Source organism: Micrococcus sp. Alg238-R198, assembly GCF_900537135.1.
GTDB classification, from domain to species: Bacteria; Actinomycetota; Actinomycetes; order Actinomycetales; family Micrococcaceae; genus Micrococcus; species Micrococcus luteus.
The window spans coordinates 163818-275429 of record NZ_UNRH01000003.1; the positions used below are offsets into that span (position 1 = coordinate 163818).

General features: G+C 73.0%; 99 protein-coding genes, 5 tRNA genes, 1 other RNA gene and 4 pseudogenes (2 of these 109 running past the window's edge). 46 read left to right on the top strand and 63 right to left on the bottom strand.

Translation table 11 applies throughout. The features are described from left to right. The 8 genes from G6R13_RS04360 to G6R13_RS04395 form a co-directional block, all read right to left on the bottom strand. Window positions 1–575, bottom strand: the 5' portion of a protein-coding gene (locus tag G6R13_RS04360) for an ABC transporter permease subunit (protein WP_041104780.1). The gene continues 349 nt to the left of window position 1, outside the view; 575 of the gene's 924 nt are visible here — the first part of the coding sequence; the start codon lies at window positions 573–575; its stop codon lies off the left edge, out of view. Continuing rightward, window positions 565–1290, bottom strand: a complete 726-nt coding sequence (locus G6R13_RS04365) for an ABC transporter ATP-binding protein (RefSeq protein WP_123244140.1) — start codon at window positions 1288–1290, stop codon at window positions 565–567. The genes G6R13_RS04360 and G6R13_RS04365 overlap by 11 nt, the downstream gene beginning before the upstream one ends. 31 nt (window positions 1291–1321) lie before the next feature. Continuing rightward, a complete protein-coding gene (locus tag G6R13_RS04370; RefSeq protein ID WP_036316896.1) occupies window positions 1322–2662 on the bottom strand; it encodes a GTP-binding protein in 1341 nt (446 codons plus the stop codon). Beyond that, entirely contained in the window at window positions 2662–3597 is a 936-nt protein-coding gene (gene cysD, locus G6R13_RS04375; RefSeq protein WP_002855962.1) for a sulfate adenylyltransferase subunit CysD, read from the bottom strand. Before cysD ends, G6R13_RS04370 begins: the two co-directional genes overlap by 1 nt. A 32-nt stretch (window positions 3598–3629) precedes the next feature. Beyond that, entirely contained in the window at window positions 3630–4355 is a 726-nt protein-coding gene (locus tag G6R13_RS04380; RefSeq protein ID WP_036316893.1) for a phosphoadenylyl-sulfate reductase, read from the bottom strand. Then, window positions 4352–6067, bottom strand: coding sequence for a nitrite/sulfite reductase (locus tag G6R13_RS04385; protein WP_036316987.1), 1716 nt, complete (start codon window positions 6065–6067; stop codon window positions 4352–4354). The genes G6R13_RS04380 and G6R13_RS04385 overlap by 4 nt, the downstream gene beginning before the upstream one ends. A 117-nt stretch (window positions 6068–6184) precedes the next feature. Continuing rightward, the gene (locus G6R13_RS04390; protein WP_036316890.1) at window positions 6185–6934 is read right to left on the bottom strand and encodes a CbiX/SirB N-terminal domain-containing protein; all 750 of its coding nucleotides are present in this window, start codon (window positions 6932–6934) and stop codon (window positions 6185–6187) included. A 43-nt stretch (window positions 6935–6977) separates the two neighbouring features. Next, window positions 6978–7772, bottom strand: coding sequence for an SDR family oxidoreductase (locus G6R13_RS04395; protein WP_036316887.1), 795 nt, complete (start codon window positions 7770–7772; stop codon window positions 6978–6980). 139 nt (window positions 7773–7911) lie between these two features. Between G6R13_RS04395 and valS the strand changes: the two genes are divergently transcribed. After that, window positions 7912–10596: a valine--tRNA ligase gene (valS, locus tag G6R13_RS04400; RefSeq protein WP_100058645.1), complete on the top strand. Its 2685-nt coding sequence runs from the start codon at window positions 7912–7914 to the stop codon at window positions 10594–10596. A 361-nt stretch (window positions 10597–10957) separates the two neighbouring features. Further along, window positions 10958–11293 (top strand): hypothetical protein, encoded by a 336-nt coding sequence (locus G6R13_RS04405; RefSeq protein ID WP_123243907.1) that lies wholly within the window; start codon window positions 10958–10960, stop codon window positions 11291–11293. A gap of 83 nt (window positions 11294–11376) precedes the next feature. Here G6R13_RS04405 and G6R13_RS04410 read toward each other — a convergent pair whose 3' ends face one another. From G6R13_RS04410 to G6R13_RS04440, 7 genes are all read right to left on the bottom strand, one after another. Further along, window positions 11377–11994: a DsbA family protein gene (locus G6R13_RS04410; protein ID WP_036316880.1), complete on the bottom strand. Its 618-nt coding sequence runs from the start codon at window positions 11992–11994 to the stop codon at window positions 11377–11379. Between the two features lie 62 nt (window positions 11995–12056). Next, complete coding sequence (gene clpX, locus G6R13_RS04415) at window positions 12057–13355, bottom strand: ATP-dependent Clp protease ATP-binding subunit ClpX (protein ID WP_036316877.1); 1299 nt, start codon at window positions 13353–13355, stop codon at window positions 12057–12059. A gap of 167 nt (window positions 13356–13522) precedes the next feature. Next, entirely contained in the window at window positions 13523–14188 is a 666-nt protein-coding gene (locus tag G6R13_RS04420; RefSeq protein ID WP_041104792.1) for an ATP-dependent Clp protease proteolytic subunit, read from the bottom strand. A gap of 41 nt (window positions 14189–14229) precedes the next feature. Continuing rightward, complete coding sequence (locus tag G6R13_RS04425; protein ID WP_036316875.1) at window positions 14230–14847, bottom strand: ATP-dependent Clp protease proteolytic subunit; 618 nt, start codon at window positions 14845–14847, stop codon at window positions 14230–14232. A gap of 264 nt (window positions 14848–15111) precedes the next feature. Beyond that, window positions 15112–16566, bottom strand: a complete 1455-nt coding sequence (tig, locus tag G6R13_RS04430) for a trigger factor (RefSeq protein WP_036316981.1) — start codon at window positions 16564–16566, stop codon at window positions 15112–15114. Between the two features lie 42 nt (window positions 16567–16608). Further along, a tRNA-Pro gene (locus G6R13_RS04435) sits at window positions 16609–16682 on the bottom strand. Window positions 16683–16765: 83 nt separating this feature from the next. After that, window positions 16766–17659 carry an SDR family oxidoreductase gene (locus G6R13_RS04440; protein WP_036316872.1) on the bottom strand — a complete coding sequence of 298 codons (894 nt, stop codon included), beginning with the start codon at window positions 17657–17659 and terminating at the stop codon, window positions 16766–16768. 76 nt (window positions 17660–17735) lie between these two features. Here G6R13_RS04440 and G6R13_RS04445 point away from each other — a divergent pair. Beyond that, window positions 17736–17806, top strand: a tRNA-Gly gene (locus G6R13_RS04445). A 122-nt stretch (window positions 17807–17928) separates the two neighbouring features. Here G6R13_RS04445 and G6R13_RS04450 read toward each other — a convergent pair. The 4 genes from G6R13_RS04450 to G6R13_RS04465 form a co-directional block, all read right to left on the bottom strand. After that, entirely contained in the window at window positions 17929–18840 is a 912-nt protein-coding gene (locus tag G6R13_RS04450) for a DNA-formamidopyrimidine glycosylase family protein (RefSeq protein WP_063190232.1), read from the bottom strand. Then, on the bottom strand, window positions 18841–19314 hold the full coding sequence (locus G6R13_RS04455) for a ribose-5-phosphate isomerase (protein ID WP_060974239.1): 474 nt from the start codon (window positions 19312–19314) through the stop codon (window positions 18841–18843). Between the two features lie 86 nt (window positions 19315–19400). Beyond that, window positions 19401–20966, bottom strand: coding sequence for an NAD(P)/FAD-dependent oxidoreductase (locus tag G6R13_RS04460; RefSeq protein WP_049146108.1), 1566 nt, complete (start codon window positions 20964–20966; stop codon window positions 19401–19403). Window positions 20967–20980: 14 nt separating this feature from the next. Beyond that, window positions 20981–21835, bottom strand: a complete 855-nt coding sequence (locus tag G6R13_RS04465) for an alpha/beta hydrolase (RefSeq protein WP_049146105.1) — start codon at window positions 21833–21835, stop codon at window positions 20981–20983. Between the two features lie 181 nt (window positions 21836–22016). Here G6R13_RS04465 and G6R13_RS04470 point away from each other — a divergent pair, with 181 nt between their 5' ends. From G6R13_RS04470 to G6R13_RS12215, 4 genes and pseudogenes are all read left to right on the top strand, one after another. Beyond that, window positions 22017–22787 (top strand): helix-turn-helix domain-containing protein, encoded by a 771-nt coding sequence (locus G6R13_RS04470; protein ID WP_168196734.1) that lies wholly within the window; start codon window positions 22017–22019, stop codon window positions 22785–22787. Between the two features lie 137 nt (window positions 22788–22924). Next, window positions 22925–25564 (top strand): aminopeptidase N, encoded by a 2640-nt coding sequence (gene pepN, locus G6R13_RS04475; protein ID WP_036316860.1) that lies wholly within the window; start codon window positions 22925–22927, stop codon window positions 25562–25564. 91 nt (window positions 25565–25655) lie between these two features. Next, window positions 25656–26087, top strand: a pseudogene (locus G6R13_RS12210) (OsmC family protein); the annotation flags it as partial. A gap of 168 nt (window positions 26088–26255) precedes the next feature. After that, the gene (locus G6R13_RS12215) at window positions 26256–26729 is read left to right on the top strand and encodes a globin (protein WP_158184944.1); all 474 of its coding nucleotides are present in this window, start codon (window positions 26256–26258) and stop codon (window positions 26727–26729) included. A gap of 37 nt (window positions 26730–26766) precedes the next feature. Here the strand turns inward: G6R13_RS12215 and G6R13_RS04485 are convergent, their stop codons facing one another. After that, window positions 26767–27474 (bottom strand): hypothetical protein, encoded by a 708-nt coding sequence (locus G6R13_RS04485; protein ID WP_036316853.1) that lies wholly within the window; start codon window positions 27472–27474, stop codon window positions 26767–26769. Window positions 27475–27551: 77 nt separating this feature from the next. On the opposite strand from G6R13_RS04485, the gene G6R13_RS04490 reads away from it, so the two are divergent. Beyond that, entirely contained in the window at window positions 27552–28571 is a 1020-nt protein-coding gene (locus G6R13_RS04490) for an acyl-CoA thioesterase II (protein ID WP_036316850.1), read from the top strand. 84 nt (window positions 28572–28655) lie between these two features. On the opposite strand, the gene ettA is transcribed toward G6R13_RS04490, so the two are convergent. Beyond that, window positions 28656–30338, bottom strand: coding sequence for an energy-dependent translational throttle protein EttA (gene ettA, locus G6R13_RS04495; protein WP_036341629.1), 1683 nt, complete (start codon window positions 30336–30338; stop codon window positions 28656–28658). A 99-nt stretch (window positions 30339–30437) separates the two neighbouring features. Beyond that, window positions 30438–30986 carry a single-stranded DNA-binding protein gene (gene ssb, locus G6R13_RS04500; RefSeq protein WP_036316845.1) on the bottom strand — a complete coding sequence of 183 codons (549 nt, stop codon included), beginning with the start codon at window positions 30984–30986 and terminating at the stop codon, window positions 30438–30440. Between the two features lie 198 nt (window positions 30987–31184). Here ssb and G6R13_RS04505 point away from each other — a divergent pair. Then, window positions 31185–31258 (top strand) — tRNA-Arg (locus G6R13_RS04505). Between the two features lie 115 nt (window positions 31259–31373). Beyond that, on the top strand, window positions 31374–32819 hold the full coding sequence (locus G6R13_RS04510; protein ID WP_036316975.1) for a DUF2079 domain-containing protein: 1446 nt from the start codon (window positions 31374–31376) through the stop codon (window positions 32817–32819). A 36-nt stretch (window positions 32820–32855) separates the two neighbouring features. Here the strand turns inward: G6R13_RS04510 and G6R13_RS04515 are convergent, their stop codons facing one another. The 3 genes from G6R13_RS04515 to mptB (G6R13_RS04525) are packed head-to-tail and all read right to left on the bottom strand — an operon-like array spanning window position 32856 to window position 37617. After that, window positions 32856–34241: a glycosyltransferase 87 family protein gene (locus tag G6R13_RS04515; protein WP_101965509.1), complete on the bottom strand. Its 1386-nt coding sequence runs from the start codon at window positions 34239–34241 to the stop codon at window positions 32856–32858. Continuing rightward, window positions 34238–35911, bottom strand: a complete 1674-nt coding sequence (mptB, locus tag G6R13_RS04520) for a polyprenol phosphomannose-dependent alpha 1,6 mannosyltransferase MptB (protein ID WP_083325332.1) — start codon at window positions 35909–35911, stop codon at window positions 34238–34240. Before mptB (G6R13_RS04520) ends, G6R13_RS04515 begins: the two co-directional genes overlap by 4 nt. A 50-nt stretch (window positions 35912–35961) precedes the next feature. Next, window positions 35962–37617, bottom strand: a complete 1656-nt coding sequence (gene mptB / locus G6R13_RS04525; protein ID WP_036316838.1) for a polyprenol phosphomannose-dependent alpha 1,6 mannosyltransferase MptB — start codon at window positions 37615–37617, stop codon at window positions 35962–35964. A 90-nt stretch (window positions 37618–37707) separates the two neighbouring features. Here mptB (G6R13_RS04525) and orn point away from each other — a divergent pair, with 90 nt between their 5' ends. Together orn and G6R13_RS04535 are read left to right on the top strand one after the other, a co-directional pair. Continuing rightward, the gene (gene orn, locus G6R13_RS04530; protein ID WP_002857127.1) at window positions 37708–38334 is read left to right on the top strand and encodes an oligoribonuclease; all 627 of its coding nucleotides are present in this window, start codon (window positions 37708–37710) and stop codon (window positions 38332–38334) included. A gap of 103 nt (window positions 38335–38437) precedes the next feature. Continuing rightward, window positions 38438–38513 (top strand) — tRNA-His (locus tag G6R13_RS04535). Window positions 38514–38581: 68 nt separating this feature from the next. On the opposite strand, the pseudogene G6R13_RS04540 reads toward G6R13_RS04535, so the two are convergent. Next, window positions 38582–39165 (bottom strand): annotated as a pseudogene (locus tag G6R13_RS04540) (MFS transporter); the annotation flags it as partial. A gap of 110 nt (window positions 39166–39275) precedes the next feature. Between G6R13_RS04540 and G6R13_RS04545 the strand changes: the two are divergent. Next, window positions 39276–39581 (top strand): antibiotic biosynthesis monooxygenase, encoded by a 306-nt coding sequence (locus G6R13_RS04545; RefSeq protein ID WP_010078879.1) that lies wholly within the window; start codon window positions 39276–39278, stop codon window positions 39579–39581. Here the strand turns inward: G6R13_RS04545 and G6R13_RS04550 are convergent. Together G6R13_RS04550 and G6R13_RS04555 are read right to left on the bottom strand one after the other, a co-directional pair. Continuing rightward, entirely contained in the window at window positions 39497–41416 is a 1920-nt protein-coding gene (locus G6R13_RS04550) for a cation-translocating P-type ATPase (RefSeq protein ID WP_159833705.1), read from the bottom strand. The two genes, G6R13_RS04545 and G6R13_RS04550, sit on opposite strands and share 85 nt — an antisense overlap. 106 nt (window positions 41417–41522) lie before the next feature. After that, complete coding sequence (locus G6R13_RS04555) at window positions 41523–41750, bottom strand: heavy metal-associated domain-containing protein (protein WP_010078881.1); 228 nt, start codon at window positions 41748–41750, stop codon at window positions 41523–41525. 162 nt (window positions 41751–41912) lie between these two features. Between G6R13_RS04555 and G6R13_RS04560 the strand changes: the two genes are divergently transcribed. Together G6R13_RS04560 and def are read left to right on the top strand one after the other, a co-directional pair. Further along, on the top strand, window positions 41913–42614 hold the full coding sequence (locus tag G6R13_RS04560; protein WP_236557137.1) for a Crp/Fnr family transcriptional regulator: 702 nt from the start codon (window positions 41913–41915) through the stop codon (window positions 42612–42614). A 94-nt stretch (window positions 42615–42708) separates the two neighbouring features. Continuing rightward, window positions 42709–43350, top strand: coding sequence for a peptide deformylase (def, locus tag G6R13_RS04565; RefSeq protein ID WP_159833095.1), 642 nt, complete (start codon window positions 42709–42711; stop codon window positions 43348–43350). 82 nt (window positions 43351–43432) lie between these two features. Here def and G6R13_RS04570 read toward each other — a convergent pair whose 3' ends face one another. Beyond that, window positions 43433–44878, bottom strand: a complete 1446-nt coding sequence (locus G6R13_RS04570; protein WP_159833093.1) for a glyceraldehyde-3-phosphate dehydrogenase — start codon at window positions 44876–44878, stop codon at window positions 43433–43435. A 144-nt stretch (window positions 44879–45022) separates the two neighbouring features. Here G6R13_RS04570 and rnpB point away from each other — a divergent pair. Then, an RNA gene (gene rnpB / locus G6R13_RS04575) (RNase P RNA component class A) lies at window positions 45023–45402 on the top strand. Window positions 45403–45423: 21 nt separating this feature from the next. Here rnpB and G6R13_RS04580 read toward each other — a convergent pair. Further along, window positions 45424–45738 (bottom strand): hypothetical protein, encoded by a 315-nt coding sequence (locus G6R13_RS04580; RefSeq protein WP_002856827.1) that lies wholly within the window; start codon window positions 45736–45738, stop codon window positions 45424–45426. Window positions 45739–45836: 98 nt separating this feature from the next. Here G6R13_RS04580 and G6R13_RS04585 point away from each other — a divergent pair, with 98 nt between their 5' ends. Continuing rightward, window positions 45837–46634 carry a peroxide stress protein YaaA gene (locus G6R13_RS04585; protein WP_078026072.1) on the top strand — a complete coding sequence of 266 codons (798 nt, stop codon included), beginning with the start codon at window positions 45837–45839 and terminating at the stop codon, window positions 46632–46634. A 34-nt stretch (window positions 46635–46668) separates the two neighbouring features. Here the strand turns inward: G6R13_RS04585 and G6R13_RS04590 are convergent, their stop codons facing one another. From G6R13_RS04590 to G6R13_RS04600, 3 genes are all read right to left on the bottom strand, one after another. Beyond that, the gene (locus G6R13_RS04590; RefSeq protein ID WP_163721109.1) at window positions 46669–47679 is read right to left on the bottom strand and encodes a reverse transcriptase-like protein; all 1011 of its coding nucleotides are present in this window, start codon (window positions 47677–47679) and stop codon (window positions 46669–46671) included. 81 nt (window positions 47680–47760) lie between these two features. Continuing rightward, entirely contained in the window at window positions 47761–48495 is a 735-nt protein-coding gene (locus G6R13_RS04595) for a DNA-binding protein (RefSeq protein ID WP_073115522.1), read from the bottom strand. After that, window positions 48492–49421, bottom strand: coding sequence for a Nif3-like dinuclear metal center hexameric protein (locus tag G6R13_RS04600; RefSeq protein ID WP_159833089.1), 930 nt, complete (start codon window positions 49419–49421; stop codon window positions 48492–48494). The genes G6R13_RS04595 and G6R13_RS04600 overlap by 4 nt, the downstream gene beginning before the upstream one ends. A gap of 113 nt (window positions 49422–49534) precedes the next feature. Here G6R13_RS04600 and msrA point away from each other — a divergent pair, with 113 nt between their 5' ends. The 3 genes from msrA to epsC all read left to right on the top strand — a co-directional run bounded on the left by msrA (window position 49535) and on the right by epsC (window position 51768). Further along, window positions 49535–50116, top strand: a complete 582-nt coding sequence (gene msrA, locus G6R13_RS04605; RefSeq protein ID WP_012750832.1) for a peptide-methionine (S)-S-oxide reductase MsrA — start codon at window positions 49535–49537, stop codon at window positions 50114–50116. Window positions 50117–50201: 85 nt separating this feature from the next. Then, a complete protein-coding gene (gene cysK, locus G6R13_RS04610; RefSeq protein ID WP_134417063.1) occupies window positions 50202–51137 on the top strand; it encodes a cysteine synthase A in 936 nt (311 codons plus the stop codon). A gap of 43 nt (window positions 51138–51180) precedes the next feature. Further along, window positions 51181–51768 (top strand): serine O-acetyltransferase EpsC, encoded by a 588-nt coding sequence (gene epsC, locus G6R13_RS04615; RefSeq protein WP_020624780.1) that lies wholly within the window; start codon window positions 51181–51183, stop codon window positions 51766–51768. 19 nt (window positions 51769–51787) lie between these two features. On the opposite strand, the gene gndA is transcribed toward epsC, so the two are convergent. The 3 genes from gndA to G6R13_RS04630 all read right to left on the bottom strand — a co-directional run bounded on the left by gndA (window position 51788) and on the right by G6R13_RS04630 (window position 55051). After that, window positions 51788–53350 carry an NADP-dependent phosphogluconate dehydrogenase gene (gndA, locus tag G6R13_RS04620; RefSeq protein ID WP_159833087.1) on the bottom strand — a complete coding sequence of 521 codons (1563 nt, stop codon included), beginning with the start codon at window positions 53348–53350 and terminating at the stop codon, window positions 51788–51790. Window positions 53351–53431: 81 nt separating this feature from the next. Further along, on the bottom strand, window positions 53432–54346 hold the full coding sequence (ppk2, locus tag G6R13_RS04625; RefSeq protein ID WP_069941184.1) for a polyphosphate kinase 2: 915 nt from the start codon (window positions 54344–54346) through the stop codon (window positions 53432–53434). A 204-nt stretch (window positions 54347–54550) separates the two neighbouring features. Beyond that, window positions 54551–55051, bottom strand: a complete 501-nt coding sequence (locus tag G6R13_RS04630; RefSeq protein ID WP_036312781.1) for a hypothetical protein — start codon at window positions 55049–55051, stop codon at window positions 54551–54553. 127 nt (window positions 55052–55178) lie between these two features. Between G6R13_RS04630 and G6R13_RS04635 the strand changes: the two genes are divergently transcribed. The 3 genes and pseudogenes from G6R13_RS04635 to G6R13_RS04645 all read left to right on the top strand — a co-directional run bounded on the left by G6R13_RS04635 (window position 55179) and on the right by G6R13_RS04645 (window position 58181). Continuing rightward, window positions 55179–56186: an IS481 family transposase gene (locus G6R13_RS04635; protein WP_163721111.1), complete on the top strand. Its 1008-nt coding sequence runs from the start codon at window positions 55179–55181 to the stop codon at window positions 56184–56186. 328 nt (window positions 56187–56514) lie between these two features. Further along, a pseudogene (locus G6R13_RS04640) lies at window positions 56515–56805 on the top strand (IS21 family transposase); the annotation flags it as partial. Between the two features lie 122 nt (window positions 56806–56927). Further along, window positions 56928–58181: an IS256-like element ISMlu1 family transposase gene (locus G6R13_RS04645; RefSeq protein WP_010078638.1), complete on the top strand. Its 1254-nt coding sequence runs from the start codon at window positions 56928–56930 to the stop codon at window positions 58179–58181. Between the two features lie 16 nt (window positions 58182–58197). Here the strand turns inward: G6R13_RS04645 and G6R13_RS04650 are convergent, their stop codons facing one another. Continuing rightward, window positions 58198–58488, bottom strand: coding sequence for a hypothetical protein (locus G6R13_RS04650; protein WP_135019429.1), 291 nt, complete (start codon window positions 58486–58488; stop codon window positions 58198–58200). A gap of 207 nt (window positions 58489–58695) precedes the next feature. Between G6R13_RS04650 and G6R13_RS04655 the strand changes: the two genes are divergently transcribed. Continuing rightward, window positions 58696–60543, top strand: a complete 1848-nt coding sequence (locus G6R13_RS04655) for a glutaminase (RefSeq protein WP_095353388.1) — start codon at window positions 58696–58698, stop codon at window positions 60541–60543. Between the two features lie 46 nt (window positions 60544–60589). Here the strand turns inward: G6R13_RS04655 and G6R13_RS04660 are convergent, their stop codons facing one another. Next, entirely contained in the window at window positions 60590–62188 is a 1599-nt protein-coding gene (locus tag G6R13_RS04660; RefSeq protein WP_163721112.1) for a TIGR01777 family oxidoreductase, read from the bottom strand. A gap of 72 nt (window positions 62189–62260) precedes the next feature. Here G6R13_RS04660 and G6R13_RS04665 point away from each other — a divergent pair, with 72 nt between their 5' ends. After that, window positions 62261–62854: a methylated-DNA--[protein]-cysteine S-methyltransferase gene (locus G6R13_RS04665; RefSeq protein WP_044659002.1), complete on the top strand. Its 594-nt coding sequence runs from the start codon at window positions 62261–62263 to the stop codon at window positions 62852–62854. 191 nt (window positions 62855–63045) lie between these two features. On the opposite strand, the gene G6R13_RS04670 is transcribed toward G6R13_RS04665, so the two are convergent. The 3 genes from G6R13_RS04670 to purH all read right to left on the bottom strand — a co-directional run bounded on the left by G6R13_RS04670 (window position 63046) and on the right by purH (window position 68617). Then, window positions 63046–65268, bottom strand: a complete 2223-nt coding sequence (locus G6R13_RS04670) for an NADP-dependent isocitrate dehydrogenase (RefSeq protein WP_163721114.1) — start codon at window positions 65266–65268, stop codon at window positions 63046–63048. Between the two features lie 236 nt (window positions 65269–65504). After that, window positions 65505–66857 (bottom strand): magnesium transporter, encoded by a 1353-nt coding sequence (gene mgtE / locus G6R13_RS04675; RefSeq protein WP_049145605.1) that lies wholly within the window; start codon window positions 66855–66857, stop codon window positions 65505–65507. Between the two features lie 68 nt (window positions 66858–66925). Then, on the bottom strand, window positions 66926–68617 hold the full coding sequence (gene purH / locus G6R13_RS04680) for a bifunctional phosphoribosylaminoimidazolecarboxamide formyltransferase/IMP cyclohydrolase (RefSeq protein WP_163721116.1): 1692 nt from the start codon (window positions 68615–68617) through the stop codon (window positions 66926–66928). A 119-nt stretch (window positions 68618–68736) separates the two neighbouring features. On the opposite strand from purH, the gene G6R13_RS04685 reads away from it, so the two are divergent. After that, window positions 68737–70158 (top strand): MFS transporter, encoded by a 1422-nt coding sequence (locus G6R13_RS04685; RefSeq protein WP_163721118.1) that lies wholly within the window; start codon window positions 68737–68739, stop codon window positions 70156–70158. Here the strand turns inward: G6R13_RS04685 and purN are convergent. Next, window positions 70145–70708 (bottom strand): phosphoribosylglycinamide formyltransferase, encoded by a 564-nt coding sequence (gene purN / locus G6R13_RS04690; protein WP_069941533.1) that lies wholly within the window; start codon window positions 70706–70708, stop codon window positions 70145–70147. The two genes, G6R13_RS04685 and purN, sit on opposite strands and share 14 nt — an antisense overlap. Window positions 70709–70730: 22 nt before the next feature. Here purN and G6R13_RS04695 point away from each other — a divergent pair, with 22 nt between their 5' ends. Next, window positions 70731–71168, top strand: coding sequence for a hypothetical protein (locus G6R13_RS04695; protein WP_036382019.1), 438 nt, complete (start codon window positions 70731–70733; stop codon window positions 71166–71168). Between the two features lie 10 nt (window positions 71169–71178). On the opposite strand, the gene G6R13_RS04700 is transcribed toward G6R13_RS04695, so the two are convergent. Further along, window positions 71179–72543 carry a DUF6350 family protein gene (locus G6R13_RS04700; protein WP_225348305.1) on the bottom strand — a complete coding sequence of 455 codons (1365 nt, stop codon included), beginning with the start codon at window positions 72541–72543 and terminating at the stop codon, window positions 71179–71181. A 159-nt stretch (window positions 72544–72702) separates the two neighbouring features. Here G6R13_RS04700 and G6R13_RS04705 point away from each other — a divergent pair, with 159 nt between their 5' ends. The 3 genes from G6R13_RS04705 (at window position 72703) to G6R13_RS04715 (ending at window position 76736) form a co-directional block, all read left to right on the top strand. Continuing rightward, window positions 72703–73920, top strand: coding sequence for a glycosyltransferase family 1 protein (locus G6R13_RS04705; RefSeq protein WP_134416272.1), 1218 nt, complete (start codon window positions 72703–72705; stop codon window positions 73918–73920). A 223-nt stretch (window positions 73921–74143) separates the two neighbouring features. Next, window positions 74144–75484: an NADP-specific glutamate dehydrogenase gene (gene gdhA / locus G6R13_RS04710; RefSeq protein ID WP_163721120.1), complete on the top strand. Its 1341-nt coding sequence runs from the start codon at window positions 74144–74146 to the stop codon at window positions 75482–75484. Window positions 75485–75677: 193 nt separating this feature from the next. Next, on the top strand, window positions 75678–76736 hold the full coding sequence (locus tag G6R13_RS04715) for a hypothetical protein (RefSeq protein ID WP_163721122.1): 1059 nt from the start codon (window positions 75678–75680) through the stop codon (window positions 76734–76736). A gap of 140 nt (window positions 76737–76876) precedes the next feature. On the opposite strand, the gene G6R13_RS04720 is transcribed toward G6R13_RS04715, so the two are convergent. From G6R13_RS04720 to G6R13_RS04730, 3 genes are read right to left on the bottom strand one after another with little or no spacing between them, the layout of a single operon-like run. Continuing rightward, window positions 76877–77323: a thioesterase family protein gene (locus G6R13_RS04720; protein ID WP_002853740.1), complete on the bottom strand. Its 447-nt coding sequence runs from the start codon at window positions 77321–77323 to the stop codon at window positions 76877–76879. Next, window positions 77320–78540, bottom strand: coding sequence for a phosphatase domain-containing protein (locus G6R13_RS04725; RefSeq protein ID WP_163721125.1), 1221 nt, complete (start codon window positions 78538–78540; stop codon window positions 77320–77322). Before G6R13_RS04725 ends, G6R13_RS04720 begins: the two co-directional genes overlap by 4 nt. A gap of 27 nt (window positions 78541–78567) precedes the next feature. After that, complete coding sequence (locus tag G6R13_RS04730) at window positions 78568–79014, bottom strand: DUF6508 domain-containing protein (RefSeq protein ID WP_020621601.1); 447 nt, start codon at window positions 79012–79014, stop codon at window positions 78568–78570. Window positions 79015–79096: 82 nt separating this feature from the next. Between G6R13_RS04730 and G6R13_RS04735 the strand changes: the two genes are divergently transcribed. Then, window positions 79097–80002, top strand: a complete 906-nt coding sequence (locus G6R13_RS04735) for an inositol monophosphatase (RefSeq protein ID WP_163721126.1) — start codon at window positions 79097–79099, stop codon at window positions 80000–80002. Between the two features lie 67 nt (window positions 80003–80069). Continuing rightward, the gene (locus G6R13_RS04740; protein ID WP_122053937.1) at window positions 80070–80594 is read left to right on the top strand and encodes a pyridoxamine 5'-phosphate oxidase family protein; all 525 of its coding nucleotides are present in this window, start codon (window positions 80070–80072) and stop codon (window positions 80592–80594) included. Window positions 80595–80649: 55 nt separating this feature from the next. Here the strand turns inward: G6R13_RS04740 and G6R13_RS04745 are convergent. The 4 genes and pseudogenes from G6R13_RS04745 to G6R13_RS04760 all read right to left on the bottom strand — a co-directional run. Then, window positions 80650–81669, bottom strand: a pseudogene (locus G6R13_RS04745) (3,4-dioxygenase subunit beta); the annotation flags it as partial. A 470-nt stretch (window positions 81670–82139) separates the two neighbouring features. Further along, the gene (locus G6R13_RS04750; RefSeq protein ID WP_163721128.1) at window positions 82140–83858 is read right to left on the bottom strand and encodes a thiamine pyrophosphate-binding protein; all 1719 of its coding nucleotides are present in this window, start codon (window positions 83856–83858) and stop codon (window positions 82140–82142) included. Beyond that, window positions 83855–84871 (bottom strand): agmatinase, encoded by a 1017-nt coding sequence (gene speB / locus G6R13_RS04755; protein ID WP_163721130.1) that lies wholly within the window; start codon window positions 84869–84871, stop codon window positions 83855–83857. Before speB ends, G6R13_RS04750 begins: the two co-directional genes overlap by 4 nt. A gap of 74 nt (window positions 84872–84945) precedes the next feature. Beyond that, window positions 84946–85515: an XRE family transcriptional regulator gene (locus G6R13_RS04760; RefSeq protein ID WP_036339896.1), complete on the bottom strand. Its 570-nt coding sequence runs from the start codon at window positions 85513–85515 to the stop codon at window positions 84946–84948. 184 nt (window positions 85516–85699) lie between these two features. Between G6R13_RS04760 and G6R13_RS04765 the strand changes: the two genes are divergently transcribed. After that, a complete protein-coding gene (locus G6R13_RS04765) occupies window positions 85700–87196 on the top strand; it encodes a sodium:solute symporter (protein WP_163721132.1) in 1497 nt (498 codons plus the stop codon). 219 nt (window positions 87197–87415) lie between these two features. Beyond that, on the top strand, window positions 87416–88609 hold the full coding sequence (locus tag G6R13_RS04770) for an alcohol dehydrogenase catalytic domain-containing protein (protein WP_163721134.1): 1194 nt from the start codon (window positions 87416–87418) through the stop codon (window positions 88607–88609). Between the two features lie 75 nt (window positions 88610–88684). Here G6R13_RS04770 and G6R13_RS04775 read toward each other — a convergent pair whose 3' ends face one another. Beyond that, a complete protein-coding gene (locus G6R13_RS04775; protein WP_129043073.1) occupies window positions 88685–89008 on the bottom strand; it encodes a DUF202 domain-containing protein in 324 nt (107 codons plus the stop codon). Window positions 89009–89012: 4 nt separating this feature from the next. After that, window positions 89013–89432 (bottom strand): DUF202 domain-containing protein, encoded by a 420-nt coding sequence (locus G6R13_RS04780; protein WP_049147149.1) that lies wholly within the window; start codon window positions 89430–89432, stop codon window positions 89013–89015. A gap of 105 nt (window positions 89433–89537) precedes the next feature. Here G6R13_RS04780 and G6R13_RS04785 point away from each other — a divergent pair, with 105 nt between their 5' ends. After that, window positions 89538–90668, top strand: coding sequence for a VIT1/CCC1 transporter family protein (locus G6R13_RS04785; RefSeq protein WP_063190199.1), 1131 nt, complete (start codon window positions 89538–89540; stop codon window positions 90666–90668). A gap of 179 nt (window positions 90669–90847) precedes the next feature. Here the strand turns inward: G6R13_RS04785 and G6R13_RS04790 are convergent, their stop codons facing one another. Together G6R13_RS04790 and G6R13_RS04795 are read right to left on the bottom strand one after the other, a co-directional pair. Further along, a complete protein-coding gene (locus G6R13_RS04790; RefSeq protein ID WP_163721136.1) occupies window positions 90848–91555 on the bottom strand; it encodes an ABC transporter permease in 708 nt (235 codons plus the stop codon). A 46-nt stretch (window positions 91556–91601) separates the two neighbouring features. Then, on the bottom strand, window positions 91602–92522 hold the full coding sequence (locus G6R13_RS04795) for an ATP-binding cassette domain-containing protein (protein ID WP_063190198.1): 921 nt from the start codon (window positions 92520–92522) through the stop codon (window positions 91602–91604). 211 nt (window positions 92523–92733) lie between these two features. On the opposite strand from G6R13_RS04795, the gene G6R13_RS04800 reads away from it, so the two are divergent. Genes G6R13_RS04800 through G6R13_RS04810 form a run of 3 tightly spaced genes read left to right on the top strand, consistent with a single transcriptional unit; the run spans window position 92734 to window position 94737 of the window. Further along, window positions 92734–92982, top strand: a complete 249-nt coding sequence (locus tag G6R13_RS04800; RefSeq protein ID WP_163721138.1) for a hypothetical protein — start codon at window positions 92734–92736, stop codon at window positions 92980–92982. Window positions 92983–93022: 40 nt separating this feature from the next. Continuing rightward, the gene (locus G6R13_RS04805) at window positions 93023–94132 is read left to right on the top strand and encodes a histidine kinase (protein ID WP_060973827.1); all 1110 of its coding nucleotides are present in this window, start codon (window positions 93023–93025) and stop codon (window positions 94130–94132) included. Beyond that, on the top strand, window positions 94102–94737 hold the full coding sequence (locus G6R13_RS04810; RefSeq protein ID WP_060973826.1) for a response regulator transcription factor: 636 nt from the start codon (window positions 94102–94104) through the stop codon (window positions 94735–94737). Before G6R13_RS04805 ends, G6R13_RS04810 begins: the two co-directional genes overlap by 31 nt. A 118-nt stretch (window positions 94738–94855) precedes the next feature. On the opposite strand, the gene sucD is transcribed toward G6R13_RS04810, so the two are convergent. The 3 genes from sucD to pcrA form a co-directional block, all read right to left on the bottom strand. Beyond that, window positions 94856–95776, bottom strand: coding sequence for a succinate--CoA ligase subunit alpha (gene sucD / locus G6R13_RS04815; RefSeq protein WP_061867723.1), 921 nt, complete (start codon window positions 95774–95776; stop codon window positions 94856–94858). A gap of 27 nt (window positions 95777–95803) precedes the next feature. Next, window positions 95804–96973 carry an ADP-forming succinate--CoA ligase subunit beta gene (sucC, locus tag G6R13_RS04820; protein ID WP_041103060.1) on the bottom strand — a complete coding sequence of 390 codons (1170 nt, stop codon included), beginning with the start codon at window positions 96971–96973 and terminating at the stop codon, window positions 95804–95806. A gap of 184 nt (window positions 96974–97157) precedes the next feature. Beyond that, window positions 97158–99719 carry a DNA helicase PcrA gene (gene pcrA, locus G6R13_RS04825; RefSeq protein ID WP_061873223.1) on the bottom strand — a complete coding sequence of 854 codons (2562 nt, stop codon included), beginning with the start codon at window positions 99717–99719 and terminating at the stop codon, window positions 97158–97160. Window positions 99720–99933: 214 nt separating this feature from the next. Here pcrA and G6R13_RS04830 point away from each other — a divergent pair, with 214 nt between their 5' ends. Both G6R13_RS04830 and G6R13_RS04835 read left to right on the top strand, forming a co-directional pair. Further along, complete coding sequence (locus G6R13_RS04830) at window positions 99934–100581, top strand: hypothetical protein (RefSeq protein WP_044659023.1); 648 nt, start codon at window positions 99934–99936, stop codon at window positions 100579–100581. 43 nt (window positions 100582–100624) lie between these two features. Beyond that, window positions 100625–100698, top strand: a tRNA-Arg gene (locus G6R13_RS04835). Window positions 100699–100724: 26 nt separating this feature from the next. On the opposite strand, the gene G6R13_RS04840 is transcribed toward G6R13_RS04835, so the two are convergent. From G6R13_RS04840 to G6R13_RS04850, 3 genes are all read right to left on the bottom strand, one after another. Further along, complete coding sequence (locus tag G6R13_RS04840; protein WP_186319878.1) at window positions 100725–102593, bottom strand: ABC transporter ATP-binding protein; 1869 nt, start codon at window positions 102591–102593, stop codon at window positions 100725–100727. Between the two features lie 76 nt (window positions 102594–102669). Continuing rightward, window positions 102670–103164, bottom strand: a complete 495-nt coding sequence (locus G6R13_RS04845; RefSeq protein ID WP_020628346.1) for an HNH endonuclease — start codon at window positions 103162–103164, stop codon at window positions 102670–102672. Window positions 103165–103323: 159 nt separating this feature from the next. After that, the gene (locus G6R13_RS04850; protein ID WP_020628347.1) at window positions 103324–104046 is read right to left on the bottom strand and encodes a metal-dependent transcriptional regulator; all 723 of its coding nucleotides are present in this window, start codon (window positions 104044–104046) and stop codon (window positions 103324–103326) included. Between the two features lie 128 nt (window positions 104047–104174). On the opposite strand from G6R13_RS04850, the gene serC reads away from it, so the two are divergent. Next, window positions 104175–105302, top strand: a complete 1128-nt coding sequence (gene serC / locus G6R13_RS04855; protein WP_020628348.1) for a phosphoserine transaminase — start codon at window positions 104175–104177, stop codon at window positions 105300–105302. Window positions 105303–105393: 91 nt separating this feature from the next. Here the strand turns inward: serC and G6R13_RS04860 are convergent, their stop codons facing one another. Both G6R13_RS04860 and G6R13_RS04865 read right to left on the bottom strand, forming a co-directional pair. Beyond that, window positions 105394–105879, bottom strand: a complete 486-nt coding sequence (locus G6R13_RS04860) for a DUF3027 domain-containing protein (RefSeq protein WP_101967277.1) — start codon at window positions 105877–105879, stop codon at window positions 105394–105396. A 3-nt stretch (window positions 105880–105882) separates the two neighbouring features. After that, window positions 105883–106266: a cold shock domain-containing protein gene (locus G6R13_RS04865; RefSeq protein ID WP_010079414.1), complete on the bottom strand. Its 384-nt coding sequence runs from the start codon at window positions 106264–106266 to the stop codon at window positions 105883–105885. A 211-nt stretch (window positions 106267–106477) separates the two neighbouring features. On the opposite strand from G6R13_RS04865, the gene G6R13_RS04875 reads away from it, so the two are divergent. The 5 genes from G6R13_RS04875 to G6R13_RS04895 all read left to right on the top strand — a co-directional run bounded on the left by G6R13_RS04875 (window position 106478) and on the right by G6R13_RS04895 (window position 110680). Then, on the top strand, window positions 106478–106741 hold the full coding sequence (locus G6R13_RS04875; RefSeq protein WP_010079416.1) for a hypothetical protein: 264 nt from the start codon (window positions 106478–106480) through the stop codon (window positions 106739–106741). Between the two features lie 78 nt (window positions 106742–106819). Then, window positions 106820–107527 (top strand): response regulator transcription factor, encoded by a 708-nt coding sequence (locus tag G6R13_RS04880; RefSeq protein WP_063190189.1) that lies wholly within the window; start codon window positions 106820–106822, stop codon window positions 107525–107527. A 1-nt stretch (window position 107528) separates the two neighbouring features. After that, on the top strand, window positions 107529–109334 hold the full coding sequence (locus G6R13_RS04885) for a HAMP domain-containing sensor histidine kinase (RefSeq protein ID WP_101967276.1): 1806 nt from the start codon (window positions 107529–107531) through the stop codon (window positions 109332–109334). Between the two features lie 55 nt (window positions 109335–109389). After that, the gene (locus tag G6R13_RS04890; RefSeq protein ID WP_010079419.1) at window positions 109390–109680 is read left to right on the top strand and encodes a WXG100 family type VII secretion target; all 291 of its coding nucleotides are present in this window, start codon (window positions 109390–109392) and stop codon (window positions 109678–109680) included. Between the two features lie 67 nt (window positions 109681–109747). Beyond that, window positions 109748–110680 carry a DUF4031 domain-containing protein gene (locus tag G6R13_RS04895; protein ID WP_101967275.1) on the top strand — a complete coding sequence of 311 codons (933 nt, stop codon included), beginning with the start codon at window positions 109748–109750 and terminating at the stop codon, window positions 110678–110680. Window positions 110681–110790: 110 nt separating this feature from the next. On the opposite strand, the gene groL is transcribed toward G6R13_RS04895, so the two are convergent. Beyond that, window positions 110791–111612, bottom strand: partial view of a chaperonin GroEL gene (gene groL, locus G6R13_RS04900; protein ID WP_036315916.1) — the 3' portion only. The gene runs 810 nt beyond the window's last position; only the last 822 of its 1632 coding nucleotides appear in the window; its start codon lies off the right edge, out of view — the gene reads right to left on this strand; the stop codon is at window positions 110791–110793.

Consider the following 111612-nt stretch of genomic DNA (forward strand, 5'->3'; position numbering starts at 1 on the left):
GGCACCTGGTCCGTGCCGGTGGTGAGGCCGGCGACCACGGCGGGGACGGCGCCGGTGAGCATCACGAAGTACGCGGTGGCGTCGCTGAGGCCGAACCACAGCACCGCGAGCGGCACCCAGGCCACGTTCGGCAGCACCATCAGGGCCGTGAGCAGCGGGCCGAACGCCCGCCGCAGGACGCTGACCTGTCCGAGCACCAGGCCCAGCCCGACGCCGACGACCACGGCGAGTGCGAAGCCGACGACGGCGCGGCCCACCGACGTCGCCACTGCCTGCTGGACGAGGCCCTGGGCCCACAGCGTCCCGAAGGCCCCGACGACGTCGCCGGGACCGGTGATCGGCTCACCGCGCGCACCGGCCAGCCACGCGAAGGCCTGCCAGATCGCCACGAGCAGGACGACGGCGGCCACCGGGAGCAGGACCCGGCTCCAGTCCCACCCGGCCAGACCCGTCCGACGGGTCGAGTCGACGGCCTGGAGCGCGTCGAGGCCGCTGTCGAGCTCGCGCAGCTCGTCGTCGGTGGCGGCCCCCGGCGCGCGGCCGGGGGCGTCGAGGGTGGGGGTGTCAGTGCGCATGGCGACGGATCTCCTGACCGAGTCGGGCGGTGATGGCGGCCGTGAGGGCGGCCGCGGCGGGCGCGTCGTGGCGGGCGGCCGCGGGCACGTCCCATTCGGCGACGACGCGACCCGGACGTGAGGACAGCAGCAGCACCCGCTGGCCGAGGCGGACGGCCTCGGCCACGTTGTGGGTGACGAACACGACCGTCCGACCGGTCTGCCGCCACACGCGCTCGAGCTCCCCATGCAGCAGGTCGCGGGTGATCGCGTCCAAGGCCGCGAACGGCTCGTCCATGAGCAGCAGGGGGCGGTCCTGGGCGAGGGCCCGGGCCAGGGCGACGCGCTGGCGCATGCCGCCGGAGAGCTGGTGGGGTCGCAGGTCGGCGGCGTCGTCGAGGTGGACGAGGCGCAGCAGCTCCCCGGCACGCTCCCGACGCTCCCCCGCGGCCACACCGGCGAAGCGGAGGGCGAGCTCGATGTTGCCGCGGGCGGTGAGCCACGGGAAGAGGGCGGCGTCCTGGAACATGAACGCGGCCCCATCCCGGGGGGTCTTGACGACGCCCGCGGTGGGCGCCTCGAGCCGGGCGACGAGGTTCAGCAGGGTGGACTTGCCGCACCCGGACGCACCGAGCAGGCAGACGAACTCGCCCGGCTCGATCCGCACGGAGACGTCCTCCAGCACGGGCGTGGGCCCGCCGAAGCTCTTGCCCACGTCCTCCATCACCACCGTCATGACCGCTCCCGTCGCGCCGTCGTCATCCGGATCAGGCCTCGTCGCCGCCGCGCACCATGCCGGCGGCGAGCGTGGCCCCGTCGTGGGGGTCGATCACGAGGAACGCCCCGGTGCGCCGATGCACGGCGTAGGGCTCCACGGGCAGCGGCGCGGCCAGGTGCAGGCGCACCTGTCCGATGTCGTTGAGCCCGAGGGTCTCGGCCGGGTCGAGCCGCAGGGTGTCGAGGTCGAGCCGACCGGCCACCTCCTGGACGAGCGCCCGGACGACGGCGGTGCCGTGCTTGACGAGGACCTGCTGCCCGACGCGCAGCGGTGCGGCGGAGAGCCAGCACAGCGCGGCGGCCACCTCCGCGGTGGGGCGCGGGGCGGTGTCCGCGGCGGCGATCGTGTCCCCGCGGGCCACGTCCACCTCGTCGGCCAGGCGCAGGACCACCGACTGCGGGGAGGAGGCCTCCTCGAGGGATTCCCCGGCGGCGTCCACGCCCACCACGGTGGTGGTGCGCGCCGGCTGCCCCGGGGTGAGGACGGCGACGGCGTCCCCGGGCCGGACGGTGCCCGCGACCACCTGCCCGGCGTAGCCGCGGTAGTCGCGGAACACCTCGGGGTCGAGGCCGGGGGCCAGGGCGCCCTGGGGGCGCACCACGAGCTGCACCGGGAAGCGGAAGGAGGCGGCGGCGTCGTCCTCGGCGTCCGCCCCGGGCAGGGACTCGAGCAGCTCCATGAGCGTGGGGCCGGTGTACCAGTCCGTCCGCTCGGAGCGGGTGACCACGTTGTCGCCCTGCAGGGCGGACACCGGGACGCTCACCGCGTCGGAGAGGCCGAGCTCCCGGGCCACGCGCCGGACGTCCTCGGCGATCGCGGTGAAGACCTCCTCGGCGTAGTCCACGAGATCGATCTTGTTGACGGCGACGATCACGTGCGGCACCCGCAGCAGGGCCACCACGCTGAGGTGGCGCCGGGTCTGCTCCACCACGCCCTTGCGGGCGTCCACGAGCAGCACGACCGCATCGGCCGTCGAGGCGCCCGTGACGGTGTTCCGGGTGTACTGCACGTGCCCGGGGCAGTCGGCCAGCACGAAGGTGCGCCGGTCCGTGGCGAAGTACCGGTACGCGACGTCGATCGTGATCCCCTGCTCCCGCTCGGCGCGCAGGCCGTCGGTCAGCAGCGCCAGGTCCAGCCCGCCCTCGGCACCGCCGAAGCCGCGCTCGGCGGAGGTGCGGGCCACGGCCTCGAGCTGGTCGGCCAGGACGGCCTTGGAGTCGTGCAGGAGGCGGCCCACGAGGGTGGACTTGCCGTCGTCGACCGAGCCGGCCGTGGCCAGGCGGAACAGGGTCCCGGCGGGGGCGTGCCGGTCCAGCAGTGCGGTGCTCATCAGAAGTACCCGTCCTTCTTGCGATCTTCCATGGCCGCCTCGGAGATGCGGTCGTCGGCGCGGGTGGCCCCGCGTTCGGTCAGGGTGGAGGCGGCGACCTCGAGCACGACGTCCTCGACGGTGGCGGCCTCCGAGAGGACGGCGCCGGTGCAGGACATGTCGCCCACCGTGCGGTAGCGCACCGTCCGCGTGGTGACCTCCTCGCCCTCGGCCGGGCGGGAGTGCTCCCCCACGGCGCGCCACATGCCGTCGCGGCGGAAGACCTCCCGCTCGTGCGCGTAGTAGATGGAGGGCAGCTCGATGCCCTCGCGGGCGATGTACCGCCACACGTCCAGCTCGGTCCAGTTGCTGATGGGGAACGCGCGGACGTGCTGGCCGGGGGTGTGACGGCCGTTGTAGAGGTTCCACAGCTCGGGGCGCTGGTTGCGCGGGTCCCACTGGCCGAACGCGTCCCGCAGGCTGATGATCCGCTCCTTGGCCCGCGCCTTGTCCTCGTCACGGCGGCCTCCCCCGAAGACGGCGTCGAACCGGTTGGTCCGGATCGTGTCCAGCAGGGGGGTGGTCTGCAGGGTGTTGCGGGTGCCGTCGGCGCGCTCACGCAGCTCGCCGCGGTCGATGTACTCCTGCACGGAGCCCACCACGAGCCGCAGGCCGAGCCGCTCCACCGTGCGGTCGCGGAACTCGAGGACCTCGGGGAAGTTGTGGCCGGTGTCCACGTGGACCACCGGGAAGGGGATCCTCCCCGGCCAGAAGGCCTTCGCGGCCAGGTGGAGCATCACCACGGAGTCCTTGCCGCCCGAGAAGAGCATGGCGGGGCGCTCGAACTCGGCCACCACCTCGCGGATGATGTGGATCGCCTCGGCCTCCAGGGCGTCCTGGACGTCGGGCCCGGCGGGGCTCACGGTCCCCGGGTCGGGGGCATGGGTGAGGGTCATCGTGTCTCCTTGGTCTGTCTCGGGTGCGGCGCTCAGACGTGGATGCCGCACTCGGTCTTCGCGGTCCCGGCCCAGCGCCCGGCACGGGGGTCCTCCCCGGGGGCGACGGGGCGGGTGCAGGGGCGGCAGCCGATCGAGGGGTAGCCGTTCTGCAGGAGCAGGTTCACGGGCACGTCGTGGTCCGTGGCGTAGCCGACCAGGTCGTCGAAGCTCCACGGGGCGACGGGGTTGACCTTGACCATGCCGTGGGCCTCGTCCCAGCCCACCAGCGGGGTGTTCGTGCGCGTCGGCGCCTCGTCCCGGCGGACGCCGGTGAACCACAGGTCGTATCCGGCCAGCGCCCGGTTGAGGGGCTCGACCTTGCGCATCGCGCAGCACAGCCCCGGGTCGCGGGCGAACAGGTCCTTGCCGTGGCGCTCGTCCTGCTCGGCCACGGTCAGCTCCGGGAGCACGTCCACCACGGTGACGGCGAGGCGGCGGGCCACCTCGTCGCGCGTCGCGAGCGTCTCGGTGAAGTGGTAGCCGGTGTCCAGGAAGAGGACGTCCACGCCGGGCATCCGCTGCGCCACCAGGTGCGGCAGGACGGCGTCGGCCATGGAGCAGGCCACGGCCGCCCGGCGGAGGTCCACATGGCGGGCGGCCCAGTCGACCACCGCCTCGGCGGGGGCGTCCCAGCCGAGCTCGGCGGCGCCGGACTCCGCGAGCGCCTGCAGGCGCTCGAGGTCCTCGGTCGGACGGGTGGGGGGAACGGTGCTCATCGGAGGGCCTCCTCGTCGACTCGGTGCGCCCACCGGGCGAAGGTCTCGCCCGGCTCACGCTGCTCGTCGTACCGGCGGACGACGCGCTCGACGTAGTCGACCAGCCCGTCCGCGCGGACCTTCAAGCCGCGGACGCTGCGTCCGAGGCCGGCCTCGGCGCGGTCCACGGAGGCCAGCCCGCCGCCCAGGTGAACCTGGAAGCCGGGCGTCTGGCCGCCGTCGTCGTCCGGGAGCAGCTGGCCCTTCAGGCCGATGTCCGCGGTCTGGATGCGGGCGCAGGAGTTGGGGCAGCCGTTCACATGCAGGCTCAGCCGCTCGGGGAGGCGGTCGGCGAGGTCGGCCAGGCGCTCCTCGAGCTGGGCGATCGCGGCGGTGGCGGTGTCCTTCGTGTCCACGATGGCGAGCTTGCAGAACTCCAGGCCCGTGCAGGCGATGGTGGAGCGGCGGAATACGGACGGCTCCGGGTCCAGTCCCAGCTCCTTCAAGCCGGCCACGACGGCGTCCACCCGGTCCCGCTCCACGTCCAGCACCACGATCTTCTGGTGGGGGGTGGTGCGCAGCCGCGTGGAGCCGTGGGCCTCGAGCAGGTCCGCGAGGGCGGTGAGGGTGGTGCCGCTGGAGCGGCCGACGACGGGAGCGGCGCCGATGTAGAAGCGGCCGTCCTTCTGCTCGTGGACCCCCACGTGGTCGCCGGGACGGGTGGGCGGGGCCGGGGCGGGTCCGTCGGGCAGGGCGTAGCCGAGGTACTCCTCCTCCAGCACGGTGCGGAACCTCTCCGGCCCCCAGTCCTCGAGCAGGTACTTCATGCGGGCCTTGTTGCGCAGGCGCCGGTAGCCGTAGTCACGGAAGATGCTCACGACGGCGTGCCACACCTCGGGGGCGCGCTCGGCCGAGACGAAGGCACCGATCCGGTCGGCCAGGCGGGCCTTCGTGGACAGGCCGCCGCCGACCCACAGGTCGTAACCGGGGCCCAGCTCGGGGTGCACCACGCCGATCAGGGAGACGTCGTTGATCTCGTGGACCACGTCCTGGGAGGGGTGTCCGGTGATGGCGGTCTTGAACTTGCGGGGCAGGTTGGAGATCTCGAGGTCGCCGATCCAGCGGTCCGCGATCTCCCGGATCACGGGCGTGGGGTCGATGATCTCGTCCGCGGCGATCCCGGCCACCGGTGAGCCGAGGATCACGCGCGGCACGTCGCCGCAGGCCTCGGTGGTGGACAGGCCCACGGACTCCAGGCGCCGCCAGATCTCGGGGACGTCCTCGACGCGGATCCAGTGCAGCTGGACGTTCTGCCGGTCGGTGATGTCCGCGGTGTCACGGCCGAAGTCGGTGGAGATCCCGCCGATCACGCGCAGCTGCTCGGTGGTGAGGTCGCCGCCGTCGATGCGCACGCGCAGCATGAAGTAGCGGTCCTCGAGTTCGTGGGGCTCCAGGGTGGCGGTCTTGCCGCCGTCGATCCCCTGCCGACGCTGGGTGTACAGGCCCCACCAGCGGAAGCGGCCGTGCAGGTCGTCCGAGGGGATCGAGTCGAAGCCCTCGTGGGCGTAGACCTGCTCGATGCGCTCGCGGACGTTCAGGCCGTCGTCCTGCTGCTTGAACTCCTCGTTGTGGTTCAGGGGGGCGGTCCCGTCCACCTTCCACTGGCCGTGCGGCTTGGCGGAGGGACGGCGCGGAGTGCGCGCCGGCCTCGACGTCTCGTTCACCTGGGTCATGGCCGCCACGCTAGGAACCCGGCATGCCGGCCCCAAGATCGTCGACGCGGTTCGTCACGTTCCCGGGGCCGGGCCGCGGCGGGGACCCGGTCCGGCCCCGGTCGTGTGACGGACGGCTCAGCGGCCTCCGGCGGCTCCCCTCGGGGCCTCTACGAGGGCGGACCGCAGCCGGTCCAGGGCGATCCGCGCCACCAGCGGATGCGGCAGCAGGGGGTCGGTGACCGCGTCCGCGCCGGCCTCGCCGAGCCGGTCGTGGAAGTACCCGGGGGCCAGCAGGTGGGCGGCCACCACGGCGCGACGGCCGGCGGCGTGCACCCGGGCGACGGCGTCGGGCACACGGGGGGTCGCCGCCGCCCCGAACGCCGCGGTCACGGGCAGTCCCGTGGCCCGGGCCAGGGCCCCGGCCAGGGCGTGCACCTGGGCCTGGCCGTCCGCGGCGCGGGTGCCGGCCGCCGCCAGGATGACGTCCGATGTCGCGGCCTCACCGGCCGGCACCGCCCGGGCCACCCGCTCGGCCAGAACGGTCACCAGGCGCGGCTCGACGTCGTCCCCGGCCCCGGCCAGCGGTGCGGCGGCGATCGTGCCGGGTCGGGCGGCTGCGGCGTGGTGGATGTCGTGGTGGACGTGATGGCCCAGGGACAGCAGCAGCGGCACGATCACGGCCGGCTCCCCCGGGGGCAGGGCCGCCACGACCTCGTCGAGGGAGGGGCTCTGCACGTCCACGTAGGCCTCGTGGACCTGGGCGCCCGGCCCCTCGGCGGCCAGGAGGGCCGCCAGGTCGGCACGGAGGCCGTCGATCACGTCGCGGCCGGCCGCGTCGTGCGTGCCGTGGGCGCAGGCGATCACGTGCAGCACGGGCGCGCTCATGCCGAGCCCACCGCGTCGGCCCACACGTTCTGCGGCCCGCCGCTCACCGGCGGATCACCTTGTGCTGGGCGGCCTGGGCGACCGGCCGCATCACGATCTGATCCAGGTTCACGTGGTGGGGCAGCTCGACGGCGTGGACGCACACCTCGGCGACGTCCTCGGCGGTGAGCGGCTTCTCCACGCCCGCATACACGGCGTCCGCGGCGGACTGGTCGCCGCCCAGGCGGTTGCGGGAGAACTCCTCGGTGTGGACCATGCCCGGCAGCACCTCGATCACCCGCACGTTGTGCTCGGCCTCCTCCAGGCGCAGCGCGCCGGTGAGCCCGTGCTGGCCCATCTTCGCGGCGTTGTAGCCGGCGCCGCCCTCGTAGGCGGTGACGGCGGCGGTCGAGGTCAGGTTGAGCACGGTGCCCTCGCCGTGGGCGCGGAGCATGGGCAGGAACGCCTGGCACATCGTGAGGGTGCCGAGCACGTTGACGCGGTACATCCACTCCCAGTCGGCGCGGTCGCCGTCGCCCACCGCGTCCGTGCCGAGCGCGCCGCCGGCGATGTTGACGAGGGTGTCGGCGCCGCCGTCGGCCTCGACGCGCGAGGCCAGCGCGGCGACGGCGGCCTCGTCCGTGACGTCCAGGGCGGCGGGGACGACGTCGCCGCTCACGCCCTCGGCCCGGGCGTCGGCAGCGAGGGTCTCGAGGCGCTCGGCCCGGCGGCCGACCGCGTACACGCGCCAGCCGCGGCGGGCGAGCTCGAGGGCCGTGGCGCGGCCGATGCCGCTCGTGGCCCCCGTCACGACGGCGGCGCGGGCGGGGTTCTTCGCAGGTTCATGGGTGTGGCTCACGCCTCCGACCGTAGCCGAGCCGCGCCGTTCGGAGCACCGCCCGGATCACCTCCGCCAGGTCGAGCGACTGAAAGGGCGGGACGTCCCGGGCGTCGTCGCAGGCCCGGCCCGCCGCCCCGGTCATGGGAGGATGGCGGGCATGGCTGAGAACACGCAGGGCACAGACACGCCCATCGACGCATCGACCCCGTCCACCCCCGCCGCCGGCGCCGTGGCCGTGCCGGACAAGCCGGCCCTCGAGGGCCTCGAGGAGAAGCTGACCGCCCGCTGGGCCGACGAGCGCACCTACGCGTTCGACACGCAGACCACCCGCGAGCAGGTCTACTCGATCGACACTCCCCCGCCGACCGCCTCCGGCTCGCTGCACGTGGGCCACGTCTTCTCCTACACGCAGACCGACGTGCTCGCCCGCTACCAGCGCATGAACGGCAAGAACGTGTTCTACCCGATGGGCTGGGACGACAACGGCCTGCCCACCGAGCGCCGCGTGCAGAACTACTACGGCGTCCGCTGCGACCCCGCCAAGCCGTACGTGGAGGGCTACCGCCCGCCGGAGAAGCCGGCGAAGAACCAGCGCGACTGGGACGTGATCTCCCGCAAGAACTTCATCGAGCTCTGCGAGGAGCTCGCCGTCGAGGACGAGAAGGTCTTCGAGGACCTCTTCACCCGTCTCGGCCTGTCCGTCGACTGGGACATGACCTACCGGACCATCGACGACGTCTCCCGCGCCGTCTCCCAGCGCGCCTTCCTGGCCGGCATCGCCTCGGGCGACGCCTATCTGGCCGAGGCCCCCACCATGTGGGACGTGACCTTCCGCACCGCCGTGGCCCAGGCCGAGCTCGAGGACCGCGAGGTCCCCGGCGCCTACCACCGCTACGCCTTCACCGCTGCGGACGGCGAGCAGGTCTTCATCGAGACCACCCGCCCCGAGCTGCTGGCCTCCTGCTCCGGCCTGGTCGCCCACCCGGACGACGAGCGCTACCAGCACCTGTTCGGCACGACCGTCACCTCCCCGCTGTACGGCGTGGAGGTCGAGGTCTTCCCGCACCCGCTGGCCAAGCCGGACAAGGGCTCCGGCATCGCCATGGTCTGCACCTTCGGCGATCTCAACGACGTCACCTGGTGGCGCGAGCTGCAGCTGCCGACCCGCACCCTGATCGGCCGTGACGGCCGCTTCGCCGCCGACACCCCCGAGTGGATCACCACGGACGCCGGCCGACAGGCCTATGCGGACACCGTGGCCGGCAAGACCGTCTTCTCCGCCAAGCAGGGTGTGGTGGACGCCCTCACCGCGGCCGGCCTGCTGGACGGAGAGCCGAAGAAGATCATGCACGCCGTGAACTTCTACGAGAAGGGCGACAAGCCGCTCGAGGTCGTCACCTCCCGCCAGTGGTACATCCGCAACGGCGGCCGCGACGCCGACCGCCGCGCGGAGCTGATCGAGCGCGGCCGCGAGCTCTCCTGGCACCCGGAGCACATGCGCCACCGCTATGAGAACTGGGTCGAGGGCCTCAACGGTGACTGGCTCGTCTCCCGCCAGCGCTTCTTCGGGGTGCCGATCCCGGTCTGGTACCCGCTGGACGCGGAGGGTGAGCCCGACTATGAGAACCCGATCCTCCCGGCCGACGAGCAGCTCCCCGTGGACCCGGCCGCCGAGGCCGCCCCGGGCTACTCCGAGGACCAGCGCGACGTCCCCGGCGGCTTCACCGGCGACCCGGACGTCCTGGACACCTGGGCCACCTCCTCGCTGACCCCGCAGATCGTGGGCCGCTGGTCCCGTGACGAGGCGTTCTTCAACAACGTCTTCCCGTTCGATCTGCGCCCGCAGGGCCACGACATCATCCGCACCTGGCTGTTCTCCACCGTAGTGCGCGCCCACGCCCTCAACGGCTCCGTGCCGTGGACGGACACCGCGCTCTCCGGCTGGATCCTCGACCCGGACCGCAAGAAGATGTCCAAGTCCAAGGGCAACGTGGTGGTCCCGACCGACATCCTGGACCAGTTCGGCTCGGACGCCGTCCGCTACTGGGCCGCCTCGGCCCGCCTCGGCGCGGACACCGCCTACGAGGTGGCGCAGATGAAGATCGGCCGCCGACTGGCCATCAAGCTGCTCAACGCCGCCAAGTTCGTTCTGAACCTGGGCGCCACGCAGGACGCCGTCATCCGCACGGCCGACGACGCCGCGGCCATCACCAACCCGCTGGACGCCTCCCTGCTGGCGCGCCTCGCGGCCACCATGGAGCAGGCGACCCGCGCGTTCGAGGCCTACGACTACGCGCGTGCCCTCAACGTGACCGAGCAGTTCTTCTGGGCCTTCACGGACGACTACGTGGAGCTCGTGAAGGACCGTGCCTACGGTGGCCACGGCGAGGCCGAGCAGGCCTCGGTGGTGACCACGCTGGCCACCACCCTGGACGCCCTGCTGCGTCTGCTGGCCCCGTTCCAGCCGTTCGCCACCGAGGAGGTGTGGAGCTGGTGGCGCGCCGGATCCGTGCACACCGCCGCCTGGCCGGGCGCCGCGGACGAGGCGGCGGCCCTGTCCTACGCCGCCTCCGCCGGCGACGCCGAGGTCCTGCCCACCGTGGCGCAGGTCCTGGGCGGCGTCCGCAAGGCGAAGTCCGAGGCCAAGGTGAAGCAGCGGACCGAGGTGCGCTCCGCCGTGGTGACCGGACCGGCCGAGTGGCTCGAGAAGCTGCGCGGCGGCCTGGCGGACCTCAAGGCGGCCGGCAACATCGCGGACCTGTCCCTCACGCAGGGCGAGGCCGGCGAGTCCGCGCCGCTGACCGTCTCCGACGTGCAGCTCGCACCGGTCGAGGACGACTGATCCGCGCCGCGCGTTCCCGGAAGGTGTCTCGGGAGCGCACGCGGCACGACGACGGCCCCGTCGCCCATCACGGGCGGCGGGGCCGTCGTCGCGCCCGTGCTGCGAACCCGAGTCTGCCCGTCAGCGTGGGATGTTCGTGGCCGGGATCCGGTAGGGCACAGCGCACGTCGGACAGTCCGCCGCCGGATCGGAGTTCGTCGGGAGGCGGCCCTCCCGGGGGTGTCGTGGTGCACCTCCCGGTCGTGCTCCTGCCGCATGTCGCAGTGCGGTCACCGCGGCAGGGGTGGACACTGAGAGGATGAGACCGACACCCGATCCCGCCCCGGCCGGCCGCCGCGCCTGCGACTCCTCCGCCCGGCGGATGTCCGCCGCCCTCGCCGCCATGGGCGTGCTCCACTTCGTCCGACCTGAGCCCTTCGACGGGCTGATCCCGCCGTTCCTGCCCGGCTCGGCCCGCGCGTGGACCCACGGCTCCGGCGTGGCCGAGCTGGCCGTGGCGGGTCTGCTGGCCGTCCCGCGCACCCGGCGCGCGGGCGGACGCGCCGCGCAGGCGCTCTTCCTCGGCGTGTGGCCCGGCAATGCGTGGATGGCCTGGCGGTGGCGACGCCGGCCCTGGCCGGCGCAACTGGTCTCCCTCGGGCGGCTGCCCCTGCAGGTCCCCCTGATCCGCGCGGCCGGCAGAGTGGCGCGCGGCTGACCCCCGCCGCCCCGCACCCCGACGACGCCGGCCCCACACCTTCGCGCTGAAGGTGTGGGGCCGGTCTCGTGCGAGCCGGGGGCTCAGTCGAACTGCGGATCCGTGGTGCGGGCCCGCTTGATCTCGTAGAAGTACGGGAAGTCGGCCAGGGCGACGGCGCCGTCGAAGATGCGGCCCGCCTCCTCGCCGCGCGGGATGCGGGTCATCACGGGACCGAAGAAGGCCGTGCCGTTGAACGCCACGACGGGCGTGCCGACGTCGTTGCCCACGAGGTCCTCCGCCTCCTTCTGGCTGGCGCGCAGCTGCTCGTCGGCCACGTCGGTGCGGGCGGCGTCCAGGATGTCCGCGTCGTGGCCCAGCTCCTCGAGGGCCTCGGCCACCACGGCCTCGTAGTCCGTGCGGCCCTGCTCGTGGATGCGGGTGCCGACCGCGGTGTACCACGGGCCGAGCGCCTCGGCACCGTGCCGCTCGCGCACCTGCACGGCGGCGCGGGCCGGCAGCCAGGCCTTCTCGAGGCGGGCCAGGTAGTCGGGGTCCAGGTCGCGGCCCTCGTTCAGGACGGCGAGCGACATGATCTTGAAGACCACCCGCACGTCGCGCACCTTCTGGACCTCCAGGATCCACCGGGAGGTGATCCAGGCGAACGGGCACGTGGCGTCGAAGTAGAAGTCGACGGTGGGCTGCTGCGTGGTGTCGGTCATGCTGTGCTCCTTGCGGTCAGGGAGCCGTCTCGGCTCCGGTCGGTCCTGCTGGGCGACGGCGGTCAGGCGCTCCGGCCGCGTCGACGTCGTTCCACCTCGGCCGGGATGAGCGTGGGCTCGGCCTCGCCGCGCACCACGTCCCCGGAGATGACGACCGTGCCCACATCCGAACGGGAGGGCAGCTCGAACATCACGGGCTTGAGGACGTTCTCCATGATGGAGCGCAGGCCGCGGGCGCCGGTGCCGCGGGCCTCGGCCTGGGCGACGACGGCGTCCAGGGCGTCCTGCTCGAACTCGAGCTCCACGCCGTCCATGAGGAACATCTTCTGGTACTGCTTGAGCAGGGCGTTCCTCGGTTCGGTCAGCACCCGCACGAGCTGTTCGTGCGTGAGGTCCTCGACAGTGGTGATCACGGGCAGGCGGCCGATGAACTCGGGGATGAGGCCGAACTTCAGCAGGTCCTCCGGCCGCACGTCCGCGTAGGTGACGTCCCCCGCGCCCAGGTGGTTCAGGGGCGCGCCGAACCCGATGCCCTTGCGTCCGGCACGGGAACCGATGATCTCGTCCAGGCCCGCGAACGCGCCCGCCACGATGAACAGCACGTTGGACGTGTCGATCTGCAGGAACTCCTGGTGGGGGTGCTTGCGCCCGCCCTGCGGCGGCACCGACGCCACCGTGCCCTCGAGGATCTTCAGCAGGGCCTGCTGCACCCCCTCGCCGGAGACGTCCCGGGTGATGGAGGGGTTCTCGGACTTCCGCGAGATCTTGTCGATCTCGTCGATGTAGATGATGCCCTGCTCGGCCTTCTTCACGTCGTAGTCCGCGGCCTGGATGAGCTTGAGGAGGATGTTCTCCACGTCCTCGCCCACATAGCCGGCCTCGGTGAGGCTGGTGGCGTCCGCGACCGCGAACGGGACGTTGAGCCGCCGGGCGAGGGTCTGCGCGAGATACGTCTTGCCGGAGCCGGTGGGGCCGACCATGAGGATGTTCGACTTGCCGACCTCGACGTCCGCGAGGTCGTCCCGCTCGGTGAGGCGGTCGGCCAGGTCACCGCCCCGCGCCTGCGGCCCACGCACGCGCTTGTAGTGGTTGTACACGGCGACGGCGAGGGAACGCTTGGCCGCCTCCTGACCGATCACGAAGCTCTCGAGGTGGTCGAAGATCTCCTGCGGGGTGGGCAGGACGGTCTCGTCCGCCTCCGCCGCCTCGCCGAGCTCCTCCTCGATGATCTCGTTGCACAGCTCGATGCACTCGTCGCAGATGTAGACACCCGGGCCGGCGATGAGCTTGCGCACCTGCTTCTGGCTCTTCCCGCAGAACGAGCATTTCAGCAGGTCAGCGCTCTCTCCGATACGCGCCATGGTGGTACTCCTCGAAGGCCGGGCGGAGACGTCCGCCCCGCGCGGGCGTCGTCGCTGTCAGATTCCGTCCAGCATACGGCCGTGGACGGACACGTTAAGGGACCGGGTCCCCGGTCGGCGCCGAGGGGCCCGGCCGCGCGGCCGGACCCCTCGGCGGGCGTCGTCGGTCAGGCAGACGGGCGGGTGATCTTGCGGGAGGCGAGGACCTCGTCCACGAGGCCGTACTCGAGGGCCTGCTCGGCCGAGAGGAACTTGTCCCGGTCGATGTCCTGCGAGACCTCCTCGGGCGTGCGGTTGGTGAGGGAGGCCAGCGTCTCCTCCATCCACACGCGCATCCGGTTGATCTCCTGGGCGTGGATCTGCAGGTCCGTGGCGGTGCCGCGGTCGCCCTGCATCGCCGGCTGGTGGATCAGCACGCGCGCGTTGGGCAGCGCCAGACGCTTGCCGGGGGCGCCCGCGGCCAGCAGCACGGCCGCGGCGGAGGCGGCCTGGCCCAGGCACACGGTCTGCACCTCGGGGCGGATGAACTGCATGGTGTCGTAGATCGCCGTCATGGCCGTGAACGAGCCGCCCGGCGAGTTGATGTACAGGGTGATGTCACGTTCGGAGTCCATCGCCTCGAGCACGAGCAGCTGGGCCATCACGTCGTCGGCCGACGCGTCGTCCACCTGCGCGCCGAGGAAGACGATGCGGTCCTCGAAGAGCTTGGCGTAGGGGTCCTGACGCTTGAAGCCGTAGGGGGTGCGCTCCTCGAACTGCGGGAGGATGTAGCGCGCGTCCGGCGTGGGCAGGGAGGGCATCCCGGTGGGGAGCCCGGCGGGGAACTGGGTCATTCTTGGTCTCCTGGAGAGGGTCGGGACGGTCCGGGCCGGGCTCAGCCCCGGACGCCGCCGCCGCCGGTCACGGACGCGGCACGGTCGGCGATGTGGTCGATGAAGCCGTACTCGAGGGCCTCCTGCGCGGTGAACCACTTGTCACGCGCGTTGTCCTCGAGGATGGTCTCCACGGACTGGCCGGTCTGCTCGGCGGTCAGCTCCGCCATCACCTGCTTCATGTGCAGGATCAGCTGGGCCTGGATGCGGATGTCCGACTCGGTGCCGCCGATGCCGCCGGAGGGCTGGTGCATCAGCACGCGGGCGTGGGGGGTGGCGTAGCGCTTGCCCTTGGTGCCGGAGGCGAGCAGGAACTGGCCCATGGACGCGGCGAGGCCGGTGGCCACCGTCACGACGTCGTTGGGGATGTACTGCATCGTGTCGTAGATCGCCATGCCCGCGGTGACGGAGCCGCCCGGGGAGTTGATGTACAGGTAGATGTCCTTCTCCGGGTCCTCGGCCGAGAGCAGGAGCAGCTGGGAGCAGATCGCGTTGGCGTTGTCGTCACGGACGTCCTCGCCCAGCCAGACGATGCGCGACTTCAGCAGCTGGGTGTAGAGGAAATCCTCGCGCTGCGCCGGGTCCACCGAACGCATGCTGGGGGTGATGTCGGTCATCACTTCCGCCTTCCTGTCGAGATGTGCACGGGCCTCCCGAACGGCGGCCGCTCGCGCGGACGGACGGGTCCCTGATCGAGTCCGACACTAGCCGGGCGTCCGGGCCAGCGCGCGGGACGCCGTCGGCGTTTCGCTGTTGGCGCAGGTTGTCGCGGACCCCGCCCGGGGCCGCCCACCGGGGCCCCGGGACGACGACGGCGCCCCCACCGGCGTGGGCGGGGGCGCCGTCGTCGTGGCTCGGCGGGGGTGCGTCCCCACCGGCCGGGATCAGGCCTGCTCGGCCGCCTCGGCGTCGTCGGCCTGCTCGGCCGGGGCCTTCTTGGCCGTCGACTTCTTCTTGGCCGGGGCCTTCTCGGCGGGCTTCTCCTCCGCCTCGTCGGCGCCCTCGGCCTCGGCGCCCTCGGCCTCAGCGTCGAGGGCCTCCTGGCCGCCCGGGGTCACGAACGCCGTCAGGTCCACGGCCTTGCCGTCGGTGTCGGTGACCTCGGCGTACTCGAGGACCTTGGCCAGGGCCTTGCGGCGGCGGACCTCGCCCATGATCATCGGGATCTGCCCGCCCTGGTCGAGCATCATGGCGAACTGGTTCGGGTCCATGCCGTACTCGGAGGAGGTGGCGATGATGTACTCGATCAGCTCACCCTGGTCGACCGTGACCTCCTCGGCCTCGGCGACCTCGTCCAGGATGACCTCGTTGGCGAACGCCTCGCGGGTGTTCTGCTCGAGCTCGGCACGGTGCTCGGCGGTGTCGTGGTCGTCGCCCGCGGTGTGGCCGCCGGCGGAGAAGTGCTGCTCGACCTGCTCGGCGATGACGCCGTCCGGCACCGGGACCTCGACGAGCTTGGCCAGCTCCTCGAGGACCTTGTCGCGGGCCTCGACGCCCTGGCGGTTCACGGCCTCCTCGGCGGCCTGCTTCTTCAGGTCCTCCTTGAGCTCGGCGATGGTGTCGAACTCGGAGGCCAGCTGGGCGAACTCGTCGTCGGCCTCGGGCAGCTCGCGCTCCTTGACGGCCGTCAGCTCCAGCTTGACCACGGCGGTCTCGCCGTCGTGCTCGCCGCCGTTGAGCGTGGTCTCGAAGGTGGCGTCCTCGCCGGCGGACAGGCCGTCGAGGGCCTCGTCGATGCCCTCGAGCATGGTGCCGGCGCCCACCTGGTAGGACAGGCCCTCGGCCTGGTCGACCTGCTCGCCGTCGACCGTGGCGGTCAGGTTCATCGTGACGAAGTCGTCCTGGGCGGCCGGGCGGTCCACATCCTTGAGGGAGCCGAAGCGCGAGCGCAGGGCGTCGAGGGCCTTCTGCTCGTCCTCCTCGGTGGCCTGGGCGGGCTCCACCGTCACCTTGAGGCCCTTGTAGTCGGGCAGCTCGATGGTCGGGCGCACGTCGAACTCGGCGGTGAAGGCCACCGGGCCCTCGGCGTTCTCCGCGTCCGGGGTGGCGGTCACGTCGACCTCGGGGCGGGAGATCGGCGTGACCTCGGCCTCGGCGATGGCGGCGGAGAACCAGGTGTTCAGGCCCTCGTTGACGGCCTGGTCCACGACGATCTCGCGGCCGAAGCGCTGCTCGATCAGGCGCGCCGGGATCTTGCCCTTGCGGAAGCCCGGGATCTGCACCTGGTTGGCGATGTCCTTGAACGCCTTGTCCAGGGCGGGCTTCACCTCCTCGAACGGCACCTCGACGGTCAGCTTGACGCGGGTCGGGCTGAGGTTCTCTGCGGTGGACTTGACCACGGATGACTCCTGTTGGTGGTGGTGGATGGTCTTGACGTCGAGTCGGGGTGACAGGATTTGAACCTGCGGCCTCACGCTCCCAAAGCGCGCGCTCTACCAAGCTGAGCTACACCCCGCCGTCGTCCCCGACGCCGGCGGGCTCACGCGGTGGAGGCTCGCCGGACACCCGAGGGACTGCCCGAGGGCAGACTGTGGAATCCTAGCGCGCCGTCTCGCGCCCCGCGAAAAGCCGCGACCGCCGGCCCGTGAAGCCGTCCATCGTGGCGTTGACCCCGAGGACGTCCATCGCGCGGTCGAAGACGGGCGCCGGCAGGGCGCGCAGGGGCGCGATCAGACCGACGGCGCGCGGCAGCAGCAGGCGGGTGCGGCCGGCCTCGACGGCGTCCAGCACCTCCTGCGCCACGTGGCGCGGATCCAGCACGGGCAGCAGCCAGGGCACCCGGCTGCGCACGCCCGCGAACATCCCGGTGTCGATGTAGAAGGGGCAGACGGCGAGGGAGGTGACGCGGCTGCCGTCCTTGCGCAGCTCCGCGGCGAGGGACTCGGCGAAGCCGACCGCGGCGTGCTTGGTGGCGGAATAGTCCGTCTGGCGCGCGACGCCGACCAACCCCGCGGCCGAGGCCACCGTGACCACGGCCCCGCGGTCCCGGGCCCGCATTCCGGGCAGGACCGCCCGGGTCAGCCAGTACGGCGCGAGTGCGTTCACCTCGAAGGTGCGGCGGATGCCCTCCTCCGTGGCGTCCTCGAGGCGCACGCCCGTCACGACGCCCGCGTTGTTCACGGCGACGTCCACCTCTCCGGCGCGGGCGGCGGCGGCCTCGACGGCGGCCGCGTCCGTCACGTCCACGCGCTCGGCCTGGGCGTCCGCGCCCTGAGACCGGATCTCGGCGGCGACGGCCTCAGCCCCCTGCAGGTCGAGGTCCCAGACGACGACGCGGCCCGCGCCGCGGCGGGCGGCCCCCAGGGCGATCAGTCGACCGATGCCGGACGCGCCGCCCGTCACGAGGACGGTGGCGCCGCGCAGGGACAGGGGACGACGGCCGGCGAGGGCGGACGCGGCCCTGCGGAGGGCGGGACGGGAGCCGTGCATCATGCCTCTTCCCCCACGGCCGACGCGGGCCCGCCGTGATACGGTGTCAGCCGCTGGTCCGCGCCGAGCGCGGCCCCGCGGGGATGTAGCTCAATGGTAGAGCCCCAGTCTTCCAAACTGGCTACGCGGGTTCGATTCCCGTCATCCCCTCCGGACCTCATGAGCCGGGTCATCGTGTGCACACGATGGCCCGGCTCATGGCTTTCTCGGGTGCGTCGTCGTCCGCGCCGGTGCCTTGACCGCTGTGCCCGGTCGGGCCTGCTACAGGCCCCTCAGCTCTGACAGGTGAGGCACCGGTAGAGCTTCCGGGCCGCCATCTCCTCCACCACGATCGTCTCGCGCCCGCACACGAGGCACGCCAGGCCCTGCCGCTGGTACACGTAGCTCGCGTGCTCGGGCCAGGCCGCTTCGGCAGGGATCCCCGGCCGGTGCTCGGGCCGGGTGGTGACGATCCGCCCGAGCCGCACGCCCTCCCGCATGAGCGCGGCGTTGTCCGCCCAGAGGGACTCCAGCTCCGACGCGGAGACGTCCCGGGCCGGCCGCCACGGGTCGATGCCGACCCGGAACAGCGCCTCGGCCCGGAAGATGTTGCCGATCCCGCTGACGGCCGCCTGGTCCATCAGCACGACGCCGATCGGCCGCCGTGTCCGCCGGGCGAGGTCGTAGAACGGCGCGGGATCGTCGTCGCTCAGCGGATCCGGGCCCAGGCCGGCGACGACGTCGGCAGCCTCGGCCGGAGTGAGCGCGCGGCACCGGCTCGCGCCGATCAGGTCGGCCCAGCCGTGCTCGGCGCGCAGTCGCAGCCGGACCGTGGCGGCCGGCGGCGGGGGCTGGACCCAGCCGTCGGCGTCGCGAGCGGGCTCGGCGGCCGGGGCGCCGTCGTCGTGGACCTCCCGCTCGCCGATCCGGCGGGGTGCGCCGATCGAGGACGCGGCCGCGAAGTCCTGATCCCCGCCGAAGGTCCACGCCCCGTACATGCCCAGGTGGACGTGGAGCACGTGGCCGCCGGAGACGTCGGCGAAGAAGTGCTTGCCGTGGGCCCGGGCGCGCTTCAGGACCTGGCCGTCGAGCAGGGCGGCCCCCTCGGCGAAGCGGCCCTGCGGACTCGTGGCGCGGATCCGGCGGCCGCCGAAGACGTCGGTGAACTGGCGCGCGAGACGGTGGACGGAGTGGCCCTCAGGCACTCACATCAGCACCTCTCCGGTGGTCTCGTAGTGCGCGATCTTCCCGATGCGGCGCACGTGGCGCTCGTCCTGGGAGAACGGTTCGGCCAGGAACGCCTCGATGAGCTCGGTGGCCTCCTCGAGCGAGTGCTGTCGACCGCCGACGGCCACGACGTTCGCGTCGTTGTGCGCGCGGGCCAGCCGCGCCGTGTCCAGGTTCCAGGCCAGGGCGGCTCGGACGCCGGCCACCTTGTTGGCGGCGATCTGCTCGCCGTTGCCGGAGCCGCCCAGCACGATGCCGAGCGAGTCCAGTCCCTGCTCGCGGTCGGCGACGACGGCGCGGGCGGCGTTGATGCAGAAGCCCGGGTAGTCGTCCTGCGCGTCGTACTCGGTGGGTCCGTGGTCCACCATCTCGTAGCCAGCGGTGGTGAGGTGCTCCACCAGGTGGGCGGACAGCTCCATGCCGGCGTGGTCGGTGGCGATGTGGACGCGCATGCGCAGACTCCTCCAGAAGGACGACGGTCGGGTGGGGTCAGTCTACTGACGGCCCCACCCGACCCCCTGCCCCGGGGCGGGCCGGCTCAGATCAGCGCGACCGATCGCTCGGGCTCGCGCACCGGCATGGGCTCGGGCTCCCCACTCGCCGAGGAGAGGAAGCCCTCCCCGGTGAAGTGGCCGTTGCGGGCGCGGAAGTCGTAGGCGTAGTCGGGCCAGATCAGCGTCAACTTGCCCGAGCGGGGGTCGACGTACCAGGAGTGGCAGCCGCCGTCCACGAGCCACACCGAGGTGGCGGCCCGCTCCTGGAGACGGTCCACGTACTCCTCCTGGGCGAGTGTCTCGGGGACCATCGTCCTAATTCCCTCGTGCTCCACCCGGTCCAGGGCCTCCAAGATGTACGCGATCTGCGACTCGATGATGTAGACGATCGAGTTGTGCCCCAGCGAGGTGTTCGGCCCGTTGATGGCGAACAGATTCGGGAATCCCGCCACGGCCGTGGAGTCGAACGCCGCCATGCCGCTGCTCCAGTGATCGGCCAGGGAACGGCCCTCACCGTCGTGGACGCGCTCGGCGAACGGCGGCTGGGCCGCCTCGAAGCCGGTGCAGAGGACGACGACGTCGACCTCGTACCCGTGACCGCTCACGCCGAACAGCCGGCTCCCCTCGACGCGGTCCAGCGCGCTGTCCTCCAGGGTGACGTTGTCCCGGGCCATGGCCGGGTAGTAGTCGTTGGAGACGAGCACACGCTTGCAGCCCGGCAGGTACCGCGGCGTGAGGCGCTCGCGGAGCTCGGGGTCAGAGACCGCGGCGGCCAGGTGCCCGAGGGCCTGGGCCCGGACCTGGTCCAGTGCGGCCGGCACACCGCGGCGCTGGGCATAGTTCGACTCGGCGAACCAGAAGATGTCGTCGCGCTCGCGCTGCATGGTGTGCGGGGCGCGCTCGAACATGCGGCGCACGGCCGCGGAGTACGGCTTGACCACGCGCGGGGTGACCCACGCGGGGGTGCGCTGGAAGACGACGAGCTCGGCCGCCGTCGCCGCCAGCTCGGGGATGACCTGGATCGCGGAGGCGCCGGTGCCGACGACGGCGACACGCTTGCCCTTCAGGTCCACCGTGTGGTCCCAGCGGGCGGAATGGATGACCTCGCCCTCGAAGGCGTCGAGACCCGGGACGTCCGGCAGGCGGGGGTCGGCGAGGTGCCCGGTGCCCATGATGAGCCAGCGTCCCGTGTAGGTCCCGCGCGGCGTCCGCACCGTCCACCGCTCCGTCTCGGGGTCCCAGTGCGCTTCGAGCATGTCCGCCCCGAGACGCAGGTGCGGGGTGAGGCCCTCGTCCTCGGAGAAGCGCACGAGGTAGTCCTGGATCTCCGGACCCGGTGTGTAGAAGCCCGACCACTGCGGGTTCGGCGCGAAGGAGAAGCTGTAGAGGTGGCTCGGGACGTCGCACGCGGCACCCGGGTAGGTGTTGTCCCTCCAGGTCCCGCCGACCTGCTGGGCGCGGTCCAGGATGAGGAAGTCCTCGCGGCCGTGACGCCGCAGCTGGGCGCCCATGCCGAGGCCGGCGAATCCGGAGCCGATGATGAGGATCTCGGCGGACTCGTCGCGCGGTGCGGGGCGCACGTCGGTGGTGGTGGTCATGGCGGTGGTCATGGCTGGCCCCTCTCTCAGGCGTGGGTCTCGGGGATGATCGCGCCGGCCGGGTGGCGGTCGGGCTCGCGCAGGTACAGGTCGACGATCTGCATGAGTTCGGCCGGGCGCTCGAGGAAGAAGGCGTGGCCGCTCGTCATGGTCGTCAGCCGCGCGTCGTCGATGATGCCGAGCAGCTCGTACTGGTGATGGGGCGGGACCATGATGTCCTCGGCACAGGAGACGATCAGTGTCCGCGCGGTGACGGCGGAGAGACGGTCGGCGACGTCCACGCGGGCGTTCAGGTCCATCTGCCGGGCGGTGAACTCGTCCGCGGTCAGGGAGGCGAGCGCCCCGTCGAGCATGGCCGGGGTCAGGGAGCGCAGGGCCAGCGGGGACAGGCCGCAGAAGGCCGTGTAACGGGCCAGGGCATCAGGGCTCGTGGCGTACAGGTGCCGCCAGACCTCGTTGCGCAGGCGCTGGTGGACATCCGTCGTCGCCCAGCCGGCCACGAGCACGAGGTTCTCCACACGGCGACCGAGGTCGGCGGCCAGCTGCCCGGCCACGACGGCGCCGAGTGAGTAGCCCAGCAGGTCGAACGCGGCGTCGGGGCCGAGGAGCTCGTCGACGACAGCCCGCACCTGGCCGACCAGCAGGTCGACGGTCAGGTCTGCGGCGGGGTCGGCCGTCGGCGCCCAGTCCACGGCGATGACGCGCGTCCGCGTGGCCATCATCGGGAACAGGTGGCCGAAGTGCGAGGCGGTCGTCCCGCCCGTGCCGTGGACCAGCACGAGAGGCCGGTCGAGCTCCCCGGGTGTCACCGAGTCGTGGCAGGTGACGGAGGCACCGTCCACGCTGACGGTGCGCGTGACGGTCGATGCGGTCAGTGGCATGAGGCTCCTCCTGGAAACCGATATGTGGACTATGGGGACGACACCCGCGATGTGACCCGCCCTACATTTCCCAGCATGGCGCGTTCATTTCTCGGAATGCAAGTAGAGCGGCAATCATTTAGTCCATCAGATGGAACTGGCTCCGACGCCGGAGCTGCGGCACGATCGACCGGTGACCCCTATGACCCCACCCACCGGCGTCCTGCCCCGTGCCGCCCTCGTGATGCGCCTGCTGCACGAGGCCGGACCCGCCGGCCTGCGGCTGAGCCAGCTCGTCCAGCGGACGGGTCTGCCCCAGCCCACCGCCCATCGACTGCTGGCCGACCTGGCGGAGCAGGGTGCCGTGACCCGGCGCGGGGCCGCCTATGCGCTCGGTGATCGGTGGGGCCCGGTCGGGTTCGAACCGGTGACGCCGCGGTGCCTGATCGAACGCGAGGCCAGCCGGGCCGTGGTCCAGGCCGCCGCGGACGAGCTGGGGGACACGGTCTACCTGGCGGCACGGGCTGCGGGCGGAGTGGCCTACCTCCTGCGATGCGACGGCGACTCCCCCGTGCGCGTCTTCACCGTGGAGGTCGGCGAGGTCAAACGGCTTGCCGCCGGGTACGCCGGCATCGCGCTCCTGGCCTCCCTGCCGCCCGAGCGCCGGCGAGCGGAAGTGGACGCGGTCGTCGCCCGGCCTCCCCGCCGCTGGAACCTGACGGATGACGGGGCCCTGCACGACCTGCTGGACACCCTGCTGCGTCAGATGGACGAGCAGGGGTGGTGCGGCGGTGTGCCGGTCGTGCCCGGGGTGGCCGGAGTCGCCTGTGGCGTCCCGGCGCGGACGGGAGGCATCCCCCAGGTGTCCCTCACCGCCTCGGCGGCCGAGCAGCGGATGCCACCGGCACGCGTGCCCGAGGTGGCTGAGGTGCTGCGTGCGGCGGCGACCCGACTGGCCGAGATCGGGGGCTGAGCACGCCGGCCGGCCCGCCCTTCCGCGGCCGTCCACGACGCCCGGGCCAGGTGGCACACTGGGGAGCACCGTGCCATGGCCCCCATCACAGGCGCCCGGCCGTGCCGCATCCACCCGACCCCAGGAGGAGTCCGACCGTGACCACCGCCGCCGCCATGAACATCACCCGCGAAGAGGCCGCCGCGCGCGCGGCCGCCCTCACCGTGGACGCGTACGAGGTGAGCCTGGACCTCACCCGCGGAGCGGAGCACTTCCACACGGCCACCACCGTGACGTTCGCGGCCACGCAGGACGCGGTGGGCACCCACACGTGGATCGACTTCGTGGCGGAGCAGGCTCCCACGGTGACCCTCAACGGCGAGGCCCTGGACGTGGCGGACTTCGACGGCGCCCGACTGCGGATCGGCCCGCTGGCGGCGCAGAACACCCTCGTGGTCGACGGGCTCGGGGACTACAGCAACACCGGCGAGGGCCTGCACCGGTTCGTGGACCCCGTGGACCAGGAGGTCTACCTCTACACCCAGTTCGAGGTGCCGGACTCCCGCCGCATGTTCGCGGTGTTCGAGCAGCCCGACCTCAAGGCCGCGTTCCGCTTCACGGTGACCGCGCCGGCGCACTGGGCCGTGGTGTCCAACCAGCCGGAGGCCTCCCGCCGCACCCTCGGCGTCGTGGCGAACGAGGAGAACCCGCAGGGGGTGGACGCCGCGGTCTGGGAGTTCAAGCCCACCCCGCGCATCCCCTCCTACATCACCGCGCTCGTCGCCGGCCCGTACGCCTCCGTGCACTCGGAGCTGACCAGCGCCGACGGCCGCACGATCCCCCTCGGCGTCTACTGCCGCGCGTCGCTGGTGGAGCACCTGGATGCGGAGAACGTCTTCGAGCTCACCCGCCAGGGATTCGAGTTCTTCGAGGCCCAGTACGGCCACGCCTACCCGTTCGAGAAGTACGACCAGCTGTTCGTGCCCGAGTTCAACGCCGGCGCGATGGAGAACGCCGGTTGTGTGACCTTCCTCGAGTCGTACGTCTTCCGCGGGACCGTGCCGGAGGCGCTGATCGAGCGCCGCGCCATCACGATCCTCCACGAGCTCGCCCACATGTGGTTCGGCGACCTGGTCACCATGCGCTGGTGGAACGACCTGTGGCTCAACGAGTCGTTCGCCGAGTTCATGTCCACGCTCGCCGCCGCTGAGAACACGCAGTACACCGGCGCCTGGACCACCTTCTCCTCCATGGAGAAGAACTGGGCCTACCGCCAGGACCAGCTCTCCTCCACGCACCCCATCAAGGCCCGGATCCGCGACCTCGACGACGTGCTCGTCAACTTCGACGGCATCACCTACGCCAAGGGCGCCTCGGTGCTCCGCCAGCTCGTGGCCTGGGTGGGCCAGGAGAACTTCATGGTCGGCGTCCGCGCGTACATCGCCAAGCACGCGTGGCAGAACACGGAGCTGCCGGACCTCATGACCGAGCTCGAGGCCGCGTCCGGCCGCGACCTGTCCGAATGGACCCGCGTGTGGCTCGAGACCTCGGGCGTGAACACGCTGCGCACCGAGGTGGAGACGGATGAGGCCGGCACCATCACCGCGCTGCGTCTGCGCCAGAGCGCCCCGGACGGCTCACCGTCGGCGCCCGGCGACGACGTGCTCCGCCCCCACCGTCTGGCCGTGGGCTTCTACGACGTGGACGAGGCCACCGGCCGCCTGATCCGCACCGAGCGCTTCGAGCTCGACGTGGCCGGGGAGGTGACCGAGGTCGTCGAGGCCGCCGCCCGCCGTCGTCCCGCCGTGATCCTGCCCAACGACGACGACCTGGCCTACGCCAAGCTGCGCCTCGACGACGCCTCGTGGGAGGCCGCGTCCACCCGTCTGAAGGATGTGGACGGCTCCCTGGCGCGCACGCTGCTGTGGGGGGCGGCCTGGGACACCGTGCGCGACGGCGAGGCCTCCGCCGCCTGGTTCGTCGACCTCGTCCTCGCCAACGTCGGCCACGAGCGGGACTCCTCCGTGGTGCAGACGCTGCTGCGCCAGCTCGCGACGGCGATCGGCCTGTACCTGCCCGAGGACCAGGCCGAGGCCGTGCGGGTCGCGGCGGCCGACCGTCTGTGGGGCCTCGTCGCGGAGGCCGAGGACGGCTCGGACAACCAGCTGCAGTTCGTCAAGGCGTTCGCCCTGCACGCGCGCACCACGGCGCAGCTGGACCGCCTGTCCGCCCTCGTCGACGGCACCCGCACCGTGCCCGGGCTGGACCTCACCACGGACCTGCGCTGGGAGCTGCTCACCGCGCTGGTGGCGGCCGGCCGCGCCGGGGAGGCCGAGATCGCCGAGGCCGAGCGCGCCGACGCGACCGCCACGGGCGCGCTCGCCGCGATCCAGGCCCGGGCCGCCGTGCCGACGGCCGAGGCGAAGCGCGCGGTCTGGGACCGGGTGATGGCCGGCGAACTGTCCAACACGGAGCAGCGCCAGGCCCTGATCGGGTTCGCCCGGGTCCATGACGCCGCGCTGATCGCGCCCTTCGCGGACGCCTACTTCGAGGGCGTCGAGGCGATGTGGGACTCCCGTTCTCACGAGATGGCCGAGACCGCCGCGACGCTGGGCTACCCGACCGCCCAGGTCACCCCGGAGATCGCCGACCGCGCCACCGCCCTGTCCGAGCGGCTGGCCGACACCCGCGCGGGGCTGTCCCGCGTCCTCGCCGAGGGCCGGGACGAGACGATCCGCGCCCTGGCCGCGCGCGAGCACGCGACGGCGCACGTGCATCAGGTCCACGCCGGGGCCTGAACCGGGCGGGGGCTGGTGGGCATTCCACGGAAGATGCCCTCCAGCACCGCCCCCGCCGCCGTCGAGGCGCGGGCTGGCTAGGCTGGAACCCATGAAGCACACCTTCTCCCTGCGCACCGAGTGGACGGGCGACCGCGGCTCGGGCACCTCCGGCGTCCGCGACTACGACCGCTCCGTGGTGATCCAGGACGCCGCCGTCGGCGAGATCCAGGCCTCGGCCGCCCGCCCCTTCCGCGGCGACGACTCGAAGTGGAACCCGGAGACCCTCCTGCTCGGCGCGCTCGCCGAGTGTCACGTGCTCTCGTACCTCCATGTCGCGGCGACCTCCGGGGTCGTGGTCACGGGGATGACGTGCGGGGTCGAGGGCGAGCTCGAGGTGGACGGCGACGGCGCCGGTCGGTTCACCGCGATCACGCTGCGGCCCGAGGTCACGCTGCAGGACGAGGCCGACCGGGAGCGGGCCGAGGCCCTCCACGCCGAGGCGCACCGGCTGTGCTTCATCGCGAACTCGCTCTCGGCCCCGGTCGCCGTCGAGCCGGTCCGCCCCGAGGCCCTGCCCACCGGCACGCCGACGCTGCCGGACCACTCCGCGCGCCTGGGCGCCCCCCTGGCGGTGCTGCGGCCGCGCGTCGCCAAGGGCCCGTCCCGTGTGACGGGCCTGGCGGAGCGGCCCACCGAGGTCGAGCCGGTGATGCAGGAGGGCACGCCCGCCCCGGTGGAGCAGGTGCGCGCCCGCGACGCCGCGGCGGGCCCCGCCGGTGCGACCCCGGGGACCCCGGCCGCGCCCGGTCAGGCCACCAGCTTCTACGACGCCGTCGGCGGCCGCCCGACCTTCGACCGGCTGACCGCCGAGTTCTACGCCCGCGTGCGCGAAGACGAGATCCTCGCCCCGATGTATCCGCAGGACGACTTCGAGGGCGCCCAGCGCCGGCTGCTGATGTTCCTGGAGCAGTACTGGGGCGGACCGCGGACGTACTCCGAGGAGCGCGGCCACCCCCGCCTGCGCATGCGCCACGCCTCGTATCGGATCGACCCGGCCGCGCGCGACGCGTGGCTGCGCCACATGCGCGCCGCCGTGGACACGCTGGAGCTGTCACCGCTGCACGAGGCCGAACTCTGGGACTACCTGGAGCGGGCCGCCCACTCCCTGCAGAACTCGGCCTGACCGGCCCGCGGTCCGCGCCCCGACATGGGGCGCGGGCTCACACCGCCATGGCGGGGCGGCCCAGTACGAAGCCGCCGGGGGCGTCCAGGCGCGTCCATGGCCCCGCCGTGCTGAGCCGGGCGCGGCCGCCGGGCCGCAGGAAGCCCAGCGCGTGCGCGCCGAAGGCCATGCCGGCCGGGAACTGGAGCGCCTCGCCCCCGAGCAGGGGTCCCCACATCTGCGCCCGGACCCTGCGGACCAGCGCCTCCCCCGGGTTCTCGGGCAAGGCGTCCCGCACGGCGTCGGCGCCGCGTGTGGCCACCTCGGTCAACTCCTCATCGGCGACCTCGGCCACGGGCGTCCAGCCGCCGCGGGGCGGGGTCAGCGCGGTCCAGGTGACGTGCTCGCGGCCCGGCGGCACGGCGAAAGCCAGGTCGACGGGGTCCTGGCCGCGCATCCGGGCGGTGCGCTCGGTGACGGAGCCCAGGGCGACGACGGCGTCCAGGTCCGCCACGCCGTCGGCGGTCGCCAGGGGCACGGTGCGCAGCCCCAGGACGACAGGCACCCCGTCTCCCAGCCCGGCCGGCTGCAGCACGGAGACCCACTGGGCGAGCATCGGGGTGCGAGAGCGCCCCGCCTCGGGCACGACGTGCAGGCGCATCCCCGTATCGGCGACGCGACGCGCGCGGGTGGCCAGCTGCTCGAGATCCCGCACAGCGCGGTCGTCGACGAAGCGGAGGACGGGGGCGGCGGAGTGCTCGGTCATGCAAGCATTGTCCCAGGTCCGCCGCGTCCCGGGCCGCCCCGCCGTCGCGGGGTCCATCCACGTCGAAGGAGCCGTTCGTGCCGCAACGCCATCCCCGTCCCCGCCCCAGTCGCGCACCGGGCCGTCCGGCCTCGGCCCCGAAGGACCCCACCGACGTGCTGCGCGGGATCCTGGAGCTGACGCCGGCCGCGCCGGACCCGGTGACGGGTCAGGTCCGCTTCACGGGCACGACTCCCCGGCAGACGCGCGGCCGGGTGTTCGGCGGCCAGGTGCTCGCCCAGTCGCTGGCGGCCGCCTCCCGCACGGTGCCGGGCGCCCGCCCCGCCCACTCGCTCCACGGCTACTTCATCCGCCCCGGGGACGCGCTGCAGCCCATCACGTTCACCGTCGAGACGCTGCGGGACGGCCGCTCCTTCTCCGTCCGCCGGGTGCTGGCCTCTCAGAACGAGAAGGCCATCCTCGCCCTGACCTGCTCCTTCCAGGAACCCGCCGGCAGCGCGCTGGACCACCAGGTGGCCATGCCCGAGGGCGTGCCCCGGCCCGAGGACCTGCCCACGACAGCGGACGTGCTGGGCGGCATCAACCACCCCGTGGCTCAGGAGTGGGCGTGGGCCCGGCCGTTCGACATCCGTCACGTCACCCCGGCCCTCTACGTGGACCCGGCCCCGGAGACCGAGAACCGCAACATGGTGTGGATGAAGACGTTCACGCCGCTGGCCGACGACCCCGCGCTGCACCGGGCGGCGCTCACCTACGCCTCGGACTACACGCTTCTCGAGCCGATCCTGCGGCAGCACGGCGTCGCCTGGATCCAGCCCGGCATGTCCGTGGCGTCCCTGGACCACGCGATGTGGTTCCACCGGCCCGCCCGCGTCGACCAGTGGCTGCTCTACGTCCAGGACTCCCCCAGCGCCCAGGGCGCGCGCGGCCTCGGCACGGGCGCCGTGTTCACCGAGGACGGGACGCTCGTGGCCACGGTCGCCCAGGAGGGCATGATCCGCCTGCCCGAGGGGGCCGCCGCCCGGCGGGCGCGCGTGCGTGGCGCGGCCCAGCGCATGGCCCTGCGGACGGTGCTGCGCCGCAGCTGGCGGCGCTGACCCCGCCCCGGCACGACGACGGCCCGTCGCGATCACGTGATCGCGGCGGGCCGTCGTCGGCGCGGCGCCCGGGGGCGCGTCGGCTCAGTCGCGCGTGAGCTTGCGGTGCGTCATGCGGTGCGGGCGGGCGGCCTCGGGGCCGAGCCGATCGACCTTGTTGGCCTCGTAGGACTCGAAGTTGCCCTCATACCAGTACCAGTTGGCCGGGTCCTCCGCGGTGCCCTCGTAGGCCAGCATGTGGGTGGCGACGCGGTCCAGGAACCAGCGGTCGTGGGAGACGACCACCGCGCAGCCCGGGAACTCGAGCAGCGCGTTCTCGAGGGAGGTCAGGGTCTCCACGTCGAGGTCGTTGGTGGGCTCATCGAGGAGCAGCAGGTTGCCGCCCTCCTTGAGGGTCAGGGCCAGGTTCAGGCGGTTGCGCTCACCGCCGGAGAGCACGCCGGCCTTCTTCTGCTGGTCCGGGCCCTTGAAGCCGAACGCGGACACGTAGGCGCGCGAGGGCATCTCGACGTTGCCGACCTTGATGTAGTCCAGGCCGTCCGAGACGACCTCCCACAGCGACTTCTCGGGGTCGATGTTGGAGCGGGACTGGTCCACGTACGAGATCTTCACGGTCTCGCCGATCTTCAGCTCGCCGCCGTCCAGGGGCTCGAGGCCGACGATGGTCTTGAACAGGGTGGTCTTGCCGACGCCGTTCGGGCCGATCACGCCGACGATGCCGTTGCGGGGCAGGGAGAAGGACAGGCCGTCGATGAGGACGCGGTCCCCGAAGCCCTTCTTCAGGTCCTTGGCCTCGATCACGACGGTGCCCAGTCGCGGGCCCGGCGGGATCTGGATCTCCTCGAAGTCCAGCTTGCGGGTCTTCTCGGCCTCGGCCGCCATCTCCTCATAGCGGGCCAGGCGGGCCTTGGACTTCGCCTGGCGGCCCTTCGTGTTGGAGCGGACCCAGTCGAGCTCCTCGGCCAGGCGCTTGGCGAGCTTGGCGTCCTTCTTGCCCTGCACCTCGAGGCGGGCGCGCTTGGTCTCCAGGTAGGTGGAGTAGTTGCCCTCGTACGGGTAGAGGCGGCCGCGGTCGACCTCCGCGATCCACTCAGCGACGTGGTCGAGGAAGTACCGGTCGTGGGTGACGGCGATGACGGCGCCCGGGTAGGAGGCCAGGTGCTGCTCGAGCCACAGCACGGACTCGGCGTCCAGGTGGTTGGTGGGCTCGTCGAGCAGGAGGAGGTCGGGCTTCTCCAACAGCAGCTTGCACAGCGCGACGCGGCGCTTCTCGCCGCCGGAGAGGTTCGTGACCGGCTCGTCCCCCGGGGGCGTGCGCAGGGCGTCCATCGCCTGCTCGAGCTGGGAGTCGATGTCCCACGCGTCCGCGGCGTCGATGGCGGACTGCAGCTCGCCCATCTCCTCCATGAGGGCGTCGAAGTCCGCGTCCGGGTTCGCCATCTCCTCGGAGATCTGGTTGTAGCGCTGGATCTTGCCGTAGATCTCGCCGACGCCCTCCTGGACGTTCTCGAGCACGGTCTTGGACTCGTCCAGCTTGGGCTCCTGCATCAGGATGCCCACCGAGTAGCCGGGAGAGAGCCGCGCCTCGCCGTTCGAGGGCTCGTCCAGCCCGGCCATGATCTTCAGGATCGTCGACTTGCCGGCGCCGTTGGGGCCGACCATGCCGATCTTCGCCCCGGGGTAGAACGACATGGTGACGTCGTCCAGGATCAGTTTGTCGCCCACCTTCTTGCGGGCCTTGACCATCGTGTAGATGAATTCCGCCATGCGGCCCAGGCTAGTCGGTGGCCGCGGGATTCCACTCATCGTGCCGATCCCGCGACCACCGAGCCCGCTCCCCCCTCCGTGCTCCGTGCCGCTTCGTGGTCAGGCGACGCCGGCCGCCGCCGGCTCGCGCTCGGGGGCGCCCGCGTCCGACTCGTCCGGGCCGGGCGAGGCCGGGGCGTCGCCACCCTGGAACCCGTCCGGCAGGCCCGCGCTGAACCCGTCGCCGACCGCGCCGGCCCGTCCGCCCGACGCGTCGTCGCGCGGGGCCGACTCGGGGCGCGGCACGGCCGCGCGCTGGCTGCGCTGGAACGCCGCCGAGCCGAAGCCCAGGTCCAGCCCGACGGCGTCCGCCACCACGTCCACGGACGTGCCGGAGCGATCGCCCGAGGACCAGTCGCGGACCCGGAGTCGACCGGTGACGATCACGGGGTTGCCCTTCTTCACGGACTGGGCGGTGTTCGAGCCGAGCTGGCCGAACGCCGAGATGCTGTACCAGTTGGTGTGGGCGTCCACCCACTCGGCGGTCTCGCGGTCGAAGCGCCGCTCGGTGGTGGCCAGGCGGAAGCCGGTCACGGCGGCCCCCGATGCGGTGTGGCGGGTGGCGGGGTCCGTGGCCACGAAGCCGCGCACGGTGATGAGGTCCTGCATGGTGTGCCTCCTGGGCTGGGCCCCGGTGGGCGCCGGGGCGGGTCGTCGGCGCATCGGCTGATCCGCCATGGCCAGACAACCCCACCGCGGGGCACCCCGGCAGGATCGGGGCCGGTCTGGGGACGCGCGGAGGTCCCCGGGCGACTGTGCAGGAGCCGACGGCGCCGCGGCCGGCGGCCGTTAGACTGACACGGCCCAGCCCCAGTAGCTCAGCTGGACAGAGCAGCGGCCTTCTAATCCGCCGGTCGGGGGTTCGAATCCCTCCTGGGGCACCCAGACCAGGGGCGGAGCCGTCCGAGCACGCCCGACGACCGCCCGAAGGAGACCGTCCTGGACCGTCTGCGCTCCTGGCTCCGCGCCCCGCGACCCGCCGTCCCCGAGGTCCGTGTGACCCGTCGCGAGGGCGTCCAGCTGGCCGCCCTGCTCGTCGCGGCCGCGGTCCTGTACGTGACGCACTCCTTCCTCCGGTACGCCACCTACGAGGCCAAGGGCTACGACCTGGGCATCTTCGACCAGGTGGTGCGGCAGTACGCGCTGTTCAACGCCCCCCTCAGCTCCGTCAAGGGCGTGGACTTCCACATCCTCGGCGACCACTTCCACCCGATCCTCGCGCTGCTGGCGCCCTTCTACTGGGTATGGCCGGACCCCCGCATGCTCGGCGTGGTCATGGCGCTGGCCCTCGCCGCGTCCGCCGTGCCGGTGTACCTGTTCGCCCGTCGTCGCGCGGGACACGGGGTGGCCCTGGCCGCCGTCGCCGCCCTGCTGCTCTCCTGGCCCTTCCAGGCGATGGTGAACTGGGACTTCCACGAGGTCACCCTCGGCGTGCCGATCCTCGCCTGGCTCGTGTGGGCCCTGGACGGGCAGCGGGCGTGGCTCGCCACCGGCCTGGCGGCGCTGCTGCTCACGGTCCGAGAGGACATGGGCGTGACCCTGCTGGCCGTGGCCCTGGTGATGGCGATCCGTCGCTTCTGGCCGCAGGCCGCGGTCACCGCCGTGCTGGGCGTGCTCGGCTACTGGTTCGCCACGTCCGTGGTGATCCCCCACTACTCCCCCACCGGCGCGTTCGGCTACTGGCAGTTCACCGCCCTGGGCCCGGACATGCGCAGTTCGGTCCTGTTCCTGCTGACCCAGCCGTGGAACGCCGTCGCGGTGCTGTTCGACCACCCGCTGAAGGTGGCCCTCTGGCTCCTGCACTTCGTCCCGCTGCTGTTCCTGCCGGTCCTGAGCCCGCTCACGCTGATGGCCCTGCCGATCCTGCTCTCGCGGCTGTTCAACGACCGCCTCAACGTGTGGGCCCCCGTGTACCAGTACGACGCGATCCTCGCCCCGCTGCTGCTCATGGCCGCGCTCGAGGCGGCCCACCGGCTGGCCGGACGCCGGGACACGCTGCGCCGGCTGCCCGCCGTCCTCGTCTCCGCGGCACTGGCCGCCGGTCTGATCGGCACCGCGTTCTTCCCGCAGGTGTACCCGCTGCACCGCACGATCGCCGGCGACATGACGATGACGCAGCACGCCCGCGACCTCGACCACGCGGTCGGGCTGATCCCGGACGGGGTGTGCGTCGAGGCCGCCGACAACGCCGTGCCGCACCTGACGGCCCGCACCCACGTCGGGCTGCACGGGGACATCGGCGACGAGCTGGCCACGTGGATGATCGTGGACACCTCGGTGCCCGAGCTCGGCGGCTGGGACCCCCTCACCCCGGAGCAGGCGCTGGCCCGCGCCGAGCGGCTCGGCTTCGAGCGGGTCTGGTCCGCGGGCGACGTCGTCGTCCTGCACCACCCGGACCGCGCGGTCTCGCCCACCTGCACGACGTACCTCGAACACCGCTGAGCCGCGCCCCACGGCGTCGGCGGACCCGCCCCGCCGTCAGCGGTCCGCGGACCCGCCGAGCGGCTGCAGGCCGCGTCCGGCCGGGGGCAGGAGCAGTCGGTCAGGTGCACCGGTGAAGACGCCGGCGTGTGGGTCCTCCGCCACCCCCGGGGCGATCTCGGGGGCGCCCTGGTCGAGGGCGGTGCGGCGCACCGGGTCACGGGCGGGGTCCAGGACGTCCTTGACCACCGTGGTCATGAGCCACACGAGGGCGACGATGTGCGCCACGATCCCCGAGGCGTACCAGGCGGTGATCCACCAGGCGCCGCCGGCGAACGCCCCGTCCGAGGTGATGCGGGCCGACTCCATCCACACCCCGCCCCAGTGGTAGACCTCCACGGCCTGCCAGATCCAGAACGCGCGCCACCGCGGCGTCGCGAGGACCACGAGCGGGATCAGCCACATCACGAACTGCGGCGAGTACACCTTCCCCCACAGGATGAAGGACGCCACGATCAGGAAGCACAGCTGGGCCATGCGCGGACGGTGCCGCGCCGCGAGGGCGAGGTAGGCGATCCCCGCGCAGCACACCAGGAACAGGCCGTTCTGGAGCGTCGTGAACGTCTCCCCGGACCATCCCGTCCAGGCCAGCGCCAGCCAGGTCGAGGAGAAGGAGACCGCGCGGTCCCCCGAGAACGTGTAGAAGCGGGACCACTGGTCGAACGCCGTCAGCATGAACGGGAGGTTCACGGCGAGCCAGGCCGCCGCCCCGGCCACGGCCGCCTTCACGAACCCGGCCCAGCGGCCCGTGCGCAGCGCCAGCACGAAGATCGCGCCGAAGAAGAACAGCGGGTACAGCTTCGTGGCGGTGCCGAGTCCGATGAGCATGCCGGCGAGGGTCGGACGGCCCGCCGTCCACGCCCACAGGGCCAGGGCGGCCAGCATCACGGCCCACAGGTCCCAGTTGAGCATCGAGGTGAGGATGATCCCCGGGGCCAGGGCCACGAGCAGGGCGTCCCGGGAGCGGCCGCGCGCGGTGTACGCGGTCGCGACGACCAGCACGATCCAGCACAGCACCACGCCGATCGCGTTCACGTCGAAGTAGGTCACGGTGCGCTCGTGCAGGTCGCCGGACGCGGGCACGAACCACATGGTCACACCCGCGACCACGGCCAGCAACGCCGGGTACTCCATCCACTGCTCGGGCGGCAGCGGCGTGTAGAAGGGGAAGTGGCCGTCGGAGAGGCCACGCGTGGGGAACAGCTGGGCGAAGTCCGAATAGCACATGTGCGCGTGCACGCCGGGGGCCGCCCAGCCGTTCACGCGGCACCACTGCTTGGTCAGCACGCCGACGGCGGCAGCCACCACGGTCAGGCCGACGAGCAGGCCGACCCAGCGGGCGCTCGGGCGGGTCGGGGCGGGACTGCGGGGGTGGGAGGTCACGGTCTCTCCTGGGGGATGCGGGTGGACGAGGAGGCGGAGTGCGAGGCGGTCGACGGCGGCCCGTCGGGCGGTGCGTCCGGCGGCACGCCCGCCTCCGGAGGCGTCGACGACGCCGCCTCGGCCCGCGGCTCGACCACCTCCAGGGGAGGACGCCGCCGCCCGGGGAACAGGGGCGCGGTGACGGGATCGCGGTGGATGATCCATCCGATCCCCGCGAGCATCAGGACGAGGGTGAACACGCGGACGGCCAGGACCGGCAGCCACTGTGCCACCGAGAGCTGGTCCACCACGCCGACGCCGGTGAGCAGCAGCACCGCGAGCGCGGTGACCCACCCGAGCCAGCGGGGATGGTCGGCGCCCCACGGCAGCGGGCGGAGGGCGCACGCCAGCAGCGGCAGGACCCAGAGCAGGTACCACGGCTGGATGATCGGGGCGGTGGCGACGGCCACCACGAGCACGGCCGCCGCGCTGAACACCGGGTCCAGGGGGCGGCGGCGCAGGGCCAGCCACGCCGTGAAGCCGAGGGCCGCCACCGTCATCACGGTGTAGAAGGCCGCGGCCACGTCGCGCGCCCCCAGGGGCGTCACGGCTTCGACGACCGCGCCGAGCAGCAGGCCGAGCAGGCCCACGGGGGCGTACGGGAACGCCGCGTCCCCGCTCGTGAGCATGGCCGGCACCCAGCCGAACCAGAGGCCGGAGCCGGCGCCGAGGATCGTGAGGACGGCCAGGGAGATCACCGCCGTCGTGAACCACGGGCCGAGCCGGTCCCGCCGGCGCAGGCGCGGATCAGCCGCGCGGAACCGGGCCCAGCCGGTGGGCAGGAGCAGGGCCACGAAGGGCAGCACCAAAGCTGTCAGGGGCTTGATCGCGACGGACAGGGCGATCAGCACGATCCCCCACAGCGCATGCACGCGGCGGCGGGGCGGGCGGACCATGAGCAGGATGCCCGCGAGCATCAGCCCCGACATCAGCGCGTCATTGTGCGCGCCGGCGATCATGTAGAGCAGGAACAACGGGTTCGCCACGGCCACCCACGTGGCCCACGGCCCGCACCGGCCCGCGACGGCGGCCAGCCGCGGCACCGCCCACAGGCACAGTGCCAGGCCCGCCAGGGCGAGGAGGCGGAACGCCGTGACGGACAGTTCGATGCTGCCGCCCGTGGCCCGCCACGTCGTCTCGGCGAACAGCAGGAACAGCGGCCCGTAGGGGGAGGGGGACTCGGCCCAGATGGAGTCCGCCCCCTGCATGAACCACCCGGGCAGGGCGGACACGCCCTGGGAGTACGGGTCGAGACCCGACGCGAGGAGCCGGCCCTGCTGGAGGTAGGAGAACACATCGCGGGAGAAGATCGGCAGCGCGAGCATCAGCGGGGCGGACCACCACCAGGCGGCGTGGGCCACCAGCCGGCCGTGCTCCTCCCAGCGGCCCCGCAGCGCGCGGCCCAGCTCGAGCCAGGATCGGACGAGGAGCAGCGAGCCGGCGGCCAGCAGCACGGTGCTGAGCAGCACGCCGGGAAGGTAGACCCGCAGCGGGTTGAGCAGGGTGGTCCCGGAGAACACCGAGTCGGGCGTCATCGGCAGCCATCCCACGCCCCAGGAGCCCACCGTGATGAGCACGGACGCCCACGTGCCCCGGCGGACGGCCGCCTCCGGCTCGGGCTGCGCCGCCACGCGGCTCGGACGGGGCCGTCGGGCGCCGGTCGTCGCGGAGGCGGCGGGCCTCACTCCCCCGGCTCCACGGGTCGAGGGGCGCCGCGGAGCCGGGCCAGGCCGGCGCGTACGGCGGGGCGCACGTGCCAGTGGTCCTTCACGAACCGGCTGGTGCGGCGGTCCACGACGAGGATCCACAGCAGACACACGGCGGAGACGATCAGGGACACGGCCTTGACCTGGTCCGCGATGTCCAGGAACTGCCAGGTGAAGAGCTGGTCCGACGCGCCGAACGCCAGGAAGTAGCCGACCGTGAACACGACCCACTTGATCTGCCAGTTGTCCCGGATGCCGATCACGGCGAAGAACGGGAGCAGCCACAGCAGGTACCAGGGCTGGATGATGGGCGAGAGGATCACCAGCGCGGTGAACGCCCAGGTCATGCGCGTCATCACGCGGTCCTGGCGGCCGAGGAACATCAGGGCCAGCACGATGAGCACCGAGAGCACGCGTCCGGCGGTCTTGTACACCCCCTCGACGGCCTGCACGTCCGCCCCCTGCCCGAGGAGCTCGCTCGCCCCCACCGTGATGAGGGACAGCATGCCGATCGGCCCCCACGGCACGGTGCCCGTGCCCGTGCCGACCATCACGGCCACCCAGCCGAAGCCGAAGCCGTTGAGCACGCCCACCAGGGCCATGAGGCCGAAGGAGATCCCGGCGGTGAGGGCCCAGAAGGCGAACCGGCGCGGCCATCGGGCCGTCGGGCCGGCCCACAGCAGGCCGATGAACGGGAGCAGCACGAGGGTGATGGGCTTGATGCCCAGGGACAGGGTGACCAGCACGACGCCGGCCACCCCCCACGCGACGGACTGCCCGGGTCGCTGGGGGCGGAGCGGATGTCCGGCGCGCAGCGCGCACCACGTGCCGGCCAGGGCGAGGCCGACCATGAGGGCGTCGTTGTGCCCGGACGCGACGAAGCTGATGGTGAAGAGCGGGTTGGCGGCGCTGATCCACTGCGCCCACGCACCGTTGACGCCCAGCCGGCGGGCGAGCAGCGGCACGAAGACCATGATCAGCGCGACGCCGGCCACCGCCACCAGGCGGAACAGGAAGATCGCCAGGTCCGGGTTCATGTCCCCCGAGATCGCGACGACGGCCTGCTCGATCCACAGGAAGATCGGACCGTACGGGGTCTCGGAGTCCGCCCAGGTCGCGTCCGCTCCGAGCTGGAACCAGTTGGACAGCGAGGAGATCGTGTCCACGTAGGGGTCCTGCCCCGCCACCATGAGACGGCCCTGCCCCACGTAGGCGAAGATGTCCCGGCTGAAGATCGGCAGTGCCACGACCTGGGGCAGGCACCACAGGACGGTGGCGAGGTTGACCGTGCGCAAAGCGCCGCGGCCGAAGGGGCGGATCGTCTGGCCCAGCCGCAGCCAGGCCCAGAACATCACCCAGCAGCCGAGGGTGAGGAGCACCGTGCCGGCCAGCACGCCGGTCTCCTGGGTGCGCCACGGGATCAGCCACTGCCAGCGGTTGATCGGGGAGGCCGAGGCCAGCCAGCCGACGGAGTACGAGCCCACCACCAGGAGGAGGGAGCCGAGGGTCCCCACCAGGATGGGCCACCAGTCCGCACCGGCGACCTGGGGGTCCGCGCGGAGGCCGCCGACGCCGACGTACTCCGGCCGGTGGGCCGTGGACCCGGACGGACGCGGGGTCGACACGCTCATGCGACGGGTCCTTCCGTGCGGTCCTGCGTGGGCGCGCGAGGGCGCGGCTCGCTCGAATCTACCATCGTGACACGCGAGTAGCCTGGGGGCATGAGCGAGACGAGCACCCCCGCGCCGGAGAGCGCCCCCCTGGTCTGGATCGACTGCGAGATGACCGGCCTGCACCCCCAGGTCGACGAGCTCGTCGAGGTGGCGGTGCTCATCACGGACGCCGAGCTGAACATCCTGGACGAGGGCATCGACCTGGTGATCCGTCCCTCCGCGGCCGCCCTCGAGCAGATGGACCCGTTCGTCCGGGACATGCACACCACCTCGGGCCTCCTGCCGGAGCTCGCGGAGGGCCTCGAGCTCGACGACGCCGCCGCGCGCGTCCTCGAGTACATCGCCGCCCGCGTGCCCGCCGGCAAGGGCCTGCTGGCCGGCAACACGGTGGGCCAGGACAAGCTGTTCCTCGCCCGCTACATGCCCGCCGTCGTCGACCACCTGCACTACCGGATCGTGGACGTGTCCACCGTGAAGGAGCTGGCCCGGCGCTGGTACCCGCGCGCCTACTACCAGGCCCCCGCCAAGACCGGCGGCCACCGCGCCCTCGGGGACATCAAGGACTCCATCACCGAGCTGCGCTACTACCGGGCCGCCGTCATGGCCCCCGCCCCCGGCCCCACCACGGAGGAGGCCCGCGCCATCGCGGAGGTGGTGTCCGGGGCGCAGGCCTGAGCAGGCACTCCCGGCCCCACTGCCCCGATTCGGCGCTGCGCGGGATCTCGTGTACTGTGGACCCCGCTGCGCCGCGCGGATCCGTCCGTGTGAAGCAGACATGGTGGGCGTAGCTCAGTCGGCAGAGCGTCTGGTTGTGGTCCAGAAGGTCGCGGGTTCAATCCCCGTCGCTCACCCCACTCGAAGCCCCCGGAATCCTTACTGGTTCCGGGGGCTTCTTCGTGTGCTCCCCGAGCGGGCCGCGCTCCCCCTGCGCCCGCAGCTGCGGGATCGTGGTGCCAGCCGAGTCCCGCGTGGCCGCGGCGAGCGAGTCGGCCGCCGGACCGGTGAGGCCGGCGTCGTCCAGGGCCGCGGGCAGCGTGGCGGCGAGGGCGATGGACAGGGTGGCCCCGGCGAACGCGGTGCCCAGCGCTGAGCCGATCTGCCGGACCGTGCTCTGCGTCGCGGCGCCCTGACCCGAGATCTGCACGGGGATGTCCTGGAGCACCATGTCCGTCAGCTGCGCCGAGGCCAGGCCGAGCCCGAGGCCGTACACGACGAGGGGCACGGCGACGAGCCAACCCGAGGTGTCCGGGCCCAGGAGCAGGGCGAGCGCCACGACCCCGGCCACCTCCAGGCCCAGCCCGATCAGCACGGTGCCCGGGGCGCCGAACCGGGCCGCCAGGTGACGGGCCGCGGCGTCCGAGAGGAACGCGCCTGCGGCCATCGCGGCCAGGACCAGGCCCGCCCCCATCACGTCCAGGCCGAGCGGCGCACCTTCTCGCGGTGTCGCTCCAACCCTTCGAACAGCGCGAGGGCGAGCGCCGCGACCGCGAGCGCGACGGGGACGACGCCGCCGGGCATCAACCGCTCGACGGATCCCCGGTCCGCTGCCGGGCGTAGAGTCGGCCGGTGAGGGCGTCGACCCGACGCCGCACCCCCGCCGACGAGGAGGCCAGCCCATGTCCGTCGTGAAGATCAACGCCATCAGCGTCCCCGAGGGCGCCGGCCCGGAACTCGAGAAGCGGTTCGCCGCCCGCAAGCACGCGGTGGACCAGGAGCCGGGCTTCGAGGGCTTCCAGCTGCTCCGGCCCACCGCGGGCGAGGACCGCTACTTCGTGGTCACGACGTGGGCGTCGGAGGAGGACTTCCAGCGCTGGCGGGACGGGCGCATGCCCGCCGCTCACGCCGCCGAGCAGGGCGGCCGCCCGGCGCCGGTCGCCACGGGCGCCGACCTGCTCGAGTTCGAGGTCGTGGACCTGGGCTGACCCGGGCGCCGCAGCAGGCGCATCGCGTTCACGATGACCAGCAGCACGGACGCCTCGTGCACGAGCATGCCGACGGCCATCGTGACGCCGCCGGCGAAGACGCCGGCCAGCAGGGCCACGACGGTCACGAGGGAGATCGCGATGTTCTGCCGCATCACCCGCACCGTGCGCCGGGCCAGATCGAGCGCCTGCGGCAGCCGCTCGAGCCGGTCGCCCATCAGGGCGATGTCCGCGGTCTCGATGGCCACACCGGAGCCGGCCGCGCCCATGGCCACGCCGATGTCCGCCGTCGCCAGGGCCGGGGCGTCGTTGACGCCGTCACCGACCATCGCGACGACGCGGCCCTCGGCCTGCAGGGCCTCGATCGCCTCGAGCTTGTCCTGAGGCAGCAGGCCCGCCCGTACGTCGTCGACGCCCACCTGCCGGGCCACGGCCTGCGCGACGCCGGGCTGGTCGCCGGTCAGCATCACGACCTCGCGGACGCCGATCCCGTGCAGCGCCCGGATCATGCCCGCGGCCTCGGACCGGAGGGTGTCTGCGATGGCGAGGACGCCGAGCGGGATGCCGTCGACGACGACCGCCACCGGGGTCCGGCCCGCCTCCGCGAGCTCGGCCGCGACGGTCTCGACCCGGTCGGTCGCGGCCGGATCCACGCCGCGCTCGCGCAGCATCGCCACGTTGCCCACGGCGACGACACGGCCGTCCACCTCTCCGGTGAGCCCGCGGCCGAGGACGACGTCCACATCGGTGGCCAGCGGGCCGTCCAGCAGGCCGCGGTCCCGGCCCGCCGCGACGACCGGTGCGGCCAGCGGGTGGTCCGAGGCCGCCTCGAGCCGTGCGGCCCAGCGCAGCACCTCGTCCTCGGCCCCGGGCTCGAACGCGACGACGTCTATCAGCTCGGGGGTGCCCGAGGTGAGGGTGCCGGTCTTGTCGACGGCGACGGCGTCGACCTTCGCGGAGCGCTCGAGGAACTCCCCTCCCTTGATGAGCACGCCGTCCTTGGCGCCGCGGCCGATCCCCGCCACGATCGCGACCGGGATGGAGATCACGAGGGCGCCCGGGCAGCCGATGACCAGCAGGGTCAGGGCCAGGGGGGCGTCCCGCGTGATCAGACCGGTCGCGAAGGCCAGCACCATGATCGCCGGGGTGTACCAGCGGGAGAAGCGGTCCATGAACCGCTGGGTCCGAGCGCGGGCCTCCTGCGCCGCCTCGACGCGGTGGATGATGCGCGCCAGCGTGGTGTCGGCGCCCACGCCCCGCGCCTCCACCTGCAGCAGGCCTGCCGTGGCCACGGTGCCCGCGTACACGGCGTCGCCGTCGGTCTTCTCCGCCGGGATGGACTCGCCCGTGATGGATGCCTCGTCCACGGCGCCGACCCCGGTGAGCACCACGCCGTCCACGGGCACCCGGGCGCCGGCCTTGACGAGGACGGTCGCGCCGGGGGCCACCTCGTGGGCGGGCACGGTGCGCTGGGTCCCGTCTGCGTCCACGACGACGGCGGTCTCGGGCGCCGTGGAGACGAGGTCCGCGAGCGCCGAGCGAGTCTGAGACAGGGTTGCGTCCTCGAGGGCGTGGCCGAGGGCGAAGAGGAAGGTCACGGCGGCGGCCTCCCAGAAATTGCCGAGCAGGGACGCGCCGATCGCGGCGGTGGCGACGAGCAGGTCGATGCCGACGGTCTTCACCCGCAGGGCGGCGATCGCGTCGCGCGCGATCGGCAGGCCGGCCACGACGGCGGCGGCGAGCATCAGGCCCGCCGCCACGAGGTGTCCGGTCCCGTGGGCCAGCTGCTCGGGCGCCAGCACGAGTGAGACGGCGATCAGCAGGCCGGCCACCACGGGGCGCCGCCAGCGGCGGGACAACGTGAGCCGGGCACGGGTGCGGTCCGGACGTGTGACGGCGGGGGTGGGCATGGCGGGCTCCGTTCGTCGGGGGCGGGCGGGGTCAGAAGGCCGACGGCCGGGCGGTGTAGCCGACCTTGGCGACGGCCTCGACGAGGTCCTGGGCAGTGGTGGTCTGCGGGTCGTGGTCGACCTCGATGCGCTGGGTCTCGAAGTGGACCTGCGCGCCGGTCACGCCGGGCAGGGCGTCGAGGGCCTTCTCGATCTTCCGGACGCACGAGGGGCAGCTGAAGCCCTCGGCGCGGAGCAGGGTGTGCGTGGTGGCGGTCATGGTCACTCCTGTGGGTCGTCACCGGCGCGGCCGCCGATGAGGCTGAGCGGACGGGCGGGTGCCCGGTCCGATCCCCGTCCTCCGGGGATGTCACTGACGCTACGAAGGGGACGGCGGGTACGCCTTGACCGCGGTCAAGCCGCCGTGTGGGAGGCTGATGGCGTGCGTATCGACCTGCCCCTCATCCCCGTGGATGAACCAGAGCCGTGCGCGGCCCGGGTCCCGCTGTTCACCGGGCTGGATCTGGAGCAGCTGCGCCGGGTCTCCGCCCTGGCGCGGCCGCTCGTGCTCGAGGCCGGCGATGCCCTGCACCTGGCCGGTGACCGCACGGACCGCCTGTGCGTCGTGCACAGCGGCCGCCTGGCGCTGACGCTCGGCTCAGCGACCGGCCGGGAACGCGTGGTGCGGATGGTCGAGCCCGGGGACTCCGTGGGCGAGCACGAGTTCCTCACGGGCGAGCCGGCCCGGCACGGGGCGCGCGCCGTGGCCGCGACCCGCCTGTGCACCTTCTCCCACGCCGAGGTCGCCCGACTCCTGGCCGAGCATCCGGGCATCGGGGGACGCGTGATGCGGACGCTGGCCGTCCGCCTGGCCGAGGCTGAACAACGGCTGGCATGGGAGCGTCAGCCTGTCACCGCGCGGATCGCCGGACATCTGCTCGGCCTGCCGGCCCTCCGGGACGAGGCCGACCTCGTCGTGGTGCTGGCCGCGCCGAAGAAGGACGTCGCCTCGCTGCTGGGCACCACCCCCGAGGCGTTCAGCCGCGGGCTGCGCCGCCTCGCCGACGACGGCCTGATCGCCATCGAGGGCCCGCGAGTGACGCTGCTGGACCCGGAGGCGCTGGAGGCCCTTGCCGCGGAATGACCGCCGTCGTCGTGGTGTCGCCGGCGGTAGGCTGGGGACTCCCCCGTCCCCCTACCCACGCAGGCCCGCAGCCCGGGCCGGGAAGCGCAGCGCCATGGCCTCCATCCGTCCCATCACCGTCTACGGCGAGCCCGTGCTGCACAGGCGCGCGGCCGAGGTGGAGGTGATCGACGACGAGATCCGCGAGCTGATCGAGGACATGTACGTCACGCAGGACGCCGCGCACGGCGTGGGCCTGGCCGCCCCGCAGGTCGGGGTCGGGCTGCGGATCTTCACGTGGACGTTCCCGGACTCCGGCGACGCGCTGAACGTGGGCCACGTGATCAACCCGGTGCTGACCCACCTGGACAAGGCGCCGCGGGAGGAGCCGCACCCGGACGAGCACACCGAGGGCTGCCTCTCGGTGCCCGGGCTCGGCTTCCCCCTGCAGCGCCCGACCCGCGTGCGCCTGTCCGGCCAGCGCGTGGACGGGGAGATGTTCGAGTTCGAGGCCGAGGGCTGGTTCGCGCGCATCATGCAGCACGAGTACGACCACCTCAACGGCACCCTCTACGTGAACCGGCTCGAGGGCAAGTGGCAGCGGCGCTGGAAGCGCGCGCAGCGGGCCGAGCGTCTGAACGTGCCCGGTGTGACGTGGCTGCCCGGCACGGACGAGGACCCCTTCGGCCACGACGCCGACGACCACGAAGACCACGAGCACGGCCCCGACGGCGACCACGGGCCCAAGGAGGACTGAGCCTCGGCTCGACGTCCGACCCGGTCGGCACACGACGACGGCCCGTCCCCTCCGCGGGGACGGGCCGTCGGTCGTCGGCGGGTCAGGCCTGCGGGAAGGCGGGGACCTGCTGGCCCGCCATCTTCTCCACCACGCGGATCACCTGATGCGAGTAGCCGTACTCGTTGTCGTACCAGACGTAGAGGATGGCGTTCTTGCCGTCGTTGTTCACGAGGGTCGCCAGGCCGTCCACGACGCCGGCGCGGTCCGAGCCGACGAAGTCGGTGGACACGACCTCCGGGGAGTCCACGTAGCCGACCTGGCCGCGCAGGGGGCCGGTGAGGGACTCCTGCTTCAGGCGGGCGTTGAGCTCCTCCACCGAGGTGGGCGTGGTCAGCTCCAGGTTCAGGATGGCCATGGACACGTCCGGGGTGGGGACGCGGATGGCGTTGCCGGAGAGCTTGCCCTTGAGCTCGGGCAGGGCCTTGGCCACGGCCTTGGCGGCGCCGGTCTCGGTGAGGACCATGTTCATGCCGGCGGCACGGCCACGACGGGCGCCCTTGTGGAAGTTGTCCACGAGGTTCTGGTCGTTAGTGTAGGCGTGCACGGTCTCCACGTGGCCGTGGTCGATGCCGTAGTCGTCCTGGATGACCTTGAGCACCGGGGTGATCCCGTTGGTGGTGCAGGAGGCCGCCGAGATGATGGTGTCCTGGGGCGTGATGTCGTCCGAGTTCACGCCGTACACGATGTTCTTCATCTCGCCCTTGCCCGGGGCGGTCAGCAGGACCTTCGCGGCGCCCTTGGCCTGCAGGTGCTGGGACAGACCCTCGTCGTCGCGCCAGCGTCCGGTGTTGTCGACGACCAGCGCGTCCTTGATGCCGTAGGAGGTGTAGTCCACCGTGGTCGGGTCGTTCGAATAGATGACCTGGATCTCAGTGCCGTTGGCGGTGATCACGTCGCGGTCCTCGTCCACCACGATCGTCCCGTCGAACGGGCCGTGGATCGAGTCGCGGCGCAGCAGGGAGGCGCGCTTGATCAGGTCGTCCTCCGAGTTCTTGCGCACGACGACGGCACGCAGGCGCAGCTTGGAGCCACCGCCGGCATGGTCGAGGAGGATGCGGGCCAGCAGGCGGCCGATGCGACCGAAGCCGTAGAGCACGACGTCCTGGGTCTCGCCCAGGCCCTCACCGGCCTTGCCCTTGACCTCGGCGAGCTCGGCGTCCAGGAAGGCCTGGACGTCCTGGCCCGAGGCCTTCTGCTTGGCGGCCAGCTCGGCCAGGTCGACGGTGGCGGCGCCCAGGTCCATCGCAGCCATGGCCTCGACCAGGGGGTAGGTGGACTCGACGCTCAGCGGGGCCTCCTGCACGCGGCGGGCGTAGCGGTGGGCCTTGATGATGTCGATCACGCCGCGGTTCACGAGGGAGCGCCCGTAGATCGAGGTGACCACGTTGTGCTCGCGGTACAGGGTGCCCAGCAGGGGGACCATCTTCTCCGCGAGCTTCTGCTGCGTGTTCCACTCGGGGGTCTGGGTCGAGGCGGTGTCTGCCACGGGAGTCCTTCCTTGAAACCTGGCGGGGCCGTCCTGGGCAGGCCCCATCCCCCGACCTCGTTGTCGGCGGACTCCGCCATTCTAGGCGAGGACACGTCCGGAGCGGCCCTGCGGTCGCGACGGGGCGTACACTGGTCGGTCGGGACGGATCGGCGGACGGCCGCGTGCCCCTGCGGGGGGTGCGAGGAAAGTCCGGGCACCACAGAGCAGGATGGTGGACAACATCCACCCGGGGCGACCCGCGGGCCAGTGCCACAGAGAGAAGACCGCCTCCGCGCCGTGTGCGCGGCGGTAAGGGTGAAAGGGTGGTGTAAGAGACCACCAGCGGCCCCGGTGACGGGGCCGGCTCGGTAAACCCCATCCGGTGCAAGGCCGAACAGGACGCGTCACGAGGGCTGCTCGCCCCAGCGTCCGGGTTGGCCGCTCGAGCCCGTCAGCGATGGCGGGCCCAGATGGATGGCCGTCACCTCGCGCGGGGCAACGCGCGCGAGGCACAGAACCCGGCTTACAGCCGGTCCGTCCCGCCTCACGGCCCCCGGCTGGGGTCAGAACCCCTCGTCGTCGAGGATCCGTTCGAACTCGAGCTCCACCACGTGCTCGCGCTCCCGCTTGTCCAGCAGGCGGTACCCGTACGACTCGCCGATCGAGACGACCTTCGCCAGGCTCGGGCGTCGCCGGTCCCGCGGCCATTCGAGCGTCACCCGGTCCTGCCCCGTGAAGGTGCGCTCCCGCAGGCGCTGCTCCACGGCCGAGGCGTGCGTGCGCTCCCGCCCACTGGAGCGGATCCCGAGCCACACGGCGGCCGCGATCACGAGCAGGACGAACGGGTACACCACGCCGAACACGTTCATGGCGGTCATCGGGCGACTCCTGGGATGCGGGGCGGCTGTGCGGACCCCACCACTGTGCCAGGTCCGGACGACGACGTCGGCCCGGGGCGCCTGGCTAGGCTGGCCCGGTGCTGATCCTGCTGCCGCCCTCCGAGGGCAAGACCGCGCCCCGCTCCGGGGCCCCGCTCGACCTCGATGCCCTCGCGTTGGCCGATGACGCCGCGGTGACGGGCGCCCGCGCGGACCTGCTCACGCGGCTCGCCGCGGTCTCGGCCGCCCCGGATGCCCTGGCGGCTCTCGGCGTCGGGGCGTCGCTCACCGGCGAGGTCGAGGCGAACACGCGCCTGGCCTCGGCCCCTGCCGCGCCCGGTCACCGGGTGTTCACGGGCGTGCTCTTCGATGCGCTCGACCACGCCTCCCTGTCCGCGGCGGCGAAGCGCCGCGCCCGCGCGTCCGTGCTGGTCTTCTCCGCGCTGTTCGGCGCCACCGCGCTGGCGGACCGGATCCCCGCCTTCCGGCTGCCCGTCGGCGCGAAGCTGCCGGGGCTGCCCGGGCTGGCCGCGCACTGGCGCCCCGTCCTGACCCCCGCCCTCGACGCGCTCGCCGCACGGGACGGCGGGCCCGTCGTCGACTGCCGCTCCGGCGGCTACGCGGCCCAGTGGCGGGCACCGGCGGAGCGGACCCTCGCGGTCGACGTGTTCCAGCTGCGCGACGGCGAGCGGACCGTCGTCTCACACTTCGCCAAGCACACCCGCGGCCTCGTGGCCCGCGCGCTGCTGGAGGCGGGGGCGCGGGAGACCTCGACGCTGGAGCGCGTCGCGGACGTGGTCGCGCGGGCCGGGGACGGCCACGGCTGGGAGGTCGAGCTGGCCCGGCCGTCCGGCGCGAAGCCCGGCGCGCTGCGGGTGATCCTGCCCGAGGGGTGACCCCGGGCGAGGCGCGGTCTGCCCGGACGCGGCCTCAGTCCTCGACGGCCACCAGCTCCACCTCGAAGCCGTCCGCGGTCTCGAGGTAGGCGGCGTAGTGGTCCGGTCCCCCGGCGTGCGGGTGGCGGTCCTCGAAGAGCAGGCGGAACCCCCGGTCGCGCGCGGCGGCGGTGAGCTCGTCCACGCGGGCGCGCGATCCGGCCCGGAAGGCCAGGTGGTTCAGGCCCGGGCGGGTGCGCTCGTGGGCGCCCGCGGCGACGTCGGGCCCGGCCTCGAGCACGAGGTACTCCCCCGCCCCCTGGTACGTCCGGCCCTCGGCCCACCCCTCGCCCGGCACGTAGCCGAGCTCGCCGAACAGCCAGCCGAGGCTCGCCTCGGCCGCCGCGAGGTCGGCGACCCAGATCTCCACGTGGTGCAGCCGGCCCGTGGGCGCGGGCGCCGGGGTCGCACCCTCCGGCGAGGCGACGGCGTCGGGCCCGTCCGCCTCCACGGCCCGGACGTCCGCGTCCGCGTCGAGGCCGGACCCGGCCACCGCCGATGCGGGGGTCGTGGACGCCTCCGCGGCGGTCGACCCCGCGGCCGCGGGGGCCGCGACCGGCACCTCGGACGCGCCCGCGTCCCATTGGCCGCCCCGCGCGCCGGCGTCCATGGCCTCGTTGGAGAGGCGGTCGGCGTCCTTGTTCCGGTTGCGCGGGATCCATTCGTAGGTGACGCGCTCGGGGGGCAGCACGGACCGGGCCTCGGCCGCGAGGCGCCGCATGTCCTCGTGCTTGATCTTCCACCGCCCGGACATCTGCTCCACCACGAGCTTGGAGTCCATCAGCACGTGCACCCGCGCCTCGGGGTCGAGGTCCCGGGCCATCCGCAGCCCGGCCACGAGCCCGGAGTACTCGGCCACGTTGTTCGACGCCTTCCCCAGCGGGGCGGCGTCGGTCCGGAGGATCTCGCCCGTGGCCGGGTCGCGCACCAGGGCACCATAGCCGGCGACGCCGGGGTTGCCCCGCGACCCGCCGTCGGCCTCCACCTGCAGGACTCGTCCGCTCACCGTGCGCCTCCTCGTGTCCGTGGTCGCGCCGTCCGACGCGGCCCCCCACTCTACTGATCGCGCCGGGGGCGGGGCCCGGGGTCAGTCCCGGATGAGGATGGCGCCGGACTCGGGGCAGCGGGCGACGGCGGCCGGCGGGAGGGCCCGGATGCGCGCGACCTCCGCGGGCGACAGCTCCGTGCCCGCGGCCGCGGACCGGTTCCCGACGAGCCGGGCCGCGCCGATGCCGCCGTTGCGCTCCCGCGCCTGCTCGTACAGGGCCAGCAACGACGCGGGGAACTCCGCGGCCAACGCCGCCCGGCGCTGGATGAGGTCCCGGCCGCGCTGGGTCACGGCCTGCCCCTCGCGGCGCACCTCCGCCGCGCGGGCCTCGACCTCGGCCCGCGCCCGCTCCAGGGCGGCGTGGCCCTGCGCGAGCCGGGACTCGGCGGCGTCGGCTGCCTCCATGGCCTCGAGGGCCGCGGCCTCGTGGTCGTCGAGCAGTGCGGTGAGCGTGTCGTCCTCGTGCTGCATGGCCTGCAGCTCCTTGGACCCGCCCTGGCCCGTTTCGAGCCGCTCCCGGGTCCGGTCCCGACGGGCGCGGGTGGCGGCGGCCTTCTCGGTGGCCTCGGCCCCCGCCCGGTCGGCGGTGCGGGCGGCGTCCTGCAGACCGGGCAGCGCCTCCTCGAACTCCTGCGCACGGGCGCGCAGCCGGGCGTGCTCCGGGTCCGCCTTGAGCCGACGGACGGCGGCGCGGGCCTGGTCCAGGGCCGTGTCGAGCTCCTGGAGCTCCAGCAGCCGGGCCTGGACGGCCGGCGATGCGGTGACCTCACTCATGCGTGACTCCCCTCGTCGGCCCGCTCTCCCCCGACCAGGAAGTCCCAGGGGTCGCTGCGGTGATCTGAGAACAGGGTGGTGACGCCCAGTCCCCGCTCCGCCAGGGCGGCCTCCAGGGCGCGGGCGCCATGCTCGAGCCACAGGGACTCGCTCGCCCAGTGCGAGACGTCCACGAGCGCAGGACGCCCCTCCCCCGACGCCGCCGTCTCCCGGGCCTCCGAGGCCGGGTGGTGGCGCAGATCGGCGGTCACGTAGACGTCCGCGCCGGACGCGCGGACCGCGTCGAGGAGGCTGTCTCCGGCACCGCCGCACACGGCGACGCGGCGGATGCGCTGGGCGGGATCGCCCGCCACGCGCACGCCGCCGGCCGTAGCGGGCAACGCCGCGTGCACGGCCCGGGCGAAGGCGGCCAGGTCGGTCTCCTCGGGCAGGTCGCCCACCCGGCCGATGCCTTCGGCCCCGGTGCCGGCGGCAGAGGTCGTCAGGGGCGAGAGCGCTCCGGTGACGCCGACGGCACGGGCCAGCACGTCCGAGACGCCACCCACGACGGCGTCGGCGTTGGTGTGCGCCGCGAGCAGGGCGATGCGGTGCTCGATCAGGGTGTGCAGCAGGCGGCCCTTGGCGGCGGCGGCATGCCCGACGGCGGCGACGGACGAGGTGCCGCGCAGCAGGAGCGGGTGGTGGGTGACCACGAGATCGGCCCCGCGGGCGACGGCCTCGTCGGCCACGGCCTGCACGGGGTCCAGCGCCCACAGGACGGTCCGCACCGGCGCCTCCGGGCGCCCGGCCACCGGCCCGACGGCGTCCCACGGCTCCGCCAGCTCCCGCGGCCACAGCCCCTGGACGACCTCGAGGACCTGCCCGAGCGTCGGCGGGGCCAGGGCATGCACCGGCGAGGCGGGGACGGCGGGACGGGACACGGTCATACCGGCCATGATGGCCCACCCGGCCCGGGCACGCACGACCCGACGGCCCTGGGTGACGGCACGGGGCGGCGTCGTCGGGAATGAAAAGCGCGGCCCGCGTTGCTGTGCCTGCCATGACCGACTCCCCCCGTACCGAGCCCCTCGGCGCCTCCGGCGCGCCCGCCGACGTCCGCGAGCTGACGCTCGCCGGCGGCTGCTTCTGGTGCCTCGACGCCGTCTACCGTCGCGTGCGGGGCGTGCTCGCCGTCGAGTCCGGCTACACCGGAGGCGACGACCCCGCCCCGAGCTACGAGTCCGTGTGCACCGGGACCACCGGCCATGCCGAAGCGGTCCGTGTGCGCTTCGACGCCGCCGTCGTGCCGCCCGAGGTGATCATGGACCTGTTCTTCACCGGCCACGACCCCACATCCTTGAACCGCCAGGGGGCCGACGTCGGCACCCAGTACCGCTCGGCCGTCTTCGCCCACGACGAGGCCGAGGCCCGGTTCTTCGCGGACGAGATCGCCCGGGCGCAGGCGAACTATGACAGCCCCATCGTCACACGCGTCGAGCCGGCGTCCGCGTGGCACCCGGCCGAGGACATTCACCAGGACTTCTATGCGCGGCGCCGTTCCAATGGATACTGCCGTGTGGTCATCGATCCGAAGCTCGCGAAGGTGCGCCGGAACTACTCCGCGTGGCTCGTGGACGCCTGAGCGGCGCCGCGGCTCGATAGCCTGACGCAGGAACACCCACTAGATCGCCCGCGCCCCGAGGCGCACCACCACCGGAGGTACCACCATGGCCCGCATCCTTGACGACATCACCCAGGCGGTCGGCGGCACGCCCCTGGTCCGGCTGAACCGCCTCGCGAAGGACCTGCCCGGCGACGTCGCCGTGAAGGTCGAGTTCTACAACCCGGCCAACTCGGTGAAGGACCGCATCGGCACCGCCATCGTCGACGCCGCGGAGGCGAACGGCGAGCTGACCCCCGGCGGCACCATCGTGGAGGGCACCTCCGGCAACACCGGCATCGCCCTGGCCATGGTCGGCGCGGCACGCGGCTACCGCGTGATCCTGACCATGCCCGAGACCATGTCCACCGAGCGCCGCGTGATGCTCAAGGCGTTCGGCGCCGAGATCGTGCTGACCCCCGGGGCAGACGGCATGCGCGGCGCCCTCGAGCGCGCCCAGGAGATCGTCCGCAGCACCCCGAACTCCATCTGGGCCCAGCAGTTCGCGAACCAGGCCAACGTCCAGGCCCACTACACGGGCACCGGCCCGGAGATCTGGGACGCGTCCGAGGGCGCCGTGGACGTGTTCATCGCCGGCGTCGGCACCGGCGGCACCATCACGGGCGCGGGCCGGTACCTGCGCGAGCAGAAGCCGGACGTGAAGCTCATCGCCGTCGAGCCGGCCGACTCCCCCATCCTCTCCGGCGGCCAGGCCGGCCCCCACAAGATCCAGGGCATCGGCGCGAACTTCGTGCCGGAGATCCTCGACACCGACCTCTACGACGAGGTCTACCCGGCCACCTTCGAGGAGTCCATCGAGACCGCCCGCCGGCTCGGGACCGAGGAGGGCATCCTCGGCGGCATCTCCACCGGCGCGATCATCTCGGCCGCCCTCAAGGAGGCCGCCAAGCCCGAGTCCGAGGGCAAGCTGATCGTCGCCATCGTGTGTGACTTCGGCGAGCGCTACATCTCCACCGCCCTCTTCGAGGACATCCGCGGCTGACCGCCGCCCGCTCACCGACCGCACCGACCCGAAGGGGCCGCCCGTGGGACTGTTCTCCCGCATCAAGGAAGACATCGCGACCGTCCGCAGCCATGACCCGGCGGCGCGCGGTGACCTCGAGGTGGCCCTCGTCTACTCGGGTCTGCACGCCGTGTGGGCGCACCGCGTCGCGCACCGGATGTGGCGACATGACCGGTTGAAGATGCCCGCGCGCGTGCTCTCGCAGGTCACGCGCGCGGCCACGGGCATCGAGATCCACCCCGGCGCGTCGATCGGCCGTCGGTTCTTCATCGACCACGGCATGGGCGTCGTGATCGGCGAGACCGCGGAGATCGGTGACGACGTGATGCTGTACCACGGGGTCACCCTCGGCGGCCGCTCCCTGGCCAAGGTGAAGCGGCACCCCACGCTGCGCGACGGCGTCGTGGTGGGGGCCGGCGCCAAGATCCTCGGACCCGTCGAGATCGGGGAGGGGACGGCGGTGGGCGCCAACGCGGTCGTCGTGAAGGACACCCCCGCCGACGCGATCGCCACCGGCGTGCCGGCCACCGTCCGCCCGCGCAAGGGCCCGGCCGAGGGCAAGCCGCTCGTGGACCCCGCGGAGTACGTGGACCCGGCCCTCTGGATCTGAGGGCCGGGTCCACGCCGGGTCAGTCCTGCGTGGGGTCGCCCTCGGTCGGCTGCGGCATGACCACGGGCACGCCCTCGCCGTCGACCTCGGTGCGGTCGCCGGACCACAGCGTGTGGAACGAGCCCTCGCGGTCCACGCGCAGGTAGGTGTGGGCGCCGAAGTAGTCGCGCTGGCCCTGCACGAGGGCGGCCGGCAAGCGGTCGGCCCGCAGGCCGTCGTAGTACGCCAGGGCCGAGGAGAACACCGGGACCGGCACGCCCGCGGCGACGGCGGTGCCGACGACGCGGCGCCAGGCCGGCAGGGCCTCGGCGATCGCCTGGGCGAACTCGGGGGCGAAGAGCAGGTTGAGCGGCTGGCCGGGGGCGCGGGTGCCCGGCGCCGGATGGCGGGAGGTGTCGCGGCCGCCGAAGGCCTGCATGATCACGTCGAGCAGGTCGGCGCGGATGATGCAGCCGTCCCGCCACAGCGAGGCGATGGTGCCCAGGTCCAGCGACCAGCCGTACTCCTCGGCGGCGGCCGCGAGCATGTCCATGCCCTGCGCGTAGGCCACGAGCTTGGAGGCGAACAGCGCCTGGCGCACGTCCTCCACGAACGCGTCCGTGTCCTGCGGGACGCGCTGCGCATCCTCGTCGACGCCGGCCGCGAGGGTCTCACGGGCGACCTCGCGCACCGCGCGCTGAGAGGACAGCGAGCGGGCGAAGACGGACTCGGCGATCGCGGCCACCGGGGAGCCGACGTCGAGACCCGAGATCGCGGTCCAGCGGCCGGTGCCCTTCTGGCCGGCCTCGTCCACGATCACGTCCACGAGCGGGCGGCCCGTGGCCGCGTCCACCTGCGCGAGCACCTCGGCCGTGATCTCGATGAGGTAGGAGGCCAGGTCGGTCTGGTTCCACGCCGTGAACACCTCGGCCTGCTCGGCGGGCTCGAGGCCGCCCACACGGCGCAGCAGGTCGTAGGCCTCGCCGATGACCTGCATGTCCGCGTACTCGATGCCGTTGTGGACCATCTTCACGTAGTGGCCGGCGCCGTCCGTGCCGACCCAGGCGCAGCACGGCTCCCCCTCGAACTGCGCGGAGATCTTCTCGAGCATCGGACCGAGGGCCTCGTAGGACTTCTCCGGACCGCCGGGCATGATCGCCGGACCGTGCAGGGCACCCTCCTCGCCGCCGGAGACACCGACGCCCACGAAGTGCAGGCCCTTCTCGGCGAGGGCCGCCTCGCGGCGGCGGGTGTCCTCGTAATGGGAGTTGCCGGCGTCGATGACGATGTCGCCCTCGTCCAGCAGGGGGACGAGCTGGTCGATGACGGCGTCCACGGGGGCGCCCGCCTTGACCATGATGAGCACCCGGCGCGGCACGGCGAGGGACTGCACGAGCTCGGCGAGCGTCTCCGTCGCCACGAACGCACCCTCGTCACCGTGCTCGGCCACGAGCTGGTCCGTGCGGGCCCGGCTGCGGTTGTGCAGGGCCACCGTGTAGCCGTGGCGGGCGAAGTTGCGGGCGAGGTTCGCGCCCATCACCGCCAGGCCCGTGACGCCGATGTCGGCGGCGCCGACGGGGACGGTGGTGGTCTGCTCGGTCATCGCGGGTGGCCTCCTGTGGCTCGGACGGTGGGACGGGCCGTGCCGGACACGGACCCGCCCCCCAGCCTACGTCGACCGCGGTCAGTCCCCCACGGCGTCGCGGCCGCGGCGCACGATCAGCGGGTCCGGGGTGCCGACGACCTCGTGGTCCTTGCCCTCGTACTCGAACTGGGACAGGAAGTAGCGCATCGCGTTGAGGCGGGCCCGCTTCTTGTCGTTGGAGCGGATGGAGATCCACGGGGCGTGGTCCGTGTCCGTGTGGAGGAACATGGCCTCCTTGGCCTCCGTGTAGGCCTCCCAGCGGTCCAGGGACTCGAGGTCCATGGGCGAGAGCTTCCACTGGCGGACCGGGTCGATCTGGCGGATCGCGAAGCGCGTGCGCTGCTCGGTCTGCGTGACGGAGAACCAGAACTTGGTGAGGTGGATGCCGTCGTCCACGAGCATCTTCTCGAACAGCGGCACCTGGTTCATGAAGCGGCGGTACTGCTCGTCCGTGGAGAAGCCCATCACCCGCTCGACGCCGGAGCGGTTGTACCACGAGCGGTCGAACAGCACGATCTCGCCCGCCGTGGGGAAGTGCTGGATGTAGCGCTGGAAGTACCACTGGCCGAGCTCACGGTCCGAGGGCTTGTTGAGGGCCACGACGCGCGCGGTGCGGGGGTTCAGGTGCTCGGTGAAGCGCTTGATGGTGCCGCCCTTGCCGGCGGCGTCGCGGCCCTCGAAGACGATGATGTGGCGCTGGCCGGTGTCCTCGCCCCAGTACTGCAGCTTGAGCAGTTCGATCTGCAGGCGGTACTTCTCCAGCTCGTACTCCTCGCGCGTCATGCGCGTCTCGTACGGGTAGTCCTCCTTCCACGTCTCCACGGCACGGCCCTGCGGATCGATCAGGTCGGGATCGTTGGTGTGACCGTCCGAGACGGTGTAGCCGCCGTCGCGCAGCTTGTCGATGAACTCGCGGAGGTTCTCGCGGGGGGCGTCGGGCTGCAGCAGCTCCATGGTCCGTCTCCTTCACTGGGTGCGTCACCGTGCCCGCCCGTCCCCTCCTCGGTACGACGGCGGCGGGCCGCGGCCTGTGCTCTGTCCATCATTATGGGCGGGCGGCGGACGAGGAAGCCGGGCCCGGCGGCGCAGCCGGGTGAACAGCAGGTGAACCCTGGGAGGCGAACGGTCGCGGCCCCGGGCCGGGGAGGACCGGCCGGCTCAGCCGCGCGGGCCGACGCCCAGGAGCTCGTCGATCGCCGCGACGGCGGCACGCGCCGCGTCGACGTCGGCGAACTGCGCGACGGCGTCGTCGTACCGGCGGTGCCCGGGAAGCTTGAGGCCGACGGAGGCGCCGTCCGTGGCGGGGAGGATCCAGATCCGGCCGCGCGGCTCGACGTCGCGCTGCTCGGCCACGTCGGCCTCCTCGAACTCGCGGTCGTAGCCGGCCCACTCGATACCGGGCCGCGGGGTGTCGGCACCGTCGAGGACGTCACGGCCGCCCATGCGCAGACAGGTGACGGACTGCAGGAGCGCGTCCAGGGTGCGGGCGGCGGCCTTGCCGGCCAGCTCGTCCTGGAAGAGGGCGAGGATGGACCATTGCCCGTCCTGGAGGAAGAGCATGGTCTGCTGCGCCTCGCCCCCGGTGATGACGGCGAGGTGACGGGCGGCGCCGTCGGGACGTGCGGGCAGCTTCCAGAAGCCGAGGGGGGTCGCGGACATGCGCTCCACCCTAGTTGTTGTGGGTCATGAGGTTCTTGCCACGGGGCGCCGGCTGAGATGAGACGAGCGGGCCCCTGCCGCAAGATGGAAGTTCCTCAACAACCCACCTGCCAGAAGAGACCCGCTCATGACTCACGCTAACGCACCCCTGACCCCCACCGGCCGTCTCAGGATGGTCCACCGCCACCTGCACGACGGGATCCCGCAGGCACACGTGGCAGCCGAGTTCCGGGTGAGCCGGCCCACGGTGGCCACCTGGGTCGCCCGCTACCGCGCCCAGGGAGAAGCCGGCCTTCAGGACCTGCCCAGCCGGCCGCACCGTTCACCTGCCCAGCTCGATCCGGTCCTGGTCGCCCAGATCCACGCCCTGCGGCGGGAGCGCAAGTGGTCCGCACGGCGCATCCATCACCACCTCGTCTCCGAGGGCCACCGGGTGTGTCTTCGTACCGTGGGACGGTGGCTGCACCGACTCGGGATCTCCCGCCTACGGGACCTGACCCCGGCCGGAGAAGACCTGCGCCAACGACCCCAGAAGATCACCGCGAGAGGGCCGGGGCACATGGTGCACCTGGATGTGAAGAAGATCGGGAAGATCCCAGACGGGGGCGGCTGGCGCACCCACGGACGTGAAAGTGAAGCAGGCCGTGCTTCCAAGCGCGGGCCTGGCCGGCGGGTCGGCTACACCTACCTGCACTCGGCGATCGACGGGTACACCCGCCTGGCCTACACCGAAGCGTTGGAGGACGAGCGGGCGGCCACGACCGTGAGCTTCTACTGCCGGGCGCGGGCGTTCTTCGCCGCCCACGGCATCACCGTGGACCGGGTGATCACGGACAACGGGAACAACTATCGGGCTGCGGACTTCACCGCGAAGGTGGTCTCGCTCGGGGGCCGGCATCACCGGATCCGACCCTACACCCCGCGCCATAACGGGAAGGTCGAACGCTACAACCGGCTGATGGTCGATGAGGTCCTCTACGCCCGCCCGTACTCCTCAGAGCAAGCTCGGCGTGAGGCCCTGGCGGTGTGGGTGAACCACTACAACTACCATCGGCCTCATACCTCCTGCGGAGACGCCCCGCCGGCCTCACTGGCCCCGACCCGAGTCAACAACGTCATGCCCTCCTACATCTAGGACGCTGAGGCTCTCTCGAGCGCGCTGATCAAGGGATGGGAATGGTGCGGGTGTTGATGACACCCTCAGTCCGTTCCCGCTCCTCTATCGGCCTCGAAGAGGTGGGCAGCATGCGTGTAAGCGGCCATGAAAAGCTGCCCATAGGTGGCCAGGGAATGACCCGCTGACGGCCATGAGGACTGCCCAGTGATGGCCACGGGAACTGCCCGGTGCTGGCCATCTGGTTTGCCCGCGTTGCTCGTTGCCCGCCGCGTCGTGAGCCGGCGGGGGCCTCCTCCCCGGGTTGGATATCGGTGTCGAATCGAATCCAGCGAGGAAGAGGCCCTGAATGAAGGATGCCGCAGAAACCATGAAAATACTCAGTGCCTATGACCTGACCAAGTCATTGCGGGGCGCCGCCGAGCTGGCCGGTTGCTCCCATCACACCGTGGCCCGGCTGGTGCGGGCCCGCGACGCCGGCCAGACCCCTGGATCCGGAGCCAGCCGCCCGAAGGTCACCGATGTCTGGCTGCCCAAGATCGAGGAATGGGTCGAGGCCTCCACGGGCAGGATCCGCGCCGATGTCGTGCACGCCAAGCTCACCGCAATGGGCTACACCGGCTCTGAGCGCTCCACCCGGAGTAGTGCCCCATAGAGTGGTGTAGCGCACGGTGACTGGGCACGTCGTTCCGGATGTGGACGCGGCCACCGTGTGATCCTTCGAGTCAACCTTCCACAGAATCCTCGAACGGAGTCATCACGATGACCGCTCCTCATATTGTCGACCCTGCCGGCCTGCTCGGCGAAGCCCTGTCCGAAGCATCCCCGGATTTGATGCGTTCGTTGCTGCAGACCGTGATCAACTCCCTGCTCTCCGCTGACGCCGACGCGGTGGTCGGCGCCGAATGGGGTAAACCCACCCCGGGCCGAGCTACCCAGCGCAACGGGTACCGGCACCGGGACCTGGACACCCGGGTCGGGACCCTGGACGTGGCGATCCCCAAACTCAGGTCGGGCACGTACTTCCCGGAGTGGCTGCTCGAGCGCCGCAAAAGGGCCGAATCCGCGCTGATCACGGTGGTCGCCGACTGCTACCTGGCCGGGGTCTCGACCCGGCGGATGGACAAACTGGTCAAGACCCTCGGGATCAACGCGCTGTCGAAGTCCCAGGTCTCGCGGATGGCCACCGAGCTGGACGAGCAGGTCGAGTCCTTCCGTCATCGCCCGCTCGGGGAGGCTGGGCCGTTCACGTTCGTGGCCGCCGACGCGCTGAGCATGAAGGTCCGCGAGGGCGGCCGGGTGGTCAACGCCGTGGTGCTGCTGGCCACCGGGGTCAATGGTGACGGCCACCGCGAGGTCCTCGGCCTGCGGGTGGCCACCTCGGAGACGGGGTCGGCGTGGAACGAGTTCTTCGCCGACCTGGTGGCCCGGGGCCTGACCGGAGTCCGCCTGGTCACTTCCGACGCCCACACCGGGCTCAAGGACGCCATCGCCGCGAACCTGCCCGGAGCGACCTGGCAGCGGTGCCGGACCCACTACGCGGCGAACCTGATGGGCATCACCCCCAAGTCCATGTGGCCGGCCGTGAAGGCCATGCTGCACTCGGTGTATGACCAGCCCGACGCCGCCAGCGTGGACGCCCAGTTCGACCGGCTGCTGGACTACGTCAGCGAAAAGCTGCCCGCGGTGGCCGAACACCTCGATGGTGCCCGGGCGGACATCCTGGCGTTCACCACGTTCCCCAAGGACGTGTGGACCCAGATCTGGTCGAACAACCCGGCCGAACGGCTCAACCGCGAGATCCGGCGTCGCACCGACGCCGTGGGCATCTTCCCGAACCGGGCAGCGATCGTGCGCCTGGTCGGGGCGGTGCTGGCTGAGCAGACCGATGAGTGGGCCGAGGGCCGCCGCTACCTCGGCCTCGAGGTGTTGGCCCGCTGCCGCCTCACCACCGTGGACGACACCGGGAACGAGGTGAACGCCGAACCGGAAACCACCCTCGAACTCAGCGCCTAGCAGCACCAATGGAGGATCAGAGCGTTACACCACTACTCGGGACTTGACCCGCGCCGTCCGGCACCGTGACGTCGAAGGCGGTGACACGCCGGCCCTCACCGGCGGAGAGGTACCGGTACTCCCCCAGGCTCGGCGAGACGTGGGTCCACCCCGCGATCTCCACCCGATCTCCAGCTGCGTCCTCAAACCGCAGCTGCACCAGCGCCGCCGCTCGCGCGTCCGCGTCGTTGACGTGGCCGATCGCCACACTGAGGAGCTCGCCCGGAACGACCGAAGTCCGGTAGGTGAGGTCGGAGACATCGGTCAAGGAAACCCCCGGCCCTCCGGCATCAACTGGAAGAATCATCGACCCTGCTTTCCATCGGTTTTCTGTCGAGCGGACGGTGCCGCCCGCGGGCGGCATGACTCAACTTACGTGACGGCCGACTAATCATGTACCGGCGCGACAGATGGGCTTTCGTCACCGCCTCCGCCACGCTGTCCCGGGACTGTCCCACTGACTAGGCTGTGACCCATGACCACACCCGTCCAGGAGCACCTCGATCGCCTCACGTCGGCCCACGCGGGTGAGGGGGAGGTCCCGGACGGGCTGGGCGTCGCGATGCTCATGGTGGACGGACACCGTTACGTCTCCGGATCCATGACGCCCGTGCCGCTCGCCACGCTCGCCTCTCCCCTGTTCCACGCGCAGGCCCTCGAGGACCTCGGCGCGGTGCGGGTGGGCGAGCGCGTGGGAGCCGCCCCCGTGCGCGACCTGGACCACCGGGTCGAGGTGGACGCCGCCACGGGCCTGCCGCACAACCCGCTGCAGAACGCGGGCGCGGTGGCCACGGCCTCCCTGGTGAAGGGCCGCGGTGGCCGCGACCGGACCGCACGCATGATGCAGCTGCTCTTCGCACTGTTCGACCGCGAGGTCACCGTCACGGAGTCGGCCGCACGGGCGGAGAACCGCGCCCAGCACCACACCCGGTCCGCTGCCTGGCTGATGAAGTCCCTCGACACGCTGGACGCCGACCCCGAGACGCTGCTCGAGGACATCGCCACGGTGCGTGCCGCCGCCGTGACCGTGGAGGACCTCGCCCTGCTCGCCGGCACCCTCGCGCACGGTGGCGTCCACCCCGTCACCGGGGACCGTGTGCTGAGCGAGGAGACGGTCCGCGGTGTGCTCTCCGTGATGGACTCCTGCGGCATGGACACCCGGGACTCCCGGTGGGCGTACGACGTCGGCCAGCCCGGCTGGGCGTCCACGCGCGGCGGCACGGTGCTCGTGGTGGTGCCGGGCCACCTCGGTCTGGCGCTGCAGTCGGACACGACGGACGAGAACGGGCTCGGCGCCGCGGCGATGGCCGCCCTGCGGACCCTCGTCGAGGACTTCGAGCTGCACCCGTCGGTGGTCACCGGTTCCCCGCGCGCGGCTCTGCGCACCCACTACCGGATCGACCAGGCCCCCTCGGGCACGGTGCGCAGCGCCGTCGTCCTCGAGGCGCTCGGGCGGTTCGCGGACACCGTGCACGTCATGGAGCTGGGCGGTCACCTCGGCTTCAGCCAGGTGGACGCGATCGCCCGCGTCAGCCGCGGTCTGCCGGAGGCCCTCGAGACGCTCGTGGTGGACATGCGCTCGGTCAGCTCCATCTCCCGTCCGGCCCGGCTGCTGGTGGCCCAGTGGTTCGCCCGCGCGCTGGGCAACGGGCTCGACGTCGTCGTCGTGGACCGGGACGCCGCGGAGATGAAGGAGCTGATGGCGGCCGTCGAGGAGTCCGTGGAGGTGGACCTGCCCGAGCCGCTGCAGGATGAGGCCGAGGGGGTGGACCCCGCTGCCGAGGGCGCGCAGTTCGTGTTCTTCGACTCCCGCTCGCGGGCCGCCCAGTGGGCCGAGCAGCGGCTGCTCTCCCGGCACGCCCCCCACCTGCTGCCGCGGGACGCCCAGGAGGCGGCCGTGGCACCCCTGCTGCAGCACCTCTCCGCGGACGACGCGCGTCTGCTCGAGTCCATGATGGACGAGCGGGTCTACTCGGACGGCCAGATCATCCGCCGCGCCGGCCAGCCGTTCGGCGGCATCTACGTGATCGTCTCCGGCACCGTGGAGCTCTCGGGCCAGGGCACGGGCAGCCGCCGCGTGCGCCGCACCCTGCTCACCCCGGGGATGACGTTCGGCGAGATGGCCCTTGGCCAGCCCGGCCGCCAGCCCTCCACCGTCCGCGCGCGCGGGCCGGTCACGGCGCGAGTCCTCACCGCCCAGGTGATGGTCGCGCTCCAGGAGGGCTTCCCCCAGCTGGCCCTGGCCCTGTGGGAGGCGCTGGCCCGCGACGCGTTCACCGCGCTGGGCCAGCTCATCCGGGAGACCGGCGCGCTGCAGGACTGACGACCCGCGGGGGCAGCGTCCCCGTGGGACGCTGCCCCCACCCCCGTCACCGCCCGAGGACGTGGCGCAACGCGCCCTCCAGTTCGGGGTCGCGCATCTCGTAGCCGGAGGAGACCAGCCGGTCCGCCACGACCTTCTGGTCCGCCGCGACGGTCTCCACCCGGCCCTCCTCGCCCAGCAGCAGGCGCGGCCCGGCCTCGGGCACCGGGATGAGAGCGGGCCGGCGCAGCACCCGCCCGAGCACGGTGGCGAACTCCTTCGCCGTGACCGGCTCGGGCGCCACCGCGTTGACCGGGCCGGTGACGCCGTCGTCGAGCACCGCGTGGGCGAAGGCCCCCGCGATGTCATCCGCGCCGATCCAGCTCAGCCACGGGCTGCCGTCGTGGCTCTCCCCGCCCGAGGTCGCGACCGGGCCGCCGAGCCCCGCGAGGAACAGCGGCAGCACCTGCTGCAGCATGCCCCCGGCCGGGCTCAGGACCACGCCGGTCCGCAGCATCGCCACCCGGATGCCGGACGTCTCGGCGCGTCGGGCCTCGGCCTCCCAGTCCGCGACGACCTCGGCGAGGAAGTCGTCCCCGGGCTCCAGATCCTCGACGAGGCCGCTGCCGAACGGGCCCGTGCCCGCGTCCGCCCCGTAGTACCCGATCGCCGAGCCGTTCACGAGTGCCCGCACCCGCGCGTCGTCCCCCTCCCGTGCGGCAATCCGGGCGAGCGCGTCCACGAGGGTGCGCGTGCCGCGTACGCGCGAGTCGTGCACGGCCTCCTTGTGCGCGTCCGAGAACCGGCCGGCGATGGGCTCGCCCGCCAGGTTCACGACGACGTCGGCCTCGGCCAGGGCGTCCTCGTCCACGGTCTCCCGGCCGGGGTCCCACAGCGCCGCGTCCAGCGCGCCGGCCTTCTTCGGGCTCCGCACGAGCCGGATGACGCGGTGGCCGCCGGTGGTGAGCAGGGCACAGAGCTGCCGGCCGATCAGTCCGCCGGACCCCGTCACGGCGACCGTGCGAGCCGGCCCGCCGACGAGGGGGCCGGGATGGGCGGCGTGGAAGTCCAGGTCATCGGCCATCACGCGGGCCCGATAGGCGAACTGGCGGCCCAGCTCCGCCTCGAAGGCCTCGTGGGTGCGGCGCGAGGCCGCGGCGCCCAGACCGGGCACGCGGGACACCAGGGACTCCCCCGGCAGGGCGTACTCGATGTGGTCCGTCACGACCGTGCCCCGCCGGCCGTCCGCCATGTCCGCCTCACCGGGCGCAGCGTCGTCGAGCAGGTGCGTGTGCCGCCAGGAGGCGAGAGGGCCGGAGACCATCTCGTCCCGGAACATGCGGCCCTCCTCGTAGGCCGTGTGGCGGGCCCGCCACGGCACCGCGGGCGCGGCCCCGCCGGGCAGGCGGGAGGCGACGGCGTCCGGCAGCAGGCCGGTGAGCATCCCGTGGGCCGCGCCGGCGAACAGGCCGGCCGCCCCGGGGGCCTGGATGCGCAGCCGCGACTCGGAGCCCACGCGGAGGCCGTCCGTGGGTCCCTGGACCACCTCGCCCGCGAAGGGCGGGGTGAGCCGCTCCAGCGCGCCGGGGTTCTCCAGCCAGCGGAAGACCACCTCACGCGGGTGGCGCAGGAGGGTGCGATGCTCGAAGACGCGGATCTCGGTCATGGACGCCAGCCTGACACAGGGAGGGGACGCGCGAACACCTGTCCGGGCCGGGCCGTGCAGGACAATGAGGGGATGGACCTGCTTCCCGAGCTGCGCTGGACCGCCGCCGCCCTGCCCGCCACCGAGCTCACCCTCGTGGCCGTCTTCTCCCCCGAGGACCAGACGGTGCGCGCCTCCGGCGTGGCCGTGCCGGAGGACTCGGAGCCCCCCGCCGCCGCGATCGGGCGCCTCCTCGAGACGCTCATGGACCGGCTCGTGGCCCTGGACCCGGAGACCGCCGACCGCGAGATGAACCCGCGCCCCGTGGAACCGCGTCCGGGTGTGTCCCAGCCCGTCGCCGACGCCCTGGCCGCCTACGCCGCGGGGGACGTGGCCGCGCTGGACGCCCTCGACGTCACCCAGCCGGGCACCGCGTTCCGGCAGCGGGCGTGGCGGGAGCTGCGCGGCATCGCCCCCGGCTCCCCCGCCACCTACGGCGGCCTGGCCGAACGGTGCGGGGCCCCGCGGGCCGTGCGCGCCGCCGGCGGGGCGTGCGCCGCCAACCTGGTGGCCGTCGTCGTGCCCTGCCACCGCGTGGTGCGCGCCGACGGCGCCGCCGGCCACTACCTCTACGGCACCGACGCGAAGCAGGCCCTGCTGGCCCACGAGGCGGCCCACGCGGGCTGACCACCCCCTCCCCACGGCAACGTCGGTTGAGTTGTCACGGGTCCGGGGCACGCACACCCGTGACAACTCAACCCGCGTTGCGGGCGGGGAGCCGTCTCGGGTGGGCGGGGGCCGGCGTCGGGCGCCGGGGAACGAGAAGGGGCCGGGCCGCGCGCTCCACGCACGCGACCCGGCCCCAGGCGCTCAGATGCTCAGACGGAGAGCTTGTCCACGATCGCGTTGAGCGTCGCGGACGGACGCATCACCGAGGTGACCTTCTCCATATCCGGCGCGTAGTAGCCGCCCAGGTCCACCGGGGAACCCTGCACGCCGTTGAGCTCGGCCAGGATGGTCTCCTCCTGGGCCCCCAGCTCCTCGGCGATCGGCTTCGCCGCGGCCGCCAGCTCGGCGTCCTCGGTCTGCTTCGCCAGCTCGCGGGCCCAGTACAGCGCCAGGTAGAAGTGGCTGCCGCGGTTGTCCAGCTCGCCGACCTTGCGCTTCGGGGACTTGCCCTCGATCAGCAGGGTGCCGGTGGCGGCGTCCAGGGTGTCCGCCAGGACCCGCGCGCGGTGGTTCTCGTTCGCGACCGCCTCGTGCTCGAAGGACACGGCCAGCGCGAGGAACTCACCCAGGGAGTCCCAGCGCAGGTGGTTCTCCTCCACCAGCTGCTGCACGTGCTTCGGCGCGGAGCCGCCCGCACCGGTCTCGAACAGGCCGCCGCCGTTGAGCAGCGGGACGACCGAGAGCATCTTCGCGGAGGTGCCCAGCTCGAGGATCGGGAACAGGTCCGTGTTGTAGTCACGCAGCACGTTGCCGGTCACGGAGATGGTGTCCTCGCCGCGGCGGATGCGCTCCACCGAGAGCTTGGCGGCCTCGACCGGGGAGAGGATGCGGATGTCCAGGTCCTCGGTGTCGTGCTCCTTGAGGTACTCCTCGACCTTCTTGATGAGCTCGCGGTCGTGGGCGCGGGTCTCGTCCAGCCAGAACACGGCCGGGGTCTGGGACGCGCGGGCGCGGGTCACGGCCAGCTTCACCCAGTCGCGCACCGGGACGTCCTTGGTCTGGCAGGCGCGCCAGATGTCGCCGGCCTCGACGTCGTGGGAGAGCAGGGTCTCCCCGGCGGAGTTCTTCACGGCCACGGTGCCCGCGGCGTCCATGATGAACGTCTTGTCGTGCGAGCCGTACTCCTCGGCCTTCTGCGCCATGAGGCCCACGTTCGGGACGGTGCCCATGGTGGTGGGGTCGTAGGCGCCGTTGGCCTTGCAGTCGTCGATCACGGCCTGGAAGACGCCGGCGTAGGAGGAGTCCGGGATGACGGCCAGGGTGTCCTGGGTCTGGTCGTGCTTGTTCCACATGCGGCCGGAGTTGCGGATCATGGCGGGCATGGAGGCGTCCACGATCACGTCGGAGGGCACGTGGAGGTTGGTGATGCCCTTGGCGGAGTTCACCATGGCCACGTCCGGGCCGTTCTCGTAGGCGGCGGCGATGGCGGCGCGCACACCCTCGGCGGTCTCGGCGTCGAGCTTGTCCAGGCCGCCCTCGATCGCGGCGAGGCCGTTGTTCGCGGACAGGCCGGCGGCGGCCAGCTGCTCGCCGTACTTCTCGAACAGCTCGGAGAAGTAGGCCTTCACGACGTGGCCGAAGATCACCGGGTCGGAGACCTTCATCATGGTGGCCTTCAGGTGCGCGGAGAAGAGGATGCCCTCCTCCTTGGCGCGCTTGACCTGCTCGGCGAGGAACGCGTCCAGGGCCTTGGCGGACATGAACGTGCCGTCCACGACCTCGCCCTTGAGGACCTTCAGGCCCTCCTTGAGCACGGTGGTCTCCCCGTCCTCGTCGGTGAACTCGATCGTCAGCACGTCGGCGGCCGGCAGGGTCACGGACTGCTCATTGGCGCGGAAGTCGTCCGCGCCCATGGTGGCGACGGCGGTCTTGGAGTCCGGGGTCCACTCGCCCATCGAGTGGGGGAAGCGCTTGGCGTACGCCTTCACGGCCTTCGGGGCGCGGCGGTCCGAGTTGCCCTCGCGCAGCACCGGGTTCACGGCGGAGCCCTTGACCGAGTCGTAGCGCGCCTTCGCGTCCTTCTCCTCGTCGGTCTTCGGCTCGTCCGGGTACTCCGGCAGCGCGTAGCCGTCCGCCTGCAGCTCCTTGATCGCGGCGCGCAGCTGCGGCACGGAGGCGGAGATGTTCGGCAGCTTGATGACGTTCGCCTCGGGGGACTTCACGAGCTCGCCGAGCTCGGCGAGGGCGTCCGCGGTGCGCTGCTCCTCGGGCAGGACGTCCTTGAACGCGGCGAGGATGCGGCCGGCCAGCGAGATGTCACGGGTCTCCAGCTCCACGCCGGCGGTGCCCGCGTAGGCGCGCACGATCGGCAGCAGCGACGCGGTGGCCAGCATGGGCGCCTCGTCCGTGAGCGTGTAGATGATCTTCGACATGCGGATGATCTCTCCTTCTGGCCGCACTCGAGACGCGGCCCTCGTCGGCAGGGAACGGGTGACTCGCCGCCAATCTACCCGGCGTCTCGGACGCGCCACACCGTGTGTGGCTCGGCGTCAGCGCCCCCGGCCGTCGCCGGTGCCCTCGCCGGGCCGGGCGGGGTCGCCCGGGTACCAGGGGGGCGTCGGGTCGGCGGGGGCGCCCCCCGACGACGGCGTCGTGGGTCGTGGCCGGCTCAGATGCCGAGCACGGCCTGGGCGATGAAGAAGTAGACGACCAGGCCGAGGGCGTCCACGAGCGTCGAGATGAACGGGTTCGAGAACACGGCGGGGTCGGCGCCGATCGTGCGGGCCGCCAACGGCATGAGACCGCCGACGGTGGCGGCGAAGGCGCACACGGTGAACAAAGTCGCCCCGATCACGAGACCGACGGGCCACGAGAACACGAGCCCGGCGAGCACGAGGCCCAGCAGGCCGATGCACCCGCCCAGGGCCATGCCGACGCGCAGCTCGCGGAACATCACGCGCGGCGCGTCGCGGGGCCGGACGTCGTCGAGGGCGAGCGCCCGGGTGACCGTGGTGGCCGCCTGGTTGCCCGTGTTGCCGCCGGTGCCGATGATCAGCGGGATGAACAGGGAGAGGACGACCATCTCCTCGAGCGTGTCCTCGAAGACGCCGAGCACCTGCACGGTGAGGGTGGCCCCGATCGCGAGCACGAGCAGCCACGTGATCCGCGAGCGCATCAGGCTCAGGACGGAGGTCGCCAGGTAGGGACGACCCAGCGGCTCCACGCCGCCGGCGCGGGCGGAGTCCTCGGTCGACCCCTCGTCGAGGACCTCGAGGGCGTCGGCCACCGTGAACACCCCGATCAGGCGACCCTCCGAGTCCGTCACCGGCACGGTCCACAGACGGCGGTCCGCGCAGAGCCGGGCCACCTCCTCGGCGTCCTCGGTGGCGACGGCGGACACCGGTTCCCGCATGATCTCCGAGACTCGCGCATCGAGCGGCTGTGTGACCAGCACGGAGACGTCGACGACGCCCGTCAGACGCGCCTGGGGACTGACCACCGGCACGGAGACGATGGCGGCCTGCTCCTGCCCCCCGTGCTCCCGGAGGTTCTCGAGCGCGGTGGACACGGTCCAGTCCTCGCGCAGGCGCACGGGCGCCATGCGCAGCCGCCGTCCCACCGAGTCCGCCGGGTAGCCCAGGAGCCGGCCGGCCTTGCCGCTCGCCTCCGCGTCGAGCCCGGCGAGCATCTTGCGGGCCACGTTGGCCGGCATCTCGTCGAGCAGCCGGGCCTGGCCCGAGACCCGCAGCTCGGCGAAGAGGTCCTGGACCTGACCGTCCTGGAGCTTGCGCACCAGGTCGGACTGCTGGCCCGTCTCCATGGCCGCGAAGACCTGGACCGCCGTCGTCTTGTCCAGGAGGCGGAACAGCATCGGGGCCATGCGCGGCTCGGAGCGGTCCAGGAGGTCGAGCGCGTCGCCCGGGGACAGCGCGCGCAGCAGCTCGACCGCGCTGTCGAGGTCGTCCCTGCGCAGGTGCTCACGGATGCGGTCCTCGACGCTCTCGACCTCGCGGCGGGTCATCGCCTCGTCACCTCCTGGGGGTCGCGGGGGCCCGGTCCGGGCCCCCGTCCGGCAGCGGCGCGCCGCGCTCAGCCGTGGAAGAAGTGGCGCGCCCCGGTCAGGTACAGGCTCACGCCGGCGGCCTCGGCCGCGGCCACGACCTCCTCGTCCCGGACGGAGCCGCCCGGCTGGACGACGGCCTTCACGCCGGCGTCGATGAGGATCTGCAGCCCGTCCGCGAACGGGAAGAACGCGTCCGAGGCGGCCACGGACCCGCGGGCCCGCTCGGGGGCGCCCTCCCCGGAGACGTTCTCCGCGCCGCCGGCGCTGCTCACGTCCTGCCCGCCGGTCTGCGCGGCGCCCAGGGTGTTGGCGCGCTCGACGGCCAGGCGGCAGGAGTCGAGGCGGTTGACCTGGCCCATGCCCACGCCGACCGTGGCGCCGTCATGGGCCAGCAGCACGGCGTTGGACTTGGCCGCGCGCACGGCGCGCCACGCGAAGGCCAGGTCGGCCAGGACGGCCTCGTCGGCGGCCGGGCCGGCGGCGAGGGTCCAGGTGGCCGGGTCGTCGCCGTCCGCGTCCACCGCGTCCGCGATCTGCAGCAGCATGCCGCCCGAGACCTGCTTGGCCTCCACCGCATCCCGCAGGAAGCCCTCGGGCAGGCTCAGCAGACGCAGGTTCTTCTTGGCGGAGAGGATCTCCAGGGCCTCGGGCTCGAACGCCGGGGCCACGACGACCTCCGTGAACACGTCCTTCACCTGGGCGGCCATGGCGGCGGTGACCGGGCGGTTGGCCGCGATCACGCCGCCGAACGCGGAGACCGGGTCGCACGCGTGGGCCTTGGCGTGCGCCTGCGCGATGTCCGTGCCCTCATCCGTGACGGCCAGGCCGCACGGGTTGGCGTGCTTGACGATCGCCACGGCCGGGACCGGGTGGTCGAAGGCGGCGCGCACCGCGGCGTCGGCGTCCACGTAGTTGTTGTAGCTCATCGGCTTGCCGTGCAGCAGCTCGGCCTGCGCGATGCCGGGGGCCGCCGAGGAGTCCAGGTACAGCGCCGCGGGCTGGTGCGGGTTCTCGCCGTAGCGCAGGATCTGCGCGCGCTCGAGGGAGAAGCCGGCGTAGGGCGGGAACACGGGGATCTCGTCGGCGTGCGTGTCCTCGCCGAAGTGGGCGGCGGTCCAGGCGGCCACGGCGTTGTCGTACGCCGCGGTGTGGGCGAAGGCCAGGGCGGCCAGGCGCCGGCGGGCGCGCAGGTCGAAGCCGCCGGACTGCGCGGCCTGGACGACCTCGCCGTAGCGGGCCGGGTCCACGACGATCGCCACGGACGCGTGGTTCTTCGCCGCCGCGCGCACCATGGACGGCCCGCCGATGTCGATCTGCTCGACGACGGCGTCCTCCGCGGCGCCCGAGTTCACGGTGTCCACGAACGGGTAGAGGTTCACGACGACGAGGTCGAACGGCTCCACCTCGAGCGCGCGCAGCTGGGTCACGTGGTCCTCGCGACGACGGTCCGCCAGGATGCCCGCGTGCACGCGCGGGTGCAGCGTCTTCACGCGGCCGTCCAGGCACTCCTGGAACCCGGTGACCTCGGCGACCTCGGTGACGGGCACGCCGGCGGCGGCGATGCGCTGGGCGGTGGAGCCGGTCGAGACGATCTGCACGCCCGCGGCGTGGAGCCCGGTGGCGAGCTCCTCGAGGCCGGTCTTGTCGTACACGGAGATCAGGGCCCGCTTCAGGGGCACCGTGTCCAGGACGGTGGGGATGGGCTGGGCAGAGGTCACGAGGGGGCGCTCCTTCGAGGGGGTCCGGGTGCGTCCCCCAGCATAGGCCGGGCCGCATAATGGCCCAGGCGTCCGCGTGACGGACCGCCCCCACTCCACCCGACGAACGGGAGCCGACCATGCCCTCCGCCACCCCACCCCGCCCCAGCGCCGACGGCGCGCACCCCGGGCCCACGTCCGACGTCGTCGCCCCCGACGCCACCCTGCCCACCGGTGAGGCGGTCGTCCAGGAGCTGCCGTGGCGCTGGTCCGTCCAGGGCCGCATCTTCCTGATCGGCGGCCTGGGCTTCATGTTCGACGCGTGGGACGTCACGCTCAACGGCGTGATGATCCCGCTGCTGCGCGAGGAGTGGGCCCTGGACAAGGCCGACGCCGCGTGGATCGGCACCGCCAACCTCATCGGCATGGCCGTGGGCGCGTTCCTGTGGGGCACCATCGCGGACCGCATCGGCCGCAAGGCGGCGTTCGCGTGGACGCTGGCGATCTTCTCCGTGTTCACGATCGCGGGCGCGCTGACGGACTCCCTGCTGTGGTTCGCGCTGTTCCGGTTCGTGGCCGGCATGGGCCTGGGCGGAACGATCCCCGTGGACTACGCGCTCGTGGGCGAGTTCACCCCGCGCCGGCTGCGCGGTCGCGTCCTGGCCGCGATGGACGGCTGGTGGCCCGTCGGTGCCGCGCTGTGCGGCCTCGTCTCCGCCTGGCTCGTGGGCACGTGGGGCGACTGGCGCCTGCCCCTGATGGCCATGGTCCTGCCGGCCCTGCTCGTGTTCGTCGTGCGCCTGGGCATCCCCGAGTCCCCGCTGTTCCTGATGAGCCGGGGCCGCGAGACACAGGCCCGCGCCGTCATCGACCGCATGGTGGCGGCCACCGGCGCGCCCCGCCGGCCCTACACGATGCCCCCGGCCGAGCCGGCCCGCTCCGGCGGCGTCGGCGCGCAGCTCGCCGCGGTCTGGCGGTTCTCCCCGCGAATCACCGCGGTCGCCTGGGCCCTGTTCGTGGCCATCATGCTCGTCTACTACATCGCGCTGCAGTGGCTGCCGTCGTTCCTCATCGACGCCGGCTACGCGGAGGGCCGCGCCTTCATCATGACCTCCGGCATGGCCGCGGCCGGCCTGCTCGGCGTGGTCGTGGCCACCGTGTTGATCGAGGTCACCGGCCGCCGCTGGCTGCTGGCCGTCAGCGCCGTCGTCGCGAGCGCCCTGACCGTCTGGCTGGCGAGCGTGCTGGACGTGCCCGCCGCGGTGCTGCCGCTCGTGCTGACGTTCGGCTTCGTGGTGCAGGTCGCGATCCCGGTGCTCTACACGTACGTCTCCGAGCTGTACCCGACGACGCTGCGCGCCTCCGGCTTCGGCTGGGCGTCGGCGGCCTCGCGGGTGGGCGCGGGCCTGGGCCCGCTGCTCTTCGTGGGCACGCTGGTCCCCGCCCTCGGGCTGCCGGGGGCGTTCGCCGTCACCGGCGGGCTCGTGGTCCTGGCCTGCGCGGCGATGCTGGCGCTGGCCCCGGAGACCCGCGGCCGCGCCCTCGAGGTCAGCGCCGACTGAGCTCGCCGAGCACGCGCAGCAGCAGGGCCCGCTCCTGGACCTTGATGCGCTCGTGCAGCTCGGCCTCGGTGTCCGTGTCCAGCACGGGCACCGCGGCCTGCGCGAGGATCGGGCCGGTGTCCACGCCCGCGTCCACCACGTGCACGGTGCAGCCGGTGACCTTCACCCCGTGCGCCAGCGCGTCCCGGACGCCGTGGGCCCCCGGGAAGGACGGCAGCAGGGCCGGGTGGGTGTTGAGGATGCGGCCCTCGAACCGCTCGAGCAGCGGGGCGCCCAGGATCCGCATGAACCCGGAGCACACCACCCAGTCCGGCGCGTAGGCGGCGACGGCGTCCGCGAGCGCCTCGTCCCACGCGCGCCGGTCCGCGTGGTCCTTCGGGGACACCACGAACGTCTCGATCCCGTGGGCGCGGGCGCGCTCCAGACCGCCGGCGTCGGCGACGTCGGCGCCCACCGCGGCGATCTCCACGTCCAGGGCGCCGGAGGCGACGGCGTCGAGGACGGCCTGCAGGTTGGTGCCGGAACCGGAGACGAGGGCAACGATGCGCATGCGCCCATCGTAGGGTGAGGGGGTGTCCGCCCCCGTTCCCTCCTCCCCGCCCCGCCCGCCGCAGGGCGCCCCGGACCCCGGCCGCGTCCGCACCGGCCGTGCCCTGCTGTGGCAGTCCGTGGCGCTGCTGGGGATGGTGCTCTCCTTCTCCCTCGTGCTGCCGTGGAAGCTGATCGCCCTCGCGCTGGGGCTGGTCGCCCTCGTGCTCGGCGTGCGCGTGTGGGTCACGAGCCGCGGCGCCGAGCGCTCGGGGCTGCCCCGCGCGGTGGCGTCCGCCGGCATGGCGATGGCGCTGATGGGCATGACGACGGCGGCGCTGCCGCTGCTCGCGTGGGACGCGACGGTCCAGCTCGAGCAGTGCAGCGCCTCCGCGCTCACCGTGCGGGCACAGCAGGCGTGCGCGGACGAGTTCACCCGTCAGGTGGAGGAGCGCACGGGGGTGCCCCAGCTGCGGCCCTGAGCCGCGGGCGTCAGTCCCGCGCCCGGCGCGGGGACGGCCGGTCGCGCGGGCCCGAGGCACGGTCGCCGGACCGCGGCGCCGTCGTCGTCCCGTCCCGGTGCCCGGCCACGGCCAGGGCGGTGAGGTAGCCGGCCGCGCAGCCCAGCGCGACCCACCCGGCGACGGCGGCGGACACCGCCCAGACGTGGGGGCCGATGTCCGTCAGCGTGCCGAGCCCGAGCGTCCCGGAGGTGAGGGCCAGCGGCACGAGCAGCAGCAGCCCGGCGAGCAGTCCGGTGAGCACGGCCAGGGCCAGCGTGGACAGTGTCAAGGACACCGCGCGGCTGCCGTGACGGGTGTGCAGCCAGTCGTCGAGGTGGTTCTCCCCCTCCCGCAGCAGCCACACGCCGGCCACGGCGCCGGCGCCGATCGGCACGGCCAGCAGGAGCAGCTGCCACGGCGACCACGTCACGGGCAGCGCACCCAGCACCGGGAGGGCAGGCGCGGTGGCCGGCGTCGCGCCGAACACGGAGTAGAGGCTGTCCGCGCCCACGGAGAACCCCGGGCCCGCCGTCCACGCGATCGACCACGCGGTGAACGTGGGCAGCCAGCCGATCTGCAGCAGCGCCACCAGCAGGCCGCCCAGCGGGCCGCCCCCGATCGCCTGGGCCACGGTGACGACGGCGGCCCACTCGACGGCCAGCCGCCCCGCCACGAGCAGCGCGTTCAGGCCCGTCAGGGCGAGCACGGCGACGGCCGCGGCGCGCACCACGGACCACGCGTACGAGCCGGCCCAGCGTTCGTACTGCGAGCGCCGCGAGATCCGCTCCGTGAGGTCCAGGCCGATCAGGTGCGCCCAGGTGCCGGCCTCGCGCCGCGCCCCCGCGAGGGCGGCGACGCCGAAGAGCAGGGCGGGCAGCAGCGCCGCCGGGGCGGGGTGCGCCGTCAGCTCGTCCGTGCCGGGCAGGAACGCCACGGCCAGCCCCACCAGGGCGTAGGCCCCCACCGCGCCCACGAAGGCCTGCCACGCCTGGTCCCGGTAGGACGCGCGGGCCAGGCGCCGGCCGGCCCGCCACGACAGCGCGAGCGGGACCAGGGTCAGGCCCCACGGCACGAGCCACGCCGTGCCGGTGATGAGATGATCCGGCGCGGTGGGCATGGCCGTGGCCACGGTGACGGGCACCGCGTGCAGGGCCAGCCACAGGACGCCGCCCACCTGGACGGCACCCTCGATGGTCGGCCGCTCGAACCCGCCCGTGGCCCACACCGCGAGGGTGGGGACCATGACCGCCAGCAGGCTGATCATCGCCGTGACGAGCGCCTCGACCACCCCCTGCAGCCACAGCGGCAGGGGGACGGGGCGCAGCAGACGGGGCGCAGCGGGGCGGGAACTCACCCGTCCATGGTGCCACCCGACTCCGGGCGGCGCCTGGACGGGGCGGGCCGCGCGGGCCGGTGCGACGACCGTCACGCGCCCCGAGAGTTCACCGCGGGGTCACCGGGCCGTCGTCGGCGGGTGTCCCGGCCGTGGTCCGGGGTCCTTAGCGTCGGCCACGTGCGTGTCGTCGTGGTCGCCGAATCGTTCCTGCCCCATATGAACGGGGTCACCAACTCCATCCTCCAGGTGCTGCGCCACCTGCGGGAACGGGGCGACGAGGCGATGGTGGTCGCCCCGGCCGCCTCGTGGTCCGCCGGGTGGACCCAGCGCGCGGGCGCCGGTGAGGCCCCCCGCGAGGTCGAGGGCTTCCCCGTGCGCACCCTGCCCTCCGTGCCCCTGACCGGGTACACCTCCGTGCGGGTGGCCGCCGGCACGGTGGGCCGGCTGCGCGGCATGCTCGCCGACTTCGCCCCGGACGTGGTGCACATCGCCTCCCCCTTCGTGCTGGGCTGGCGCGCGGTGCAGGCGGCCGAGGAGCTCGGCATCCCCTCCGTGGCCGTCTACCAGACCGAGGTCCCCGGCTACGCGGCCCGGTACGGCGCCCCGTGGCTGGAGGACGTCCTGTGGAGCCACGTGGCGCGCCTGCACAACATGGCCACGCTGACGCTCGCGCCGTCGTCGTTCACCGTCCGACAGCTGCACCGCCAGGGGGTGCGGCGCGTGCACCTGTGGGGCCGCGGCGTCGACTCCCGCCGATTCCATCCCGCCAAGCGCGACGAGGCGCTGCGCGCGCAGCTCGCCCCGAACGGCGAGAAGCTCGTGGGCTTCGTGGGGCGGCTGGCGCACGAGAAGCAGGTCGGGGACCTGCGGGTGCTCTCGGACCTGCCGGGCACCCGCCTCGTGGTCATCGGCTCCGGGCCGCTGCGCGAACAGCTCGAGCGGGAGCTGCCCGGCGCCCACTTCGCCGGCTTCCAGGGGGGCGAGGACCTCGCGCGCCACGTGGCCAGCCTGGACCTGTTCGTGCACCCCGGCGAGTCCGACACCTTCGGCCAGACGCTGCAGGAGGCGATGGCCTCGGGCGTGCCCGTCGTCGCCGTCGGCCGCGGCGGCCCCCTCGACATCGTGGACGCCTCCCGCACCGGCTGGCTCTACCCGCCCGGCGAGCTGGACGAGCTGCGCCGCCACGTCGCGGACCTCGTGTACGACGACGTCAAGCGGGCCGCGTTCGCCGACGCGGCGTGGGCGTCGGTGCAGGGCCGGACCTGGCCGGTGCTGTGCGAGCAGCTCATGGGCTACTACGAGAAGGCGATCGCGGTGCAGGAGCGCCGCCGCGTGGAGCTGGCCCGCCGGCTGCTGACGGCGCCGTCGCTGCTGGCCGCGCGCGTGTTCGGCTGAGCCCCGGCCGACGTCGCCCGCCTGGCCGACCTCGTCAACGACGCGACCGTGGAAGGCCCGCGCTGAGCCGAACGTGGGGCCCGGGGTGGCCCGCGTCTCATTTCGGCAACAGAGCGCACTCCCTGTCAGGATGGGCGTCAGGCACCGCGGCCTCCTCCGACCGCGGCGCGCCACGGCGGGGGCACCGCGGGGCGTCTCTACCCCGACGTCCGAGGAGGACACCATGAATGAGTCTCTGGAGACCCTGCGCGACGAAGTGTTCGCGCGCAACCCCGGCGAGGCCGAGTTCCACCAGGCGGTGTCCGAGGTGTTCGAGGCGCTGGGACCGGTGATGCAGCGCCACCCCCAGTACGTCGAGGCCGGGGTCATGCACCGCCTCTGCGAGCCGGAGCGCCAGATCATCTTCCGCGTCCCGTGGATCGACGACGCCGGCGTCGTGCAGGTCAACCGCGGGTTCCGCGTGGAGTTCAACTCGGCGCTCGGCCCGTACAAGGGCGGGCTGCGCTTCCACCCCTCCGTGTACCTCGGGATCGTCAAGTTCCTGGGCTTCGAGCAGATCTTCAAGAACTCGCTCACCGGCATGCCGATCGGCGGCGGCAAGGGCGGCTCGGACTTCGACCCCGCCGGCAAGTCCGACCGCGAGATCATGCGGTTCTGCCAGTCCTTCATGACGGAGCTGCATCGCCACATCGGTGAGCACACGGACGTGCCGGCCGGTGACATCGGCGTGGGCGCCCGCGAGATCGGCTACATGTTCGGCCAGTACAAGCGACTGACCAACCGCTTCGAGGCCGGCGCCCTCACCGGCAAGGGCCTGACGTGGGGCGGCTCGCTGGTCCGCACCGAGGCCACCGGCTACGGCGCCGTGATGTTCGTCGACTCCATGCTGCGCACGCGCGGCGAATCCATGGACGGCCAGCAGGTGCTGATCTCCGGCTCCGGCAACGTGGCCATCTACGCCGCGGAGAAGGCCGCCGCGCTCGGGGCCACCGTGCTCACCGCGTCCGACTCCTCGGGCTACATCGTGGACCCGGACGGCCTCGACCTGGACCTGCTCAAGCAGATCAAGGAGGTCGAGCGTGGCCGTATCTCCGAGTACGCCGAGCGCCGCGGCGGGCGGTCCCGCTACGTGACCGGCGGCAGCGTCTGGGACGTCGAGGGCACCGTGGCCCTGCCGTGTGCCACCCAGAACGAGCTCGACGAGTCCGCCGCGCGAACCCTGCTGAAGAACGGGGTGAAGGCCGTGGCCGAGGGCGCGAACATGCCCTGCACCGAGGCGGCCTCCCACCTGTTCGTCGACTCCGGGACGCTGTTCGGCCCGGGCAAGGCCGCCAATGCGGGCGGCGTGGCGACGTCGGCGCTGGAGATGCAGCAGAACGCCTCGCGGGACTCGTGGAACTTCGACTACACCCACGACCGGCTCGAGCAGATCATGCGCGACATCCACGACCGCTGCGTGGAGACCGCCGAGGAGTACGGCACGCCCGGCAACTACGTGGCGGGGGCGAACATCGCCGGGTTCATCAAGGTCGCCGACGCGATGATCGCCCAGGGCGTGGTCTGAGTCCCGGCCCTGCCCCTTCCGTGATCCTCCGCCGCCCTGCGACATCTCCGCCGTTCTGACGCGCGGTGATGTCGCAGGGCGGCGGTCGCTCGAGGGCACCCGGCTCCTGCACAGGCCCCCCGACGTCGGGTGCCCTCCACGGCCGGCGCGGGCGACCCGTCGCACCCCGGACGGGCCCACGACACTGGGCCGCATGACCCTGCTCTCCGACCACTCGCGTGCGCTGCTCCCGGGACGCGGGCCCCTGCTCTGCGCGGCGGACCCTCACGACGGGGCGGCGCGGCGCCGTCTCGAACGCGCCTGGACCCGCGGGGTCCTCGTGCGGCTCTGCCCGCGCGTCTACATCAGCGTCAGCGACTGGGCCGCGCTGCGTCCGTGGGACAGGACGGTCGTGTCCGCCGTTGCCCTCTCGATCGCCCGCCCCGAGACGGTGTTCACGGGCCTGACCGCGGCCCGGTTGCACGGTCTCGGGCCGGCCGTCGAGCCGCCCGCGCTCGAGCTGCGCGCCCCCTCCCCCGGGCATCACGGCGCCGGGCCGCTGACCCGCCGTCCCTTCGCCCCCTCCCTGATGGCCCACGACCGCCGGCCTCCCGGCCTGCCGCGCCGCCGACCCCGGTGGGGGCTGCCGGAGGCGGACCCCGCCGCGCCTCAGCGGGTCGAGGCCGTCCTGTCCGACGGGCAGAGCCTCGGGACCGTCCTGGCGGATCCGCTGCCCACGGTGCTGCTGGTCCTCGGCGCGGCCACCCCGTTCCGCGACGCCGTGGCCCCGCTGGACGCGCTCGTCCGAGCCTGGCCCGAGGAGGCCGCACGCTGGGCGAGGCAGGCGGAGAGCCGACTCGGATCAGCGGCCGCCCTCCGCCGATTCGAGCGGGCCTGGCACTTCGCGGACGCGCGGGCGGAATCCGCCGGCGAGTCCTACAGCCGGGCCATCATCCACGAGCTCGGCTTCGTCCCGCCCACGGCGCTGCAGCATCGCCACCGGGATGCGAACGGACGCGGGGTGGCCCGCACGGACTTCTGGTGGGAGCAGGTGCGGGTGTACGGGGAGTTCGACGGGCTGGGCAAGTACGACCTGTCGTTCTTCGACGGTGACGACACGGCCCGCCGCGCCAGCATCCGCCGGGAGAAGGAACGGGAGGTGGCCCTGCAGCTGGTCACCCGGGCGGGTGCGCATTGGACGTGGGGAGACCTCCTGCGGCCGGACCGGCTGGCGCGGATCCTCACCGCCGCGGGCGTCCCCCGCTCGGTCTGATCCACGGCCGTCCCACGGGCCCGGTCCCGACTCGGCGAGCCCGAGCGGTCGACCTCCGCTCTGCGACATCGCAGCCGTGCTGCACGGCGGTGATGTCGCTGGGCGGCTGTCGGGCGGTCAGCAGCCCACCTCGGCCCACCTCAGCCGGCCAGGGCCGCCCGCTGCTCGGGGCTGATGCGCACGGGGCGGCCCGTCTGCCCGTCGACGAACACCATGACGGACGTCGCGGTGGCGCAGAGGGTGTCGTCGACGCCGTCGTGCAGGGCGTAGCCCACGTGCACCGAGGCGGCCTTCACGGCGTCCACGCTCACCACCACGCGCAGTGGCACGGGGCGGTAGGGCATCTGGGCCCGGTACTTCACGGTGTGCTCGGAGATGAACGTCCGCACACCGGGGGCCACCCCCTCGAGCAGGTCGATCGGCGGGGCCTGCCCGCCACCGGCGCCGGTGTTCGCGGGCACGCCGAAGGCCGCCACGCGGGCCTCCTCCAGCAGCTGCACCACGGCGATGTTGTTCACGTGGCCGTAGGCGTCCATGTCCGCCCAGCGCAGCGGGATGCGGACCTCGACGGAGCGCGAGGCGGTCATCGGGCGGCCTCCTCGTCCGCGGACCGGCCGTCGCGCTGCGCCGCGGCGTCGAGGGTCGCCGGCGCCTCGTCGTCGCCGAGGATGTCCTCGCGCCAGGCCTCGGGCTGCACGTCCACGAACTCGACGGGCAGGATGCCCAGGTCCTCGAGCTGATTGGACAGCGTGGCCCCGTCCGGGCCGTAGCACCACGGGATGCCCGGGGTGGAATGGCGGGTGTCCTCCGCCCGACCGCCCGCGAGCAGCGCCTGCGAGGGGGTCAGCTGCCGGATGACGATCGCCTTGACCCGGTCGGGGTGGCGCTGCGCGAACTCGGCGTAGATCTCGGGGTCGTGCTGGCCGTCGTCGCCCACCAGGATCCACTGGATGTCCGGGAACTGCTCGGCGAGGCGCTCGAGCTGGACCCTCTTGTGCTCCTGGCCGGAACGGAACCAGCGGTCCTTCGTGGGCCCCCAGCTGGTCAGCAGCAGGGCGCCGAGCGGGTAGAGGTTGCGGCCCAGGAAGCGGGTGAGGGTCTGCGCCACGTTCCACGCGCCCGTGGACAGGTACAGCACGGGGGCCTTCGGCTCGAGCTCGGCGATCCGGCGCAGCAGCACGGCGATCCCCGGGGTGGGCGTGCGGGCGTGCTCGTCGATCACGAACGAGTTCCAGGCCGCCAGCAGGGGGCGGGGCAGCGAGGTGACCACCACCGTGTCGTCGATGTCCGAGACCAGGCCGACCCGCGCACCCGGCTCGCAGATGTACAGGTCCATGACGGCGCGCTCCTCCTGGCCGCCGACATGGAGGGTGGCGGTCTGCCAGCCGGGCTCCAGCTCGACGTCCAGCACGACGTCGACGACGCCCATCCGGTCCGTGCGCACCGTGGTCCGCAGGTCCCCCACCTGCACCTCCACCTCGGCGTAGGCCATGGGTGGGGCCACGAAGTTGCGCCAGCCGCGCACGCCGTCCGCCACCACCTTCGACAGCCGACGGCCGTTCATGAACTCCTCGTCGGAGGCGATCACCACACGGGAGAGGATCCGCACCCAGCTGGTGCTGCCGTAGCCCGTGAACGCCATGACCGTCGGCACGTTGCCGGCACGCAGCGCGCGGGCGCGGTGCCAACGGTTCCACCCCTCCTGCAGGTGCGTGGCGACGTTCTCCACGGGAGTGGGGTCACCGGAAGGGGCCAGGCGGCCGCGCCGGGGCGCGGGCGTGGGGGCGTCGGAGGCTGCGGGCATGCGCCCAGTATTCCGCACCGTGCGCTCTCAGCGGATCTCGGGGACCAGCGCGGTCAGGCGGTCCAGCATGCGGCCGACCTTGCCGTTCTCGATCGCGGCGGCCACGTGCCCGTCCGCGAACCGCTCGCCGCGCACCAGGTAGGTGAACAGCGTGCCGAGGTCGGCCAGGGACGCCTCGGCGATGCCGGCCTCGCTCACCCGGTCCACGTTCCGCAGGTAGTCGACGTCGATGCCCGCCAGCTCCTGCGCGGCCACGAGGCCGGGGAACACGCGGTCGTCGTAGTCCGGGTAGACGCCGCCGAGGGTGCCGGGCGCGGGGGCGCCGTAGGAGGCGATCGGCCGGGCCTCGGTGCCGTAGCCGGCGGCGAGCAGCTCGCGCAGCGCACGCACGGCGGCCACGCGCTGGGGCGTGGGGGTCTGCGGGCCGGTGAGGGTGGCGTCGTCGTCGGGGGTCGGGAGGGGGTGCTCGGTCATGGCGGCTCCTCTGCTCGGGGGGGTCGGCCCCATTGTCTCGCGTGCGGTCCGGCGTGTCCGGACCCCCGCCTAGGCTCGGGGCATGAGCCCAGCCCTGCCCCGCCCCGCCGAGCTCCGCGCGATCGCCCTCGACGCCGCCCGCGCGGTCGTCGGCGACCTCGCCGCCGCCTTCCGCTCCCCCACCGCCATCGGGCCCGAGGCCAAGACCACGCACCACGACCTCGTCACCGTGCACGACCGACACACCGAGGCCCGGCTCGTCGCCGCGCTCACGACGGCGGTCCCCGGCTCCGGCGTGCTCGGCGAGGAGCTCGGGGCGCAGGCCGGCACCGGTGAGGCCGCCCGGCTGACCTGGATCGTCGACCCCATCGACGGCACCTCCAACTTCACACACGGCTTCGCGATGTTCTCGGTGTCCCTGGCCGCCGAGGTCGACGGCGAGGTGGTGGCCGGCGTCGTGCTGGACCCCGTGGGCCGGCTGGCGTTCTCCGCCGACGGGGACGGCGCCTACCTCACCCGCGGCGACGGGCCGGAGCGCCCGCTGGCCGAGGTCGCCCGGCCGGCGCCGGCCGGCGGCGAGCGCGCCCAGAACCTCGTGACCTCCTACCCGGCGGGCGAAGCGATCGCGCGCGAGGGCGAGGACGCGCTGCGCCGCTTCGGGCGGCTCGTGACCGCCCACGCGACCGTGCGCCGCACCGTCTCCGGCGCCCTCGAGCTCGCCCACACGGCGGCGGGCTGGGCCGACGCCGCGCTGTACGTGGACACCAAGCCCTGGGACGTCGCGGCAGGGCAGCTGATCCTGCGCCGCGCCGGGGGCAGGTGGCTCACGCCGGACCCGGCCGCGCCGTCGTCGGGCCGGCTCGTCGACGACGGCCCGCGCGCCCACACGTGCCCGTTCGCGCTCGCCGTCGCCCCGGGCCGCGAGGCGCCGACGACGGCGGCGGTGCTGGGTGACATCGTCGCCTCGCGGGCGACCGACCATGTATAGAGTGGATGTGAGCCCGATCTCAGCGCCGCGCCCGACGGCGCCCGTCCCGGCATGCCAGGAGGCCCCGATGACCCAGCAGCACCATGACACCGACGACGCCCCGTCGATGCAGCGCCCCGATCCGGTCGCGGAGCCCGGGGACCACCTGATGTTCGAGCACCCGGACGGTGAGGCTGTCCTGGTGCTGGACGAGGACCAGGTCTGGCGACTGCTGCGCCGTGTGCGCCACGCGCGCCTCGGGCTGGCCGTGGACGGGCGGCCGGACATCGTGCCGGTGAACGTGCGGGCCCACGACGGCGCCATCTACTTCCGCACCGCGCCCGGCTCGAAGCTCGCCGAGCTCACGGTGAACCCGCGCGTCGTGGTGCAGGCCGACGGGATCCTGGCCGACCAGGCCTGGTCCGTGCTCGTGCACGGCACCGCGCGACGCCTGGACACGGAGGCGGAGATCGCGGAGGCCGAGTCCCTCGGCATCGAGCCGTGGGTGCCGACGCTGAAGGACTTCTACGTCCGCGTGGACGTCCAGCGCGTGTCCGGCCGCCACTTCGTGTTCGGCCCGCACCCCGAGCGCAACGAGTCCCAGACCGACTGAGCCGCAGGCGGGACGCCCGGGCTGAGCCGGACGGCTCAGCCCACGTCCGCCGGACTTAAGGACGCGCCGGGGGCTGCCCGCCGCCGGGACCGCCCATCCCGCCCTGCTCCTGCTCGGTGGTGGTGTCGATCGGGACGTCGATGGTGATGGCGAAGCCCTTCTCCACGGAGCCCGTGATCTGCGGCAGCTGCGTCTCGTAGCCGTCCGAGAAGACGTTGTCCGTCTCGAGGCTGACCTGGGCGAAGTTCGCCGTCGACCCGTCGTAGGCCGAGGTGGCGTAGACCTGCGCGGACTGCTCCTCAGGCATGGCGATCTGGGAGGTGAGGACGTTGTTCGTCGCGTCCGTGATGGACGCCTTGTCCGGGAACACCTCGAAGTGCAGGTGGGGCCACCGGCCGGCGTAGCAGCCGGGCCACACCGTGGTGAAGGTGACCGTGCCGTCGTCGCCCACCACCTGGACGCCGCGCAGGTAGGTCTCCTCCGTGATGCCGTCCGAGTACATCGAGTAGCGGCCCTGCGCGTCGGCATGCCAGAGGTATACGGCGGCGCCGGTCATGGCGGCGTCGCCGTGGGTCATGTCGATCACGTTCATCGTCACCGTGAGCGGGACACCCTCGGCGACGGTGCCCGTGTCGATGCTCGTGGTCAGGTCGGAGCGTTCGATGCCGGACGCGTCGAGCACGTCCGGGCCGTTGGAGCCGTCGCCCGGGTACGGGCCTGCGGTCTCGGTGACCATCTCGGTCAGGGTGGCGGACGGCGAGGCGCTCGCCGCCGACGAGGAGGCCGCGGCTGACGAGGAGCCGGCGCTCGCAGAGGTCGAGCCGGAGGAGGACGAGGCGCCCTCCTGGACGCCGCACGCGGCGAGGACGAGGGCTCCCGACCCCGCGCCGAAGATGCCCAGCGCGTTGCGGCGGGAGACGAGCGTGCCGACGTCGAAGGCGGCGCCCTGGTCCTCGACGTCCTCGGCGGGGCGGTGGAAGGCCCGGCCCTCGAAGGTGGGCGTGACGGCGGGGGCCTCGCCTCCCTCGGTGACCTGGGGGAAGGGACGGCGGGAGCGGGTCGGGAGCCAGGGGGCCCTGGAGTTCCTCTCGTGGGGCGCCCGCCGGGTGGCGGGCCGCGTCGAGAGGCCAGCATGGCAACGGATGCCGGACGTTTCCGGAGATCGGCGGGATGGTTCCAGGACGTCTTCTGGGAGGTTTCGGACACCGGCGGGACACCCGCAACCGCCCCGACGCCGTCGACATGGCGGGCCATGTCCCTGGTGACCGGGTCGGTCCGCGCGGGCCCTCGGCCCGGCTCCCTTGACGCCCGAGTCCGGCTTCTTCGCCACGGAGACAGCTCCCTGGCCGTGGTCCACCTCGTCACCGCACTGCGCACGCACCGCCCGCAACTCGAGTTCCCACAGGTGCACGCCAACCCCACCCCGGGCGGCCTTGCGCCACCGCGCTCGTGGCACGAGTGTTGAACGTCGGGCTGCCGCCGGGGCGGGGCCGGACTACGAGCCGTTCGAGGCCCGCGGCCGCCGCTGAGCCGCGCCGGGCCGCCTCAGACCTCCGGGGCCTCCCCCAGGTGGCTCGGCGCCCACATCGCCAGGCGGGTCTGCACCACCACGACGTTCGGCCCGTCCGCCTGGAACGCGCGCTCGAGCGCGCCGCGCACGTCCTCCACTCCCACCGTCTCGGCGGGCACGCCGAAGGAGGCGGCGAGGGCCTGGAAGTCCGGCCTGTCGAGCTCGGTGGCCGTGGCCTTGCCGAACGCGCCCTCCATGTACTCGCGCAGGATGCCGTATCCGCCGTCGTCGATGATCAGCCACGTCACCGCCGCGCCGTGCTGTCTGGCGGCCGCGAGCTCGGCGAGGGAGTACATCGCCGAGCCGTCGCCGGCGACGGCGAGCACGCGCCCGTCGATCCCGGTGCGTCCCTGGTGGGCCAGGCCCACCGCGCCGCCGAACGCGGCCGGGAACCCGTAGCCGAGCCCTCCGGCACCCTGCGCCGAGTGGAACTCGCCGTCCTGCGCGTCCCAGCAGTTCCACGCCCAGTAGGCGGCGATGGTCATGTCCCAGTACGTCTGCATGGTCGACGGGACGGCGGCCCGGATGTCCGCCAGGAGCCGGCGCTCCACGCCGAGGTCCTGGGCGTCGAGCCGGGCGCCGATCCGTGCGTTGACGTCGGCCACCACCTCGGCCGGGGTGCGGCCGTGCCAGACGGCGGCGTCCTGCGCCACCGAGCCCGACTCGCGCAGCGCCGCGGCGAGGGCCTCGAGCGCCTGGCCGGCGTCGGCGCGCACACCCAGCGTGGGGTGGTTGGTCTCCAGCACACGCGGCTCCGCGTCCACCTGGATGAGGCGGCCGCGCGGCTCGAGAGTGAAGTAGTTCGAGGTGACCTCGCCGAGCGAGGAGCCCACCACGAGCAGCACCTCCGCGTCCTCGAGCAGGTCCGTGACGAGGCGGTCCTCCACCCAGCCGCCGAGGCTGAGTGGGTGCCCCCACGGGAAGGCGGTGTTGCCGCCCGGCGAGCAGACCACGGGCGCCTGGAGCAGCTCCGCGACCTCCCGCAGGCTCTCCATCGCGGCCCGGCCGGAGCGGCGCACACCGCCGCCGGCCACGATCGCCACCCGCCCGGCCCCGCGCAGCCAGCGCACGGACTCGGCCACGAGCTCGGCGCGCGGCGGATGGTCGTAGGGCACGGCCAGGGCGTCCTCGACCGGGGGCACCATCACCTCGCCGAGCAGCACGTCCTGCGGGATCTCGACCCACACCGGCCCCTGCGGCACGGTGACGGCCTCGGCCCACGCGTCCTGGATCGCGGACGGGATGCCCGAGGCGTGGTGCACCGTGAACTGGGCCTTGGTGACGTTGCGGGCCGAGGCCTTCTGGTCGTCCAGCTGGTGCAGCATGCCCTTGCGCCGGGCGCCGAGCCCGGACAACGGGATCTGCGAGGCGATCACCAGCATCGGCACGCCCGTGGCGTAGGCCTCCTGCAGGCCGGCCAGCGAGGTGAGCGCGCCGGGACCGGTGGAGAGGAACAGCACCCCGACCTCGCCGGTGGCCCGGGCGTACCCGTCGGCGGCGAAGGCGGCGTTGTTCTCCACGCGGTTCGAGACGAACTCCAGCGGGGAGCGGGACAGGGCGTCGAAGAGGCCCAGGGCGTGCTGGCCCGGGATGCCGAAGACCGTCCGTGCACCCAGGGCGTGGAGCGTCTCCACGGCCAGGTCGCCGCCGTTGCGCCGCGGAGCCGCCGCCGTCGTCGTCTGCTCGTCCGTCATCGGCCCGGCTCCTCACCGGCGGCCGCGCGGGTGGCCCGGCGGTCGGCCATCAGGGAGATGAGGTCGTAGGCCACATGGGAGGCGGCGACGCCGGTCAGCTCGGCGTGGTCGTAGGCCGGGGCCACCTCCACCAGATCCGCGCCCACGATGTCGAGCCCGCGCAGCCCACGCAGGATCTCGAGCAGCTCACGGCTCGTGATGCCGCCGGCCTCGGGGGTGCCGGTGCCCGGCGCGTGCGCGGGGTCGAGGACGTCGATGTCCACCGAGATGTAGAGCGGCCGACCCCCGATGCGCTGGCGCAACTGGTCCACGATCTCGTCCACGCCCTGACGGAACACGTCCGAGGAGGTGACGATGCCGAAGCCCATGCGGTGGTCGTCGTCGAGGTCCTTCTTGCCGTAGAGCGGACCGCGCGTGCCCACATGCGAGATGGCCTCGGTGTCCAGGATCCCCTCCTCCACGGCGCGGCGGAACGGCGTGCCGTGGGTGTACTCGGCCCCGAAGTAGGTGTCCCACGTGTCCAGGTGGGCGTCGAAGTGCAGCAGGGCAACGGGCTCACCCGCCCGGGCGGAGGCGGCGCGCAACAGCGGCAGCGCGATGGTGTGGTCGCCGCCGATGGTCATGAGCGAGGAGCCGTCCTCGGTGAGGTCCATCGCGTCCTGCTGGATCGCCTCGATGGCCTCGCCGATGTCGAACGGGTTCACCGCCATGTCCCCGGCGTCCACCACCTGGGCCTGCGCGAAGGGCGAGGTGTCCGTGGCGGGGTTGTACGGGCGCAGCAGCCGCGAGGACTGCCGCACGTGGCCGGACCCGAAGCGTGCACCGGGGCGGTAGGAGACGCCGGCGTCGAACGGCACGCCGACCACCTTGATCTCCGGGGCGACGCCGGCCGCGACCGCCTCGTCCAGGCGCGGCAGCAGCGCGTAGGTGGGGGTGCCGCCGTAGCGGGGCACGAGGGCGGAGTTCACGGGGCCGAGGCGGCCGTTGTCCTCGACGCGGGGGATCTCGAGCATCTGGATGTCCTCTCTGGGCGGTTCGGTTCGGTCTGGTCGGTCTGGTCTGTCCGGTGTGGGCGCGCCGGACGGGGTCACGCGTGGCCCACGAGGGTCCACAGCACGACGGCGGGGCGGTCGTCCGGATTGGCCCACGAGTGAGGCTCGCGGCCGGGGAAGGTGACGGTGTCCCCCTCCTCCAACAGGTGCACGGCCTCGGTGGTCCGCAGCTCGAGGCGGCCGGTGACCACGTGCACCGCCTCCACGCGGCAGTCCACGGTGTACAGCTCCGCCTCCCCGCGGCCGCGCGGCGCGATGTCAGCGCGCAGGATCTGCAGGTCACGACTGCCGCGCGGGGTGATCAGGCGCTCGCGGATGCCCTCGCCGCCGAGGCTGACCGCGGGGGCGTCGGCGAGGCGCACGACCGTCACCTCGGGCGCGTCCAGGACGTCGCCCGGGCTCGCGCCGAGCACCTGGCACAGGGTCACGAGCGTGCTCACGGACGGGCTCGTCAGGTCCCGCTCGAGGCGGGAGAGGAAGCCCTTGCTGACGCCGGCCGCCTCGGCCAGCTGGGCCACGGTGAGCCGCCGCGCCTCGCGCAGCGCACGCAGCCGACGGCCGATCAGCGCCTGGCCCGGCGCGGTCTCGAGCGGGAGGGCCTTCATCGCGCTCCTCCCGACGTCGGCCAGGCGACATCGCCGATGTCCCCCTGGACGACATGTTGTCTGATAAGCAACATGTGTTTACCGTAGACCCGGTTCGTGTGATCGGCAACACGCCGATCACTCCTGTCCCGCCGCGGCGCCCCCACATCCGGCGCCCCGGATCCCCTCGCCCCAAGGACCGCCCGTGACCCTCAACCTGACCATCGTCGCCGTCTACCTGGTCGGCATGCTCGCCTTCGGCTGGTGGGGCAAGGCCCGCGCCGCCAGCTCGGAGGACTACCTCGTGGCGGGCCGCCGTCTCGGGCCGGTGCTGTTCACCGGCACCATGGCCGCCGTCGTGCTCGGCGGCGCCGCCACCGTGGGCGGCGTCGGCCTGGGGTACGAGTTCGGGCTCTCCGGCGCGTGGCTCGTGGCCGCCATCGGCGTCGGCGTGCTCATCCTGTCGGTGGCGTTCGCCCCGATCCTGGCCCGCCTGAAGATCTACACCGTCTCGCAGATGCTGCGCCTGCGGTACGGCCGCGGCGGGGCCTCGCACGCCTCCTCCTTCGTGATGCTCGCCTACACGCTCATGCTCGCCGCCACCTCCACGGGCGCCTACGCGTCGATCTTCGTGGTGCTCTTCGGCTGGGACCGCTGGCTGTCCGTCCTGGTGGGCGGCGGCATCGTGCTGGCCTACTCCGTGCTCGGCGGCATGTGGTCCATCACCCTGGCCGACATGGCCCAGTTCCTCATCATGACCATCGGCCTGTTCGCCCTCATGCTCCCCCTCTCCCTGGCCAACGCCGGCGGCTGGAGCGCCATGCAGGAGCGCCTGGGCGCCGAGTTCTTCAGCTGGGACGGGATCGGCGTGCAGTCGATCGTCACCTACTTCGTGATCTACACCCTCGGCCTGCTGATCGGCCAGGACGTCTGGCAGCGCGTGTTCACGGCCCGCTCCCCCCGCGTGGCGCAGATCGGCGGCGCCACCGCGGGCCTGTACTGCATCGGGTACGGCGTCGCCGGCGCCGTGATCGGCATGGCCGCCCGCACGGTCACCGCGGACATCGCCACCCAGGACGACGTGTTCGCGTGGGTCGCCCAGAACCTGCTGCCCGTCGGCGTCGGCGGCGTGGCCCTGGCGGCCGCCGTCGCGGCCATGATGTCCACCGCCTCGGGCGCGATCATCGCGGCCTCGACCGTGATGCGCACCGACATCCTCCCGATCCTCCGCGGCGAGGCCACCGCCGCCGAGGACGGCGCCGTCGCCGAGGACGCGGCCACGGAGACCGCGGCGGAGCTCGCCTCGAGCCGCGGCTGGGTGCTGCTGCTCGGCGCCGTCGTGCTGGGGCTGGCGATCGTCGTCCCGGACGTGGTGGCGGCCCTGACCATCGCGTACGACATCCTCGTGGGCGGCCTGTTCGTCGCGATCGTCGGCGGCCTCGTGTGGAAGCGCGGCACCGGCACGGCGGCCCTGTGGTCCATGGTGGCCGGGACGGTGGGCACCCTCGGCACCATGGGCTGGCTCGAGCTGAACGCGGCCGAGCCCTTCGAGGGCGTCTTCGCGAACGAGCCGATCTACGTCGGCCTGGCCGCCTCCGCCGTCGTGTACGTCCTCCTCAGCCTGATGACCCGGCCCACCGACCCCGCGGTCCTCGAGGCCTGGCGGGTGCGCTCCCGCCACGGCGTCGACGCCGCGGTCTGAGAGTGCCTCTGGCCGACGACCCCGGGGCCTGTGATCCTCCGACGCCCGCACGATGGCCGAGGCCACGTGGTGCGGCGGGCGGCGGCGGGCGACCCTTCCCGCGGGCTCCCCCCGGCCCCTAGTGTCTCCGTACAGCCTGAGACCGGGACTCCCCCTCGGGCTCGCCCCGTCTCTCGCCCCACCTGGGGCCTCGCTGGAGACAGAAAGGCAACAGTTCTCATGACCACCAAGAACCGCGCCGTGGCATTCCACGGCATCAAGGACGTGCGCGTCGACGAGCTGGACTTCCCCAAGCTGGAGATGCCCGACGGCTCCGCCGCGCCGCACGGCGTCATCCTCAAGATCGTCGCGACCAACATCTGCGGCAGCGACCTGCACATCTACCGCGGGTCCTTCCCCGCCCCCGAGGGCATGGTGCTGGGTCACGAGATGACCGGCCAGGTGCTGGAGGTCGGCAGCGACGTCCAGTTCCTGCAGGAGGGCGACCTCGTCTCCGTGCCGTTCAACGTGGCCTGCGGCCGTTGCCGCAACTGCCGCGCCGGCCGGACCGAGATCTGCGAGACCGCCAACCCGGACCAGGCCTGCGCCGCCTACGGCTTCAATCTGGGCGGCTTCCAGGGCGGGCAGGCCGAGTACCTGTTCGTGCCGTACGCCGACTTCCAGCTGCTGCGCTTCCCGGACCAGGAGCAGGCGATGGAGAAGATCCTGGATCTCGCCGTGCTCTCGGACATCCTGCCCACGGCGTTCCACGGTCTCATGTCGGCCGGCGCCAAGCCCGGCTCCACCGTCTACATCGCCGGCGCCGGCCCTGTGGGCCGGTGCGCCGCGGCCGCCGCTCGGCTGCTGGGCGCCTCGTGCATCATCGTGGGCGACCAGGACGCCTCGCGGCTGGAACTGGTGCGCAAGCACGGCTGCGAGACCATCGACCTCTCCGCCACGGAGAACCTGCAGGACGCCGTGAACGACATCCTCGGCGAGCCGATGGTGGACTGCGCGGTGGACTGCGTCGGCTCCGAGGCCCACGGCCTGGGCTCCGCGTCCGATGAGATGCAGCCGATCGCCGCCGTGAACCAGGTCCTGGACATCACCCGTCCGGGCGGCGCCACGGGCATCATCGGCATCTACGGGCCGAACCCGATCGCGGAGACGAAGGCCGAGCAGGAGGGCACCTTCCCGGTGGACTTCGGCAAGGCCTGGATCAAGTCGCCCCACATCATCGGCGGCCAGGCGCCCATCATGCGCTACAACCGTCAGCTGATGATGTCGATCCTGTGGGACCGGATGCCGTACCTGACGGAGATGGTCAACCCGCGCGTGATCACCCTGGACGAGGCACCCCAGGCCTATGCGGAGTTCGACCAGGGGTCCCTGGAGAAGTTCGTCATCGACCCCCACGGCATGATCGCCCGCTGAGCGGTCCGCCCCCGGAGGCACGACGGCGCCCCTCACCTGCCCGCGCAGGTGAGGGGCGCCGTCGTCGTCCGCGGATCATGCCGCGTGCAGCAGCGTGGCGGTGATCCCGAGGCCCGCCAAGCCCACCACCAGCGCGACCATGCAGGCCACCGACGCCAGGGCCGGCCGGGCCTGCTCCCGCGCGATTCCGTCCGCCTGCGCCACGTAGCGCCGGCGCTGCGTGGCCAGCACCGCCGCCCCGCCGACGGCCGCCACCACCGCGGGCCCGAACGCCCACGCGCCGACGGCCGGCCACCACCTCAGGAACGTGAGGCTGAGGACGCTCAGCGCCAGGACCGTGCGGCCCCAGCTCATCACGGTGCGCTCGGGCTGCAGCCCCGGGTCGTGATGCAGACGCATCGCCTCAGCCCCGCGGCAGGACGACGGCGGCCAGCAGCACCACGACCGCCAGTACGACGCCCCCCGCCAGGACCGGGACGATCAGCGGCAGCGGCAGCGGACGGCCGCGGCGCATCGCCCGCTCCACCCGGAGCCAGCGCACACCCGCGCCCAGGGCGAGCAGCGCCGCCAGGACGAGCAGCACCGTGCTCAGCACCACCCGGACCGGCGGCGCGAAGAGGGCGCCGGTGAACGCCTCCACCGCGACCCCGCCGGCCAGCAGCGCCAGCGCCGTCCGGACCCAGGCCAGGAACGTGCGCTCATTGGCAAGCGTGAACCGGGGGTCCGGCTCCACCCCGCCCGCCAGGAGGCGGTGCTGCCAGGCCGGCCGGCCGCCGTCGTGGGCGGCGGCCTCGGGGCCGTCGGGGGTCTCTGCTGCGTCCATGCGGCCATGGTAGCGACGGCGTAGACTGGCGGGTCGGGCGCGCGCCCGGCCGCCGTGGTCCGCGGCGGCGGCGCCCGTCTCCGCCTGCCCATCCGATGGAGCCCCATGAGCCCCGCCCACACCGCCACTCCTGCGGCACGCCCCGAGCCGACCCGCGAACAGGTCCGACGCTGGCGCCGCTACCTCGCCGACGAGATCGCCGAGGGTCAGATCTACCGCGACATCGCCGCCCGCAAGGACGGCGTGGAGCGCGACATCCTGCTCGGCCTCGCCGAGGCCGAGCGCCGCCACGAACAGCACTGGCGGGCCCTCCTGGGTGGGCACGCCGAGAACCCGCCGCGCCCCTCCCTGCACCGCATCCTGCTGCGCTGGCTCGCGCGGATCTTCGGCTCCGTGTTCGTGCTGGCCCTGGCCCAGCGCGCCGAGTCGGACACTCCCTACGCGGAGGACCAGGACGCCCCCGAGGGCATGGTGGCGGACGAGGCCATCCACGAGGAGGTCGTGCGCGGCCTCGCCGCCCGGGGTCGCGAGCAGCTGGCAGGCAACTTCCGTGCCGCCGTCTTCGGCATGAACGACGGGCTGGTCTCCAACCTGGCGCTCGTGATGGGCATCGGCGCGACGGGCGTGGCGCCGTCCGTCGTGCTGTTCACGGGCGTGGCCGGCCTGCTGGCGGGCGCGCTGTCCATGGCGGCCGGCGAGTACGTCTCGGTGCGGTCCCAGCGGGAGCTGCTCGAGGCATCCTCCCCCACCCAGATCACCCTCGAGGCGGCCCAGCACCTCGACCTGGACCACAACGAGCTCAAGCTCGTCTACCTGGCCCGCGGCATGACGCCCGAGGACGCCGAGCACCGCGCGCTCGAGCGCCTCGGTTATCTCACGTGCGACTGCAACCCGCGGTTCTCCGCCCGTCCCGACGGCTCCCAGGGACCCGTGGACCACTCGGACTCCTTCGCGGAGATCGGCTCGGCGTGGAGCGCCTCCCTGTCCAGCTTCGCGTTCTTCGCCTCCGGCGCGCTCATCCCGATCCTGCCGTACATCTTCGGCATGTCCGGGCCGTGGGCCCTGGGCCTGGCGGCGGCGATGGTGGGCGCGGCCCTGCTCTTCACCGGCGGTGTGGTCGGGCTGCTGTCCGGCTCCTCACCGCTGGCCCGGGGCCTGCGCCAGCTCGCGATCGGCTACGGCGCCGCCGCCGTGACGTACGTGCTCGGCCTGCTCTTCGGCGCGAACGTGGGCTGACGCGGGGAGGGCGGTCTGGCGCCCCGGCCAGGAGAAGAGGGTCCGGTCCTCTCCGTCCTCTCGGCGGCTCAGTTCCTCCAGAGCCCCGATGAGTGCACCGACAGCGGTGGGCCGGCCCGCTGTCGCAGTGTCGCTCTGCTCTGTGTCATGAGGAGCGGAAGGTGGTGACCATGCGGGCCTCAGGTGCGCGGTTCCCACCGGAAGGTGCTCTTTGCCATGGCGAACGCCGCCACGACGAAGGCGAGGCTCGGCAGCAGCAGGCTGACGGCCTCGTGGAGGGCCATGCCGCTCCATCCCTCGATGATCAGCTCGGTCACCGCACCGCCGGGGAGCAGGCGTTTGACTCCGGCAAGCTCCTCCGTGCCGGTCAGACCGACGCACATGGAGGCGCCGAGGGCGACGACGAACAGGGGCAGCGTGGTCACCTGCGCGTGGTCCGGGGAGTTGGTGAGACCCGCCGTCGCGATGGCCGCGCCCACGAACATCAACTCCAGGACGACGACGGCGGCCACGACGGCCACGACCCCCACCGGAGGGGTGCCGACGACCGACAGGATCGCGACGATGACCCCGGCCTGCACCAGGTTCACCAGCGCAATCGGCAGCACGAGACCGCTCAGGATGGAGGCGTCCTTCGCCGACGTGGAGCGCAGCCGCTTGAGGAACAGGTTCTGGCGGCGGGAGGCCAGGGTGGTCGTCGCCGTGATGTAGGTGCCCATGGCGGTCACGGTGACCAGGATCAGAGCGGCCGTCACCGGGGTGCCCCCGAAGTTCTCGCGGTTGAAGATCAGGACCGCGCTGAAGGCGAGGGGGATGAACAACGACGAGGCTGCGACGAGGCGGTTGCGGACGAGCTGTGTCATCTCGCTGCGGGCGATGGCGAACATTGCGGGCTCCTCTTGTGGTGGTCGAGTCGGTCGTGAGGACGTGTGATCAGGCGTTAAGGGCGCGGAAGAGGGATTCGAGCCCCTCGGCTCCGACGTTCAGGCCCTCGAGCTCCACATCGCGGGAGCGGGACCACACCAGGAGGCGGTACAGGTCCTCCTGGAGGTTCGTGGTGGGGATGGTGACCGCGCCGCCGGGTGCGATCGTCGCGTCCTCGAACGGGACGGTGGGCTCACCACTCAGCCGGAAGCTGATGGTCGAGGGGAAGGCCGAGGTGAGCTCGGCGACTGTCCCCTGCCGATGGATGCGGCCGCTGTGCATGAGCGCGATGCGGTCGGCCCGCTCCTGGGCCTCCTCGAGGTAGTGCGTGGTGAGCAGGATCGTCGCGCCCTCGTCACGCAGCCGGTCCACGACGTGCCAGAGTGCGTCGCGTGCCTCGATGTCCAACCCCGTGGTGGGCTCGTCAAGGAAGATCAGCTCCGGTGAGCCGAAGATCGCCGTGGCGAAGTCGAGGCGGCGCTTCTCGCCGCCAGAGAGCTGCCCGGTCCGGGTGTCCCGACGCCGGCGGAGGTCCACGAGGTCCAGGACACGGTCGACGTCGTCGTCCCGCCGCGTCAGACGACCGATCAGCGCGAGGGTCTCGCGTACGGTCAGGTCCGGGGCGAACCCGCTCTCCTGGAGCATGATCCCCACCCGACGACGCAGGGTGCGGTCGCTCGGGTCCTGCCCGAGGACCCGCACGGAGCCGGCGGTCGGGGCCCGGTGACCCTCCATGACCTCGATGGTGGTGGTCTTCCCGGCACCGTTGGTGCCGAGCAGGCCGAAGAACTCCCCACGTCGGATCTCGAGATCGATCCCGTCGACGGCAGTGAAGTCCCCGTAGTCGACCCTGAGGTCGTGGATCTCGACGATCGTCTGCGTGCAGGAGTCGACGGCGATGGGGGCCGGGAGAAGCGTCGTGTTTTGCATGTCCCCCACACAACCAACCGGGATCCGCCCCCGACAGTGAGGTCACGTCACTGCGCGGCATGACAGACTTGGTGCGCAAGCATGACGCTATGTCACTGGTGCGGGGCGGGCCGGTGACGGAAGGGTGGATGTCGTTCCGATCCCGCGGCACCCGCGGCGGATCGGGACCACCGAAGAGAACCAACCATCGACCTGGACACGGGAGGCTCCCATGAAGACCATCCGGACCATCGCATTCATCCTGTTTCTCTGTGCCACCGCGTTCGGCGTCATGTTGACGCTGCACTACCTGCCCATCCCCGAGATCCTGCCCTCTGAGATCACCTCCTGGGTCCCCGCACGGAACACCGCCGACGCCACCTGGCTGATCGTCGGCATGGTGGTCGCCGTCGTCGCGACCGCTGTGGGGTTCTCGGCCAGCCACAAGGCCGTCGAGCGAGAGACGCAGGTGACCTCCTGAGGGGCACCCGATCCACGCGCTGACTGAACATGGAGTGCCCATGACCTCCGAGCACACGTCGGAGACGCGAAGGCTGCGCAGCAGGACGAGCTTCGTCCTGCTCGCAGTCTTCGGTGTTGCCGCCATCGTCGCCCTCCTGACGTCCGCTGTGGAGCCGTGGCCCCCTCTCGTCCTGGCACCCGGCCTCATCGCCGGCCTCTGGCTGCTGTCCCAGTGGCACCGGGAGGTGGCTGCTCCGACGCGTTGGGCAGTGCTCGCCCTGGGCACTCTCACCTGGGCGCTCAGCGCCCTCTGGGATCTGACTCCCCTGGGCGCCCTGGCCTTCGCCCTCGCCGGTGCGCTCGAGGTCATGTGGAGCCGACACGCCAGGGCCGTCGTGACCCTGCTGGTGCTCACTGTCGGGTCGGCGGCCGGCGCTCTCGTGTTCGTCACCGATCCCCAGGCCTTGTGGGTCTATGTCGGCATGGGCGCCCTGCTGACGGGCGTCGCGTGCGTGACCATCCCCGTTTCCCGAATCTCCTTCGACCTCATGCGCCTGCAGGACCAGCGTGCGGAGCAGGAGCGGGCAGCCTCTCTCGATGCCGAGCGGCTGCGCTTCTCCCAGGACCTCCATGACATCCAAGGCCATGCGCTGCACGTGGTGAAGCTCAAGATCGCCGTCGCCCAGCGGATGCTTTCCACGGACACCGACGCGGCCCAGCGGGAACTCGATGAGGCTCAGCAGACCCTGCGCCAGACCATGGCCGAGACCAAGGCGCTGGCACAGGACGGGCACACCTTGACCCTGCGCGGTGAGCTCGCGAACTCCGTCGCGCTGCTCGAGGCCACAGGCATCACCGTCACCACCGACGACGACGGCGGCCCGCGAGGCGAAGAGTTCGAGCATGTGGCCGGCGTCGTGATCAGGGAGGGGACCACCAACATCCTGCGTCACTCCGACGCCCGCAGGGTCGAGATCAGCCTTGCCCCCGGGCACGTGGTGATCTCCAATGACGGTGCGGCCGGTGTCTCCGCCGAGGACCACACGGGAGGGCTGGACAACCTCCGGTCCCGCCTCGCGGGGGTCGGAGGCCGCCTGGACGTCTCCTGTGTCGACGGACGGTTCACCCTCGGGGCACGATGGGAAGCGGACGAGGAGGAGTCGGTGTGAATGACATCAGGATCGTCCTGGCGGACGACGAGAAGCTCCTGCGCACAGCACTGGCCACTCTGCTGGAGATAGAGGGCGGCATCCGCGTCGAGGAGGTGGCCGCCGACGGCCATGAGGCGGTCGAGGCAGTGCGCCGCATCGATCCCGACATGCTGGTGACGGACATGGAGATGCCCGGTCTGGACGGCGTCGCAGCCGTCGCGACGCTCCGCGAGACCCACCCCGACCTCCCGGTGGTGATGCTCACCCGCCACGCCCGTCCCGGGGTGCTCCGACGGGCGCTGAAGGCTGGCGTCACCGGGTTCGTCACCAAGTCTGCGGAGCCGGGGGAAATCGCCGATGTGATCCGCAGGGTGAACAGCGGGCAACGATGGATCGATCCGGACACCACGGCCCGGGCGATCTCGGACGACTGTCCCCTCACCGACCGGGAGCTCGACGCCCTGCGTGCCACGGGCGAGGGGTACTCCGTGGCCAGGATCGCGCAGCAGCTGCACCTCGCGGAGGGCACGGTCCGCAACTACCTCTCCAGCGCCATGCAGAAGACCCAGACGTCCACGCGCCATGACGCGGCGCGGTTCGCCCGCCGCCACGAGTGGCTCTGACTCCGCGTCTCCCGTCATCTCACAGGACCTCACCACGACGACGGCCCCTCACCCTGGCGGGTGAGGGGCCGTTCGCTGTGGTCGCCGTGCCGTCAGGCCCGGCGGCCGAGGGTCGGGATCAGGCCTGGGCCTGCAGGATCTCCCGCATGAGCTGGGCGGTCTCGGACGGGGTCTTGCCGACCTTCACGCCCGCGGCCTCGAGGGCCTCCTTCTTGGCCTGCGCGGTGCCGGCGGAGCCGGAGACGATGGCGCCGGCGTGGCCCATGGTCTTGCCCTCCGGGGCGGTGAAGCCGGCCACGTAGCCGACGACCGGCTTGGTGACGTTGGCCTTGATGAACTCGGCCGCACGCTCCTCGGCGTCGCCGCCGATCTCACCGATCATCACGATGGCCTGGGTGTCCGGGTCGGCCTCGAACGCCTCGAGGGCGTCGATGTGGGTAGTGCCTATGACCGGGTCGCCGCCGATGCCGATGGCGGTGGAGAAGCCGAAGTCACGCAGCTCGTACATCATCTGGTAGGTCAGCGTGCCGGACTTGGACACGAGGCCGATGGGGCCGGAGCCGGTGATGGTGGCCGGGGTGATGCCGGCCAGGGCCTCGCCCGGGGTGATGATGCCGGGGCAGTTCGGGCCGATGATGCGGGTCTTCGGCTTCCCGTCCTCGCCGGTCTTCGACTGCGACAGGGCGAAGAACTCGGCGGAGTCCTGCACCGGGATGCCCTCCGTGATGACCACGAGCAGCGGGATCTCGGCCTCGATGGCCTCGATCGCGGCGTCCTTGGCGAAGGCCGGCGGCACGAAGGCCACGGACACGTCCGCGCCGGTCTTCTCCATGGCCTCCTTGACGGTGCCGAAGACGGGCAGCTCGACGGCGTTGCCGTCCTTGTCCTCGTGGGACACGGTGGTGCCGGCCTTGCGGGCGTTCACGCCGCCCACGATGTTCGTGCCGGCCTTGAGCATGAGGCGGGTGTGCTTGGTGCCCTCGCCGCCGGTGATGCCCTGGACGATGACCTTGGAGTCCTTGTTCAGGTAGATCGACATAGCTGTTTCCTCAGTCTTTCCGAACGGTCAGTTCGCGGAGTGGGCGAGCTCGGCGGCCTTGTCGGCGCCCTCGTCCATGGTGGCGGCCAGGGTGACGAGCGGGTGGTTCGCCTCCTGCAGGATGCGGCGGCCCTCCTCCACGGCATTGCCGTCCAGGCGCACGACCAGCGGCTTGGTGGCGGTGTCACCCAGGATCTCGAGGGCCTTGACGATGCCGTTCGCGACGGCGTCGCACGCGGTGATGCCGCCGAAGACGTTCACGAACACGGACTTGACCTGCTCGTCGCCCAGGATGACGTCGAGGCCGTTGGCCATGACCTCGGCGTTGGCGCCGCCGCCGATGTCCAGGAAGTTGGCCGGCTTCACGCCGCCGTGCTTCTCGCCGGCGTACGCGACGACGTCGAGGGTGGACATCACGAGGCCGGCGCCGTTGCCGATCACGCCGACCTGGCCGTCCAGCTTCACGTAGTTGAGGCCGTTGGCCTTGGCCTTGGCCTCCAGCGGGTCCTCGGTGCGCTCGTCGACGAGGGCGGCGTGGCCCTCGTGGCGGAACGCCGCGTTGTCGTCGAGGGAGACCTTGCCGTCCAGGGCGAGGATCGTGCCGTCGCCGGTCTTCACCAGCGGGTTCACCTCGACGAGGGTGGCGTCCTCCTTCTCGAAGACCTCCCAGAGCTTCTGGATGACCTCGGCGACGTCGGCGCGCAGCTCCTCGGGGAAGCCCGCCTCGGCGACGATCTTCTGGGCGGTCTCGGCGTCGATGCCGGTCAGCGCGGAGACGGGCACCTTGGCGAGGGCCTCGGGGCGCTCCTCGGCCAGCTGCTCGATCTCCATGCCGCCCTCGACCGAGCACATGGCCAGGTAGGTGCGGTTGGCGCGGTCCAGCAGCACGGAGAAGTAGTACTCCTCGGCGATGTCGGCGCCCTGGGCGATCATGACCCGGTGCACGGTGTGGCCCTTGATGTCCATCCCCAGGATGGCCTTGGCGTGCTCGTAGGCCTCGTCGGCCGTCTTGGCGACCTTCACGCCGCCGGCCTTGCCGCGGCCGCCGACCTTCACCTGCGCCTTGACGACGGTGACGCCGCCGATCTTCTCCGCGGCCGCCTTGGCCTCGTCCGGGGTCTGCGCAACGATGCCGGCCAGCACGGGGACGCCGTGCGCCTCGAACAGATCGCGCGCCTGGTACTCATACAGGTCCACGGTGGTGTGTCCTTCTTGGTCGAAGACAGGGTCTGCCGGCCTCGCCCGCGGGCGCGGCCGACGTCGACGCCCCCTCCGTGGCCGGGCCGGGCACGGGGGCACAGCAGGGCGGCGGACGGCGGCGTTCCACGGCTCACTCTAGTCCACACCCCGGAGAGACCGGGGAGTCGGCGGGCCGGTCCCGTCAGCCCTCGACCTTCGTCAGCGGGGCGTAGCGCAGCAGCAGCCGCTTCTGCGCCCCGGTGGCGTCGAAGGTGACGGTCGCGACGGTCTTGTCCCCCGCGCCCGCGACGGCGTCCACACGCCCCTCGCCGAAGGTCGCGTGGGAGACGCGGTCGCCCGGGCTGAGCGCCACGATCTCCTTCTGCGGCTGCACCCGGCTCGGCGCCTTCCCGCGCACCACACCGGAGGGCACCGTGAGGTCCGCCGGCTCGTCCCCGCGGGTGAGGCGCTGGGGCCGCGCGCCGTCGTCGTCCCGGGACCGCCAGGCCGGTCGCCCGCCGCCGAACCGCCCCGCGTAGCGCGAGGTGCCGGCGCCGGTCAGGCTCAACGACCCGGCCGAGCGCGTGGTGCCCTCCCGCTCCCAGTCGATGAGCGCCTCCGGGATCTCCCCGAGGAACTGGCTGGGCGGGTTGAACTGGTGCTGGCCCCACAGCGAGCGTGCCTCGGCGCGCGTCAGGAACAGGCGACGGCGGGCGCGCGTCAGGCCCACGTAGGCCAGACGGCGCTCCTCCGCGAGCTCCTTCTCGTCCGTCATCGAGCGGGCGTGCGGGAACACCCCGTGCTCCATGCCCGTCAGGAACACCACGGGGAACTCGAGGCCCTTGGCGGTGTGCAGCGTCATGAGCGTGACCTGGCCCTGCTGCTCGGCGAGCGCCTCGCCCTCCACGTCCGGGGCCGTGGGCAGCTGGTCCGCGTCCGCCACGAGCGCCACCTGCTCGAGGAAGTCGGACAGGGTGCCGTCCGGGTGCGTCGTCTCGAAGGAGCGGACGACGGCGACGAGCTCGCCGAGGTTGTCCGCGCGGGACTCGTCCTGCAGGTCCTCGGACTCGCGGAGGGCGGCCAGCATCCCGGACTGCTCGAGGACGGCCTCCAGGACGGTGGCCGGGCCGGCGGACTCGGCGACCTGGCCGAGGTCGTCCATCATCTGCACGAAGCCGCGGACGGCCTTGAGCGAGCGCGCGGCCATGCCGGGGGCGTTCTCGGCGTCGCGCAGGGCCGCGGAGAACGTGGAGCGGTTGCGCTCGGCCCACGCGGCGATGGCGCCCTCGGCCCGGTCCCCGATGCCCCGCTTGGGCTCGTTGAGGATGCGGCGCACGTTGACGTCGTCGTCGGGGTTGACGATCACCCGCAGGTAGGCGAGCGCGTCCTTGATCTCCTTGCGGTCGTAGAAGCGCGTGCCGCCGATGACCCGGTACGGGATGCCGCGCGTCACCAGCCGCTCCTCGAGCGCACGGGACTGCGCGTTGGTCCGGTAGAACACGGCGACGTCGGCCGGGCGGATCCCGTCCTCGTCCTGCAGCCGGTCGATGGTGGTGGCGATCCACTCCGCCTCGGCGGACTCGTTCTCCGCGGCGTAGCCGACGATCGCGGGGCCCTCCCCCTCGGCCGTCCACAGGCGCTTGGGACGGCGGTCCGGGTTGCGCTCGATCACCGCGTTGGCGGCGTCCAGGATGGTCTGCGTGGAGCGGTAGTTCTGCTCGAGCTTGATGGTGACGGCGTCCGTGAAGTCCTGCTCGAACTCGACGATGTTGCGGATGTCCGCGCCGCGGAACGCGTAGATGGACTGGTCCGAGTCGCCGACGACGGTCAGCTCGCCGCCGGGGGTCTCCACGCCCTCGGGGTCGCCCGCCGGGCCGGCGAGGAGCCGGATCAGGCGGTACTGTGCGTGGTTGGTGTCCTGGTACTCGTCCACGAGGACGTGGCGGAACCGGCGGCGGTAGTTGTCCAGCACGCGCGGGAACGCCTCGAACATGTGGACCGTCATGCCGATCAGGTCGTCGAAGTCCAGGGCGTTGGCCTGGCGCAGGCGGGCCGTGTAGTCCCGGTAGACGGCGGCGACGGCGCGGCCCCACGGGTCCCCCTCGGCCACGGTGGCGGCGTAGTCGTCCGCCTCCACGAGCTCGTTCTTCAGGGAGCTGATGCGGTTCAGCAGGGCCTTGGGCGCGAAGCGCTTCGGGTCCAGCTCGTGCTGCTTGGCGACGGTGGTGACCAGGCGCAGGCTGTCCGCCGAGTCGTAGATGGTGAACGTGGACTTCAGCCCGATGTTGGCGGCCTCGTTGCGCAGCAGCCGCACGGCGGAGGAATGGAACGTGGAGATCCACATCCGCTGGGCGGTGGGACCGATCAGACCGGCCACGCGCTCGCGCATCTCCGCGGCGGCCTTGTTCGTGAAGGTGATGGCGAGGATCTCGTGCGGCCGCGCCCGTCCGGTGGCGAGCAGCCACGCGATGCGGTGGGTCAGCACCCGGGTCTTGCCCGAGCCGGCGCCCGCCACGATCAGCAGCGGCGCCCCCGTGTGGGTCACCGCGGCTGCCTGCTGCGGGTTGAGCCCCGCCACGAGCGACTCGGGAGTGTGCGTCGGCGCGGCCGGCCGGACGTCCTCGCCCCAGGCCTCGGGGTCCGCGGCCGCGCGCGTGACGGCCGGGGGCACGAGCCCGGGCAGGGCGGTCTCCGGGTCCGCCGGGCGGCGGGTGCGGTCGAGGTTCAGGGGCGTGCGTCCGAGCGCGGAGAAGAGGTCAGCCATGGCGGACCCAGTCTAGGCGTGGCCCCGGACGCGACAGCGGGCGCCGCCGTCGTCGCCCCCCGCCCCCACCCCACCCGCACTCTCGAACGTGATGTGGGGCCTATCTCGCGTTCGAAAGTCCCCATGACCCCGATTTCACGTTCGAAAGTGAGCTGGGCGGCGCGGGACCGGACCGGCTCGGCCGGTCTGGGAGGATGGACCGCGGAGGTGCCCCGTGTCCCAGAAGTCTCGCAAGTCCCGTCCGCGCCCGTCGCGGCCCGCCGCGCGCCCGGTCGCCGAGTCCCCGCGCTCCCGTCCCACGCTGCGGGACGTCAACGTCCGTGAGGACCTCGCCGCGGCCGCTGAGCGCGAGGGCAGCCCGGCGATCCCGGTGAGCGCGCTGATCGTGACCACCCTGCTCGTGGGCGCGTACCTCCATCTGCTGGTGCTGCAGCAGATGACCCAGCTCAGCGGCGGCCTGGCGATGCCGGACTCCCTGCTGTTCTACGGGCAGGACCACATCCGCGCGCTCTCCGCGGTCATGGACGAGGACGCCCGCGGCCAGCTGAACTGGGTGCACAAGACGGCCGGCGTGATCTTCCCGATCGCCGTGGCACTGACGGTCACCGCGGTCGGCGCATGGCGCCTGCGTCCCGTCGGCGCCAAGTGGGCCGTCTTCGGGCTGGGCGTGCTGTTCGCGGTCGTGGACATCTGCGAGAACATCGCGATCGAGCAGGCGATCGCCGCCGGCGGCCCGGGCACCGGCCTGGCCGCCGCCCTGACGCTGACCCGCTGGGTCCTGCTGGCGCTGCTCGCGCTGGCGGTGGCCGTGATGCTGTGGGCCGGGCGGCGCCGTCGTGGTCGCGCCACGCGGGCGGCCTGAAGGGCTCGGCTAGACTCGCTCACCGGACCGACGCACGGTCCGCGCCCCAGTAGCTCAGTTGGATAGAGCGACCCTCTCCTAAAGGGTAGGCCGTCGGTTCGATTCCGGCCTGGGGCACCTGGGCGGCCGGTCCGGTCGCCGCCTCATTCCGCGTCGGCGAACTGCGTGGTGTAGAGCTCCGCATACCGCCCGCCCGCCGCGAGCAGCGCGGCGTGCGTGCCGCGCTCCACGATCCGCCCGGCCTCGACCACGAGGATCTCGTCCGCGCTGCGCACGGTGGAGAGCCGGTGCGCGATCACGATCGCGGTCCGCCCGGCCAGCGCCTCCCCCAGCGCCTCCTGGATGGCGCGTTCGTTGGTGGAGTCCAGCGCCGCCGTCGCCTCGTCCAGCACCACGACGCGCGGAGCCGCCAGCAGCAGCCGCGCGATCGTCATGCGCTGCCGCTCGCCGCCGGAGAGGCGGTAGCCGCGCTCGCCGACCACGGTGTCCAGCCCGTCCGGCAGCGCCTCGACCACGGGGCGCAGGCGGGCCCGCTCGACGGCGTCCCACAGCTGCTCGTCCGTCGCGTCGGGGCGGGCCAGCGTCAGGTTGGCGCGCACGGTCTCGTGGAAGAGGTGGCCGTCCTGGGTCACCATGCCCACGGCCCGCTGCAGGTCCGCGAACGCGAGGTCCCGCACGTCCACGCCGCCGATCTCGACGGCGCCGGAGGTGACGTCGTGCAGGCGCGTGACGAGCGAGGCTATGGTGGACTTGCCCGCACCCGAAGAGCCCACGAGGGCCACGGTGGCCCCGGCGGGCACGGCCACGTCGATCCCGTGCAGCACCTCCTCGCCGCCGCGCGTGTCCAGCACGGCGACCTCCTCGAGGGAGGCCAGGGACACCTGCTCCGCGGTGGGGTAGGCGAAGCGCACGTCCCGCAGCCGCACGGACAGGGGCCCCTCCGGCAGGGCCGCGGGCCGCGCGGGCTCCGTGATGAGCGGCTCCAGGTCCAGGACCTCGAACACGCGCTCGAAGCTCACGAGCGCGCTCATGATCTCCACGCGGGCGTTCGCCAGCGCGGTCAGGGGGGCGTACAGGCGGGTCAGCAGCAGGGCGAGGGTGACGACGTCGCCGGCGTCGAGGGTGCCCGCGATCGCCTGGAGCCCGCCCACGCCGTACACGGCCGCGAGCGCGAGCGCGGAGACCAGGGTGAGCAGCGTGGTGAAGACGGCCTGGCGCACGGAGATGTCCACGCCGGTGGCGCGCACGCGGTCCGCGCGGCGGGCGAACTCGGCGGACTCGGCGGCGGGGCGGCCGAAGAGCTTGATGAGTGTGGCGCCGGGAGCGGAGAACCGCTCGGTCATCTGGTCGCCCATGGCCGCGTTGTGCCCGGCCCGCTCGCGGGACAGGCCCGCCAGCTTCGAGCCGACCGCCCGGGCCGGCAGCAGGAACAGCGGCAGCATCACGAGGGACAGGACGGTGACCTGCCAGCTGGTGGCCACCATCACGCCCAGGGTCAGCGCGACGGACACCACGTTCGCGACGACGCCGGAGAGCGTCCGCGAGATCGCCGACTGCGCCCCGATCACGTCGTTGTTCAGGCGCGAGACGAGCGCGCCGGTGCGGGTGCGCTGGAAGAACGCCACCGGCATGCGCTGCACGTGGTCGAACACGGCGGTGCGCAGGTCGTAGATGACCTGTTCCCCCAGCCCGGCGGAGAGCCACTTGGTGAACACGGACAGCGCCGCGTCGAGCACCGCCACGAGGGCGATCAGCAGGGCCAGCCGCACCACGAGCCCGCGGTCCGCGCCGCCGGTGATCGCGTTGACGACGTCGCCGGCCAGCACGGGCGAGGCCACGCCGAGCACCGCGCCCACGATGGACGCCGCGACGAACACGATCAGGCGGGTGCGGTACCGGCCCGCGAACGCGATGGTCCGGCGCACCGTGCCGCGGGCGAGGCTCTGCTGGGCGTCGGACTGCCCGCGGGTCATCCGCATCATGGACATCCGTGCCGCCGACTCCATGCTCATGGGCCCCTCCGCTCTCTCGACCGTTGGAGAGTCTAGGAACCGCCGGGCACGGGCGGGCGCGATTCCGCTTCCGGCGTCAGGCCGCCAGGCGCAGGTAGTCCCGCCACGCTTCGGCGGGCCGCTCCAGCTCGCGGATCCGCCACTGGGCCCCGCGCGGGCGCACCGGCTCCACCCGCAGCCGCCAGCCCAGGGCCTCGAGCGAGCGGTCCGCCTTCGCCCCGTTGCAGCGCAGGCAGCAGGCCACGAGGTTCTCCCACGAGTTCTCGCCGCCCCGCGAGCGCGGCCGCACGTGGTCCACGGTGGTGGCGTGGGCGCCGCAGTAGGCGCAGCGGTGTCCGTCCCGGCGCAGCACGCCCTTGCGGGAGACCGGGGCCGCATCCGTGTGGGGCACCCGGATGTACTGGTGCAGCAGGATCACGAGGGGTCGGCCCCACGCGCGGGTGGGGCTGCGCATCGGGTCACCGGCGTCCTCGAGCACGCTCGCCTTGCCGGTGGCCACGAGCAGCAGCGCCCGGCGGTCGGAGACGACCGAGAGGGGTTCGTAGCCGGCGTTGAGGACGAGTGTGCGCATCGGGGGCCTCGGAAGCGTGGGGACACAGGGGCGTCGTGTCCCCACGCTAGACGCGGGTGCATCGGCGCGCCGCGTGTCGCCTGCGGCGGCGGAAGAGGTTCACCGGCCCGTCACCGGGCCATCACGCCCCCGTCACGCACGACGACGGCGCGCCGCGCCTCAGCCGTCGAGACGCTCGACCCACACGTGCGCGGCCGTGGCCTCGGCCAGCTCGAGGGCCCCGCCGTCCGCGGCCGCGCCGTCCTCCGCCTCGCCCTCGACCCGGATGTACCCGGCGTCGCGGGCGGCCTCGGCACGCACCACACGGCCGGGGGTCACGCCGGCGCCGGCCAGCTGGGCCAGCAGCTCGGGGTCGGTCTGCACGCCCTCGGCCAGCCCGCGGACGCGGAACCGGCCGGCGGTGGCGGCCTCCTCGGAGAGCCGGGCGCCCGCCAGGCCCATGTCGCGGCTCCAGTCCTCGGCGGAGGCCTGCTCGGGCCGGGGCGGGATCGGGGTGCCGTAGGGGGTCTCGGTGGGGTTCTCCAGGAGCGTGAGCAGGCGGCGCTCCACCTGGTCGCTCATCACGTGCTCCCAGCGGCAGGCCTCCTCGTGGACGAGCTCCCACTCGAGGCCGATCACGTCCGCGAGCAGGCGCTCGGCCAGGCGGTGCTTGCGCAGCACGGACACGGCCCGCTCGCGGCCCGCCACGGTCAGCTCCAGCCGACGGTCCGCGCCCACGTGCACCAGCCCGTCCCGCTCCATGCGGGCCACGGTCTGGGAGACGGTGGGGCCGGAGTGCTCCAGACGCTCGACGATGCGGGCGCGCAGCGGGGGGATGCCCTCCTCCTCGAGCTCGAGGATCGTGCGCAGGTACATCTCGGTGGTGTCGATCAGATCCGTCATGGCACGTCCTCTTCCCTCGGGCTCTTCGTCCCGGACATCCTAGCGAGGCGTGAGTCACGTGGACGGCCGGTGGTCCCGGGCGCGGGAGAATGGGCGCGACCCGCGACCCCGAAGCGTCAGGAGCACGCATGACCTCCCCCGCCGAGATCACCATCCCCCAGGACCTGCTGCCGGCCGACGGCCGCTTCGGCGCCGGCCCCTCCAAGGTCCGCCCCGAGCAGCTGAGCGCGCTCCAGGACGCAGCCGGGCTGCTCGGCACGTCGCACCGTCAGAAGCCGGTCAAGGACCTGGTGGCGAGCGTCCGGTCGGGCGTCGCCGAGCTGTTCTCGGCGCCGGAGGGCTACGAGGTGATCCTCGGCGTCGGCGGCTCCACCGCGTTCTGGGACGCGGCCGCCTTCAGCCTGGTCCGCGAGCGCGCCCAGCATCTGAGCTTCGGCGAGTTCGGCTCGAAGTTCGCCAAGGCCACCGACCAGGCGCCGTTCCTGGCGCCGTCGGACATCCGCACCTCCGAGCCGGGCACCCGCCCCGAGCCGGAGGCCGTGGCCGGGGTCGACGTGTACGCGTGGCCGCACAACGAGACCTCCACCGGCGTGATGGCGCCCGTCGTCCGCCCCGCGGGCATCGACGAGGACGCGCTGGTCGTCGTCGACGCCACCTCGGCCGCGGGCGGCCTGCCGGTGGACGTGTCCGAGGCGGACGTGTACTACTTCGCGCCGCAGAAGAACTTCGCGTCCGACGGCGGTCTGTGGCTCGCGCTGTTCTCCCCGCGGGCCCTGGCGCGGGTCGCGGAGATCAAGGAGTCCGGCCGCTGGATCCCGGCGTTCCTGGACCTGGCCACGGCCGTGGAGAACTCCCTCAAGGACCAGACCTACAACACGCCCGCGCTGGCCACGCTCGTCATGCTGGACGCGCAGCTGCGCTGGATGAACGGTCAGGGCGGGCTGGACGCGATGACCGCCCGCACCGCCGACTCCTCCTCGCGCGTGTACGCGTGGGCCGAGGCGTCGTCGTTCGCCACGCCCTTTGTGGCCCGGTCCGAGGACCGCTCCGCCGTGGTCTGCACCGTCGACTTCTCCGACGACGTCGACGCGGCGGCGGTCGCCCAGGCCCTGCGCGCGAACGGCGTGGTGGACGTGGAGCCCTATCGCAAGCTCGGCCGGAACCAGCTGCGGATCGCGACCTTCGCCGCGACCGAGCCCGAGGACGTCGCGGCGCTGCTGCGCTGCATCGACCACGTGGTCGAGCGCCTGGCCTGAGCCGTCCCCGGACGGGGACACGGGCCCGCGGGGGACTCCACCGCGGGCCCGTTGCGTGTCCGCCCCGGCGGGTCAGCCGGGGCGCGCCGTCTCAGCCGCGGTCGTCCGGCGCGGTCTCAGGCGCCGGGGCGCCGGGCACACGGCCCTCGGCCACGGCCTTGAGCCGCTCGCGCTCCTCCTCGTTCACGCGCTCGGCGTACGGCACCCACGGGGGCGCCACGAGCGCACCCTCCCCCGCCATGAGGCCGGTCTCGCACACGGTGACCTGCTTGGCGCGTGGGGCCCGGGCGATCGTCACGTACCAGAGCCAGCCCGCGTAGCCGGGCATGCGGCACGCGAAGCGGTGCGTCAGGAGCCGGTCGTCGTCCACGAGCACGTCCACGTGCTCCCCCACCTCGTCCGGGGCGGCCAGCCCGGCCAGCCCCGCGCGGGCGGCGTCCACGGCGGCGGCGAGCAGCTCGTCGCGGCGCGGGGCCCGGCGACGCGCGGGCGGCGCGGCCGTCCTCTCCTCGGCGGGCGCGGGCTCGGCGTCGGGGCTCCGGTGGTCGACGCGCGGGGCGTCGTCGTGGGTGGTCATGGCTCAGGCCTCCAGGTCGTCGGCGACACGGCGCAGCACCTGCGCCATCTTCTGCGCCTGGGCGCGCTGGGGGTAGCGGCCGCGGCGCAGGCCGTTGGAGGCCTGGTCCAGCCACGTGATGAGGTCCTCCATGAGGACGGCCATCTCGGTGGCGCCGGGTCGGTGGTTGCGGACCACCGAGGGCGCGGCGTCGAGCACGCGCAGCGAGAGCGCCTGCTTGCCGCGGCGGCCCTCGGCCACGCCGAACTCCACGCGGGTGCCTCCGCGCAGCTCGGTCACCCCGGCCGGCAGGGCCGAGGCGGGCACGTGGACCTCCTCACCCTCGTCCGTCTGGGCGAACCCGAAGCCCTTGGTCGAGTCGTAGAACTTGATGCGTCCGGTGGGCATGTGCGTCACCTGCTCCTCGTCATGTGGGTCCACCGCGTCGGGCCGGCGCCGCAGGGGCGGCCGTGCTCTCGTCTCGGGTCGGCGGGGTCCGGCACCGGCGTGGCGGTGCGCCGCGGCATCGGTGGGACCAGCCTGGCCGTGCGCCCGGAGGGGACGGCGGAGGACGTGGTCGTCAATGACCTCCCAGGATAGCCCGACTAGAGTGGCAGGCATGCCTCGGACCTCCACCCTCCCCGCCTCCGCGCCCGCCGCCGACCCCGCCGATCACCGGGGCGGTCGTGGCGTCGTCCTGGTGCTGGGCGTGGCCGTGACGGCGGTGTCCGCTCTGGCCCTGGTGGTCCTGCTGGTCGCGTACTTCCTGGCGTGGCCGGCGTCCCCGGCGCTGTTCGCGCTCGCGCTGTTCGGCCTGCCCGTCGGCTTCGGCCTGATGCTGCTGCACGTCGTGCTGGGTGCCGTCCGGCGCTCGCGCCCCTGAGCCGCCGGGCCGACGACGCCCCGCGACATCCAGCGCCCTTTCAGGGTGCTCCCAGGTCGGAGCGGTTGACTGGGTCCCATGCAGCCTCAGAACCCCGAAGCACGCCTCCTGGTGGTGGACGACGAGCCCAACATCCGCGAGCTGCTCTCCACATCCCTGCGCTACGCCGGCTTCGAGGTCACGGCCGCGGCCAACGGCCGGGAGGCCCTGGACGCCGCCGAGGAGTTCCAGCCGGACCTGGCCGTGCTGGACGTGATGCTCCCGGACATGGACGGCTTCACCGTGACCCGCCGCCTGCGCTCCGCCGGCCGTCACTTCCCCGTCGTGTTCCTCACCGCGCGGGACGGCACCGAGGACAAGATCACCGGCCTGACGGTCGGCGGCGACGACTACGTGACCAAGCCGTTCTCCCTCGACGAGGTGGTCGCCCGCATCCGCGCCGTGCTGCGCCGCACTGCCTCCCTCGACGACGACGCGGCGGTGCTGCGCGTGGACGACCTCGAGCTCGACGACGACGCGCACGAGGTCCGCCGCGGCGGCGAGGTCGTGGACCTCTCCCCCACCGAGTTCAAGCTGCTGCGCTACCTCATGATGAACCCGAACCGGGTGCTCTCGAAGGCCCAGATCCTGGACCACGTGTGGGAGTACGACTTCAACGGGGACGCCTCGATCGTCGAGTCCTACATCTCCTACCTGCGCCGCAAGATCGACGTCGGCGGCCGCGAGAAGATGATCCACACCAAGCGCGGCGTCGGCTACATGCTCCGCACCGCGGACAAGCGCTGACGTGCGTGCGCGGCTCGACGCCGCGGCGGCCCACGTCCGCCATCCGCGCGCCTGGCTGAGGGGCACGTGGCAGGGGCAGTCCCTGCGCACCAAGCTGGTCGTGATGATCGCGGCGCTCATGCTGGCCCTGGTCGCCGTCACCGCCCTGGCGACCGCTGCGCTGTTCCGCCAGGAGGCGGTGCGCCAGCTGGACGAGGACATGGCCGCCAACCGGGACACCGTCTCGATGTACCTGGCCAACGTCGCCCAGACCGGCGAGTACTACATGCCGCAGCTGCCCATCCTGCGCTTCTACGGCGTCGTGTGGGACAACGAGGGCGCGCGGGTCGTCCAGACCCCGGTGATGCCGGGTGCGGACGAGCCGGCCCTGCCGGACATCACCCCGGCCGAGGCCCTTGAGCGCGGCTCCGCCTCCTTCGAGGTGCCCGGCACACAGCCGGACTCGAGCGGCTGGCGCGTGCAGCTGTACGGGCTCAGCAGCGGCGACGGCACCATGGCCGTGGCCCTTCCCCTGCAGAGCGTGACCTCCTCCGTCGAGCGCGTCACCTCGATCGTCGTGACCATCGGCCTGCTCGCGACGGCGGGCACCGTGATCGTGGCCAACCTGGCGGTCCAGCGCGCGTTCCGCACCCTGAACCGCGTGGAGCGCACCGCCGCCAAGATCGCCGCCGGCGACCTGAGCCAGCGCGTGGAGAGCGCGGCGCCCGACACCGAGGTGGGCCGGCTCTCCCGCTCTCTCAACGCGATGCTCGCGCACATCGAGTCCGCGTTCCGGGACAAGGAGATCTCCGAGGACAAGATGCGCCGATTCGTGCAGGACGCCTCCCACGAGCTGCGCACCCCCCTGGTCACCATCCGCGGGTTCTCCGAGCTGTACCGGCACGGCGGGCTGCGCGAGGAGGAGGACGTCGCCGCCGCCATGCAGCGCATCGAGTCCGAGGCCACCCGCATGACCCGCCTCGTGGAGGACCTGCTCACCCTGGCCCGCCTCGACGAGCAGCGCCCCCTCGAGCACGCCCCGGTGGACCTGCTCATCCTCGCGATGGACTCCATGATGGACGCCTCCGTGAACGCCCCGGACCGCAAGGTCACCCTCGTGGGCCCCGACGGCGACCGGGCGGCCCCGGCGCCCATCCTCGGCGACGAGAACCGGATGCGCCAGGTGGTGGTGAACCTCATGGCCAACGCCCTGCGCTACACCCCCGCCGGCACCCCCATCGAGATCGCGGTCGGCACCGTCGACCACCTCGGCGGCCAGGCCGGGGCGGACGGCGCGGGCCGCAGCTCCGTGATCGAGATCCGTGACCACGGGCCGGGCGTGTCCGAGGAGGACCGCGCCCGCATCTTCGAGCGGTTCTACCGCGCGGACACCTCCCGGCACCGCGAGACGGGCGGCACGGGGCTCGGCCTGGCCATCGTCGCGGCGATCGTGGCCCAGCACGGCGGCTCCGTCCGGCTGCTGGAGACCGAGGGCGGCGGCGCCACCTTCTCCGTCCACCTGCCGTGGGCGCCGTTCGAGGACGAGGCGGACGAGGACGTCGAGGACGAGCGCCCGTCCGCACGGGACACCGACGACGACGCGGCCGGCCCACCCACCGGCCCTCTCGCCCAGACCGCGCCGTCGGGCGCCGGCGCCAGCGCCGCGGACGCCGCCCGGCGCAGCCGCCTGCTGCGGGCGGCGGAGCGGTTCCGTCGCGCCTCGGCCGAGCGCCGCCGCCGGGTGTCTGCTCCTGCACAGGCGCCTCAGGCCGACGCCCCGTCCCCAGGCGGGGACGACCCGGCGGCCGGGCGCGACGCGCGTCCCTAGCGTGGTGCCCGGCGGCACCCGCCGCCCATCAGCACTCATCAGAGGGGACAGTCACATGAGCATCGTGCAGATCGACGTCGAGGACCTGCGGGCCAAGAGCGGGGCGGTGGAGGGCTCCATCGGCCGCCTCCAGGCGGAGGTGAGCACCATGGAGGCCAACCTGCGCCAGCTGCAGGACACCTGGCGCGGCCAGGCGGCCGCGAACTTCCAGGGTGTGCTCACCGAGTGGCGCGCCACCCAGCAGCGCGTGGAGGAGTCCCTGGCGGGCATCCGCCGCGCGATGGACGCCGCCGCCACCCAGTACCAGGACGCGGAGACCGCCAACGCCGCGATGTTCCGGTTCTGAGCGCCCGGAACGGTCCGGGGTGCGGCCGGCCGGCCGCGCCCCGGTCCGTGCTTCCTAGAGTGGGGGCATGACCGTCCTGATCGACCCGCCCGCGTGGCCCGCCCACGGCACCGTGTTCTCCCACCTCGTCTCCGACGCCTCCCTCGAGGAGCTCCACGCGTTCGCGCGGGCGGCGGGGCTCTCGGAGCGGGCCTTCGACCGGGACCACTACGACGTGCCCGCGCACCGACGCGCCGAGCTCGTGGCCCGCGGGGCGGTGCCCGTCACCGGACGGGAGCTGGTGCGCCGCCTCGCCGCCTCGGGGCTGCGCGTGCCCGCCCGGAGCCGCGCCGAGAAGCGCGACGTCGTCCTCGCCCGGCGCTGGGCGCGGCTGTTCGAGGGCACGGCGGCGAGCCCGGACGCGGTGACGACGGCGGGACGCGACCTGCTGGCCCGCTGGACGGAGCCGCATCGGCACTACCACGACCCGGCCCACCTGCTCGCGGTGCTCGAGTCCGTGGACCTGCTCGAGCGGGCGGGGGCGAAGGCCGGGCCGGATCCGCGTGCGGTCCGCCTGGCCGCGTGGTTCCACGACGCCGTCTACGTCGGGGACCCCGCCGCGCCCGCCGGCCAGGACGAGGCGGACTCGGCCGCCCTGGCCCGGGACGTGCTCACCGACCCGCGGCTGGCGGTGCCGGCCGACGTCGTCGACGAGGTGGCGCGCCTCGTGTTGCTCACCGCCGCCCACGACCCCGCCCCGCACGACGCGGCCGGGGCGGTGCTCTCGGACGCGGACCTCGAGGTCCTCGGCCGCTCCCCCGAGGCCTACGCCCGCTACGTGGCCGCGGTCCGGCAGGACTACGCGCACGTGTCCGACGCGGACTGGGCCCGCGGTCGCGGCGCGGTGCTGGACGCCCTGCTGGACGCCGAGCGGCTGTATCGGACCGCGCCCGGCCGAACGCGCTGGGAGGCCGCCGCCCGCCGCAACCTGGCGGCGGAACGAGCCGCGCTGTCGGCCTGAGCGGGGCGCCCCGGTGCCGGCCCCGGACGCGGCGAGGCCCGCCTCCCCGGACGGGGAGACGGGCCTCGCTGGCTGGGCGCCCGAACGGGCCGGGCCGGCTCAGCGGCTGATCACATCATGCCGCCCATGCCGCCCATCGGGTCCATGCCCTCGGCGCCGGCGGCGGCCTTCTCGGGCTTGTCCGCGACGACGGCCTCGGTGGTCAGGAACAGGCCCGCGATGGACGCGGCGTTCTGCAGGGCCGAGCGGGTCACCTTCACCGGGTCGTTGATGCCGGCGGCCAGCAGGTCCTCGTACTCGCCGGTGGCGGCGTTCAGGCCGTGACCGTCGTCGAGGGTCTTGACCTTGTCCGCCACGACGCCGGGCTCCAGGCCGGCGTTGAAGGCGATCTGCTTCAGCGGGGCCTCGATGGCGACCTTCACGATGTTCGCGCCGGTGGCCTCGTCGCCCTCGAGCTGCAGGCCGCCGAACGCCTTGGCGCCGGCCTGGATCAGGGCCACGCCGCCGCCGGCGACGATGCCCTCCTCCACGGCGGCCTTGGCGTTGCGCACGGCGTCCTCGATGCGGTGCTTACGCTCCTTGAGCTCCACCTCGGTGGCCGCGCCGGCCTTGATGACGGCCACGCCGCCGGCCAGCTTGGCGAGGCGCTCCTGCAGCTTCTCGCGATCGTAGTCCGAGTCGGTGTTCTCGATCTCGGAGCGGATCTGGGCCACGCGGCCGGCGATCTGCTCGGCGTCGCCGCCACCCTCCACGATGGTGGTCTCGTCCTTGGTGACGACCACCTTGCGGGCGGTGCCCAGCAGGTCGAGGGTCGCGTTCTCCAGGGACAGGCCCACCTCGGAGGAGATGACCTGGCCGCCGGTGAGGATGGCGATGTCGGCGAGCATGGCCTTGCGGCGGTCACCGAAGCCCGGGGCCTTCACGGCCACGGA

What these genes read in the sequence shown, in the direction of transcription:
- G6R13_RS04420 (WP_041104792.1), bottom strand. Translation starts at nt 14,188, where the DNA reads ATGACCCAGTTCCCCGCCGGGCTCCCCACCGGGATGCCCTCCCTGCCC.
- G6R13_RS04730 (WP_020621601.1), bottom strand. Translation starts at nt 79,014, where the DNA reads ATGACCGAGCACCCCCTCCCGACCCCCGACGACGACGCCACCCTCACC.
- G6R13_RS04840 (WP_186319878.1), bottom strand. Translation starts at nt 102,593, where the DNA reads ATGAGCATGGAGTCGGCGGCACGGATGTCCATGATGCGGATGACCCGC.
- G6R13_RS04725 (WP_163721125.1), bottom strand. Translation starts at nt 78,540, where the DNA reads ATGCCCGCAGCCTCCGACGCCCCCACGCCCGCGCCCCGGCGCGGCCGC.
- G6R13_RS04850 (WP_020628347.1), bottom strand. Translation starts at nt 104,046, where the DNA reads ATGACGGATCTGATCGACACCACCGAGATGTACCTGCGCACGATCCTC.
- G6R13_RS04595 (WP_073115522.1), bottom strand. Translation starts at nt 48,495, where the DNA reads ATGAGTGAGGTCACCGCATCGCCGGCCGTCCAGGCCCGGCTGCTGGAG.
- G6R13_RS04410 (WP_036316880.1), bottom strand. Translation starts at nt 11,994, where the DNA reads ATGACCGACACCACGCAGCAGCCCACCGTCGACTTCTACTTCGACGCC.
- ppk2 (WP_069941184.1), bottom strand. Translation starts at nt 54,346, where the DNA reads ATGGAGCTGCTGCAGCCCGACGCCCCCCGCGAGAACCTCCGCGAGTTC.
- mptB (WP_036316838.1), bottom strand. Translation starts at nt 37,617, where the DNA reads ATGAGCGTGTCGACCCCGCGTCCGTCCGGGTCCACGGCCCACCGGCCG.
- msrA (WP_012750832.1), top strand. Translation starts at nt 49,535, where the DNA reads ATGACCGACTCCCCCCGTACCGAGCCCCTCGGCGCCTCCGGCGCGCCC.
- serC (WP_020628348.1), top strand. Translation starts at nt 104,175, where the DNA reads ATGACCTCCCCCGCCGAGATCACCATCCCCCAGGACCTGCTGCCGGCC.
- G6R13_RS04485 (WP_036316853.1), bottom strand. Translation starts at nt 27,474, where the DNA reads ATGACCGAGCACTCCGCCGCCCCCGTCCTCCGCTTCGTCGACGACCGC.
- G6R13_RS04545 (WP_010078879.1), top strand. Translation starts at nt 39,276, where the DNA reads ATGTCCGTCGTGAAGATCAACGCCATCAGCGTCCCCGAGGGCGCCGGC.
- G6R13_RS04600 (WP_159833089.1), bottom strand. Translation starts at nt 49,421, where the DNA reads ATGACCGTGTCCCGTCCCGCCGTCCCCGCCTCGCCGGTGCATGCCCTG.
- G6R13_RS04875 (WP_010079416.1), top strand. Translation starts at nt 106,478, where the DNA reads ATGCCTCGGACCTCCACCCTCCCCGCCTCCGCGCCCGCCGCCGACCCC.
- G6R13_RS04770 (WP_163721134.1), top strand. Translation starts at nt 87,416, where the DNA reads ATGACCACCAAGAACCGCGCCGTGGCATTCCACGGCATCAAGGACGTG.
- G6R13_RS04760 (WP_036339896.1), bottom strand. Translation starts at nt 85,515, where the DNA reads ATGAAGGCCCTCCCGCTCGAGACCGCGCCGGGCCAGGCGCTGATCGGC.
- G6R13_RS04845 (WP_020628346.1), bottom strand. Translation starts at nt 103,164, where the DNA reads ATGCGCACACTCGTCCTCAACGCCGGCTACGAACCCCTCTCGGTCGTC.
- G6R13_RS04645 (WP_010078638.1), top strand. Translation starts at nt 56,928, where the DNA reads ATGACCGCTCCTCATATTGTCGACCCTGCCGGCCTGCTCGGCGAAGCC.
- G6R13_RS04365 (WP_123244140.1), bottom strand. Translation starts at nt 1,290, where the DNA reads ATGACGGTGGTGATGGAGGACGTGGGCAAGAGCTTCGGCGGGCCCACG.
- G6R13_RS04465 (WP_049146105.1), bottom strand. Translation starts at nt 21,835, where the DNA reads ATGCCACTGACCGCATCGACCGTCACGCGCACCGTCAGCGTGGACGGT.
- cysK (WP_134417063.1), top strand. Translation starts at nt 50,202, where the DNA reads ATGGCCCGCATCCTTGACGACATCACCCAGGCGGTCGGCGGCACGCCC.
- G6R13_RS04880 (WP_063190189.1), top strand. Translation starts at nt 106,820, where the DNA reads ATGCAGCCTCAGAACCCCGAAGCACGCCTCCTGGTGGTGGACGACGAG.
- G6R13_RS04630 (WP_036312781.1), bottom strand. Translation starts at nt 55,051, where the DNA reads ATGTCCGCGACCCCCCTCGGCTTCTGGAAGCTGCCCGCACGTCCCGAC.
- G6R13_RS04715 (WP_163721122.1), top strand. Translation starts at nt 75,678, where the DNA reads ATGACCCTGCTCTCCGACCACTCGCGTGCGCTGCTCCCGGGACGCGGG.
- G6R13_RS04805 (WP_060973827.1), top strand. Translation starts at nt 93,023, where the DNA reads ATGACCTCCGAGCACACGTCGGAGACGCGAAGGCTGCGCAGCAGGACG.
- valS (WP_100058645.1), top strand. Translation starts at nt 7,912, where the DNA reads ATGGCTGAGAACACGCAGGGCACAGACACGCCCATCGACGCATCGACC.
- G6R13_RS04390 (WP_036316890.1), bottom strand. Translation starts at nt 6,934, where the DNA reads ATGAGCGCGCCCGTGCTGCACGTGATCGCCTGCGCCCACGGCACGCAC.
- G6R13_RS04405 (WP_123243907.1), top strand. Translation starts at nt 10,958, where the DNA reads ATGTCCGCCGCCCTCGCCGCCATGGGCGTGCTCCACTTCGTCCGACCT.
- G6R13_RS04790 (WP_163721136.1), bottom strand. Translation starts at nt 91,555, where the DNA reads ATGTTCGCCATCGCCCGCAGCGAGATGACACAGCTCGTCCGCAACCGC.
- ettA (WP_036341629.1), bottom strand. Translation starts at nt 30,338, where the DNA reads ATGGCGGAATTCATCTACACGATGGTCAAGGCCCGCAAGAAGGTGGGC.
- G6R13_RS04655 (WP_095353388.1), top strand. Translation starts at nt 58,696, where the DNA reads ATGACCACACCCGTCCAGGAGCACCTCGATCGCCTCACGTCGGCCCAC.
- G6R13_RS04775 (WP_129043073.1), bottom strand. Translation starts at nt 89,008, where the DNA reads ATGCGTCTGCATCACGACCCGGGGCTGCAGCCCGAGCGCACCGTGATG.
- G6R13_RS04860 (WP_101967277.1), bottom strand. Translation starts at nt 105,879, where the DNA reads ATGACCACCCACGACGACGCCCCGCGCGTCGACCACCGGAGCCCCGAC.
- G6R13_RS04385 (WP_036316987.1), bottom strand. Translation starts at nt 6,067, where the DNA reads ATGACCCAGGTGAACGAGACGTCGAGGCCGGCGCGCACTCCGCGCCGT.
- G6R13_RS04665 (WP_044659002.1), top strand. Translation starts at nt 62,261, where the DNA reads ATGGACCTGCTTCCCGAGCTGCGCTGGACCGCCGCCGCCCTGCCCGCC.
- G6R13_RS04795 (WP_063190198.1), bottom strand. Translation starts at nt 92,522, where the DNA reads ATGCAAAACACGACGCTTCTCCCGGCCCCCATCGCCGTCGACTCCTGC.
- gdhA (WP_163721120.1), top strand. Translation starts at nt 74,144, where the DNA reads ATGAATGAGTCTCTGGAGACCCTGCGCGACGAAGTGTTCGCGCGCAAC.
- gndA (WP_159833087.1), bottom strand. Translation starts at nt 53,350, where the DNA reads ATGACCGAGCAGACCACCACCGTCCCCGTCGGCGCCGCCGACATCGGC.
- ssb (WP_036316845.1), bottom strand. Translation starts at nt 30,986, where the DNA reads ATGCAGGACCTCATCACCGTGCGCGGCTTCGTGGCCACGGACCCCGCC.
- orn (WP_002857127.1), top strand. Translation starts at nt 37,708, where the DNA reads ATGAGCGAGACGAGCACCCCCGCGCCGGAGAGCGCCCCCCTGGTCTGG.
- G6R13_RS04555 (WP_010078881.1), bottom strand. Translation starts at nt 41,750, where the DNA reads ATGACCGCCACCACGCACACCCTGCTCCGCGCCGAGGGCTTCAGCTGC.
- G6R13_RS04890 (WP_010079419.1), top strand. Translation starts at nt 109,390, where the DNA reads ATGAGCATCGTGCAGATCGACGTCGAGGACCTGCGGGCCAAGAGCGGG.
- G6R13_RS04380 (WP_036316893.1), bottom strand. Translation starts at nt 4,355, where the DNA reads ATGAGCACCGTTCCCCCCACCCGTCCGACCGAGGACCTCGAGCGCCTG.
- G6R13_RS04800 (WP_163721138.1), top strand. Translation starts at nt 92,734, where the DNA reads ATGAAGACCATCCGGACCATCGCATTCATCCTGTTTCTCTGTGCCACC.
- G6R13_RS04740 (WP_122053937.1), top strand. Translation starts at nt 80,070, where the DNA reads ATGACCCAGCAGCACCATGACACCGACGACGCCCCGTCGATGCAGCGC.
- G6R13_RS04810 (WP_060973826.1), top strand. Translation starts at nt 94,102, where the DNA reads ATGGGAAGCGGACGAGGAGGAGTCGGTGTGAATGACATCAGGATCGTC.
- G6R13_RS04720 (WP_002853740.1), bottom strand. Translation starts at nt 77,323, where the DNA reads ATGACCGCCTCGCGCTCCGTCGAGGTCCGCATCCCGCTGCGCTGGGCG.
- G6R13_RS04635 (WP_163721111.1), top strand. Translation starts at nt 55,179, where the DNA reads ATGACTCACGCTAACGCACCCCTGACCCCCACCGGCCGTCTCAGGATG.
- G6R13_RS04370 (WP_036316896.1), bottom strand. Translation starts at nt 2,662, where the DNA reads ATGAGCACCGCACTGCTGGACCGGCACGCCCCCGCCGGGACCCTGTTC.
- sucD (WP_061867723.1), bottom strand. Translation starts at nt 95,776, where the DNA reads ATGTCGATCTACCTGAACAAGGACTCCAAGGTCATCGTCCAGGGCATC.
- G6R13_RS04455 (WP_060974239.1), bottom strand. Translation starts at nt 19,314, where the DNA reads ATGCGCGTCCACATCGCCACCGACCACGCCGGCATGGAGCTGTCCGCC.
- G6R13_RS04460 (WP_049146108.1), bottom strand. Translation starts at nt 20,966, where the DNA reads ATGACCACCGCCATGACCACCACCACCGACGTGCGCCCCGCACCGCGC.
- purN (WP_069941533.1), bottom strand. Translation starts at nt 70,708, where the DNA reads ATGCGCATCGTTGCCCTCGTCTCCGGTTCCGGCACCAACCTGCAGGCC.
- mgtE (WP_049145605.1), bottom strand. Translation starts at nt 66,857, where the DNA reads ATGACCCGCCGCGAGGTCGAGAGCGTCGAGGACCGCATCCGTGAGCAC.
- G6R13_RS04780 (WP_049147149.1), bottom strand. Translation starts at nt 89,432, where the DNA reads ATGGACGCAGCAGAGACCCCCGACGGCCCCGAGGCCGCCGCCCACGAC.
- G6R13_RS04750 (WP_163721128.1), bottom strand. Translation starts at nt 83,858, where the DNA reads ATGACGGACGAGCAGACGACGACGGCGGCGGCTCCGCGGCGCAACGGC.
- G6R13_RS04785 (WP_063190199.1), top strand. Translation starts at nt 89,538, where the DNA reads ATGAGCCCCGCCCACACCGCCACTCCTGCGGCACGCCCCGAGCCGACC.
- G6R13_RS04735 (WP_163721126.1), top strand. Translation starts at nt 79,097, where the DNA reads ATGAGCCCAGCCCTGCCCCGCCCCGCCGAGCTCCGCGCGATCGCCCTC.
- G6R13_RS04865 (WP_010079414.1), bottom strand. Translation starts at nt 106,266, where the DNA reads ATGCCCACCGGACGCATCAAGTTCTACGACTCGACCAAGGGCTTCGGG.
- clpX (WP_036316877.1), bottom strand. Translation starts at nt 13,355, where the DNA reads ATGGCGCGTATCGGAGAGAGCGCTGACCTGCTGAAATGCTCGTTCTGC.
- G6R13_RS04580 (WP_002856827.1), bottom strand. Translation starts at nt 45,738, where the DNA reads ATGACCGCCATGAACGTGTTCGGCGTGGTGTACCCGTTCGTCCTGCTC.
- G6R13_RS04660 (WP_163721112.1), bottom strand. Translation starts at nt 62,188, where the DNA reads ATGACCGAGATCCGCGTCTTCGAGCATCGCACCCTCCTGCGCCACCCG.
- G6R13_RS04685 (WP_163721118.1), top strand. Translation starts at nt 68,737, where the DNA reads ATGCCCTCCGCCACCCCACCCCGCCCCAGCGCCGACGGCGCGCACCCC.
- G6R13_RS12215 (WP_158184944.1), top strand. Translation starts at nt 26,256, where the DNA reads ATGCAGGAGGGCACGCCCGCCCCGGTGGAGCAGGTGCGCGCCCGCGAC.
- pcrA (WP_061873223.1), bottom strand. Translation starts at nt 99,719, where the DNA reads ATGGCTGACCTCTTCTCCGCGCTCGGACGCACGCCCCTGAACCTCGAC.
- G6R13_RS04670 (WP_163721114.1), bottom strand. Translation starts at nt 65,268, where the DNA reads ATGTCGAAGATCATCTACACGCTCACGGACGAGGCGCCCATGCTGGCC.
- G6R13_RS04470 (WP_168196734.1), top strand. Translation starts at nt 22,017, where the DNA reads ATGACCCCACCCACCGGCGTCCTGCCCCGTGCCGCCCTCGTGATGCGC.
- speB (WP_163721130.1), bottom strand. Translation starts at nt 84,871, where the DNA reads ATGCTCGAGATCCCCCGCGTCGAGGACAACGGCCGCCTCGGCCCCGTG.
- G6R13_RS04895 (WP_101967275.1), top strand. Translation starts at nt 109,748, where the DNA reads ATGACCGTCCTGATCGACCCGCCCGCGTGGCCCGCCCACGGCACCGTG.
- def (WP_159833095.1), top strand. Translation starts at nt 42,709, where the DNA reads ATGGCCTCCATCCGTCCCATCACCGTCTACGGCGAGCCCGTGCTGCAC.
- cysD (WP_002855962.1), bottom strand. Translation starts at nt 3,597, where the DNA reads ATGACCCTCACCCATGCCCCCGACCCGGGGACCGTGAGCCCCGCCGGG.
- G6R13_RS04440 (WP_036316872.1), bottom strand. Translation starts at nt 17,659, where the DNA reads ATGATGCACGGCTCCCGTCCCGCCCTCCGCAGGGCCGCGTCCGCCCTC.